The 111,235-nt window shown below is 49.1% G+C and carries 125 protein-coding genes and 2 tRNA genes (2 of these 127 only partly in view); 62 read left to right on the top strand and 65 right to left on the bottom strand.

Annotated elements, in window-relative coordinates; translation table 11 throughout:
• Positions 1 to 2,181: the 3' portion of a PAS domain-containing protein gene (locus AWQ24_RS00845; protein WP_157096812.1), read on the top strand. Its footprint begins 1,050 nt before the window's first position; the window shows 2,181 of its 3,231 coding nt (coding positions 1,051–3,231); the start codon falls outside the window, past its left edge; it ends in the stop codon at positions 2,179 to 2,181.
• An 85-nt stretch (positions 2,182 to 2,266) separates the two neighbouring features.
• Here AWQ24_RS00845 and groL read toward each other — a convergent pair whose 3' ends face one another.
• From groL to AWQ24_RS00800, 12 genes are all read right to left on the bottom strand, one after another.
• Positions 2,267 to 3,934: a chaperonin GroEL gene (gene groL, locus AWQ24_RS00840; protein ID WP_065715742.1), complete on the bottom strand. Its 1,668-nt coding sequence runs from the start codon at positions 3,932 to 3,934 to the stop codon at positions 2,267 to 2,269.
• Positions 3,935 to 4,163: 229 nt separating this feature from the next.
• On the bottom strand, positions 4,164 to 4,640 hold the full coding sequence (locus AWQ24_RS16180; RefSeq protein WP_157096811.1) for a hypothetical protein: 477 nt from the start codon (positions 4,638 to 4,640) through the stop codon (positions 4,164 to 4,166).
• A gap of 63 nt (positions 4,641 to 4,703) precedes the next feature.
• On the bottom strand, positions 4,704 to 5,735 hold the full coding sequence (locus AWQ24_RS16175) for a hypothetical protein (RefSeq protein WP_157096810.1): 1,032 nt from the start codon (positions 5,733 to 5,735) through the stop codon (positions 4,704 to 4,706).
• Between the two features lie 95 nt (positions 5,736 to 5,830).
• Entirely contained in the window at positions 5,831 to 7,096 is a 1,266-nt protein-coding gene (locus AWQ24_RS00825; protein WP_065715739.1) for a hypothetical protein, read from the bottom strand.
• A gap of 67 nt (positions 7,097 to 7,163) precedes the next feature.
• Positions 7,164 to 7,865 carry a hypothetical protein gene (locus tag AWQ24_RS00820; protein WP_065715738.1) on the bottom strand — a complete coding sequence of 234 codons (702 nt, stop codon included), beginning with the start codon at positions 7,863 to 7,865 and terminating at the stop codon, positions 7,164 to 7,166.
• A 91-nt stretch (positions 7,866 to 7,956) separates the two neighbouring features.
• Entirely contained in the window at positions 7,957 to 8,523 is a 567-nt protein-coding gene (locus AWQ24_RS16170) for a hypothetical protein (protein WP_157096809.1), read from the bottom strand.
• A 191-nt stretch (positions 8,524 to 8,714) separates the two neighbouring features.
• Complete coding sequence (locus AWQ24_RS16165; protein WP_157096808.1) at positions 8,715 to 9,221, bottom strand: hypothetical protein; 507 nt, start codon at positions 9,219 to 9,221, stop codon at positions 8,715 to 8,717.
• Positions 9,222 to 9,352: 131 nt separating this feature from the next.
• Positions 9,353 to 9,865: a hypothetical protein gene (locus AWQ24_RS16160; protein ID WP_157096807.1), complete on the bottom strand. Its 513-nt coding sequence runs from the start codon at positions 9,863 to 9,865 to the stop codon at positions 9,353 to 9,355.
• Positions 9,866 to 9,898: 33 nt separating this feature from the next.
• Positions 9,899 to 11,125, bottom strand: a complete 1,227-nt coding sequence (locus AWQ24_RS00815) for a hypothetical protein (protein WP_083993463.1) — start codon at positions 11,123 to 11,125, stop codon at positions 9,899 to 9,901.
• Between the two features lie 309 nt (positions 11,126 to 11,434).
• Positions 11,435 to 13,201 (bottom strand): NFACT RNA binding domain-containing protein, encoded by a 1,767-nt coding sequence (locus AWQ24_RS00810; protein ID WP_198161498.1) that lies wholly within the window; start codon positions 13,199 to 13,201, stop codon positions 11,435 to 11,437.
• A gap of 50 nt (positions 13,202 to 13,251) precedes the next feature.
• Positions 13,252 to 13,827 carry a hypothetical protein gene (locus AWQ24_RS00805; protein WP_041443708.1) on the bottom strand — a complete coding sequence of 192 codons (576 nt, stop codon included), beginning with the start codon at positions 13,825 to 13,827 and terminating at the stop codon, positions 13,252 to 13,254.
• Between the two features lie 28 nt (positions 13,828 to 13,855).
• On the bottom strand, positions 13,856 to 15,457 hold the full coding sequence (locus AWQ24_RS00800; RefSeq protein ID WP_065715736.1) for a YcjF family protein: 1,602 nt from the start codon (positions 15,455 to 15,457) through the stop codon (positions 13,856 to 13,858).
• A 278-nt stretch (positions 15,458 to 15,735) separates the two neighbouring features.
• On the opposite strand from AWQ24_RS00800, the gene AWQ24_RS00795 reads away from it, so the two are divergent.
• From AWQ24_RS00795 to rppA, 5 genes are all read left to right on the top strand, one after another.
• Positions 15,736 to 16,338 carry a DUF3611 family protein gene (locus tag AWQ24_RS00795; RefSeq protein ID WP_012305781.1) on the top strand — a complete coding sequence of 201 codons (603 nt, stop codon included), beginning with the start codon at positions 15,736 to 15,738 and terminating at the stop codon, positions 16,336 to 16,338.
• 26 nt (positions 16,339 to 16,364) lie between these two features.
• Positions 16,365 to 16,736: a DUF565 domain-containing protein gene (locus AWQ24_RS00790; protein ID WP_062431748.1), complete on the top strand. Its 372-nt coding sequence runs from the start codon at positions 16,365 to 16,367 to the stop codon at positions 16,734 to 16,736.
• 129 nt (positions 16,737 to 16,865) lie between these two features.
• The gene (locus AWQ24_RS00785; RefSeq protein ID WP_062431746.1) at positions 16,866 to 19,331 is read left to right on the top strand and encodes an ATP-dependent Clp protease ATP-binding subunit; all 2,466 of its coding nucleotides are present in this window, start codon (positions 16,866 to 16,868) and stop codon (positions 19,329 to 19,331) included.
• 205 nt (positions 19,332 to 19,536) lie between these two features.
• Positions 19,537 to 19,950 (top strand): DUF4278 domain-containing protein, encoded by a 414-nt coding sequence (locus AWQ24_RS00780; RefSeq protein WP_012305778.1) that lies wholly within the window; start codon positions 19,537 to 19,539, stop codon positions 19,948 to 19,950.
• Between the two features lie 205 nt (positions 19,951 to 20,155).
• Positions 20,156 to 20,839: a two-component system response regulator RppA gene (gene rppA, locus AWQ24_RS00775; protein ID WP_030006723.1), complete on the top strand. Its 684-nt coding sequence runs from the start codon at positions 20,156 to 20,158 to the stop codon at positions 20,837 to 20,839.
• Here rppA and AWQ24_RS00770 read toward each other — a convergent pair.
• The 4 genes from AWQ24_RS00770 to psbZ form a co-directional block, all read right to left on the bottom strand.
• Entirely contained in the window at positions 20,836 to 23,223 is a 2,388-nt protein-coding gene (locus AWQ24_RS00770; protein ID WP_232318840.1) for a transglycosylase domain-containing protein, read from the bottom strand. The genes rppA and AWQ24_RS00770 overlap by 4 nt on opposite strands.
• A 201-nt stretch (positions 23,224 to 23,424) precedes the next feature.
• Positions 23,425 to 23,496, bottom strand: a tRNA-Gly gene (locus AWQ24_RS00765).
• A 99-nt stretch (positions 23,497 to 23,595) separates the two neighbouring features.
• A complete protein-coding gene (gene ribH / locus AWQ24_RS00760; protein ID WP_065715734.1) occupies positions 23,596 to 24,072 on the bottom strand; it encodes a 6,7-dimethyl-8-ribityllumazine synthase in 477 nt (158 codons plus the stop codon).
• Positions 24,073 to 24,214: 142 nt separating this feature from the next.
• Positions 24,215 to 24,403, bottom strand: a complete 189-nt coding sequence (gene psbZ / locus AWQ24_RS00755; RefSeq protein WP_012305774.1) for a photosystem II reaction center protein PsbZ — start codon at positions 24,401 to 24,403, stop codon at positions 24,215 to 24,217.
• A gap of 221 nt (positions 24,404 to 24,624) precedes the next feature.
• Here psbZ and murJ point away from each other — a divergent pair, with 221 nt between their 5' ends.
• Positions 24,625 to 26,226 carry a murein biosynthesis integral membrane protein MurJ gene (gene murJ / locus AWQ24_RS00750; RefSeq protein ID WP_065715733.1) on the top strand — a complete coding sequence of 534 codons (1,602 nt, stop codon included), beginning with the start codon at positions 24,625 to 24,627 and terminating at the stop codon, positions 26,224 to 26,226.
• A 6-nt stretch (positions 26,227 to 26,232) separates the two neighbouring features.
• On the opposite strand, the gene AWQ24_RS00745 is transcribed toward murJ, so the two are convergent.
• On the bottom strand, positions 26,233 to 27,111 hold the full coding sequence (locus tag AWQ24_RS00745) for a carbohydrate ABC transporter permease (protein WP_065715732.1): 879 nt from the start codon (positions 27,109 to 27,111) through the stop codon (positions 26,233 to 26,235).
• Positions 27,112 to 27,289: 178 nt separating this feature from the next.
• On the opposite strand from AWQ24_RS00745, the gene AWQ24_RS00740 reads away from it, so the two are divergent.
• From AWQ24_RS00740 to AWQ24_RS00730, 3 genes are read left to right on the top strand one after another with little or no spacing between them, the layout of a single operon-like run.
• Positions 27,290 to 27,574, top strand: coding sequence for a hypothetical protein (locus AWQ24_RS00740; RefSeq protein WP_012305771.1), 285 nt, complete (start codon positions 27,290 to 27,292; stop codon positions 27,572 to 27,574).
• Positions 27,574 to 27,990: a heavy metal-responsive transcriptional regulator gene (locus AWQ24_RS00735; protein ID WP_030006726.1), complete on the top strand. Its 417-nt coding sequence runs from the start codon at positions 27,574 to 27,576 to the stop codon at positions 27,988 to 27,990. The genes AWQ24_RS00740 and AWQ24_RS00735 overlap by 1 nt, the downstream gene beginning before the upstream one ends.
• The gene (locus AWQ24_RS00730) at positions 27,987 to 28,625 is read left to right on the top strand and encodes a bifunctional 4-hydroxy-2-oxoglutarate aldolase/2-dehydro-3-deoxy-phosphogluconate aldolase (protein WP_065715731.1); all 639 of its coding nucleotides are present in this window, start codon (positions 27,987 to 27,989) and stop codon (positions 28,623 to 28,625) included. The genes AWQ24_RS00735 and AWQ24_RS00730 overlap by 4 nt, the downstream gene beginning before the upstream one ends.
• Before the next feature lie 71 nt (positions 28,626 to 28,696).
• Here the strand turns inward: AWQ24_RS00730 and AWQ24_RS00725 are convergent, their stop codons facing one another.
• A complete protein-coding gene (locus AWQ24_RS00725) occupies positions 28,697 to 29,083 on the bottom strand; it encodes an AbrB family transcriptional regulator (RefSeq protein ID WP_012305768.1) in 387 nt (128 codons plus the stop codon).
• 216 nt (positions 29,084 to 29,299) lie between these two features.
• Between AWQ24_RS00725 and AWQ24_RS00720 the strand changes: the two genes are divergently transcribed.
• The 4 genes from AWQ24_RS00720 to AWQ24_RS00705 all read left to right on the top strand — a co-directional run bounded on the left by AWQ24_RS00720 (position 29,300) and on the right by AWQ24_RS00705 (position 32,296).
• Positions 29,300 to 29,743: an Rrf2 family transcriptional regulator gene (locus AWQ24_RS00720; protein ID WP_012305767.1), complete on the top strand. Its 444-nt coding sequence runs from the start codon at positions 29,300 to 29,302 to the stop codon at positions 29,741 to 29,743.
• A 10-nt stretch (positions 29,744 to 29,753) separates the two neighbouring features.
• Positions 29,754 to 30,140 (top strand): GFA family protein, encoded by a 387-nt coding sequence (locus tag AWQ24_RS00715; protein WP_065709872.1) that lies wholly within the window; start codon positions 29,754 to 29,756, stop codon positions 30,138 to 30,140.
• Between the two features lie 37 nt (positions 30,141 to 30,177).
• A complete protein-coding gene (gene trmH / locus AWQ24_RS00710) occupies positions 30,178 to 30,837 on the top strand; it encodes a tRNA (guanosine(18)-2'-O)-methyltransferase TrmH (RefSeq protein WP_065715730.1) in 660 nt (219 codons plus the stop codon).
• Positions 30,838 to 31,453: 616 nt separating this feature from the next.
• A complete protein-coding gene (locus AWQ24_RS00705; protein ID WP_012305764.1) occupies positions 31,454 to 32,296 on the top strand; it encodes a formate/nitrite transporter family protein in 843 nt (280 codons plus the stop codon).
• A 111-nt stretch (positions 32,297 to 32,407) separates the two neighbouring features.
• Here the strand turns inward: AWQ24_RS00705 and AWQ24_RS00700 are convergent, their stop codons facing one another.
• Together AWQ24_RS00700 and der are read right to left on the bottom strand one after the other, a co-directional pair.
• A complete protein-coding gene (locus tag AWQ24_RS00700; protein WP_198161496.1) occupies positions 32,408 to 33,637 on the bottom strand; it encodes a trans-acting enoyl reductase family protein in 1,230 nt (409 codons plus the stop codon).
• Between the two features lie 47 nt (positions 33,638 to 33,684).
• Complete coding sequence (gene der / locus AWQ24_RS00695) at positions 33,685 to 35,046, bottom strand: ribosome biogenesis GTPase Der (protein ID WP_012305762.1); 1,362 nt, start codon at positions 35,044 to 35,046, stop codon at positions 33,685 to 33,687.
• A gap of 203 nt (positions 35,047 to 35,249) precedes the next feature.
• Here der and AWQ24_RS00690 point away from each other — a divergent pair, with 203 nt between their 5' ends.
• Positions 35,250 to 35,813: an NUDIX hydrolase gene (locus tag AWQ24_RS00690; protein WP_065715729.1), complete on the top strand. Its 564-nt coding sequence runs from the start codon at positions 35,250 to 35,252 to the stop codon at positions 35,811 to 35,813.
• Here the strand turns inward: AWQ24_RS00690 and AWQ24_RS00685 are convergent.
• Positions 35,810 to 36,529, bottom strand: coding sequence for an ion transporter (locus AWQ24_RS00685; protein ID WP_083993462.1), 720 nt, complete (start codon positions 36,527 to 36,529; stop codon positions 35,810 to 35,812). The genes AWQ24_RS00690 and AWQ24_RS00685 overlap by 4 nt on opposite strands.
• A 194-nt stretch (positions 36,530 to 36,723) precedes the next feature.
• Between AWQ24_RS00685 and AWQ24_RS00680 the strand changes: the two genes are divergently transcribed.
• Both AWQ24_RS00680 and AWQ24_RS00675 read left to right on the top strand, forming a co-directional pair.
• Positions 36,724 to 38,223, top strand: a complete 1,500-nt coding sequence (locus AWQ24_RS00680) for a UDP-N-acetylmuramoyl-L-alanyl-D-glutamate--2,6-diaminopimelate ligase (RefSeq protein ID WP_232318839.1) — start codon at positions 36,724 to 36,726, stop codon at positions 38,221 to 38,223.
• A gap of 65 nt (positions 38,224 to 38,288) precedes the next feature.
• Entirely contained in the window at positions 38,289 to 40,043 is a 1,755-nt protein-coding gene (locus AWQ24_RS00675) for an ABC transporter ATP-binding protein (protein WP_065715727.1), read from the top strand.
• 133 nt (positions 40,044 to 40,176) lie between these two features.
• Here the strand turns inward: AWQ24_RS00675 and AWQ24_RS00670 are convergent, their stop codons facing one another.
• The gene (locus AWQ24_RS00670; protein ID WP_030006734.1) at positions 40,177 to 40,536 is read right to left on the bottom strand and encodes a single-stranded DNA-binding protein; all 360 of its coding nucleotides are present in this window, start codon (positions 40,534 to 40,536) and stop codon (positions 40,177 to 40,179) included.
• A gap of 117 nt (positions 40,537 to 40,653) precedes the next feature.
• Between AWQ24_RS00670 and AWQ24_RS00665 the strand changes: the two genes are divergently transcribed.
• Positions 40,654 to 41,454 (top strand): glutathione S-transferase family protein, encoded by an 801-nt coding sequence (locus AWQ24_RS00665; protein WP_065715726.1) that lies wholly within the window; start codon positions 40,654 to 40,656, stop codon positions 41,452 to 41,454.
• A gap of 101 nt (positions 41,455 to 41,555) precedes the next feature.
• Here AWQ24_RS00665 and AWQ24_RS00660 read toward each other — a convergent pair whose 3' ends face one another.
• Positions 41,556 to 42,050 (bottom strand): glutathione peroxidase, encoded by a 495-nt coding sequence (locus AWQ24_RS00660; protein ID WP_065715725.1) that lies wholly within the window; start codon positions 42,048 to 42,050, stop codon positions 41,556 to 41,558.
• 350 nt (positions 42,051 to 42,400) lie between these two features.
• On the opposite strand from AWQ24_RS00660, the gene AWQ24_RS00655 reads away from it, so the two are divergent.
• Positions 42,401 to 43,579: an aldo/keto reductase gene (locus AWQ24_RS00655; RefSeq protein ID WP_065715724.1), complete on the top strand. Its 1,179-nt coding sequence runs from the start codon at positions 42,401 to 42,403 to the stop codon at positions 43,577 to 43,579.
• A gap of 21 nt (positions 43,580 to 43,600) precedes the next feature.
• Here the strand turns inward: AWQ24_RS00655 and AWQ24_RS00650 are convergent, their stop codons facing one another.
• Complete coding sequence (locus tag AWQ24_RS00650; RefSeq protein ID WP_012305754.1) at positions 43,601 to 45,829, bottom strand: glycoside hydrolase; 2,229 nt, start codon at positions 45,827 to 45,829, stop codon at positions 43,601 to 43,603.
• Positions 45,830 to 45,975: 146 nt separating this feature from the next.
• The gene (locus AWQ24_RS00645) at positions 45,976 to 46,557 is read right to left on the bottom strand and encodes a zf-TFIIB domain-containing protein (RefSeq protein WP_012305753.1); all 582 of its coding nucleotides are present in this window, start codon (positions 46,555 to 46,557) and stop codon (positions 45,976 to 45,978) included.
• A gap of 134 nt (positions 46,558 to 46,691) precedes the next feature.
• Here AWQ24_RS00645 and AWQ24_RS00640 point away from each other — a divergent pair, with 134 nt between their 5' ends.
• Positions 46,692 to 47,396 carry a sirohydrochlorin chelatase gene (locus AWQ24_RS00640; RefSeq protein WP_065715723.1) on the top strand — a complete coding sequence of 235 codons (705 nt, stop codon included), beginning with the start codon at positions 46,692 to 46,694 and terminating at the stop codon, positions 47,394 to 47,396.
• A gap of 247 nt (positions 47,397 to 47,643) precedes the next feature.
• A complete protein-coding gene (gene psbV, locus AWQ24_RS00635; RefSeq protein WP_012305751.1) occupies positions 47,644 to 48,156 on the top strand; it encodes a photosystem II cytochrome c-550 in 513 nt (170 codons plus the stop codon).
• A 209-nt stretch (positions 48,157 to 48,365) separates the two neighbouring features.
• On the opposite strand, the gene AWQ24_RS00630 is transcribed toward psbV, so the two are convergent.
• Together AWQ24_RS00630 and AWQ24_RS00625 are read right to left on the bottom strand one after the other, a co-directional pair.
• Positions 48,366 to 49,676: a dihydrolipoamide acetyltransferase family protein gene (locus tag AWQ24_RS00630; protein WP_065715722.1), complete on the bottom strand. Its 1,311-nt coding sequence runs from the start codon at positions 49,674 to 49,676 to the stop codon at positions 48,366 to 48,368.
• Between the two features lie 56 nt (positions 49,677 to 49,732).
• Positions 49,733 to 50,311 (bottom strand): peroxiredoxin, encoded by a 579-nt coding sequence (locus tag AWQ24_RS00625; RefSeq protein WP_065715721.1) that lies wholly within the window; start codon positions 50,309 to 50,311, stop codon positions 49,733 to 49,735.
• A gap of 70 nt (positions 50,312 to 50,381) precedes the next feature.
• On the opposite strand from AWQ24_RS00625, the gene AWQ24_RS00620 reads away from it, so the two are divergent.
• Together AWQ24_RS00620 and AWQ24_RS00615 are read left to right on the top strand one after the other, a co-directional pair.
• Positions 50,382 to 51,254: an S-methyl-5'-thioadenosine phosphorylase gene (locus AWQ24_RS00620; protein ID WP_065715720.1), complete on the top strand. Its 873-nt coding sequence runs from the start codon at positions 50,382 to 50,384 to the stop codon at positions 51,252 to 51,254.
• Between the two features lie 250 nt (positions 51,255 to 51,504).
• The gene (locus AWQ24_RS00615) at positions 51,505 to 51,849 is read left to right on the top strand and encodes a hypothetical protein (protein WP_030006743.1); all 345 of its coding nucleotides are present in this window, start codon (positions 51,505 to 51,507) and stop codon (positions 51,847 to 51,849) included.
• A 133-nt stretch (positions 51,850 to 51,982) separates the two neighbouring features.
• On the opposite strand, the gene AWQ24_RS00610 is transcribed toward AWQ24_RS00615, so the two are convergent.
• Positions 51,983 to 52,999 carry a type I glyceraldehyde-3-phosphate dehydrogenase gene (locus AWQ24_RS00610; RefSeq protein WP_012305745.1) on the bottom strand — a complete coding sequence of 339 codons (1,017 nt, stop codon included), beginning with the start codon at positions 52,997 to 52,999 and terminating at the stop codon, positions 51,983 to 51,985.
• Between the two features lie 301 nt (positions 53,000 to 53,300).
• Here AWQ24_RS00610 and murC point away from each other — a divergent pair, with 301 nt between their 5' ends.
• From murC to AWQ24_RS00595, 3 genes are all read left to right on the top strand, one after another.
• The gene (gene murC, locus AWQ24_RS00605) at positions 53,301 to 54,767 is read left to right on the top strand and encodes a UDP-N-acetylmuramate--L-alanine ligase (protein WP_065715719.1); all 1,467 of its coding nucleotides are present in this window, start codon (positions 53,301 to 53,303) and stop codon (positions 54,765 to 54,767) included.
• A 39-nt stretch (positions 54,768 to 54,806) separates the two neighbouring features.
• Positions 54,807 to 55,751, top strand: a complete 945-nt coding sequence (gene murB, locus AWQ24_RS00600; RefSeq protein WP_065715718.1) for a UDP-N-acetylmuramate dehydrogenase — start codon at positions 54,807 to 54,809, stop codon at positions 55,749 to 55,751.
• Positions 55,752 to 55,879: 128 nt separating this feature from the next.
• Complete coding sequence (locus AWQ24_RS00595; RefSeq protein ID WP_012305742.1) at positions 55,880 to 56,212, top strand: YbaB/EbfC family nucleoid-associated protein; 333 nt, start codon at positions 55,880 to 55,882, stop codon at positions 56,210 to 56,212.
• A gap of 164 nt (positions 56,213 to 56,376) precedes the next feature.
• Here the strand turns inward: AWQ24_RS00595 and AWQ24_RS00590 are convergent, their stop codons facing one another.
• From AWQ24_RS00590 to AWQ24_RS00565, 6 genes are all read right to left on the bottom strand, one after another.
• Positions 56,377 to 58,383, bottom strand: coding sequence for a caspase family protein (locus AWQ24_RS00590; RefSeq protein ID WP_065715717.1), 2,007 nt, complete (start codon positions 58,381 to 58,383; stop codon positions 56,377 to 56,379).
• 133 nt (positions 58,384 to 58,516) lie between these two features.
• Positions 58,517 to 58,590, bottom strand: a tRNA-Asp gene (locus AWQ24_RS00585).
• Between the two features lie 135 nt (positions 58,591 to 58,725).
• Complete coding sequence (locus tag AWQ24_RS00580) at positions 58,726 to 59,463, bottom strand: isoprenyl transferase (RefSeq protein ID WP_012305739.1); 738 nt, start codon at positions 59,461 to 59,463, stop codon at positions 58,726 to 58,728.
• A gap of 15 nt (positions 59,464 to 59,478) precedes the next feature.
• Positions 59,479 to 60,360: a diadenylate cyclase CdaA gene (gene cdaA / locus AWQ24_RS00575; RefSeq protein ID WP_012305738.1), complete on the bottom strand. Its 882-nt coding sequence runs from the start codon at positions 60,358 to 60,360 to the stop codon at positions 59,479 to 59,481.
• A 161-nt stretch (positions 60,361 to 60,521) separates the two neighbouring features.
• A complete protein-coding gene (lysA, locus tag AWQ24_RS00570) occupies positions 60,522 to 61,910 on the bottom strand; it encodes a diaminopimelate decarboxylase (RefSeq protein WP_065715716.1) in 1,389 nt (462 codons plus the stop codon).
• Between the two features lie 97 nt (positions 61,911 to 62,007).
• Positions 62,008 to 62,289 (bottom strand): hypothetical protein, encoded by a 282-nt coding sequence (locus AWQ24_RS00565; protein ID WP_062431691.1) that lies wholly within the window; start codon positions 62,287 to 62,289, stop codon positions 62,008 to 62,010.
• A gap of 268 nt (positions 62,290 to 62,557) precedes the next feature.
• Here AWQ24_RS00565 and rimI point away from each other — a divergent pair, with 268 nt between their 5' ends.
• Entirely contained in the window at positions 62,558 to 63,112 is a 555-nt protein-coding gene (gene rimI / locus AWQ24_RS00560) for a ribosomal protein S18-alanine N-acetyltransferase (protein WP_065715715.1), read from the top strand.
• 119 nt (positions 63,113 to 63,231) lie between these two features.
• Here rimI and AWQ24_RS00555 read toward each other — a convergent pair whose 3' ends face one another.
• Positions 63,232 to 64,521 carry a glucose-1-phosphate adenylyltransferase gene (locus AWQ24_RS00555; protein WP_062431685.1) on the bottom strand — a complete coding sequence of 430 codons (1,290 nt, stop codon included), beginning with the start codon at positions 64,519 to 64,521 and terminating at the stop codon, positions 63,232 to 63,234.
• Positions 64,522 to 64,666: 145 nt separating this feature from the next.
• Here AWQ24_RS00555 and AWQ24_RS16620 point away from each other — a divergent pair, with 145 nt between their 5' ends.
• From AWQ24_RS16620 to thrB, 5 genes are read left to right on the top strand one after another with little or no spacing between them, the layout of a single operon-like run.
• Positions 64,667 to 64,795, top strand: a complete 129-nt coding sequence (locus AWQ24_RS16620; protein ID WP_254903487.1) for a hypothetical protein — start codon at positions 64,667 to 64,669, stop codon at positions 64,793 to 64,795.
• Between the two features lie 29 nt (positions 64,796 to 64,824).
• Entirely contained in the window at positions 64,825 to 65,565 is a 741-nt protein-coding gene (locus AWQ24_RS00550; RefSeq protein ID WP_065715714.1) for a pyridoxine 5'-phosphate synthase, read from the top strand.
• A 53-nt stretch (positions 65,566 to 65,618) separates the two neighbouring features.
• A complete protein-coding gene (locus tag AWQ24_RS00545; protein ID WP_030006753.1) occupies positions 65,619 to 65,942 on the top strand; it encodes an MgPME-cyclase complex family protein in 324 nt (107 codons plus the stop codon).
• Positions 65,943 to 65,972: 30 nt separating this feature from the next.
• Positions 65,973 to 66,776, top strand: coding sequence for a hypothetical protein (locus tag AWQ24_RS00540; RefSeq protein ID WP_157096806.1), 804 nt, complete (start codon positions 65,973 to 65,975; stop codon positions 66,774 to 66,776).
• A gap of 22 nt (positions 66,777 to 66,798) precedes the next feature.
• Positions 66,799 to 67,716: a homoserine kinase gene (gene thrB, locus AWQ24_RS00535; RefSeq protein ID WP_065715712.1), complete on the top strand. Its 918-nt coding sequence runs from the start codon at positions 66,799 to 66,801 to the stop codon at positions 67,714 to 67,716.
• A 43-nt stretch (positions 67,717 to 67,759) separates the two neighbouring features.
• Here the strand turns inward: thrB and AWQ24_RS00530 are convergent, their stop codons facing one another.
• The 4 genes from AWQ24_RS00530 to AWQ24_RS00515 are packed head-to-tail and all read right to left on the bottom strand — an operon-like array spanning position 67,760 to position 70,452.
• Positions 67,760 to 68,299 (bottom strand): Uma2 family endonuclease, encoded by a 540-nt coding sequence (locus tag AWQ24_RS00530; RefSeq protein ID WP_157096805.1) that lies wholly within the window; start codon positions 68,297 to 68,299, stop codon positions 67,760 to 67,762.
• A 39-nt stretch (positions 68,300 to 68,338) separates the two neighbouring features.
• Positions 68,339 to 68,836, bottom strand: coding sequence for a 2TM domain-containing protein (locus AWQ24_RS00525; RefSeq protein WP_065715711.1), 498 nt, complete (start codon positions 68,834 to 68,836; stop codon positions 68,339 to 68,341).
• Positions 68,837 to 68,867: 31 nt separating this feature from the next.
• Positions 68,868 to 69,170 (bottom strand): hypothetical protein, encoded by a 303-nt coding sequence (locus AWQ24_RS00520; protein WP_030006757.1) that lies wholly within the window; start codon positions 69,168 to 69,170, stop codon positions 68,868 to 68,870.
• Positions 69,171 to 69,198: 28 nt separating this feature from the next.
• Positions 69,199 to 70,452, bottom strand: a complete 1,254-nt coding sequence (locus AWQ24_RS00515; RefSeq protein WP_083993461.1) for an MFS transporter — start codon at positions 70,450 to 70,452, stop codon at positions 69,199 to 69,201.
• Between the two features lie 146 nt (positions 70,453 to 70,598).
• Here AWQ24_RS00515 and msrP point away from each other — a divergent pair, with 146 nt between their 5' ends.
• Positions 70,599 to 71,576, top strand: coding sequence for a protein-methionine-sulfoxide reductase catalytic subunit MsrP (gene msrP, locus AWQ24_RS00510; protein ID WP_065715710.1), 978 nt, complete (start codon positions 70,599 to 70,601; stop codon positions 71,574 to 71,576).
• A 17-nt stretch (positions 71,577 to 71,593) separates the two neighbouring features.
• Here msrP and AWQ24_RS00505 read toward each other — a convergent pair whose 3' ends face one another.
• Positions 71,594 to 72,259 carry an SDR family oxidoreductase gene (locus AWQ24_RS00505; protein WP_065715709.1) on the bottom strand — a complete coding sequence of 222 codons (666 nt, stop codon included), beginning with the start codon at positions 72,257 to 72,259 and terminating at the stop codon, positions 71,594 to 71,596.
• Positions 72,260 to 72,339: 80 nt separating this feature from the next.
• Positions 72,340 to 73,113 (bottom strand): biotin--[acetyl-CoA-carboxylase] ligase, encoded by a 774-nt coding sequence (locus AWQ24_RS00500; protein WP_083993460.1) that lies wholly within the window; start codon positions 73,111 to 73,113, stop codon positions 72,340 to 72,342.
• Positions 73,114 to 73,228: 115 nt separating this feature from the next.
• On the opposite strand from AWQ24_RS00500, the gene AWQ24_RS00495 reads away from it, so the two are divergent.
• The 6 genes from AWQ24_RS00495 to AWQ24_RS00470 all read left to right on the top strand — a co-directional run bounded on the left by AWQ24_RS00495 (position 73,229) and on the right by AWQ24_RS00470 (position 77,261).
• Complete coding sequence (locus AWQ24_RS00495; RefSeq protein ID WP_065715708.1) at positions 73,229 to 74,518, top strand: pitrilysin family protein; 1,290 nt, start codon at positions 73,229 to 73,231, stop codon at positions 74,516 to 74,518.
• A gap of 23 nt (positions 74,519 to 74,541) precedes the next feature.
• The gene (locus AWQ24_RS00490; protein WP_065715707.1) at positions 74,542 to 75,234 is read left to right on the top strand and encodes a peptidoglycan-binding protein; all 693 of its coding nucleotides are present in this window, start codon (positions 74,542 to 74,544) and stop codon (positions 75,232 to 75,234) included.
• A 75-nt stretch (positions 75,235 to 75,309) separates the two neighbouring features.
• Positions 75,310 to 75,504, top strand: coding sequence for a heavy-metal-associated domain-containing protein (locus AWQ24_RS00485; RefSeq protein WP_065715706.1), 195 nt, complete (start codon positions 75,310 to 75,312; stop codon positions 75,502 to 75,504).
• Positions 75,505 to 75,517: 13 nt separating this feature from the next.
• On the top strand, positions 75,518 to 76,318 hold the full coding sequence (locus tag AWQ24_RS00480) for an ion transporter (protein WP_065715705.1): 801 nt from the start codon (positions 75,518 to 75,520) through the stop codon (positions 76,316 to 76,318).
• A gap of 103 nt (positions 76,319 to 76,421) precedes the next feature.
• Positions 76,422 to 76,769 (top strand): hypothetical protein, encoded by a 348-nt coding sequence (locus tag AWQ24_RS00475; protein WP_030006765.1) that lies wholly within the window; start codon positions 76,422 to 76,424, stop codon positions 76,767 to 76,769.
• 102 nt (positions 76,770 to 76,871) lie between these two features.
• Positions 76,872 to 77,261, top strand: a complete 390-nt coding sequence (locus AWQ24_RS00470; RefSeq protein ID WP_012305719.1) for a hypothetical protein — start codon at positions 76,872 to 76,874, stop codon at positions 77,259 to 77,261.
• 120 nt (positions 77,262 to 77,381) lie between these two features.
• Here the strand turns inward: AWQ24_RS00470 and AWQ24_RS00465 are convergent, their stop codons facing one another.
• The 4 genes from AWQ24_RS00465 to rbfA all read right to left on the bottom strand — a co-directional run bounded on the left by AWQ24_RS00465 (position 77,382) and on the right by rbfA (position 80,126).
• Positions 77,382 to 77,624, bottom strand: coding sequence for a DUF4327 family protein (locus tag AWQ24_RS00465; RefSeq protein WP_012305718.1), 243 nt, complete (start codon positions 77,622 to 77,624; stop codon positions 77,382 to 77,384).
• Between the two features lie 67 nt (positions 77,625 to 77,691).
• Positions 77,692 to 77,940: a DUF4327 family protein gene (locus tag AWQ24_RS00460; protein ID WP_012305717.1), complete on the bottom strand. Its 249-nt coding sequence runs from the start codon at positions 77,938 to 77,940 to the stop codon at positions 77,692 to 77,694.
• Between the two features lie 186 nt (positions 77,941 to 78,126).
• On the bottom strand, positions 78,127 to 79,719 hold the full coding sequence (locus AWQ24_RS00455; protein ID WP_065715704.1) for a glycoside hydrolase family 3 N-terminal domain-containing protein: 1,593 nt from the start codon (positions 79,717 to 79,719) through the stop codon (positions 78,127 to 78,129).
• Positions 79,720 to 79,730: 11 nt separating this feature from the next.
• Positions 79,731 to 80,126: a 30S ribosome-binding factor RbfA gene (rbfA, locus tag AWQ24_RS00450; protein ID WP_012305715.1), complete on the bottom strand. Its 396-nt coding sequence runs from the start codon at positions 80,124 to 80,126 to the stop codon at positions 79,731 to 79,733.
• A gap of 74 nt (positions 80,127 to 80,200) precedes the next feature.
• Here rbfA and AWQ24_RS16155 point away from each other — a divergent pair, with 74 nt between their 5' ends.
• From AWQ24_RS16155 to AWQ24_RS00435, 4 genes are all read left to right on the top strand, one after another.
• Positions 80,201 to 80,404, top strand: a complete 204-nt coding sequence (locus AWQ24_RS16155) for a hypothetical protein (RefSeq protein ID WP_143589370.1) — start codon at positions 80,201 to 80,203, stop codon at positions 80,402 to 80,404.
• A gap of 102 nt (positions 80,405 to 80,506) precedes the next feature.
• Positions 80,507 to 81,799 (top strand): phosphopyruvate hydratase, encoded by a 1,293-nt coding sequence (eno, locus tag AWQ24_RS00445; protein WP_012305714.1) that lies wholly within the window; start codon positions 80,507 to 80,509, stop codon positions 81,797 to 81,799.
• Between the two features lie 180 nt (positions 81,800 to 81,979).
• Complete coding sequence (gene ylqF / locus AWQ24_RS00440) at positions 81,980 to 82,816, top strand: ribosome biogenesis GTPase YlqF (protein ID WP_012305713.1); 837 nt, start codon at positions 81,980 to 81,982, stop codon at positions 82,814 to 82,816.
• A 59-nt stretch (positions 82,817 to 82,875) separates the two neighbouring features.
• Positions 82,876 to 83,133: a TIGR03643 family protein gene (locus tag AWQ24_RS00435; protein ID WP_012305712.1), complete on the top strand. Its 258-nt coding sequence runs from the start codon at positions 82,876 to 82,878 to the stop codon at positions 83,131 to 83,133.
• A 108-nt stretch (positions 83,134 to 83,241) separates the two neighbouring features.
• On the opposite strand, the gene AWQ24_RS00430 is transcribed toward AWQ24_RS00435, so the two are convergent.
• From AWQ24_RS00430 to AWQ24_RS00390, 10 genes are all read right to left on the bottom strand, one after another.
• A complete protein-coding gene (locus AWQ24_RS00430; RefSeq protein ID WP_065709845.1) occupies positions 83,242 to 83,460 on the bottom strand; it encodes a hypothetical protein in 219 nt (72 codons plus the stop codon).
• The gene (locus AWQ24_RS00425; RefSeq protein WP_157096804.1) at positions 83,450 to 84,238 is read right to left on the bottom strand and encodes a lysozyme; all 789 of its coding nucleotides are present in this window, start codon (positions 84,236 to 84,238) and stop codon (positions 83,450 to 83,452) included. The genes AWQ24_RS00430 and AWQ24_RS00425 overlap by 11 nt, the downstream gene beginning before the upstream one ends.
• Positions 84,168 to 84,971, bottom strand: a complete 804-nt coding sequence (locus AWQ24_RS16150) for a hypothetical protein (RefSeq protein ID WP_157096803.1) — start codon at positions 84,969 to 84,971, stop codon at positions 84,168 to 84,170. Before AWQ24_RS16150 ends, AWQ24_RS00425 begins: the two co-directional genes overlap by 71 nt.
• Positions 84,972 to 84,973: 2 nt before the next feature.
• Complete coding sequence (locus AWQ24_RS00420; RefSeq protein WP_157096802.1) at positions 84,974 to 85,252, bottom strand: hypothetical protein; 279 nt, start codon at positions 85,250 to 85,252, stop codon at positions 84,974 to 84,976.
• Between the two features lie 3 nt (positions 85,253 to 85,255).
• Positions 85,256 to 85,573 (bottom strand): hypothetical protein, encoded by a 318-nt coding sequence (locus tag AWQ24_RS00415; RefSeq protein ID WP_157096801.1) that lies wholly within the window; start codon positions 85,571 to 85,573, stop codon positions 85,256 to 85,258.
• Positions 85,574 to 85,620: 47 nt separating this feature from the next.
• Positions 85,621 to 85,980 (bottom strand): hypothetical protein, encoded by a 360-nt coding sequence (locus AWQ24_RS00410; RefSeq protein ID WP_065715700.1) that lies wholly within the window; start codon positions 85,978 to 85,980, stop codon positions 85,621 to 85,623.
• A 63-nt stretch (positions 85,981 to 86,043) separates the two neighbouring features.
• Positions 86,044 to 86,397: a hypothetical protein gene (locus AWQ24_RS00405; RefSeq protein WP_065715699.1), complete on the bottom strand. Its 354-nt coding sequence runs from the start codon at positions 86,395 to 86,397 to the stop codon at positions 86,044 to 86,046.
• Between the two features lie 117 nt (positions 86,398 to 86,514).
• The gene (locus AWQ24_RS00400) at positions 86,515 to 87,312 is read right to left on the bottom strand and encodes a hypothetical protein (protein WP_065715698.1); all 798 of its coding nucleotides are present in this window, start codon (positions 87,310 to 87,312) and stop codon (positions 86,515 to 86,517) included.
• A gap of 2 nt (positions 87,313 to 87,314) precedes the next feature.
• The gene (locus tag AWQ24_RS00395; protein WP_065715697.1) at positions 87,315 to 89,138 is read right to left on the bottom strand and encodes a hypothetical protein; all 1,824 of its coding nucleotides are present in this window, start codon (positions 89,136 to 89,138) and stop codon (positions 87,315 to 87,317) included.
• Between the two features lie 51 nt (positions 89,139 to 89,189).
• Positions 89,190 to 89,558 (bottom strand): hypothetical protein, encoded by a 369-nt coding sequence (locus AWQ24_RS00390; RefSeq protein ID WP_062431638.1) that lies wholly within the window; start codon positions 89,556 to 89,558, stop codon positions 89,190 to 89,192.
• Between the two features lie 214 nt (positions 89,559 to 89,772).
• Here AWQ24_RS00390 and AWQ24_RS00385 point away from each other — a divergent pair, with 214 nt between their 5' ends.
• Positions 89,773 to 90,363, top strand: coding sequence for a site-specific integrase (locus AWQ24_RS00385; RefSeq protein ID WP_065715696.1), 591 nt, complete (start codon positions 89,773 to 89,775; stop codon positions 90,361 to 90,363).
• Here the strand turns inward: AWQ24_RS00385 and AWQ24_RS16145 are convergent.
• The 4 genes from AWQ24_RS16145 to AWQ24_RS00370 form a co-directional block, all read right to left on the bottom strand.
• Entirely contained in the window at positions 90,360 to 90,524 is a 165-nt protein-coding gene (locus AWQ24_RS16145) for a hypothetical protein (RefSeq protein WP_157096800.1), read from the bottom strand. The genes AWQ24_RS00385 and AWQ24_RS16145 overlap by 4 nt on opposite strands.
• 49 nt (positions 90,525 to 90,573) lie before the next feature.
• Positions 90,574 to 90,849, bottom strand: a complete 276-nt coding sequence (locus AWQ24_RS00380; RefSeq protein WP_065715695.1) for a hypothetical protein — start codon at positions 90,847 to 90,849, stop codon at positions 90,574 to 90,576.
• A 16-nt stretch (positions 90,850 to 90,865) separates the two neighbouring features.
• On the bottom strand, positions 90,866 to 91,300 hold the full coding sequence (locus tag AWQ24_RS00375) for a hypothetical protein (RefSeq protein ID WP_065715694.1): 435 nt from the start codon (positions 91,298 to 91,300) through the stop codon (positions 90,866 to 90,868).
• A gap of 105 nt (positions 91,301 to 91,405) precedes the next feature.
• Positions 91,406 to 91,618, bottom strand: coding sequence for a helix-turn-helix transcriptional regulator (locus AWQ24_RS00370; RefSeq protein WP_065717253.1), 213 nt, complete (start codon positions 91,616 to 91,618; stop codon positions 91,406 to 91,408).
• Positions 91,619 to 91,790: 172 nt separating this feature from the next.
• On the opposite strand from AWQ24_RS00370, the gene AWQ24_RS00365 reads away from it, so the two are divergent.
• The 7 genes from AWQ24_RS00365 to lpxB all read left to right on the top strand — a co-directional run bounded on the left by AWQ24_RS00365 (position 91,791) and on the right by lpxB (position 97,562).
• Positions 91,791 to 92,696, top strand: a complete 906-nt coding sequence (locus AWQ24_RS00365; protein ID WP_065715693.1) for a hypothetical protein — start codon at positions 91,791 to 91,793, stop codon at positions 92,694 to 92,696.
• Positions 92,697 to 92,813: 117 nt separating this feature from the next.
• Positions 92,814 to 93,053, top strand: a complete 240-nt coding sequence (locus AWQ24_RS00360) for a hypothetical protein (protein ID WP_065715692.1) — start codon at positions 92,814 to 92,816, stop codon at positions 93,051 to 93,053.
• Entirely contained in the window at positions 93,043 to 93,318 is a 276-nt protein-coding gene (locus tag AWQ24_RS00355; RefSeq protein ID WP_065715691.1) for a hypothetical protein, read from the top strand. The genes AWQ24_RS00360 and AWQ24_RS00355 overlap by 11 nt, the downstream gene beginning before the upstream one ends.
• Before the next feature lie 291 nt (positions 93,319 to 93,609).
• Positions 93,610 to 94,950: a transposase gene (locus tag AWQ24_RS00350; RefSeq protein ID WP_065715690.1), complete on the top strand. Its 1,341-nt coding sequence runs from the start codon at positions 93,610 to 93,612 to the stop codon at positions 94,948 to 94,950.
• 118 nt (positions 94,951 to 95,068) lie between these two features.
• The gene (gene fabZ / locus AWQ24_RS00345; protein WP_012305711.1) at positions 95,069 to 95,536 is read left to right on the top strand and encodes a 3-hydroxyacyl-ACP dehydratase FabZ; all 468 of its coding nucleotides are present in this window, start codon (positions 95,069 to 95,071) and stop codon (positions 95,534 to 95,536) included.
• A 43-nt stretch (positions 95,537 to 95,579) separates the two neighbouring features.
• Positions 95,580 to 96,383, top strand: a complete 804-nt coding sequence (gene lpxA / locus AWQ24_RS00340) for an acyl-ACP--UDP-N-acetylglucosamine O-acyltransferase (RefSeq protein WP_315862322.1) — start codon at positions 95,580 to 95,582, stop codon at positions 96,381 to 96,383.
• A gap of 6 nt (positions 96,384 to 96,389) precedes the next feature.
• Entirely contained in the window at positions 96,390 to 97,562 is a 1,173-nt protein-coding gene (gene lpxB, locus AWQ24_RS00335) for a lipid-A-disaccharide synthase (protein ID WP_065715688.1), read from the top strand.
• 2 nt (positions 97,563 to 97,564) lie between these two features.
• On the opposite strand, the gene AWQ24_RS00330 is transcribed toward lpxB, so the two are convergent.
• Both AWQ24_RS00330 and AWQ24_RS00325 read right to left on the bottom strand, forming a co-directional pair.
• The gene (locus AWQ24_RS00330; RefSeq protein ID WP_062431613.1) at positions 97,565 to 97,744 is read right to left on the bottom strand and encodes a PCP reductase family protein; all 180 of its coding nucleotides are present in this window, start codon (positions 97,742 to 97,744) and stop codon (positions 97,565 to 97,567) included.
• A gap of 44 nt (positions 97,745 to 97,788) precedes the next feature.
• Positions 97,789 to 99,219 (bottom strand): YdiU family protein, encoded by a 1,431-nt coding sequence (locus AWQ24_RS00325; RefSeq protein WP_083993457.1) that lies wholly within the window; start codon positions 99,217 to 99,219, stop codon positions 97,789 to 97,791.
• A 37-nt stretch (positions 99,220 to 99,256) separates the two neighbouring features.
• Here AWQ24_RS00325 and AWQ24_RS00320 point away from each other — a divergent pair, with 37 nt between their 5' ends.
• Positions 99,257 to 99,511 carry a chlororespiratory reduction protein 7 gene (locus AWQ24_RS00320; protein WP_030006780.1) on the top strand — a complete coding sequence of 85 codons (255 nt, stop codon included), beginning with the start codon at positions 99,257 to 99,259 and terminating at the stop codon, positions 99,509 to 99,511.
• 86 nt (positions 99,512 to 99,597) lie between these two features.
• On the opposite strand, the gene AWQ24_RS00315 is transcribed toward AWQ24_RS00320, so the two are convergent.
• The 3 genes from AWQ24_RS00315 to AWQ24_RS00305 form a co-directional block, all read right to left on the bottom strand.
• Positions 99,598 to 101,106 (bottom strand): bifunctional UDP-sugar hydrolase/5'-nucleotidase, encoded by a 1,509-nt coding sequence (locus AWQ24_RS00315; RefSeq protein ID WP_232318838.1) that lies wholly within the window; start codon positions 101,104 to 101,106, stop codon positions 99,598 to 99,600.
• A 106-nt stretch (positions 101,107 to 101,212) separates the two neighbouring features.
• Positions 101,213 to 104,212: a UPF0182 family protein gene (locus AWQ24_RS00310; protein WP_065715687.1), complete on the bottom strand. Its 3,000-nt coding sequence runs from the start codon at positions 104,210 to 104,212 to the stop codon at positions 101,213 to 101,215.
• A 43-nt stretch (positions 104,213 to 104,255) separates the two neighbouring features.
• Positions 104,256 to 104,756 (bottom strand): hypothetical protein, encoded by a 501-nt coding sequence (locus AWQ24_RS00305; RefSeq protein WP_041443296.1) that lies wholly within the window; start codon positions 104,754 to 104,756, stop codon positions 104,256 to 104,258.
• An 89-nt stretch (positions 104,757 to 104,845) separates the two neighbouring features.
• Here AWQ24_RS00305 and rnc point away from each other — a divergent pair, with 89 nt between their 5' ends.
• Entirely contained in the window at positions 104,846 to 105,571 is a 726-nt protein-coding gene (gene rnc, locus AWQ24_RS00300) for a ribonuclease III (protein ID WP_198161522.1), read from the top strand.
• 108 nt (positions 105,572 to 105,679) lie between these two features.
• On the opposite strand, the gene mutT is transcribed toward rnc, so the two are convergent.
• Entirely contained in the window at positions 105,680 to 106,078 is a 399-nt protein-coding gene (mutT, locus tag AWQ24_RS00295; RefSeq protein ID WP_062431591.1) for an 8-oxo-dGTP diphosphatase MutT, read from the bottom strand.
• 151 nt (positions 106,079 to 106,229) lie between these two features.
• On the opposite strand from mutT, the gene AWQ24_RS00290 reads away from it, so the two are divergent.
• The 9 genes from AWQ24_RS00290 to AWQ24_RS00255 form a co-directional block, all read left to right on the top strand.
• Positions 106,230 to 106,439: a hypothetical protein gene (locus tag AWQ24_RS00290; protein WP_012305700.1), complete on the top strand. Its 210-nt coding sequence runs from the start codon at positions 106,230 to 106,232 to the stop codon at positions 106,437 to 106,439.
• Between the two features lie 26 nt (positions 106,440 to 106,465).
• On the top strand, positions 106,466 to 107,425 hold the full coding sequence (gene accD / locus AWQ24_RS00285) for an acetyl-CoA carboxylase, carboxyltransferase subunit beta (RefSeq protein ID WP_065715685.1): 960 nt from the start codon (positions 106,466 to 106,468) through the stop codon (positions 107,423 to 107,425).
• A 217-nt stretch (positions 107,426 to 107,642) separates the two neighbouring features.
• Positions 107,643 to 108,542: a hypothetical protein gene (locus AWQ24_RS00280; protein WP_223209900.1), complete on the top strand. Its 900-nt coding sequence runs from the start codon at positions 107,643 to 107,645 to the stop codon at positions 108,540 to 108,542.
• Positions 108,543 to 108,632: 90 nt separating this feature from the next.
• Positions 108,633 to 108,929: a DUF4258 domain-containing protein gene (locus tag AWQ24_RS15810; protein ID WP_315862321.1), complete on the top strand. Its 297-nt coding sequence runs from the start codon at positions 108,633 to 108,635 to the stop codon at positions 108,927 to 108,929.
• Positions 108,926 to 109,177, top strand: coding sequence for a DUF2283 domain-containing protein (locus tag AWQ24_RS00275; protein WP_065715684.1), 252 nt, complete (start codon positions 108,926 to 108,928; stop codon positions 109,175 to 109,177). Before AWQ24_RS15810 ends, AWQ24_RS00275 begins: the two co-directional genes overlap by 4 nt.
• Positions 109,178 to 109,196: 19 nt before the next feature.
• Positions 109,197 to 109,889: a ComF family protein gene (locus tag AWQ24_RS00270; RefSeq protein WP_065715683.1), complete on the top strand. Its 693-nt coding sequence runs from the start codon at positions 109,197 to 109,199 to the stop codon at positions 109,887 to 109,889.
• Positions 109,890 to 109,957: 68 nt separating this feature from the next.
• Positions 109,958 to 110,515 carry an elongation factor P gene (efp, locus tag AWQ24_RS00265; protein ID WP_012305694.1) on the top strand — a complete coding sequence of 186 codons (558 nt, stop codon included), beginning with the start codon at positions 109,958 to 109,960 and terminating at the stop codon, positions 110,513 to 110,515.
• 85 nt (positions 110,516 to 110,600) lie between these two features.
• Positions 110,601 to 111,098, top strand: coding sequence for an acetyl-CoA carboxylase biotin carboxyl carrier protein (accB, locus tag AWQ24_RS00260; RefSeq protein WP_065715682.1), 498 nt, complete (start codon positions 110,601 to 110,603; stop codon positions 111,096 to 111,098).
• Positions 111,099 to 111,161: 63 nt separating this feature from the next.
• On the top strand, positions 111,162 to 111,235 hold the start of the coding sequence (locus AWQ24_RS00255; RefSeq protein WP_012305692.1) for a helix-turn-helix transcriptional regulator. Its footprint extends 274 nt past the window's final position; only the first 74 of its 348 coding nucleotides appear in the window; the start codon lies at positions 111,162 to 111,164; its stop codon lies beyond the right edge, outside the window.

Here is a 111,235-nt window from a genome sequence, read left to right as displayed (position 1 = left end):
GCGATGCGCACGGGCGAAAGCTATATGGTGCAATACCGTGCCCAACTGACCAATGGCCAAATTTTCTACCATGAGGCGAGGGGGAGTAGTCAAAAAGATGCCTCTGGCAAAACCATCCGTTTTTTTGGAACTGCCCTCGATATTACGGAGCGGGTCTTGGCAGAACAGGCTCTCCGGGAAAGTGAACTCCGTTGGCAATTTGCCCTAGAGGGTTCTGGGGATGGGGTCTGGGATTGGAATGCCCAAACAAATCATGTCTTTTTCTCGCGGCAGTGGAAAGCGATGTTGGGCTACGGCGAGGCGGAAATTGGTGACACCCTGATGGAATGGGAAAGTCGTGTCCACCCAGATGATTTGGCAATGACTTATCAAGCCATCCAGGCTCACCTTGATGGCCAGACAGAAACCTATCGCAGTGAACATCGGGTGCGGTGCAGAGATGGTTCCTACAAGTGGATTTTAGACCGGGGCAAGGTGATCGAATGGACGCCGTCAGGGGAACCCCTGCGGATTATTGGTACCCATAGTGACATTGGCGATCGCAAACAGGCGGAGCAGGCGTTGATTGATGCCAAAGAAGCAGCAGAAGCGGCCGCCCATGCCAAAAGTATGTTTTTAGCCACCATGAGCCACGAAATTCGGACGCCCATGAATGGCATTATCGGAATGCTCAATTTATTGCTCTATAGCGAAGAGCTCACCACAGAACAGCAAGAACACGCCCGCATCGCCCTTTCTAGCGCCGAATCTTTACTGATCTTGCTGAACGATATTTTGGACTTCTCGAAGATGGAAGCCGGTAAGCTGCAACTAGAAACGGTGGATTTTGATCTCCATCAATTTTTTGAAAATTTTGCCAAGTTGATGACGTTTGCGGCCCAGGAGAAAGGTCTCAATCTCATTTTTGATTTACGGGGTTTGCGGCACGGTTCTATCCAAGGGGATCCTGGGCGTTTACGACAAATCCTGACGAATCTGGTAAGCAATGCCATTAAATTTACCAACCAAGGGGAGGTGATGATTCGCTGTCAAACGGAGCGGGTTGGCGATCGCCTCGATTTTACCTGCTCAGTGACGGATACTGGCATTGGCATCGCCGCTGAGAAATTGAACGATCTTTTCGAGCCTTTTACCCAGTTAGAAGCAGGAACCACCCGGCGTTATGGTGGCACGGGTCTCGGTTTGGCGATTACCCAGCGTCTTTGTCAAGTGATGGGGGGCACCATTGAAGTGGTTAGTACCCCAGGGGAGGGGAGCTGTTTTACCTTCACCCTAGGGTATGGGGCGGGGCGTTCTCAACTGTCGCGGATGACCGCCGATAGCTTGCAGGGATTAGAGATCCTCATCGTCGAAGAGCAACAAACCCAACGAGAAATTTTGCGCGATGAGCTCCAAGCCTGGGGCGCCACTGTCCAAGCCGCAGCCAATGGCCAAGAGGCGATCGCCCTTTGGCAAACCCAGCCCCCCACCACCGCAACGCCCCTCCTGATCTTGGATCATTCCCTGAGGGAGATCGATGCCCTGACCCTCGCCCAAAATCTCCAACAGCTTTACCCCCAAAAAACCTGCCAGTTACTGCTGCTCACCACGTTTCCCTACAGTCCCACCGATCCCCAAAGCTTCCCCCAACTCACGGCAACCCACCACCTCGTCAAGCCGATTTTATCCCGTCCCCTGTGGCAGGCTTGTCGGCGTTTCTGTGAAAATTTCGCCCAGCCAAACGCTAGACCCCCAGATTCTGGCTCCCAACCTAGTGCAAGCAAACAGGGCCAAAAAATCTCGGCCCGCCTCCTCCTCGTGGAAGATAACCCCGTCAATCAAATTATTATTCGGGGCCTCTGCCAACAGTTTGGTTTTTCCGTCGATGTTGCCCCAGGGGGCACAGAAGCCCTACAAATGCTCCAAGCAACCCCTGAAAATCAGCCCTATCGTTTAATTTTGATGGATTGCCTCATGCCCAAGATGAATGGCTTTCAAACGAGCCAACATATTCGCCGGGGTGGCGGCGGCGATCGCCACCGGCAGATACCGATCATTGCACTCACCACCACCCTAGGAGAAGCCAACCAAGAGCAGTATTTGGCAGCGGGCATGAACGACTACCTCAGTAAACCCCTCAATCCCCAAACCCTCCGAGAAACCCTCAATCACTGGTTACAGGAACAGTCTCCGACGGGCTAATTTGATTTTTCGCCCAGAAAACAAAAAAAGCACCCCGGAGGGTGCCCAATGCAGATAATGAATTTTTAAAAGGGTTCAGGAAAAATTACATCATTCCCATGCCAGGCATTCCCATGCCGCCCATGCCACCCATACCGGGCATACCACCACCCATGTCAGGGGCGGGTGCTTCGGGTTCGGGCTTCTCAACGACGAGGGCTTCGGTTGTGATCACCATTCCAGCGATGGAGGCTGCATTTTGCAGAACAGAACGGACAACCTTCGCCGGGTCAATGATGCCAGCGGCAATCATATCGACATATTCGCCAGTGGCCGCGTTGTAGCCAACGTTGAAGTCACTGGTACGAACCCGTTCTACAACCACAGAACCTTCGGCACCCGCGTTATCAGCCAATTGGCGGAGGGGCGCTTCTAGGGCGCGGGAAACGATATCGACACCGAGTTTCTCTTCGTCGCTACTGAGGCTTGCCTTTACTTCAGCGACCTTTTCAGCGAGGTGAATTAGGGTCGTGCCACCACCGGGAACAATGCCTTCATCGACAGCGGCTTTGGTGGCATTTAGGGCATCTTCGATGCGGAGTTTGCGGTCTTTGAGTTCAGTTTCAGTGGCTGCACCAACTTTGATCACAGCGACACCACCAGCAAGCTTGGCGATTCGCTCTTGGAGTTTCTCCATGTCATACTCGGAGTCGGTTTCAGCCAGTTGCTTACGGATTTGGCTAACGCGGGCGTCAATGTCAGCTTTGCTGCCGCCACCGGAAACGATGGTGGTTTCTTCCTTGCTGATGGTGATCTTTTCGGCATTACCGAGCATATCAAGGTCAATGGCTTCGAGGCTGAGGCCCACTTCTTCGGAAATGACCCGACCGCCGGTGAGGACAGCGATGTCTTGGAGCATTTGCTTACGGCGATCGCCAAAACTGGGAGCCTTGATTGCGGCGGCATTGAGGACACCACGGGCTTTGTTCACAACGAGGGTCGCCAGGGCTTCCCCTTCGAGATCTTCAGCGATGATCAACAGAGGACGACCGGAACGGGCTACCTGTTCAAGGGCGGGCACGAGGTCGGCGATCGCCGAAATTTTCTTGTCGGTGATCAGGATGTAGGGATTTTCAAATTCAACGATTTGCCGTTCCTGATCGGTGACGAAATAGGGGGAGATATAACCGCGATCCAGTTGCATCCCTTCAACTACATCCAGTTCGGTGGCGAGGGACTTGGACTCTTCAACGGTGATCACGCCATCTTTGGTGACTTTGGCCATGGCTTCGGAGATCATCCGGCCTACTTCTTCGTCATTGCCAGCAGACACAGCGGCTACCTGGGCGATCGCCTCTCCTTCAACGGGCTTGGCGATCGCGGCAACTTCCTTCACGAGGAACTTCACTGCCGCATCGATACCCCGACGCAGGGCCACAGGGTTCGCCCCAGCCGTCACATTTTTCAAACCTTCGCGGATCAACGCTTGGGCCATAACGGTGGCAGTGGTCGTGCCATCCCCAGCACTGTCATTGGTTTTCGCTGCCACTTCCCGGATTAACCGTGCCCCCGTATTTTGGAGCGGATCACTGAGTTCAATATCCTTCGCAACGGTGATCCCATCGTTGACAATTTGGGGCGCACCATACTGCTTTTCGAGGAGTACATTCCGACCCTTGGGGCCGAGGGTGATTTTTACCGCATCGGCAAGGGCATTAATCCCTGCTTCGAGGGAGCGTCTAGAGTCATCCTTGAAAGAGACAATCTTAGCCATAGGAGTTTGCGTTATAAAGTTTTACGTCACTAGCAAATTTAGCACTCCTAGGGGGCGACTGCTAATGTTTTCTGGTTTCGGCGATGCAAACGGGCCAAAAGCTTTTAAAAAAGGCTTTTCAAGCAATTTGTCTTTTGTGGCTACATATTTTCTTTAAAAAATCAAGTGAGGGATCTCATACCTTTCCCCCCAATGAACCGAAACCCCCCGCACGAAAAAATCACCATAACTAATCACTAATAGAACACACATAGTCCAAGGCCTGATCAATGCCAAAGGAACCGACGGGTCTGTATGTATAGGGATCAGCAATATAATCCGTTTCTAAAATGAGCGCAGCAACCCTAGTTTTACAATTTGCACTGAAGCGACGATAACCAGCTGAACTGCGAAAATCAAAATTAATGGCATCACCATTTCGAGAAATTGTATTGGTGCCAACCCACTTATAACCCTCGTCATATCCACCCATGAAATGTCTTGAATTCGGGAGTTTTTCCCATTGCACTCCCTCGTAACAATTCTCAATCCAGACAAAATTGTGATCCTTGCATATTCCATTTGGCGAAGGGCGATTTATTTGAGCAACGAGTATTTCTTCTCCTTCGGAAGATTGCGGATTTGCCCAGGTGGCTTGAGAAGAAATGTTCCAAAATAAAGATGATGAAATAAATAAAGACAATGCTTTTTTTGTATTCATGTTCATGGTTTAAGTTGAATATGCAAAAAGATGTGCAAAATAGTATGGTAATCAAAACTTGGATTGAGACTACAGATAATCAAATGAGTTTAAAATCATTTCAGCAACCCCAGAATTTCCGCGATCATAAACCGTCACTTGTACTGAATTTCTATTTGAAGAACTAATCACACCAATAGATTGCCCGGTGCCATCGACGCGATACATACTAATCTGATGGCCATTTCGATTAATTCGATTCACATCAGGAGTTTGACCAATTGTCCACATGAGTTCTGCATCAAAAATAGCATTTATATTGATACCCAAGGAACGATATTGAGTCGGATTTTTTTGCCACAATTGATATTCTTCTGGACTAAGAATCAAAATATTGACATCATTATACCGATTGCCTTCAACGTACTTTACTCCTGCCCCCTGAGTTACTGCTCTGTAACCGAAAGGAATCTCAAAGGAAGTTAGGCCAATATTTTCTAGCCAAGGCCAGCGATATTCAACGGTCCTGGTAGATGCTTGGGAAATATACTGTAAACCTTTCCAAGATAAAGTGGAACCATTTTCGATTTCTTTGCTTTTAGATGCTTTATATAGACCTTTATTAAGCGCAAGACTTGTTGATTCTGTTCCATAGGATTGTCTAGGATTACTTATAGAACAGGCAAAATCTAATGCCCGACCCCAAAAATCACCGACCGGGTCATAACTACTAGAGCCGTAGTGTGAAGCTAAGATAATTGCATAAACTCTAGTTTTACAATTTGCGCTAATACGAGAATATCCAGCAAAACCGCCATCATGATGATCGAAATTTATAGCATCACCATTTCTCGAAATTGTATTAATGCCAACCCACTGATAGATATAGTCCCCGAAATGGTAGACATTTCGGGCTGGAGAGCCTAGATTTTTCCATTGAACATTTTCATGACAATTTGGTAGAACCCTCGGATAATTACAAGAACCCTTTGAGGGTGGAGGCTCAACTTGAAATAGAAGTTTTTCACCTGTGACGGGAAGCTTTAGAGTTGCGAAAACAGCTTCCGGCTTTAAGCCCAAAAATAAAATTGATAGAGTTATTAAAGATAAAATTTTGTTCATTCTTCTAGACATATAGACAATCAATTAAAAAAACTATTTTTCTAAATAAAACAACCTAAAAATATAAAAAATTTTCTCCTTATTTAACATCAATACTACAAAGCAATGCAATCATAACTCTGCTCGATGGGTGAGCCAATGCTTAACCCAGCTTCGGGGCCACGCAGCCCAAAAGTTATGCTTCCGTTTGCATTGCCGTAACTAGGCGCATTTCCCACTAATCTTGGGAGTTGATACGTTTTCCCATCGACATTAATGACAACTTCTCCGGTATGAGGCCCAGGATTTTCATCGTAAAAGGAAGCCTCTAGTTGTGTAATTCTGCCGCTTGAAGTGGTGCATCTGTATGTCGATTGGGCAACAGGTGTTCTGGTAGATCCTTGGGAGATATCTTTCCGTGGAGAATTATTTATGCCAATTTCTTCGAGAAACTGTTGATATTCTTCTAAGGACATCCCTGCAGAGGAACCAGGATTAACAATATTTTCAATGGTTTTCATGGTTTGTTGTTGCTGTGTTTCAGATAACTCGTCAAATCCAGGTTGAGATGATAAAAAATGCTCGACCGCACCCAGGTAATTTCCGTTTTTGAGCTCGTTTACGGCCATAGCGAGATCAATTGTCATCATGAGATATTCAAAAGCTTCGGCAACATCGAAATATTCGAATTTTCCGTAAATCAGTCCCATCGTATTCAAAATTGTCGGGGTGTAATCTGTAACGGCTTCGGCAATTTTTTGTAAAACCAACTGAGCATCCTCGGAATTTAAGCTGGCGATCGCCTGATTAAAAGTTTGATTAAAAGCCGGATTAAAAGAAGGCAACCAGGGTTGTCGGCGTACCAGTTCAAGCGTGCCACAGCTTTCTGTCGTGACGATACCCTGAATGCGATCGCCACCAAAAGCCACTGTCCCCCGCAAGTCGACCGTCATATAATTACCAGGGCGTTGAAGCCATTGGGTACCCTTGAGAACCAGTTGGTCAGAACCTTGCAGCGAACCCCTCATCCGAAAAGAGCCCGTTGGCACCCCCGGATTATTCGGATGGGCCGAAAAATTAAACGTCGCCTCAACATTGCTAGCACTATTTGCGTCGATCTCAAGGCGGAGCTTGGTCAACCCCTGGCGGCAATAATAATATCCCTCCCAAGTGCCCGTCAGAAATGCTAATTTTTCCCCCAGACTGAGGTTTTGTGCCACGACTAAAGGGGCAACTGGGGAATACTGAGAGATCACATCAGTGGCGGTACTCACGCGGGGGACTGTTGCTCCCAGTTCAGTGGCAGTGGCCAGCACTAGGCTGCTACTCCAGAGGGCAACCTGGATGGAATTTAAGGAAAATCGGGTGAGGCTATTTCTCATGGTCGTTATGGCTCGGATAGTTGATAATTTGGTGGGCCTAGAAAGCATCATGCTGTGGGACAATACCCTAATAGAAAGTCCCTTGTTCGCTGTTTGGAATACTCACTTCAACCTTGTCTGCAGCCCTTGGGTTCCAAGTCACATCCATCTCTAAAAGTTCATTACCTGTAGAAAAATCACTGGTCGCAAGAAAGTCCCAATCTGGCAGGATTTCTCCGGTCGTAATACTGTCAAGACCGACAATATCAGCCGTAATCTTAAACTCAACAGGATAAGCCAAACCAGAATAAGTCGTCACTTGGTTGCCCCTTATGATGCCGGAGTGTTGACTATCACGAAAAGCTAAAGCACATCGAAATGAACGATTCAGACTGACACAGGCAAAGTAAATATTATTGGCCATACTTGCTAGGGAAATGCCGAAGATAGAGATTTCATCGGCGGGTTTAACGTTGAGATTTTCTACGGTCACATTCACCTGGGGAAGGAATTGAGCGGCCAACTCTGGATAAAAAAATTCGTTGGAAAGAAGATAAGCATCATTGAAAAAGTTTGTTATGGATTGCAATTCCCTGAAGCCAGCTTCGCAGATTTCCTGGTAGGCATCAGCTCCCCCTTTTTCTGAGAAGGCCTGTTTTACAATCTCAGCAAATTTAGATTGACTTACCTGATTGGAATTCGACATCGAGGAACAGGCGGCCAGTACACCCACAAGTCCAACGCAAAGCAGTATTTTTGGGGTGGTGGTACGAAAAGTCTGAGTCTGCATTATCGGGTTCGCTCCAAAATCGACATGAAAGCACTATCTATTGCGCTACTTGAGATGTTTGTTTGGATAATCTATACTCAAAAAAAATTCATTAAAGAGTATTTAGTGGACGAATTCTAGATAGCAAAGAAGTAATAGCTTCAACGTCTAATGTGCAATCACAGCCAATATCTACTTTAAGAAGTTTATTTTGCCCTGTGACATTACCAAGAAAGTGATAGGTATAGCCTCCGTCTGACACAATAATATGGCCAGACAAGTGGCTATTTTTGTATTCCATTACATGTGAACCCCTATAGCCAGCAGATTGTATGGCTTGTTGCCTCAAACTTAATGAAGAATTTCTATTGACCATACTTAAGATTTCGCGATAGGAACCAGAACCCCCAATACCGCCGCGTGCAACACACTGTACCACTTTAAAAACATCAGGATGTAAAATTTCAACGCTGCCATCTTGCCGTAGCATCGTCCTATAATTTTCAGGAATATCCACTTTTATACCGAATCGTTCAAGTACAACTTCCCGAAAAGAAGAAGATCTTCGTTCTGTTATTTCATAATTACATCTAGAATAAAATTGTGCTTTTACGGAGGAAATTAAGATACTTGACAAAGTCGTTGGCAGCAATAGCAAAAACAAGGCTCTGGTCTTCATTTTTATACATCCAATATGTATTAGAAATTAACAAAAAAACAATCTCAAAAAAGTGAGTTTGTAGAAAATTTAGAGATGAAGTTATAGGACTTAACAAGTCTCAGTCAGCACACCAAATGAAACTTTTTGAAAGATTTTTAAGAAAAAAACTTTTCCATAACTTATTTCTACTATTTTTGTTGACCATTGGTTTAGGGCGAGTAATAGTAGCCCCACTTTCCTAATCTTGAATCATCGGAATTTACCCATGTAAAAGCCTGTATAGTACCGTCAGAAAAATAACCGAAAAGTATCTGCCCTTCATAAAAATGTTGGTACTCAACCATGCCTACTTGCGAACATGCAGTCGTTATCTGAGAAGTTAATGTTGTCAAAAATTGAGGCGAACTCATGACACCATACCAGATCTTTTCAGGATCACCAGTTAGCCGAAATCGTACCTTTTGAGGACGTTCTGTAGGGTAACCGTAATATTCTTGAGAGAAATTACCATTTCCCAAAAAAACTTTGGGTTGAACCCTGCCCAAAACAGGACTATTAAAAGGAACAAATGCTCCTTTAGTTGCTAATTCTTCACTAACGGATGTAATCGCTTTTTGACAACCTTCATTTGGACGTGACTGTGCTTTAACAGAGGAAGTAAAAGTACTCGACAAAATTAAAAATATCAATGATGGAAGTAAAAATGTAATCTTCATTTAATTTATATGCATCTAAAAAATTATGTAAAACAAAACTATTTGCAAGAATTACAAATAACGTCAAAAAATAATTTATGCATCAGAAATCGATTTTATTGTTTGAAAATATTTTTAAGTTTGTTTGGCGGCTAGTTATAACATTCTTCGTACCAGGAAATCCTGTCATAATTCGAGCAGTTAGAAGCTTGTTTCCGATGAATGGCTTTACCTTCTGGAGAAACAGCAAAGGAAGCGATACAATCAGATTGCGGTATGCAAAATGTTACTACAGCTACATTATTACAATCTCTCATAATCATGTTGGCCCAGAAATTCATCAAAACAGGAGAATTCAATATGTTACTGATGCGATTGTAACTAGTTTGGGAGAATCCAGTATTAATGTTGTCTCCTGTTGATGGCCATGGAATAACCGTTATTTCATCGTTTCGAGTAGTTGGATTACCTCGACGGTTATTCGCACTATTTTGGGTCGTTTGAAAAAAAGTCTTTTTTGCTCCTTTTTCAACAATCTCATTATCGACTTTATTGATTGTATTTCGACAACTAGAGTTGGATTGCGCTCTAGTTGCAACAGGTACATTAATTAATAAAGTCATAAAAATCAATGCCGGAGATAATAACTTACTTTTTATTTTCATTTTATCTCTTCTTGTACTAAATTTACACTAAAATCACCATCGTAAGATAACGTGTGAACCTGTCGGGCTTCCTTCAACAAACTGTGCCTCAGGAAATATATCAATAAATGCGATGTCACTGTTCCTAATATCATTGATGACTTCTACAGGATTTATTTCAAGCAATTCTCCATAAAAATAGATTGGCTCTCCATGGCCTCTCCTAGGATTTAGATCTATTCCATTATTCTTGAGACCAATAGAACGATGTGCTGTGCGAGCATATTCGGGATCATTGGATGGATTTTGACCTCCTCTTACCAAGTCATAGATTGCTAGAATAGAAGTAGTTAGAGAAAGTGTCTGCAATTCTGGTGCTCTGTATTTTGTAGTAAATACATTTGCAGAGTCTAACAATGTGACACTATTAACTGAAAAATCCTTTTCTTCCCATAAGTACTTTGCCGCCTCAACAGCTACATAAGCACCCAAACTATGGCCTACCAGATCAACCTCCTCTGGCTTTAGTCCACTTTCTAAGATTTTATTCGCTAAGGTTTCCCCAACAATTGGTATTTTTGAGGCGGCAAGTCCTAACCTGCGTAGTCCCTGCCTGGAGCCTTCTCCCCAGTCAACCATAATGGCCTGCTCAATTGATTCGGCATTTTTCATAGATTTCGCAAAAAAACGACTACCTTCTGCGTTGTGATCACTATCCAAGCCATGGATATAAAAAGTTGTTTGCCTGCCTGGCTGAATAGGTTGATTGAGCAGGTTGATAAAGTTGTCTTCTGTAATATTGTACGGAGCAATTCCTACAGCGAAATCGGATTCGACAACTCTCTGATATCGAAAATCTCTAGGTTGGGATGTATTTTCATTATTAAGAGCGACATTTTCTAGTGACCATTGGTCTACTGTTGCATTAACTTGACCTTGAGTTGTTACCAAAAGACGGTTACCGTAGACATCACGAAAATAAAAAGAACAATATACTAAACCTTGGCTGCAGCTAGTAATTTCCCAGTACCCTTTATTCCACCATTCTTGTGCTGGAATATCCCAGTCTAATTCGTTTCTGTAAGTCCAGTGTTGCTTTTGCGGTTGCCATCCCGCCGCAATTAATCTTTGCCGCGCTTGCTCATATTCTAAACCGTAAATACTGGGTATTTTTGTATGTTGTCTAGATTGATTAGTTTGAGCTAACACAGGCTCCATTGGAAGAGAGAGCATCGCTATCCCTAGAGAAAAATATAGGCTAGAAAAGATTAATGATTTCATTTTTCTGAAGATAAAAATCTACCACCAAGAAACTAAACCTCAAAATACACTTAGCTTCATACCTAAACATACCCTATGGCATAAAGGCTAGACATAAACGTAGCAATTCTTAACTTCGTCTATTGATACCAGTAGCTGTCATTTCTAAGCAACTGAAAGTGAGCATAGCGATCATGGTGGCTATTAATTGATTATTTCCAGCAAAAGCTGAAATCCTATCAACTTCGCCATACTTTTAAAAGACTATTTAGTTTTTCAGTGATATTGTATGTCTACGCATTTAAGACTCAAGAACCGAAACCCTACCCCCTACTTTTTCCGGGGCTGATCTGTGGATTGGGTTAATTTGGCGATCGCCTGTTTTGCCCGTTGGGGTTGACCCCAGAGAATCGTTTCCTGTTTATAAATGCACATTCCTGGTTTGGCCCCCTTGGGTTTATAAACATGCTTGGGTTTTGTATAAACAATGGGCACCTGATCACTCTGGTTGGCGCGACTGTAATAGGCTGCAAAATCCGCCGCCCACTGCAATTCCGCCTCATCGGGAACCGCGCCGGGTTCTAGTCGTAATAAAACATGGCTACCGGGGATTTCTTGGCTATGGAACCAAAGATCATAATCATTGGCCACCCGAAACGTTAGATGATCATTTTGTTGGTTATTGCGCCCGATCCAGAGTTCTGATCCTCCTGGGGTGCTGTAAATGTGGGGTTTAGAAACCGCTTGTTTAGCAGTGGGTTCTCGGTTTGTTTTGAGGTAACCCCCGTGGATCAATTCTGCCTGAATTTCCTGTAAAGCTTCCAAGTCAGTGGCGTTTTCGTAATTAGCAATTTGTCCCAAACTGGCTTCAATGTGTTCGAGGTAATGAATTTCTGTTTCTACTTCCTTTAAAAGTGGTTGCACAATGTGATTTGCTCGCTTTAGTTTTTGGTGTTGCTTATAAAAAGCCTGGGCATTTTGGACAGCATTTTTATCCGGTTGGAGGGGAATTTTAACGCGATCGCCTGAGGCAAAATCCGTTAGGGCAATTTTGGTTAAACCCGGTTGCCACTCGTGCAAATAGGCCATGAGTAAATCGCCGTATTGACGGTATTGATCCGCTTCGGTGGATTCTGTGAGGCGCGTTCGGAAAAGTTGGGCCTTTTGCTGCAATTTTCCCAACAGGAGACTAACTTTCTGGCTGAGTTGGTGGTGCAGTTGTTGGAATTGTTGTTGATTAAGGCGGCTTTGATAATAGTGATTGAGAGTTGGCTGTAGGGGCAAACAAGATTCATCCGGCTGCCAGGTTACCATTTGATATTGGTTGTCCTGGAGCGTCAGGCAAAACTGTCGCTGTTCTAGGCAAGCAAGCCACCGTTGCCACTGCTGAAAAAGATTTTCCCAATCGTTAGCGGTGAGGGTATCCGTCGTTTGCTCAGGGGTTAGTTGGGCCGCACCAATCATCCCTTCTAGAAGAATAGGACTCACGCCCCGGTAATTTTCGAGAATTTGTTTTTTCAGAGATTTTGGTAATAGGGCGATTCTTTCTTGCCAGCGTTCAAAGGATTCTGTGGGGCTGGGTGCTGTTTTCGTCAGGGCCGGGGGAAATTCGTAGGGTTGGCCGGTTTGGACGGGGCGGACGGTGGAGCGATCGCCACTGATTTGTTGGGCCGTAGTGACAATTTGCTGATCGGCATTGGCGAGGATTACGTTGCTATGTTTCCCCATAATTTCAACGTATAAATGCCATTGGGGGGCTTCTCCAGGGCGGCGGCCAAACTGAAAATCCACCACCCGTTCCCAGGGTTGGATCAATTCGATCCCCAGCAAGGCCGAACCTTTGATGAGGTGGCGCAGTTGGTCGCTAAAGGTAAAGGTATCGGGATCCCTAGGGGGGCGATCGCCTAAATGCATTCTGGCGGCCTGGGGGTGCCAAGATAACCAGAGCCATTCCCGTTTTTCGAGGGTACGCAGGGCTAAACAGAGGGTTTGTTTGTCGTATTGATAAACTTGTTCGAGGCGCGCCGGCACCCAGTCCCGCTGTAATTCCGTGACCAGGGCCACCAAGGTTGTGTAGTCTACTGCCTGAATTTTCATTGCTGCTCGATTCTCCCCAATGCCGATGCCACGGATCGCAGTCTTGGATCTTAGGGGCTTTCGCTAAAACTATCCAGATAAGCGCCGATATATTTTTTCATCCGCTCGATGAAATAGGCCGAAAACAGTTCCCCATAGTCTGCTTCTACGAGGGCGATCGCCTCATTGAAACGGTGATGACCACAGGCGATAAACTGCGCCGTAGAAATGGCATGGAACTGCGATTCTGCCCCAGGCACATTATTTTTAAACGCATCAATATAAAGTCCCCGCACGCGGCGCACATAGTCTGTTTCCCAATCGCTAAATTCAACGGTGCCGATACTGGGAAACGACAATTCCACATTTTTCATAAAGCCCATCACCATGTTCATACATTGCCGGGTCTGCTCGATGGGGAGCGCTTGGGCCGCGCCGCGCCGATAGGCCCATTGGGTAATGCCGTTGGTCACTTCTAGGGCGCGCAGTTTTGCCAATTTATCCAAGGTTTCCGTCGGGAAGCGATCCAGATCTTGCAATTGCTGTTCAATTTCGGCTTGAAAACCAGCAAAATCCGCCGCAAAAAATTCCTTGAGTTCGTAAATTTCCGCTAATTTCTGCCAGTTAATCTGTCGCTGTGGTGCCATAATCATGCCTCAAGCTTCCGCGCAAAATCTACCATTCATCCCGCCGTCGCCGTTGGGGTGCCGTCCATTCCAACTCCGCTAACTCTGGGTCTTCTTCCAGTTCAATTTGCCACACTTCCTTAAAGGGATTGACAACTTTTAGAATTGCATCGCCGACAAAATCTTTGACAAACTCATCTTTTTTACTGAGCTTAAACTGTTCCTGCACTACTTCCGTGATCCCGCCATCGCCCCAATCCTGGTCATGGCGGAAATATTCAATGAAACTTTTGCCCGCAATGCGCGTGAGGTAGGCGGCTGTCACCCCTTGGATTGCTTTGCCCACGAGGTACGTAGCAATGTTTGTTTGGAGAATTTTTGCAAGAATTTCCACCGCCCCTTTAACGACCCCTAAACTAACGAGGGTTTTGCCGAGGGAGACGGCTAATTCTTTACCGCGATCGCCATCGATTTCGCAGCCATACACCCGACCAATTTCCATCACCATCTGGGCATTCACCGCCGCCGTCGCCAACATATCCACCACAGGTAAAGGCGTTACAGCAATTACTCCAGCACCAATCCACTGGTAGCGTTCGATCACTTGTTCGGCCTGTTTTTTCCGTTGGTGTTCAATGATTTTGCGGGCTTCTTCCCCCAGGCGTTGGGATTGTAAAAGAAGATTATCTGCTAACAAATCATCCCCTTCGGCCCGCAGCACCACCGCTAAACGTTTCACTAAAGGCATCACGTCCGGCTCTGGGGCAAAGATTTCGCCATCCTCTAGTTCTACGGGTTGGGGATTGGCACAGACTAAAACCACGTCCTGGGGAGTGATCAGGTGTTGCACTTTTTCCTTAAGGCGATCGCCAATCAATTGTTGATCAGCGTCTGCGTAAACGTCGATTTTGTTAAACACCAACAGCGATCGCTTGCCAATTTCAGCCAGTTCACAGAGGGGATCGTATTCCGATTGCCGCAGATCGTTATCCACCACGAAAATCAGCAGATCCGCATTGGTTGCCAACTCCCGCGCCAGGCGATCGCGTTGAATGCCCGCTTCCCCCGCTTCTAAAATCCCCGGCGTATCCGTGATTAAAATCTGCCGATTCACTCCTTTTAGTTTCAGGCGATAGGTCTGGCCGGTCTGGGTCGTGCCCATGGTCGCTTCGACATTACCCACCATTTGCCCAATTAGCGCATTCACCAAAGATGTTTTCCCCGCCGATCCCGTACCAAAAACAGCCACCTGGAGCTCTTGTCGCTCAAAATTCGCCTGAATTTCCTGGGAACGGTTCAGGAGGACTTTCTGGGCCACTTTATCTTGGATTTGGTTGACTTGCTGTTGAATGGTGCGTAGATTTGCCGCCGCCACCTCTGTTTTTTCCGTGGGCAGTTGAGGCTGATAATTGACAACTTTTCGGGACGATCGCGGTTTTCGTTTGCGACCAAAGAGGTTGAAATAGCGCCAAAACGTCCAGAGAATTAAACCAATTAAAGCAATAAGCACCAAAATCAGCAGATTTGCCAGAAATGGCGCCGTAAAGGACACCTGGAGATAGAGACGATAGAGGGAATTCACCAACCACAACATCAGCCCCAGAATAATACTCAGGCCAATGAAAAATAAGGTGAGGCGAATCGGGTGCATTAACGCGCAAACTCTCTGAAAAACCTGATGACCATCATAGCTTGTCCCCCTTCGCTGAGGATGCTGTAACCCTTAGTTCACTTGACTCCCATTGTTTGTTTCCGGCTGTTTGGTCACCATTGATCTTGGTGATGGGCATCAAATGCTAGACAAGGGAGCGCTGGTTGGAGTTATGGGCGATCGCCTTTTCCCTTTTGGCAACCCAACAGTTGATATAAGAGAATGGAGCAAAAGCAAATTCTGACCCTGCAGACATAACCCCATCACCACAAACTCCTATGAAACGTGATTCCTACGGTGCTTTAGCGGGCGCATCGATCCCCGCCGCCATCCTCAGAGCCTCGGCCACCCTCAAACTCGCCGGTAATATTGGCTTCTGGGTACAGATTATCCTCGGTGTTGTCGCAGCGCTAATTCTCCTCTTTGCCAGTGCGAGCCTAGTCGGTAGTGATGCCACCAACGCCAACCAAGATATTCGCTTTAGCCAGGGAAGCAGCTTTGGACTATTCTGTGCTGCCGGCGGTCTCATTGCCCTCATCGTGAGTATCTTTTTCTTCTTCCGCTACAAAACCATTGCCCGACTAATGCTCGCGGGTGATAGCTCCCTCCGGCCCAAGAAATCCTACACCATTCAAACCATTAAATTTGGTCTCTTGGCTAACCTCCTGGGCATGATGTTTGCGATCATTGGTGCCGAAGCCTTTGTGGGGCTCGTCCTCGGGAAATCTTTGACTATTCCCCAGGGGGCCGTTTTTTCCAATACATCCCAGCTCATTCAACCGAAAGATTTATTTATTATTCTGGCGAATACCCACACGATCGCCTCCCATTTCACCGGGATTGTCATTGCCCTCTGGCTCCTCGATCGATTGAATAAATAATGTCCTCACCGCTCCTGACGTGACCTATGCAACGTACCCGACTCAATCTCCTCCTGGGGGAAACCCTTGGGCAATTTACCAGTTTTTTTCAAAATCCATGGCGCAAGATGGCCTTGCTCGCCATTTTTCTCCTTTTTGGAAACTTTGTTGCGACGGTTTTTCCGCCGGCTATCGGCCAAGCCATGGCTTGGGATCCGATAGTTGCCATTGGGATCATTTTTTTGGCTGAAGTGATCAACTTTCTCTACTACAGACAAGGCGATCGCCAAACCATTGCCCAAAAAGCGGCCACAAACCCTACTGCGCCCCAGAGCCGGCTCTTATTTCAACTGATGCATGTCTTCAAAATTGGGCTCCTGTATGGCCTCACTGTTTCCGCCGTTAACGTCGGTTCGTAGCGAATGTTACCAGAGCTTGCCAAGGGGGAGAAACCGTATCAGAATCAATTGTTCTAGGCATCAACCAAAAATTTCCCCTGTGCTAGAATCAACTCTACATAGGGACTAGCAGCAGGTAAAAAACAGGTCATGTTTGAACGCTTCACAGAAAAAGCTATTAAGGTGATTATGCTCGCCCAAGAGGAAGCGCGTCGCCTTGGTCACAACTTCGTTGGTACGGAGCAAATCCTCCTCGGTCTCATTGGTGAGGGGACTGGCGTTGCCGCTAAGGTACTCCGGTCTATGGGGGTTAATCTCAAGGATGCCCGCATTGAGGTAGAGAAAATTATCGGACGGGGTTCTGGCTTTGTGGCCGTTGAAATTCCGTTCACGCCCAGGGCAAAACGGGTTTTAGAACTCTCCCTCGAAGAAGCTCGCCAATTGGGTCACAACTATATTGGTACGGAGCATTTGTTACTAGGCTTAATCCGTGAAGGGGAAGGAGTTGCTGCCAGAGTCCTCGAAAATTTAGGGGTTGACCTCTCCAAGGTACGTACCCAGGTAATCCGGATGCTCGGTGAGACCGCAGAAGTCGCAGCGGGTGGCGGTTCTTCCCGGAGTAATAAGACGCCGACCTTAGATGAGTTTGGCTCGAATCTGACCCAACTGGCCAAAGACAGTAAGCTTGATCCCGTCGTTGGTCGTCAAAATGAAATTGAACGGGTGATTCAAATCCTTGGTCGCCGCACGAAAAATAATCCGGTGCTGATTGGCGAACCAGGGGTCGGGAAAACGGCGATCGCCGAAGGTCTGGCCCAAAGAATTTCCAATGGGGATGTGCCTGACATCCTCGAAGAAAAGCGCGTTGTCACCCTCGATATTGGTTTGCTGGTTGCGGGCACGAAATACCGGGGTGAATTTGAAGAACGCCTCAAAAAAATCATGGACGAAATTCGCCAAGCCGGGAATGTGATCCTGGTGATTGACGAAGTTCATACCCTAATCGGTGCGGGTGCTGCGGAAGGGGCGATCGATGCCGCCAATATCCTCAAGCCTGCCCTCGCCCGTGGTGAACTGCAATGTATCGGTGCCACCACCCTTGATGAATATCGTAAACACATTGAGCGGGATGCAGCCCTTGAGCGGCGCTTCCAGCCCGTCATGGTCGGTGAACCTTCCGTCGAAGAAACCATTGAGATTCTCTTTGGTCTACGGGAACGCTATGAACAGCACCACAAGCTCAAAATTTTAGATGAAGCCCTCGATGCGGCAGCAAAATTAGCCGACCGTTACATTAGCGATCGCTTCCTGCCCGACAAAGCCATTGACTTGATCGATGAAGCGGGTTCCCGTGTTCGGTTGATCAATTCCCAACTGCCCCCCGAAGCCAAGGAACTCGATAAAGAATTGCGCGATGTCCTAAAGCAAAAGGATGAAGCGGTGCGCTCCCAAGACTTCGATAAAGCGGGTGAATTGCGCGATCGCGAAATGGAAATTAAAACCGAAATTCGGGCGATCGCCGCCAGTCAGAAAGAGAAAAATAGCGACATCGATGCCGTGGTTGATGCCGAAGAAATCGCCCACATCGTCGCCTCTTGGACAGGAGTTCCCCTCAACAAACTTACCGAGAGCGAATCCACCAAACTGCTCAACATGGAGGACACCCTGCACCAGCGTCTCATTGGTCAAGAAGATGCCGTGAAAGCTGTATCTCGCGCCATTCGTCGCGCCCGTGTTGGCTTGAAAAACCCCAATCGTCCCATTGCCAGCTTCGTCTTCTCTGGCCCCACTGGGGTCGGTAAAACCGAGTTGACTAAGGCTTTAGCTGCCTACTTCTTCGGGTCTGAAGATGCGATGATCCGCCTCGACATGTCTGAATTCATGGAGCGGCACACCGTTTCTAAACTAATTGGTTCCCCTCCCGGCTACGTCGGTTACAACGAAGGGGGTCAGTTAACCGAAGCCGTTCGTCGTCGTCCTTACACCGTTATTCTCTTTGATGAAATCGAGAAAGCGCACCCCGACATCTTCAACATGCTGCTGCAAATCCTTGAAGATGGACGCTTGACCGACGCGAAGGGGCGCACCGTGGACTTCAAGAACACCTTGATTATCCTGACCTCCAACATTGGCTCTAAGGTCATTGAAAAAGGTGGCGGTGGCCTCGGCTTCGAATTTGGCGAAGATGCGGCAGAATCCCAGTACAACCGGATCCGTTCCCTGGTCAACGAAGAACTCAAGCAATACTTCCGTCCAGAGTTCCTCAACCGTCTCGATGAGATTATTGTCTTCCGTCAACTCAACAAAGAAGAGGTTAAAGAAATCTCCGAAATCCTCCTTAAGGACGTCTTCAAGCGCCTGACTGAGCAGGAAATTGAGTTGCAAGTTACCGACAAGTTTAAGGAGCGACTCGTGGAAGAAGGCTACAACCCATCCTATGGTGCCCGTCCGTTACGTCGCGCGATTATGCGCCTGTTAGAGGATGTCCTTGCTGAGGAAATTCTTTCTGGCCGCGTTGGTTCTGGTGATACGGCGATCGTCGACATCAATGAAGAAGGTAAAGTGGCCGTCAGTAAAGCGGCAAAACCTTTGGAATTAGCCAAGCAACCTGGTTAACTGTGACCAATCTCTAGCCTGTCGATAACCCTAACGTTAATTAAAACCTAAGATGCCAAGAGGAGCTTTCGGGCTCCTTTTTTGTGGTTTGGTTATACGCAATCTAAGTAGAATCCTTAAGTTTTTCTGATTTTTTCGAGAAAATCTAGGGATTAATGTAACAATAGTTACAGAAAAAGTTTTGAGGCACAGTGAGGAAATCTCTATGAAATTGACATATCGTGGTGTTTCCTATGATTCTCTTCCCGCAACCTTAGAAGTGACAGAAGGGGATATCTTAGGTCGTTATCGTGGACAAACGGTGCGGCGACACTGTGTAACGCAAACAGTTGATCGTCCGGATGTTGAGTCAGTACTCCTCCACTATCGGGGTGGCACCTACGCGATTCAGCAACCTGTGGTTAAAGCGACGGCCCAACAGCAACAGGAAGCGGCCGCTGCAGCTTGTCCGGTACGAGTCCCACAGCTCTCTAAATTAATGGGTCAAGACGCCCGGCGTGTGCACCTGGAAAATATGCGTCGCAGCTTAGAACGGCGGATCCGCACGGCCCAAGCCCAGGGGGACGAACAACTGATTACCCTGCTGCAACAGGAATCTAATGCTTTATCCTCGGTTTAAGGTGTGATTTTGATTTAAACTCTTTCTGACTCTGGTGATAGAACAAGGTAAATCTCCCCAGTAGTTATAACAGTAAGAATAATGAATATTAGTTGGAAGTGGATGGAAGCTGCTTCCTTTTTTATTGGGAAAATGGTCGGTGATCGCCTTGGGTCAGGTTTCCTTCTTCGGGAATAATGGGAATCAAGGTGTTTTGGAAGTAACCATGCGCATTTTGTTGGTAGACGATGAACGGGAATTACGGGGCGCCCTTAGCCAAGTGCTCCAACGGGAAGGGCATACCGTAGCATTGGCAGAAACTGGCCAGCAGGGGTTAGAACTGGCCTGCGATCAAGAGTATGATCTACTGATTTTGGATTGGATGTTGCCGCAATATTCGGGGGTTGAAATCTGCCAACGGGTGCGATCGCTAGGTCGTACAACGCCTATTTTATTTTTAACGGCCAAGGATACGGTGGACGACCGGGTTTCTGGTCTGGATGCTGGTGCTGATGATTATTTAGTCAAGCCCTTTGAGTTGCGGGAACTGCTGGCCCGGGTGCGGGCGTTATTAAGGCGATCGCCTGGGGGAGAGCCACCTAATCGTTTAAAGATCGCCGATCTCGAATTAGATATCGCCAACCAAATGGCCTACCGTGCTGGCCGGGCCATTCGCCTCTCGGATCGGGAGTTGCAACTCCTGAGCTATTTTATGGAGCACCCGGCTCAACTTCTGACCCACGAGCAAATTTATCAACACCTCTGGCAAGATGGCGATGAATCTCCCAGCAGTAATGTGCTAGCGGCTCTGGTACGCTTGCTACGTCGTAAGGTAGAAGCAAAAGGCGATCGCCCTCTAATCCACACCATTTACGGAAAAGGATATTACTTTGGCGAGCAGAATACCTAGGGAGTTGTTTCCTTCTTTTGAATGACAGGGGGAGCCGGCACATCAACATTCGTAGGAGCTGGTCTTGGGGCCGCAGGCGGACTCGGTGGCGTTGCGGTGGATGCAGGTCGATTATTACTCGGTACGGGGGCAAGGGGAGGCACAGTATCCGCCGGATCAGTGAAGTCAAAGGCCGGTGCTGGGGGCTTAATTTCATTGTCGACCACAGCTTTATTATCATTGTTCGTCGGTGTTGTCGCCGCTGCCTCTGGGGTTGGGCGCTCATCAGAGGATGCTTCCGTGGTCTCTTGTGCTTCTGAATTTGTGGTGCTGGTTTTTTCTTCTGTATCTGTGGCAACGACCTTCGTTTTTTTCGCGCCCCCTTGGATTGGTTCTGCGGCAATAGAACCGACGCGATTATTCAAATTTGGTAATTTGGGAAAATCTTCCACCGTCATGGCCGCCGCAATTTGACGCATTGCATCACCCCAGAGACGCGCCGCTGTACTACTGGCTCCCCAGGTGGGTTTATTATCGTCATTGCCGAGCCAAACCCCTGTTACCATTTGGGGGATGTAACCAATAAACCATAGGTCTCGCGCCTGATCAGAGGTGCCTGTTTTCCCGGCCACTGGACGACCAATATTTGCTTGGCTGCCAGTACCGCTACTCACGACATTTCGCAGCATATAGGTCATGATGGCGGCACTATCAGAATCGATAGCTTGGATCGGTTTGCGATTCGCTTGGTAAACGACCTTGCCATTGCGATCAAGGATTCGACTAATGCCATACACAGGCTGATAAGAGCCACCATTTGCGAGGGTGCCATAGGCGGCGGTTAGCTCTAGTAAATTTACTTCCCAGGCACCTAAAGCTAAGGAATAGGTGGGCTTCATCTCCGATTCAACACCCATGCGGTGGGCGAGATTAATGATCGGGTCCCAACCCACATCAAGCATCACACTCAAGGCGATGGTGTTGATCGATTTTGTCAGGGCTTCTGTGAGGGAAACGGCTTGATTGCTGACGGTACCAGAATAGTTTTTCGGACGGTAGCCATCAATGGCAAATTCTTGGTCAACATAGGTTGCATTGGGAGACATCCCAGAGGCGATCGCCGCTGCATAGACAAACATTTTGAAGGTCGAACCCGGTTGCCGTTGGGCTTGGGTGACGCGGTTATATTGATTATTTTCAAAATCTAAGCCCCCAACCATCGTTTTAATCTGGCCACTGCGGGGATCGATGCTCACCATCGCCGCCTGTTCAAAGCGTTGATAACGTCCGTAGTTCGTAATTCCTTCCGCCACAACCGCCTCTGACCACTCCTGCCATTGAGGATTTAAGGTCGTTTCAATGACAAAACTGCCCGTTTCCAACTGCTCTGGGGAAAGGTACCGTTTCAGTTCTGCCTTCACATAATCAGCAAAATAGGGGTATTTGCGCAGTAAACGTTGGGGCGTTTGCCGATTCGTTTCAATGGGGGTGGCGATCGCCGTTTCATACTCGGTCTGGGAAATATAACCCTCTTCCCACATCCGCTCTAGCACCTGATCCCGCCGTACTGTCGCCGCCTGGAGATTAACAAACGGTGAATATAAACTGGGGGCTGGCGCTAAACCCGCAATCATCGCCGTTTCCCCTAGGGTCAACTCTTCTAAATTTTTACCAAAATAAACCCAAGCCGCATCCGAGACACCATAGGCTCCAGAGCCTAGATAAACTAAATTTAGATAACTTTCTAGGATTTGCTCCTTGGAGAACTGTTCTTCTAATTTCGTCGCCAAGCGCATTTCCTTGACCTTACGCGCTAGGGTCATTTCCTGGTTTAAGAAAACAATACGCGCCACCTGCTGCGTAATGCTACTGCCTCCTTCTACGACTCTGCCTGCCCGAAAGTTCATGTAGGCGGCCCGTGCGACCCCCTGTAAATCCACCCCAAAATGCTCATAGAAGCGTCGGTCTTCACTGGCAATAAACGCCTCGGTTAAGGTCGTTGGTACGGCCCAGATTTTGACCCGGTCATGGGAAACAGGCCCCACCTCTTCAATGACACTGCCATCGGCTGCTTGAATGGTGAGGGTGCCAGGACGTGTATAAATTAAGATTTCATCGACATTTTCCGGCACCAGTGCCTCTAGTTCCTGCCAGCCCCGGTAGATGAGAAAACTGCCGCTGCCAACCCCAAGCACAAGTCCCGCCAATAGCCAAAGCCGCCAACGCCGTCTTTTTGATTTTCGCTGTGGCTTTTGGGGTGATGCGCCGTTATCTGTAGTGGTTTGTGGTAATTCTCCCCTGTCCATGGCCACCATTTCAGCACCTTGTAAGTCATGGTCAGAGCTAGCCCCAGGTTGTGACCCACTCTGCAATTGATTGGTGTTGTCTTCTAGGGGTTGAGACACTGACTTTCTGACAAAATTAAACACGCCGAAATCCTCTAAGCATGGCTCGAATTAAGCGATAGATTATGATGCATCGCGGTCTTTGATTCGGAGCCAGTTTAACAAATGTGCTCGAATATTCCAGACAGTCTATAGCAAATCGCAACGATTGTACCAGGCCAATGATGAGGTTATTTTATTGTTTGATTAGTTTTTTAGTTAAGCGGGTAACGCGATTCGAACGCGCGACATTCACCTTGGCAAGGTGACGCTCTACCGCTGAGCTATACCCGCTTGCGTGCTGAGCACGTATACAACTATGCCAAGAAAAAACGAAGATGTCAAGGGTCTCATTGATTTTTTTTGAGATCCCGTTGGCGATCGCCCCAACGCTTAAATTTTTCCCATCAGACTCGCCATTTCTAAAGCACTGAGAGCGTAGCCCCAACCAAGGTTATTCTTAATCCCGGCCCGTTCGAGGGCCTGCTGCATGGTATCTGTGGTCAGGACGCCAAAAATAACCGGTACGCCCGTTTGGAACGCCGCCGCCGCAACTCCCTTGGAAACTTCAGCCGCAACGTAATCAAAATGGGGAGTATCGCCCCGAATCACCGCCCCAAGACAAATGATGGCATCGTATTTACCAGAATCAGCCAGTTTTTTGGCGACTAGGGAAATTTCAAAACAGCCGGGCACCCAAATGTAATCGATTTGCGTTCCTTTTGGATCAGTATTGACTCCATGACGACGGAGACAGTCTTGGCAGCCTGCGAGGAGCTTGCTTGTTACCAGGTCATTGAAACGACCGATGACGATCGCCAATTTGAGCGCTTGGGTGTTGTCGTTATAGGTTCCTTCAAAGGTAGCCATAATGGATTTGTAGAGAAAAGGTGTAAAGGGGGAAATTAATAAAAAAATTAAGGTGCAATCACGTTGAGGTTGCCAACGCAGAAGATTGCACCTTGGGGGAGATCAGGGCCGTCCTGATCGCCAAACATAGGAATGTGCGTGGTTAGATCACGAAAAAATTCAGGACACCGACGGCAATGACCAGAACAGTCCAAGCAATGGAACCGACAAAAATCAAGGATTTGGACTGTTCCCAGTTGGTGGGGGAAGCATAGGCAACGGGGACACCAATTACCATCAGGAACGAAAGGGCCACGAGGGCAGCAAGGGCAAGTTGGAATAAAATAGTCATTTTTTAAAATTCTCCCAAGACAGCAAGCAAATGGGGTTTATGGGCTTAGGATGCCAAATAAGGTTTTGAAAATCCTAAAGTTTTCATTGTTTATAGTAAGCTACCAGAAAATTGACCTTCTCTGGTAGATGGGGCCGCAAGTGATTCTCAAAGAAGGCATTCTCGGTGAGAATGGGAAAGCTTTTCGCTTTTTATTGTGTTTTTTTAATTCCTAAAAGATTGTGACTGATTCTCCTCGAAAGTCTCGTTCGCTGGCTGGTATTGCGGGGGTTGTGGCGATCGCCACCCTGATTAGTAAGGTATTCGGCTTGGTGCGAGAGCAGGCGATCGCCCGGGCATTTGGGGTGGGGCCAGTGGTCGATGCCTATGCCTATGCCTACATTATTCCGGGCTTTTTGCTCATTCTCTTGGGGGGAATCAATGGGCCGTTCCACAGTGCCCTCGTGAGTATCTTGGCCAAGCGAGATCAAAAAGATGCTGCGCCCCTCGTAGAAACGGTTTCTACCCTGGTGACGGGGGGACTCCTGTTGATCACCGTTTTGCTGGTGGTCTTTGCGGGATTTTTTATTGACTTGGTAGCCCCAGGTTTAGAGGGAACCGTGCGGGAGTTGGCGATTTTGCAGTTGCAGATCATGGCTCCGTTGGCGGTCTTTGCGGGTCTAATTGGCATTGGTTTCGGGGTGTTAAATGCCTCGGATCAATATTGGCTACCGGGGATTAGTCCGTTGTTTTCGAGCCTCAGTGTGGTGATCGGGGTCGGTAGCTTGATCTGGATTTTGGGGGAACAGGCCAGCGCCCCCGAATATATGCAGTTGGGCTGTATTGTCCTCGCTGGAACGACCCTCGTTGGTGCGGTTTGGCAGTGGCTCGCCCAGGTGTTTGCTCAGTGGAAATCGGGCTTAGGTACCCTGCGGCCCCGGTTGGATCTGAATATTCCAGGGGTGAAGGATGTGATGCGGGTGATGTTGCCTGCCACCTTGTCTTCGGGGATGCTGCATATCAATGTTTATACGGATATGTATTTTGCCTCCTACATTGAGAGTGCGGCGGCGGCGATGCGCTATGCCAATTTCATCGTCCTTACACCCCTGGGGATTATTTCCAACATGATTTTGGTACCGTTGTTGCCTGTGTTTTCACGGTTGGCGGCCCCAGAAAATTGGGATGATTTAAAGATTCGCATTCGTCAGGGTTTGTTACTCACGGCCCTTTCGATGTTGCCCCTGAGTGCAATTTTTGTCTCCCAGGCGCGGACGATTATCCGGATTATCTACGAATACAATGCCTTTGCGGCGGAAGCGACGGCCATTGTTGCTCCAGTCTTGATGGCCTATGGGATGGGGATGTTTTTCTACCTGGGACGGGATGTGCTGGTGCGGGTTTTCTATGGCTTGGGGGATGGGGTCACGCCGTCGCGGATTAGTGTTTTTAATATTTTTTTGAACGCGTTTTTAGATTTTATTTTGGTAAACCAATTCCAGACGCCGGGTTTGGTCTTTGCCACGATTGGGGTCAATGTTTTTTCGATCATTATGATGCTTGGGATCTTAAACCGTCGCCTCGGCGGATTGCCCTTGGGAGAATGGGGCTTAAATTTGCTGGGCTTAACGGGGGCAGCGATCGCCGCTGGATTTGTAAGCTGGGGAATTTCGCTGGGGGTAGAATCCTTGAGTTTCGGCCAAAACCTCTATGTGCAGGGCTTGGAATTATTCGTGGCGATCGCCTTTTCTCTGGTTATTTTCTTTGGCCTCGCGAGTTTGTTGAAATTGCCAGAGTTAGAAATTTTTTGGCAACGCATCAAGGGCAAGCTTAAGCGTCGTTAAGGGAGACTAAAAACCTTGGTTGGTTTGGCGAGACAGATAAAGATTAAAAATTGAGAGGACAAAAATTACCAGGAACAAGACTAGGCCAATGGTGCAAGCATAGCTGATCTCTAAATTTTGAAACGCCTGCTCATAGAGGTAATAGACCACCGTTTTTGAAGCGTTTAACGGCCCCCCCTGGGTCATCACATAAATTTCTTCAAAGACTTTTGTCGCTGAAATCGCCGAAATCACGGACACTAGCAAAATGTAAGGACGCATCAAGGGCACTGTAATGTCTAGGTGTTTACGCCAGCCGTCCGAACCGTCTAGAGAAGCTGCTTCATACAGTTCCGGGGAAATCGCCTGCAATCCTGCTAGATAGATCACCATGTAATATCCCAGCCCTTTCCAAATGGTCACCAACATCACACTCCAGAGGGCGAGTTTCGGATCTGTGAGCCAAGGAATCCCATCCCCTAAACCGATTTGTTTTAGGAGTTGATTAAAAAAACCGTTGGAGGCATACAGGGCGCGCCAGGCAATTCCTGCCACAACCAGAGAAACGATCACTGGGGTATAAAAAGCCGCCCGAAACCAAGTAATCCCCCGGAGACTCTGGTTCACCAAAATGGCCAAGGCTAAGGAAAAACTCACCAGTATCGGCACGACCCCAATCAGATACAACACCGTATTACCTAAGGTTTTCCAAAATAGATCGTCCTGGAGCAGCAGGGCAAAATTTTTAAAGCCGATCCAACGGGGCGTTTGGGTCAGGTCGTATTGATACTCGGTGAAACTAAGGTAAAACGCTTGGAGGGCCGGGAGAGCCACTGCTAGGCCCAAAATGACAAGGGCTGGCAACAGAAAAAGATATGGCGTCAAGAACTTGGTTGAAAGTTTCATGGGGAATACCGGGGCGCAGAGTCAAAATGTATCTTAAGGCAAAAATCTAAGGTTGCCCGACATAGACGGTGATTTGGGGGCCGCTCCTGAACCAAGGAGAAGCGCCAATTTGTTAAGCTAAAGGTGATCGTTATTCATTATTTTTCAGCCCCTGTGGAAAATTTCCCTGGAAAATTCTATGGCCCGTTTCAATCGACGAACTGTTAAGCGTTTATATCGCAAGGAGCCAGTGTCTAGCTTCTTGATTGTGATGGGTTTAATCGAAGTGGTGATTGGGGGTGTCGATGAGCATTGGGGTTTATTTACCATCGGTTTGGGATTTGTATTAGGGGCGATCGCCATTCGCTGGTCTCGTATCCGCCGCGATCAACGGGATCTCAATCGGGTTTTACCGCGCCGTTATTTACCCCCCACGGAAGTGAATGTGCCGCTGCCCCAGTTGATGAACGAAAGACAACGCTAATGGTAACGGCAGATTATGGTCTCAAAATTGGGACAGTGGCCCAACAGAGTGGTTTACCGGTAAAAACGATTCGTTATTATGCGGATTTGGGGTTGTTGACCACAGTTATGGGGCGATCGCCAAAGGGTTATCGACTCTTTTCGGCGGCGGTCTTTGCTCGGTTGGCATTTATTAAACGGGCCCAGTCCCTCGGTTTAAGCCTCGAAGACATTGGCAAGATCCTAACGGTGCGCGACCAAGGAACCTTGCCCTGTGGGGTAATTAGGGAGTTATTAGAAGCACAACTCCAAGAAATTAATCAGCAAATGGCCGCCCTGACGATCCTAAAGGGGGAATTACAGGGTATTCTGTCTGGTTGGCAAGATTTTTCCGATCAGCCCCAGCCCCCATCGACCATTTGTCCAAATTTGCAATGACCCCCCTCCAACAACGCTGGTTTGCACAACTCCGAGAACACCGGGCGATCGCCGTTATTCGGGCCACGGACTGGCAACTGGGAATCAAAATGGCTGAAACCGCGATTAACGGGGGATTAAAGCTCATTGAAATCACCTGGAATAGTGATCAAGCTGGCCACATCATTGCGACCCTGCGGGAAAAATTTCCCCAGGCAATCATCGGCACGGGCACGATCCTCACGCCCACAGATTTAAAAGAGGCGATCGCCTGCGGTGCTACCTTCGCTTTCAGCCCCCACAGTGACCGGGAGTTAATCCAGATTGCCCATCACCAGGATATTCCCATGGTGCTAGGCGCCTTAACCCCAAGCGAAATCTACCAGGCCTGGCATTGGGGTAGTGACGGCGTCAAGGTATTTCCTATTAAATCCGTTGGTGGCGCTAGTTTTATCCGTTGTCTCCAAGCCCCTTTACCTCAAATCCCTCTCATTCCCACTGGGGGCGTTAGCCTCACCAATGGCCCCGCATTGATCGAAGCCGGGGCGATCGCCGTTGGCCTTTCAAGTGATCTCTTTCCCCCCGCGATGCTCGCAAAACAAGAATGGCCGGAACTTAGCCAGCGACTCCAGCAACATCACCCTAGTCAATGGTAATTTCCACAAAAAAACGACCCCCACCATGGCGATCGCTATCTCGATTTGTGCAGATTAATTCCTAGGAAAATTTAATCATCACCATCGGCACCCAGTTGTTTGAGGTGAATATGTTTGCGACCTAAAGAAATTTCAAATTCATCACCGGGCTGGAGTCCCATTTTTTTGGTGTAGGCAGACCCAATCAAAAGATTCCCATTGGACTGTACACTAATACGATAGGTGGCAGCACGACCCCCCCGACCTTGGGCATTTGTATTGCTATCTAACTGCACCCCTTCTGCTTCGATGAGAGCATTATAGAACTTCATCATATTGACACGTTCAACCCCATTCTTGGTGATCGTGTAATAGCCGCAAGCTCTTGCTTTTTCTTCTTTACTGTGGTTTTCAAGCTCCTTAACTTTTGCGAGCAGTGCATCACCGGTCAATGTTTCAATCTTTTTCTTTGTAGCCATTTACTTATTACGAATGAATGACGATAAATGAGAGTTATGGGATGAAGCCTGCGAATTCTTTTTTTACTTCGCTGCGCACCTTAAACTTTTAAATTAGCTGTTTCTCACGTTTATCTTACATTATTCTCTCTTAAAATAGAGGTTAAGACGATTTTTTTTGGCAAAAATAATCGCATTCTTTCCTAACATGCCAAAATTTTTTCAAAAAAGGTAGCCATGAAGCTAACCACCAGAGGTCATTACAGCGTTAAAGCTTTACTCGATATTAGTTTGCAACCCGGTTATGGCCCCACTTCCGTAAAGGCGATCGCCAAACGCCAAAACCTCCCTGCCCCATACCTTGAGAAGCTGTTGATTGAGATGCGTCGAGCCGGAATTCTTCGTTCAGTCCGTGGTGCCCAAGGGGGATATCAATTACTATCGAAACCCGAAGATATTTCCCTAGGTCAAATTCTCCAGGCCATCGGTGAAACCATTGAACCGCTCCCCCACCATGAACCCCACCCCGACCAAGCCGAAGATTGGGTTACCTTTAGTCTCTGGCAGCGGCTCCACCAAAAACTCCAAGAAGCCCTTTATAACATTACCCTTGCTGATTTGTATTACGACGCCCGCAGTTGGAAAGCAGCCCAGGGAGAAGCCACAAGTTTTGTTATTTGAAGTTTTTACAATGTCTAATTTTTCTACACCGAAACGTTATGGTGGTGGCTGTCATTGTGGTGGTGTTCGCTTCCAAGTCGCCTTGAGAAACTTTCAAGCCCTTGACTGTAACTGTTCTATTTGTCGTAAAAAAGGATTTCTCCATATCATTGTCCCCCAGGCAGATTTCCATTTACTCCAAGGACAAGATCTGCTAACGGCCTACCAGTTTAATACCCACCAAGCAACCCACCTTTTTTGTCGGCGTTGTGGCGTCCATTCTTTTTATCTACCCCGCTCCCATCCCGATAGTATCGATGTGAATCTGCGCTGTTTAGATGAAAATCTATTAGATGTCTTTGAGATTATATTTTTTGATGGGGAAAATTGGGAAGACAATCTTTCCCAAATCACCTAAAATCTGGATCCTGTGCTGTTAGCAAAAAAATAAGATTGTGCTGTCGAGAAGATATCAACGCATTTGCCAAACCTTAGATCGTCGTCAACCTGACCTCACTGTCCTCATGGAGGATGTCCACAAACCCCACAATATTTCCGCGATTATTCGCACCTGTGATGCGGTGGGGGTGATGGCTGTCCATGCAATGAATCAGGTCGCAGATGGTGATGTCCTCGATACTTACTCCCAGGTGGCCCAAGGCAGTGAGAAATGGGTTGATTTAAATCGTCACCCTGACGTTACCGTAGCCATCGATCAGCTCCACCAGCAAAACTTTAAGATCTATGCGGCCCATTTAAGCGATCGCGCCGTTGATTATCGCACCACTGACTATACACAACCCACGGCAATTTTGATGGGGGCCGAACGGTGGGGGGTCAGCGACACAGCCGCAGAGCTTGTAGATGGTCACATTATCATTCCGATGTTAGGGATGGTGCAGTCCCTTAATGTTTCCGTGGCCGCAGCGGTGATTCTCTTTGAGGCACAACGCCAACGCCTCCAAGCTGGATTTTATGATCAACCCCGTCTGGACCCAGAGTTCTACCGTCAGAAGGTCTTTGAGTGGGGCTACCCTGAACTTGTCGCCCATTACCGCGATCGCCAATTACCCTATCCCCCTTTAGATTCAGAAGGTCAAATCATTCCAACCTGACCCGAGTCAGCCCTAACAACCCCATTGCAACACACCCATGGCCGCGATCATTCTTGCCTGGGTGTTTTTCATGTAAAAACGTAATTCAATTCATGCATAGAACTCAAGTGTCCTCAAAAATCGTAGCTTTGGTTACACATTTTCAGGATTTCTTTGTTTAATTTATGACCTATTAAACGCGCAAAATCTCTTTTAAAAAGATTTTTTGTAGCTCGTCCTCTACTTTGCCAAGGATTATTATTTTCTTAGCAAAATCAACTGAAGATTACTTTCTTCTAAACAATTTGAATCCTCTATATTTTTTGCAGTTGGTCAGAAAATGGAGCTTTAATTGTGACTGGAGACTGATTTTATTTAAAAGTATCTTTCTTTGGATGAATTCATCAAAAATATTGTGGTACTTGGCTTTGACTTAGATCAAGAAACTTTCTTGGCTGAATATCACAGCAGAACAAAAATCCAGAGCTAAACTTTTGAAATTAAATTCCGAAAAAGCAAAATTAAGTTCTTCATGAACAATTTATCTGTGGTTTAAAAGTTAATCTCAAAGCGCATTGACTTTAGAAAAAACAATGACCCTTTTGTTTCCCCATCGGTTTTAAATTAGGAGAAAATAATGGACTACGTAATCCCCAAAGAACTAGTAGATGCCAGTATCAAAGCAGGCGAAACAAAAGCACGTCTTTCCGTCAAAGATCTGCTCATCCGTGGCTTCTACTCCGGTCTGGCCCTTGGCGTTGCCACTACCCTCGCTGTTACCGTCGCCGTACAAAGTGGTCTGCCATTCCTCGGAGCACTTCTCTTCCCTTGGGGATTTGCCTCCATCGTGCTCTTTGGGATGGAACTGGTCACTGGCAACTTTGCGCTGATGACATCGGCAATGTTGGCGAGACGAGTGAGGTTTGGCAGAGTTATTAATAATTGGCTTTGGGTTTATCTGGGTAATTTTTTAGGTTGCTTGTTTGTGGCCTTGCTGATGGGGTTCTCCCTTACCAATGGAGGAACTGCTGACCCCAGCCCCGTGGGTGAAAAAATCATCGAAATCGCCCTCTCTAAGACCGTGGCAGTAAAGGAAATGGGCACCAATGGTTTCTTCCTCTTCATTGTCCGTGGTATTTTCTGTAACTTCCTAGTTTGTTTGGCTGTGATGATGGGCATGGTGAGTAAGTCCGTCCCAGGTAAATTTATGGGCTGCTGGTTCCCGATCTTCGCGTTCGTCACCCTCGGCCTGGAGCACATCGTGGTCAATATGTTCTTTATCTTGACTGGCATGGTTCTCGGTGCGCCGATCTCTGGTATGGATATGGTCTTCTGGGATTTCCTGCCTGTGACGATTGGTAACATCATTGGTGGTGGTATCTTCATCGGTGCGCTGCTGTACTCGACCCACTACACGAAATCCCAAGGACTTCCTCAAATGGCGATGGAAGAATCCATGAAAAATCCTGTGCTGCGCTAGGAAATCGGGCTTAATCCACCGATTGCCAAAATAAAAATAATTATGAAAATGGGAGGGAGTGACTCAGGTCGCTCCTTTTCTATGTTTTGAATCGTGAGAGCCAAGATCAACTCAAAGGATGCCGAAGGTTAAGCCACTGTAAGCGGTGAGGCGATCGATGAGATGTTCACCCATGGCTGTGGCTGGCGTCCAGAAGCCACCGGATCGGGATATATTATCTTTGGCTAAACAGAGTCCCGCTTGGGCGATAATTTTTGCGGTGGAACCATAGCCCGGATCGCGATCGCCAGTGACTTTTGCCATAAGAACTTCACCCGAAGTAGTAATGCCCCAAAAGCGTAGATCATAAAAACCGGCTTGCTGTTGGCTGGGGGAAGGCCCTTCGCCGGGGGCCGGGACAATTTTTTCGAGGAGACTAGGGTCGATCGCCGCAGTTCCTCCCAGGATTTTAAGTAATAGGCTTAGACCCTGGGCTTTCAACCAACCCCCAACACTGACCCCCGTAAGCAGCCCTTCGTCGTACTGGAACTGCTCACCATAGGCCCAGTTTTGTAGGGCATTGGAGCGCAGCACAATAGGCGTATTCACCGCTGCCATGATAAAGGGTGTCACCCATTCGCCAAAAATGTGGTCGATTTGTACCGGGATTAGGGGAGCTGGGTGCTGGGGATTGGGAGCTTTGGGACAGAGGGCATAGGGATTAGCCAATAGTGTTTTGATCTCTGAGTCGGCGATCACCTCTTTGATCAGATTCATGCCGCTGGCCGCTGTCCCCCCGGAAATGCCTCCCTGGGCCGCCTTAACGCGCATCTTAATTTGGCGACAGGGTTTTCTGAATTGTTCTAAAGCCCGCTGTTGCAAAAAATACACCCCAAGGTCAGACGGCACCGAATCAAACCCGCAACAATGGACGATCCGTGCCCCCGATTGTTGGGCGATCGCCTCATATTTAGTCACCATCTTTTTGACCCACTGGACTTCCCCGGTCAGATCGCAATAATCGGTTCCCGTTGTGGCACAGGCCCGGAGCAAGGTTTCTCCATAAAGACTGTAGGGGCCGACCGTTGTGAGGATCACCTTCGTTTGCTCGCAGAGGGCCGTCACTGCCCCTTGATCAAACACATCAACGACAAAGGTTGCTAAGGTCTCCCCTGGGATGCCCAAAGAGTGCTTGAGTTGGGCTAATTTTTCGGCTGAACGGCCGGCGATCGCCCAAGTAAACGATTCACGTTCGGCATGGTCACAAAGATAGCGGCAAATAATTTGGCCCACAAAACCAGTGGCCCCCACCACGATTAGATCATAGGGGGGTGACGATGGCGACATTTTTTCAGAAGACATAGAGCCTAGTGTCCCAGACAAAGATGCCCTTCAGTGTATCGTCTGTGCTAAACCTTTGTGGCTCGGTTGGGGGTGCCCCGTTCTGCATCCCGCACCCGTTTACCGCGCCAAACCAAACGGATCGGCGTGCCCGCAAAACCGAGATCCTGACGAAATTGCTTCTCGATATAGCGGCGGTAGCTATCGTTAAATCGTTTGGGGTCATTGACAAATAGAGAAATCGTCGGCGGCTGACTCCGTACCTGGGTGCCATAGTAAATCCGACCCTGTTTCCCTTGGCGACTGGTGGGGGGAGAATGCCAGGAAACCGCTTCTTGGATCACCTCATTAATTACGGCGGTAGAAACGCGGCGACGGTGAGATTCGGCGGCTTGATCAACTAAATCCAGAATTTTATTCACCCGCTGACCAGTCTGGGCGCTAATGAAGAGCATTTCGGCCCATTCCATAAAAAATAGACGCGCTTGCAACTCTTTGCGGTATTGGTTGATCGTGTAGGTATCCTTCTCGACAGCATCCCACTTGTTGGCAACGATGATCACCGCTCGGCCTTCGTCAATGATTCGACCCGCTAGTTTGAGATCCTGTTCGGTCACCCCATCTAAAACATCAATCACAAAAAGTACTACATCCGCCCGACGAATCGCTTTAAAGGCACGGTTAATGCTAAAAAATTCGGCCCCATAATCCACATTTTTTTTCCGGCGGATGCCAGCGGTGTCAATGAGGCGATATTGTTGGCCGTTGCGTTCGATGATTGTGTCAATGGCATCGCGGGTTGTCCCAGAAATCGGACTGACGATCGCCCGTTGTTCTCCGGTAAGGGCATTGAGCAGACTCGATTTACCGACATTGGGGCGACCAATGATTGCGACGTTAATGGTGGTATCTTCTTCGACATCGGTGATCGTCGGGAGATATTCAATGACTTTGTCTAAAAGATCGCCGGTGCCACTGCCATGGATCGCCGAGATGGGGAAAGGTTCTTCCATGCCCAGCTCCCAAAATTCAGCTGCTTGGGTATAGCCCTGTTCGAGGGATTCGCATTTGTTCACGGCCAGGACAACGGGGACATTTTGTTGGCGCAACCAGTCGGCAATTTCTTGGTCGGCGGCATTTAACCCAGCTTGGCCATCCACCACAAAAAGGGCAACGGCTGCTTCGGCGAGGGCGATCGCCGCTTGTTCGCGGATTAGGGGTAAAAATTCTTCGTGGTCGTCGAAAACAATCCCGCCCGTATCGACAATCTGAAAATTGCGGTCTTGCCAAAAACCAGGCCGATAGGTGCGATCGCGGGTAATGCCGGGCTGGTCATGGACGATCGCCTGTTGATCGCCAGCAATGCGGTTGACGAGGGTAGATTTGCCCACGTTGGGACGACCGATCACGGCAATAATGGGGAGTTTCATAGGGACTCTGCTTGAATCAGGGGAAAAGACTGGATAATGACGGGGGGACTCGCTAAGCTTTAGTACAAGCGGTCTGTTTTGCTTCAAAAAATTATGATATAAACGCCAACATCAAAACTCAGAATATTTAATCATACCAATTTTTAAGGCGATCGCCCCGATTCCGACCCCCTTTTCTTACTCCTTACCCTGTAATTTTTTCCATGGTTTCCCACAATGAACTGCCTGAGGTGATTAAACCTCTCTTGATGTACAGTGGCTCGAAATTTGCCTACGAAGTGAATCGTCTGCGGTTACCCAATGGGGCCGTTGGTGATTATGGGGCAATCCGTCATCCGGGGGGCGCGTTGGTGGTGCCTGTGACCAATGAGGGTCAGTTGGTGGTGGTGAGGCAGTATCGCTTTGCCCTCCAAGGACGAATTATTGAATTTCCGGCGGGAACGATTGAAACCGAGGAAGATCCCCTCAGCACGGTGCAACGGGAACTACCAGAAGAAGCGGGTTACACCGCAAAAAATTGGCGATCGCTGGGGAAATTCCCCCTTTGTCCAGGCTATTCTGACGAGTGGATCTATGCTTTTTTGGCAACGGATTTAGAAAAATTAGCCACTCCTCCAGCCCAGGATGCCGACGAGGATATTGAGGTGCTTTTGTTGAGTCCAGAAGAGTTGGAAGCGAAAATCCATAATGGCGATCGCCTCGATGCAAAAACCATTGCCAGCTACTATCTCGCTAAACCCTTTCTGGACTCCAGCTTCACAAATTAGTTTTCCTTTTCTTCTAATCGGCGTGCTTCCGATAAAGCAGAAGCAATCAGACCACTTGGGACTGCCACAATTCCTAAACCTATGATTAAAATTATGAATGTAAAAAAACGACCCCCAGGAGTAATGGGATAAAGATCCCCATATCCAACAGTTGTCAAAGTTGCCACAGCCCACCAAAGACTATCAAAGATAGATCGAAAAGTTTCTGGTTGTGCTGAGTGCTCAAAATAGTAAATCCCTACAGCCGCAAAAAACAGTAACAGTAAGGTCGTCAAGCCAAAAAGAACAAGCTCTTCTTTCGCAATCTTGAAAGCACAATAAAAATGTCGAATTGCTCTGTTATACCGTAGCAATTTCATCGTTCTGAAAAAACGAAGAAATCTGAAAGCTCTCAAAGACCGTAAATCTAATCCCGTTGAGAGATAGAAAGGCAAAATTGCTAATAAGTCAACAATACCAAAAAAGCTCAGAACAAATTTTATTTTTTTGTCTGATACAGCGACTCTAAGTATATATTCGACAGTGAACACAGTGACTGAAAAAGCATTGAATATGTCAAGCTCAGTTTGTAATTTCTGTAACAAACTAGGCGTTGTCTCAAGACAAAAAGCAATTATAGAAAATAGTATTAATAGCTGAATTGAAATAGTGAAAATTTTACTTTGGGTTGTATCATCATCTTCAATGATTTTTTTGATTTGGGTAAGTCTTAGCAAGGCAATCTGTTGATTCTAAAACTAATGTGATTTACGAATTTTATCATTTTGGATAAAAGAATTTATTTATTGAGAATTTTCAAGAAGTTTTTCAGTATCCTCTACGAGTAAAAATTGAGCTAAACTGCTACTGAGATGACAAAATTTCCCTGAGCACAGACTAAAATCGGGAAAATCCCAGGATTTGGAGGCAAATGATGCAGCTAGGCGCACTTTTAAAACAGGTATCGGCCATTGAATCCCTGCCGGATCACCCGATGTTACAGCAGGTCGTCAAAGGATTGGCGAGCAACTCCCAAGCCGTAATGCCTGGGGATCTGTTCATTGGTTTGCCCGGTACCCGCGTCGATGGGGGCGAGTTTTGGCAAGGGGCTATCGAAGCTGGGGCGATCGCCGCTGTGGTCAGTCCAGAGGCCCTCGAAAAATTTCCCGCAACCAAGGGCGAATGCGTCATTCCCGTTGCTGACCCTGTGATCGCCTGTGCTGAAATTGCCAACTTTTTTTACGAAAAACCCACTGCAAGTCTAAAGCTGGTTGGGGTGACGGGGACGAACGGCAAAACCACCACCAGCCACCTCATTGAATATTTCCTCCAAGCCGCCCAGCAGCCCACCGCCCTCATCGGTACCCTCTACACCCGCTGGCCCGGCTATGAAAAAATTGCCACCCACACCACTCCCTTCGCCATCGATCTCCAGAAAAACTTTGCGGCAGCCCTCGAAGCGGGCAATACCCACGCGGTGATGGAAGTGAGTTCCCATGCGCTGCACCAAAATCGCGTTAAGGGTTGTCAATTTGATGTGGCCGTTTTCACCAATCTCACCCAGGATCACCTGGATTACCATCCGACGATGGAGGACTATTTCCAAGCGAAAGCCCTGCTTTTTAACGAGGAATATTGCCACGGCAGGGCAGTGGTGAATTTGGATAATCCCTATGGCGATCGCCTCGCCCACAAACTCGGTGACAAAGCCTGGGGTTACAGTCTCCAAGATGCCGCAGCGGATCTTTACATGGATCGCCTAATCTACACCGCGACGGGGGTTGAGGGCCGCCTAAAAACCCCCATGGGCACGGTAGAATTCACGTCACCCCTAGTCGGTCAGTTCAATCTCGAAAATGTGATGGCCGCCGTCGGTGCAGGTCTGGCCTTGGGTCTGGATTTAAACCAGATGATTACCTGTTTGCCGCAATTCCAAGGGGTGCCGGGGCGCATGGAACGGGTGATCGTGGCTGAGGATCAAGACATTAGCGTCATCGTTGACTATGCCCACACCCCCGACAGTTTAGAAAATCTCCTGAAAGCCTCCCGGCCTTTTATCGCGAAAAAAATGATCTGTGTGTTTGGTTGCGGTGGCGATCGCGATCGCACTAAAAGACCCTTGATGGGAAAAATCGCCGCAACACAATCGGATTGGGCTGTGGTGACCTCCGATAATCCGCGCACGGAAGATCCCAAACAGATATTAGCCGATGTAGTGGAAGGGATTCCCGAAAATATCCAGTTTCTCGTGGAAGCAGACCGGGCCACGGCAATTCAACGGGCAATTTTAGAGGCCCAACCGGGGGACGGGGTTCTCATCGCTGGCAAAGGCCATGAAGACTATCAAATTCTGGGGACTGAAAAAATTCACTTCGATGACCGGGAGGAAGCCCGCAAAGCCCTCGGCGATCGCCACCCCAAAACCCCCTAACGCTACAATCAACATAAATTTTTCTATAAATTTCTCTGCCTGAGTCTAGTAAAAAAATTGCCCCCATGAGTGATCTGGTTCTCGATGTCCGTCAACTGCAGGTGGCCTTCACCAGCGAAAATCAAACCAATCTCGCGGTTGATCAAATTAGCTTTCAGCTTAAACGGGGCCAGACCCTCGGCATCGTGGGCGAATCCGGCTCCGGCAAATCGGTCACATCCCTTGCGCTGATGGGGCTGATCCAAAAACCAGGCCGCGTCACTGGGGGCGAAATTTTCTTTAAGGCGACCCCAGACATAGAACCCCTCGATCTCCAAAGTTTGCCGGAATGGGAGCGGCGTACCTATCGCGGTGGCGAGATTGCGATGATTTTCCAGGAACCCATGAGTTCCCTTAATCCCGTTTATAACGTGGAGTTTCAGCTTACCGAAGCGATTTTATTGCACCAAAATGTCACCCCAGCCCAGGCCCGCCAACAGGCGATCGCCCGACTCCAGGAAGTGCAACTGCCCGCCGAGGTGATGAAACGCTATCCCCACGAATTGTCCGGGGGCCAACTGCAACGGGTGATGATTGCCATGGCGATCGCCTCTAATCCGACGCTATTAATTGCGGACGAACCCACCACCGCCCTCGATGTGACTGTGCAAGCGACAATTTTGCAACTGTTGCGGGATCTTTGTCAGGCCCGGCAAATGTCTCTAATTTTCATCACCCACGATTTGGGGGTGATTGCGGAACTTGTTGACGAAGTGGCGGTAATGTACCGGGGGGAAATTGTTGAGCAAGGCCCCATCGAACGGATTTTCAAAGCGCCCCAACATCCCTATACCAAAGGATTACTGGCCTGTCGGCCCCGCCTTGATCAAAAATTAGTCCTGCTGCCGACCGTTGCCGACTACATGAGTGTTGAAACCGATCACGACACCCAAACCGTCGTGATCCAAGAGCGACAGCCGGATCTAAATTTACTAGCAGAAGTATCCCTAGAGGCCGATAAAAAGCGCCTCGAAGCCCTAATTAAACAAAAACCGCTCCTATCTGTGCAAAAGCTCCAGGTGGGTTACCCAAGCCGTAATTTTCTTTTGACGGGACAACGGTATTTCATGGCCGTTAATAATGTTTCCTTTGATCTCTATCCAGGGGAAACCCTCGGTCTAGTAGGCGAATCCGGGTGCGGCAAATCCACCCTGGCCCGGGCCATTTTGCGACTGATTCAACCCCTCAGTGGCGACATTTGGTTTCGGGGCGAAAATATTGCCCAACTCCCTGCCCGCAGCAAGCGCCTCCGACAACTGCGCCGGGAGATGCAAATTGTCTTCCAAAATCCCTACAATTCCCTCAATCCCCGCATGACCATTGGCCGGGCGATCGCCGAACCGTTAATCATTCACAATATCAAGCGGGACAAGAAAAAACGCCTTGAGCGAGTGCAATATCTGTTAGAGCGGGTGGGCATCAATCCCGGTTGGGTGAACCGCTATCCCCACGAACTATCAGGTGGCCAGCGGCAACGGGTCTGTATTGCACGGGCCTTGGCCATTGAACCCCAATTTATTATCTGCGATGAATCCGTATCGGCCCTGGATGTATCTGTTCAGGCCCAAGTGTTAAATCTGCTGAAGGAACTCCAAGCGGAATTTCAACTGACCTACATTTTTATTTCCCACGATCTCAGCGTTGTGAAATTTATGGGCGATCGCATCATCGTGATGAACAAAGGCAAAATTGAGGAAGTGGGTACCGCTGACCAAATTTACCGCAATCCCCAACAGGACTACACCAAACAACTCATTGCCGCAATTCCCCAAGGCCTCTAAAAAATATCCTCCCTGGAGGGAGGTGCCGCAGGCGCAGGGTGTAATTCTCCCCTTGAGGGGAGTTAGAGGGGTGCCTCCATTAAGGGGAGTTAGAGGGGCGTCCCTTAAGGAAAGTGCCGCAGGCGAAGAGTGTTTACCCGTAGTTGTTATAACTATCTACCGCATTGGGATCCACATCCCGCTTAGAACCCAACAAATCTAGACGATTAACCCGAATTACTGGCTTAGACGATTCGTGGCCATTGCGATTCGTGAAAGTCTCAATCTTTAAAGTGCCTTGGATGCCGAGCAGACTGCCTTTTTTTACATAATTAGCGGCGATTTCTGCTGTTTTTCCCCAAATCTCTAAGTTAAACCAATCCGGCTGATCCGTCCGGCTGGTGGGACGATTTACCGCTAAAGTCAAATTACACAGCACACTACCCGACTCGAAATAGCGCACTTCCGGATCCCCACCGGCCCGGCCCACAAGATTTACGAGGTTAATGGTCATCGTTGACTTTCCATACAACTGTTCTACTTTATTGTGCCACAAGTTCTGATGGCAATTTGTTGTGAAGTTTTGTAAGGTGTGAGTGATTTACCTACTCAATCATCAAGGCGAACCCCTATGTTGGCGTTATACCAATTTGAACTATCCCAGTTTTCGGAAAAAGTCCGCTTAATCCTCGATTACAAGGGTTTAGAGTACAAAAAAATCGAAGTGACCCCCGGTATCGGTCAACTGGACGTCTATAAAATGTCGGGTCAGCGTCAAGTGCCTGTCCTCAAAGATGGCGATACGGTAATCAGTGACTCCACAGAAATTGCTTTTTACCTTGACCGCAAATATCCCGAAAAACCGATTATTCCTACCGCTCCAGTGCAACGGGCCCAATGTTTGATCATGGAAGAATGGGCCGATGAGTCCATTGGCTTGAAAGGTCGCAAAGCCTTCATTGGTGCCCTCAACCAAAACCCTAACTTCCGCACCTCCATTGTGCCGAAGCAGGTGCCTGATCTCTTTAAAAATCTTCTGGGGGCTGTGCCGGGGGATTTTTTAGATTTCTTTGGGGCGGGCGTTGGCCTTGGTGGTGATGCAGTTAAAGAAGCCCAGCGGGGTCTCAGGCAGGATCTCGAAGGGTTAACCTTGCTTGTCCAGCAACAACCCTATTTAATCGGCGACCAACCAACCTTGGCGGATTTTTCCGTGGCCGCCCTGAGTATTTTGCTCAAATTTCCTGAGGGGAACTATTTTGATATCCCTGACTACCTCAAAGGTAAGGGCATTCCGGGTCTGGGGGATAATGCGGAATATGCGCCGTTTTTTGAGTGGCGCGATCGCCTTTATCGCGAGTTCCGCCAAGAAACAGGGGGCAATCGTGAGTCAAAGACTGAAGATGGTGCGCCCACAACCATTGAAATCGATTAATTGATTGTTCTTATAAAGAAAAAAAAGCCCCCAAGTTTTACGTAAGCCTGGGGGTTAAATTAGTGTCAAAAAACAAGGCGTTTTTTTGAAGCAGGTAGTTTTTAAAGTAATTCTTGGATATCTTTGGCGATCGCCTCCGGTGTTGCCGTGGGTGCATAACGTTTTACCACTTGACCCTGGCGGTTAATGAGGAATTTTGTGAAGTTCCATTTCACATTTTTTGTCCCCAAAATACCGGGCGCTTCCTTGGTTAAATATTGATATAATGGGTGAGCATTGCTGCCATTAACATCAATTTTTTGAAACATCGGAAAAGAAACCCCAAACGTAGTTTCACAAAATGATTGAATTTGCGATTCGTTGCCGGGTTCTTGTTGGCCAAACTGGTTACAGGGGAAGCCGAGGACGACTAAACCTTTGTCGCCATATTGTTCATGGAGCGCCTGCAAACCTTTGTATTGGGGAGTAAATCCGCATTGGCTGGCTGTATTGACAATCAATAAAACCTGATCTTTATAGGTACTAAGATCGACCGATGTGCCATCGATGGCCGTGGCCGAAAAATCATAAATAGAAGTAAGCGTTTGTGTCGTCATAAACTCGAAAAAATATTTGTAGAAGCTGTTTAAAACAATCTCGCAAGCATTATATTCATTATTTCAGCAGAGTGTAAATGAGTCTTAGAGATAAGACCACTGCGTAATTTTTGCCGCTACTCCCCCCATGATGCTTAAACAGCAGCAATAGTATAACAAAGACCAACAATACTGGGGGTGATGTTTTGAAAACCGATGGTTTGTTGCTTTGATCAGTTGAGTTTAAATAGGCGCGTTTTGTTTTGTCAGAGGCAGAACAGCCTTTGCCGCTTAGGGACGAGATTTGTTCTTCGTTATAATGTTTTTTTTGAATACCTCCCAATAGAAGTTAAGAAACGCCCTTGAGATCTATGCAATATCGTCGCTTTGGTCGCACCGAACTGCAAATGCCTGTTTTTTCCTGTGGCGGGATGCGCTATCAGTTCAAGTGGCAGGATCAAGACCCCGCGAAAATTCCTGCTGATAGCCAAAAAAATCTAGCGGCAACGATTCGGCGATCGCTTGATCTGGGCATTAACCACATCGAAACGGCACGGGGGTACGGCACGTCAGAAATGCAACTTGGGTGGGTCTTATCGCAATTTAAACGAGAAGATCTCATTATCCAAACAAAGGTTTCCCCAAAGGCTGATCCCCAGGCATTTCGGCGCGAAATTGAAAAATCCCTCAATTATTTGCAACTGGATTACGTGGATTTATTTGGTATCCACGGCATTAATAACGAGGAAATATTTAAGTTCACCTTTGAACGGGGTTGTCTAGAAGTCGCCCAGGAATTGCAGCGGGCGGGACGGATTCGTCACATCGGTTTTTCGACCCATGGTTCGACGGATTTGATTGTGAAAACCATTGAAACGGGGGCGATGGATTATGTGAATTTGCACTGGTATTGGATTAATCAGGACAATTGGCGGGCCATCGAAGCAGCAACGCAGCAGGATATGGGGGTATTTATTATCAGTCCATCGGATAAGGGGGGGCATCTTTACAATCCGCCCCAAAAGCTGGTCGATCTCTGCGGGCCGCTGCATCCAATGGTGTTTAACGATTTATTTTGCTTGTCCCATCCCCAGATCCATACTTTGAGCGTGGGGGCGGCACGTCCTTCGGATTTTGATCGGCATCTAGAAACCCTCCCTCTGCTGGGACAGGCCGCTGAAATTTTGCCAGATATTCTCGCGCGACTAGAAAATCAGGTGATCGCCTCCCTGGGGGAAGATTGGGCCAAGACCTGGCAAGTGGGCCTGCCAACCTATGACCAAACCCCGAACCAGATTAATATCCCCGTCATTCTCTGGCTCAGAAATTTGGCGATCGCCTACGACATGATTGAATACGGCAAAGCCCGCTACAACCTGATGGGCAACGGCGGCCACTGGTTTCCCGGCCAAAAAGCCGACCGCTTAACGGAGGTAGATCTACGCAACGTATTACATCTCAGTCCCCACCGCAAACACATTCTCCAGTATCTCCAGGAAGCCGATAATTTATTGGGAGGAGCAGCGGTGCAACGGTTATCGACGAGCTAAGTTTTATCCTGAGAAAATGGCTTAAGGCACTTGGAGGGTAACAAAGCGATTTTCCGGCACAAAACTATGGTACTCACCATCATCGGCCAAAATTGCCACCAAATTGAGCGTATAGTCCGGTTTAATCTGCAGTACATCCCACGGCACAGACAGTTCTAAACATTCTCGGTAAGCCATTTTGGCATGGGCACCCCGGGGCCGCCACTGGCCATAGTCACTGGCTTCTTCAAACCAGATAGATTGGGTTAAGAGATTAATGCCGATGTGGTGCCGGAAGAGATAATTTAGGGGAGCCTGGTCGGGCATACTGGCGATGGGAGCCGGGCTAATGGCGCAGTTTACCCCTGGATAGAACCAAAGGAGATGGAGTTCTGCCGGGAGTTCCTCGCCCCATTTGATGCCCCGCTTGAGGTCAAAGCGCAAATAAAAATTAAGATGATCCCAACCGTAAAAGAGTCGTTGCAGGGCGCTGCTTTGGTGCATAGTACCCCGGGCACCGCCAATTTCGATGCAACCGGCTTTATCCCAATCCTGTTCGTCACCGATGCCATCAATGATCGGGTGAATAAAGCTTTCGGGGAGGTGCTCCCGGTGGCGGGTGTGGTCTTCAATGGGTTGGAGCACTTCCGGCGGGATCGGTTCGTTTAGGGCTTTGTAGATCCCAGCGACGTGTTCCCGAAAGAGTTGGTCAAACATGGCATCTTGGTTAGAGGAGTGACCTTCCCCAAACCACCAGAACCAGTCTGAGCCTTCGGCCGCATAGAGGGATTCCCAGGCTTCGGGGTTGGTAATTTCTGTCGCTTCGGGGTGGGCGGCCAGCAGGTGGCGGGCTTTGGTGAGCATATCCCAGGCGCGATTTTTAGCGGGATCTCCAATCCAGGTGGTAAAACTCCCATCAACCCAGGAACCACTATGGAGTTTGTGGCTGGGAATGGTTTCGGTGGGGGGAAATTGCTCGATAAATTCGGAGACCGTGACGAGTTCGAGTTGGCGATTGGCACTCAGTTTTTCGTAGAGGGAGGTCAGGAAAGGGATGCCGTCTTTTTCGTAGAATTCCCAGCAGTTTTCACCATCGAGGGCGATGGTTACGAGGTGTGGTTCTTGGAGGGCGGTTTGGCCTTCTTTTTGGTGGTGTCGCAAACTGCGGGCGATCGCCTCTAGGTGACCGACCAGATCGCAGGCAGCTTGTTCTGAGTCCATACCGCTGTAGGTGAAGCCGACGAGATCCGACAGACGGTGATCCCGGAAGACAATGGCGAGATCCCCATGGTCTGTTTCGAGGCGATAGGGGCGGTACATTTTTTCCGGTTCGTAGACATTGCCCACTTCGTCCCGGTGGAAGAAATGTTTCAGGCTCCAACCCAACACCGCTTCGTCGGAACAGATCCACTTAAAGCCAGCGGCGGCGATGGGGTTAAGCACTTCCGGGCTGACAGATTGCTCCGATGGCCACAGACCCCGTACTTCCCGGCCAAAACGTTCCCGGTACATTTCCTTGGCGCGGTTGAGGTGGCGGGGAATATCTTCTGACCACTGGAAGCGCTCCTGGGGCAGTTCCATCTTAGGGACGGCGACGCGGCCAGAATTGGTATCTGCGAGCAGGGGCAAAATCGGGTGGGTGTAGGGGGTGGTGGTCACCTCCAGTTGCCCGTTGTCCTGCATTTGTTTGTGTTTGGGGATAATCCGCTTAATAATTTCCCGTTGTTTGGAATAAATGCGTTGGCGATCGCCTAAAGTAAAGCCGCGATCTTTTTCGAGCCAGGCAGCGATCTCCGGGTCATCCCAAAAGAGGGGATCAATCCAGGCTAAATTATGCCAAGCCAAGAGATCACTAAATTTTTGTTCGTCCCAATTTTCTAGGCACCAGGCTTTGCCTTTGTCCTGGCGCTCGGTGTACAGCTCCCGGTAGCGGGGATGGGGATCGACTAAGGTGCGGTGGTTGCCATCAAAGAAATGCTCCAGGATATACCATTTTTGATCACTGTTGAGGTCTGTGACGGGGGTGAGGGCCAGCTTTAGATAGGGGTCAAGAGCCTTGCCTTCGGCATAATCTTCCAACTGCATCATCAAGGAAGGTACCAAATTCACAGTTTGGTGGAGGCGTGGATATTTTTCGAGCAGCAAAATCAAATCTAGGTAATCTTTAGTGCCGTGGAGCCGCACCCAGGGGAGATGATATTGACCGTCCGGTGCTTTGTAGAGGGGTTGATGCTGATGCCAAATAAACGCGATGTAGAGGGGATAAGACATATAAATGGAAATATTTTGCCGCTGTGGAGTCTCCAAAAGCCTTGGGTAAGCTTGGCTTTCTCTTTAAATCATAGCGATCGCCTTTCCGTTCTTCCGGGCAGCCTTAACGAATTGCAAGGATGCGATGGGGCTGTGACATTTAGCAATTAGCGTGATTGACTTTGATTAGTCTGATTTTCGGTGACTTGACGGGCCAGGTAAGCCACAGCAAAATCGCCATTGTTGTGGGCCGCTAGTTTTTCGCCCAGGTCGAAAACATCGGTGGCCAGGGTCGGCCCAAGTTTCTGGATCAGGGCCTGTCGTTCGCTGATGTTGTGCTGTTGTTCCCGGACTTTGTGTTGCCATTCGGCGGTAAAAATATATTCGAGGCTAGTGTGGAGTTGGAGTTTTTCTAAAATTTCCCATTCTTGGCGATCGCACCAGAAGCCATTACATTCGGGGCAACGCTCCAAGTAAAAAGGTTGATCAACGGGGATTTTTACCCGCGATAAATAGCGGCGGCATTCGGGACAGAGGGCTGCTTTATTGTCTGTTTCACCGGGGATCACGGTTTCTGGGAGGGACAGTTGGGTATTGAGGCGCTGTGGTTTTCGTTGGCTATTTTGCCAGGTTTGGTAGCGATCGCCAGGGAGCCAATCTCCTTCACATTTTTCACAATGGCAACTGGTCAGCTCCCCAGATAGAAGCTGATCCCCAAGCTCAACATCGCGACATTTAGGACATTGCACAGTTTAATGACTCCCACAGTTTTTCCTCGTTTTATCCTACGCCGAAGCCAATCCCGCCACAACTACGGCCCAGAAATTTGGCGCTAACCTTTTTATAATCACCAAACAGAAACAATAGACGGGACAAAAAATTCATGCAGCGGTTATCGGTGGTGGTCGTCCATGGCAGTTTTAGTGACAGTTATCAGCGGGAATTTCAGACCCTGATCGCCCAGGTGAAAGCCCAGGCGGATCATCCGGTGCTTGGGGCCTATTTAGAATGTAGCGAGGTGCCCCTAACGACGGCGATCGCCCAGTTCCTCCGGGATCACGCCCCAGAACCCGCTGAAGTGCAAATTCTGCCTCTATTTCTCTTGCCCGGTGTCCATGTCCGGGAAGATCTCCCAGAGGCGATCGCCCAACTGCAGTCCCAATTTCCCCAAGTAAAGTTTCAACAACTCGATTACCTCGGTAAAGATGCCCGCCTTGCCCCGTTCCTAGAGCGACAGTTTGCCGAAAATTCTACGGCCCAACGTATTTTGATCGCCCATGGTAGCCGTCGCACCGGCGCGAATCCCGAAATCGAAAAGCTCGCCCAGGCCCTCAACGCTAGCACCGCCTACTGGGCCACAGAACCCTCTTTAGACCAAAGACTTGCACAGCTCCAAGAGACGACCGCAACAACGATTCACTTGGTTCCCTATTTTCTTTTTTCCGGCAAAATCCCAAAGGCGATCGCCGCCCAGATGAAAACCTTCGCCCAGGCCAACCCCACCATGACAATTCAGCTTGGTCAACCCTTTGGCACTGATCCCCAATGTGCAGTGGCGATCGCCCAGATTCTCCGAGGTAACCCCTAAGCAAATAGTGAAATGCAGCGCGAAATATTGCTGTTCTTTACGGATTTATAAGAAAAATTCACGCCAATGGCATGATATGTATGGTTAGTTGCCCTGGCTGACTGGTGCCGTTGGCAACGCAAATTTAAATAAACAAAGATAAGCACATTTACTTACAGCCTTGATAAATTCTTGCCTGTAGGTCTGCCTTCACAGTTAAATAGGTGGAGATAGATTTATTTACGTTATTGCTGTATTGAGGAAAAACATGAATAAAATTCTGGGGATCGACCCACTCAAAAAATTTATTTTCGGGATTAGCGCATTCGTTTTACTATTTTGGCAACTCAATGTCGGCGCTGCCAATGCCACCGCCCTCCGGGAAGTAGACCGCACCGTCAACCTCAATGAAACCGAAACGGTCGTCCTCAGTGACCAGCAGGTTGCCAAAGGAGAGCGGATCTTTATCAACACCTGTTCCACCTGCCACAACAGCGGCCGGACAAAGAGCAACCCCAACGTAACCCTTTCTCTAGTCGATCTAGAAGGGGCAGAACCCCGCCGCGATAATATCCTGGCCATGGTGGACTATCTCAAAAATCCCACCTCCTACGATGGTGAATTAGACCTATCTCAGTTACACCCCAATACCGTCCGTGCCGACATCTGGAGTAGCATGCGTAACCTCAACGAAGAGGATTTGCAAAATGTTTCCGGTTATGTCCTCGTTCAAGCCCAGGTGCGTGGTGTTGCTTGGGGTGGTGGTAAAACCGTTAACTAAAACACGATTGATCGACTTTATTTAAATCGTCTTTTTTATCTAAAATTCGCAAAATGAAGTACCGAAGACAACCATAATGAGGTTGTCTTTTTTATTGTCTCTAAAAGTGTTCATTGACTTTTGCAATAAAAAAACTCCCCAGACCGGGGAGCCATAGATCATGTTTTATTGCGTATTTGAGGAAAATCCCAAGGAGCAACGAGATGAACCTAAAGGGTCAGACTGTGCGTGTTATTTTCAATCAAGTCAGCTAGATCCTTAAGGAATGCCGCCGCATCAGCACCATAAATAATGCGGTGGTCGCAAGTGATATTGACGGTCATTTGTTTTTTCACACCAAATAAACCGTCGGGCGTCGCAACGACTTTAGCTTGAGCACCCCCAATCGCCAAAATAGAACCTTGACCAGGGGGCAAAATCGCATCAAAACTGCTGACCCCAAACATCCCTAGGTTAGAGAGGGTAAAGGTGCCAGTGCTGTACTCATCGGGCTGCAGTTGCTTGAGGCGCGCCCGGTCTACCAAATCTTTCCACTTGCGGGAAAGGGAATAGATATCCATTTGATCGGCATTTTGCAGCACAGGGGTAATCAGGCCGCCATCGGGCATCGCAACAGCCACCGCCACATTAATACCACTGCTGTATTGGATCGCATTATCCCCAAAGCTGGCATTAACCACTGGATGTTTCTGGAGGGTCACAGCCACGGCCTTCGCCAATAGACCTGTCATGGTGACGCCCTTACTCTTAATTTGCTTGTAGAGGGCATCTAGGGCATCGGTCGTGATGTCATAGGACACATGGAAGGTGGGTACATTCAGGCTGGCATTCATATTCCGCACAACCGCCTGTTGCAACGTATTCAGCGGGACAACTTCACCAGGAGTGACAGCGACGGGAGCTGGCGCTGGGGCGGCAGGCTTACTGGTTGTCGGCGCTGGAGTTGATACGGCAGCAGGGGCAATAGTAGGTGCTTTACCAGCGGCTTTTTCGACATCTTCGGCGACAATTCGACCGTGGGGGCCAGAACCAGGCACTGTTTTAAGATCAACACCAAATTCTTTGGCGAGTTTTTTCGCCCTCGGAGAAGCAATAATTCTGCCATCGTTGACCACTGGTGCGGGAGTCGGTGCCGCAGGTGTAGGCGCCGGGGCTGCCACAACGGGAGCCGGTTCTGGACTAGGTGCCGCAGGGGCGGGTGCAGGCGCAGGATTAGCAGCAGGAGCACTACTACCCCCTTTCAGAGTCGCGGCTTTTTGTTTGGCCTCTGGAATTTCTGCTTCGGTTTCAGCGATGAGGGCGATCGCCGAACCCACTGGTGCTTCTTCCCCCGCATCAACGATAATCGCTGCGAGAAACCCTTCGTTAAAAGACTCAACGTCCATATCGGCTTTGTCAGATTCCACCACGACAACGGTTTCACCTTTAGCGACTTTATCTCCCGGGGACTTAGTCCAAGAGACGATTTTACCTTCGGTCATCGTAGAACTGAGGGCGGGCATGAAAATATCGTGAATCATGGAGGAATCTTCTTTTAAAACAACGGTGTGGACAAACTTTACAATCGTTGTCGATTTTAACCCATTGGGGGAAGCTGGGCTGAGGAATTTGCCATCAAGGAATCAAGGTCTGTGAGGACCTCTTGGCTATGGATCGCAGGATTTACTCCCAGATAAATTTTGCGCAAAATCCCTTCTGGATCAATGAGGTAGGTATGGCGCAGGGAATAGCCTGTCAAGTAGGAACCGTACTGTTTGCTCACATCCCCGGTACTATCGGCCAGGAGGGGAAACTTTAAGCCTTCGGCATCACAAAAAGCTTCGTGGGAATCGACATCGTCAACACTAACCCCCAGCACCTGCACATTACGCTCTAGGTATTTAGGGAGATCCTGTTGGAAACGGCGGGCTTCGAGGGTACAGCCAGGGGTGAAGTCCTGGGGATAGAAGTAAAGTACGACCCATTGGCCCCGGTAGTCCTGGAGAGAAAATTCTTGAATACTCCCCTCGCCGTCATTGCCCAAAAGCGTGAATTCTGGGGCGAGCTGGTTGAGCTCGGGCTGAGGGCCACCCAGGGCGATCGCCGCCTCACCGGGGAACCACATAAAGGCGATCGCCACCACAGTAATGAGAATCGTCCGAAAAAATTGCAACATGGAATTTCAAGCTGGTTTTGATACAAGATAATGTTGTAGCAAATCAAGGCAAATCTAACAGCGAGTCACCATGGCAGACATTAAAATTGGCATCATCGGCGGTAGCGGTCTCTACAAAATGGACGCCCTCCAAGACATCGAAGAAATTACCGTTGAAACTCCCTTTGGTGCCCCTAGCGATCGCCTCATCAGCGGCACCCTCGACGGCACCCCCGTTGTCTTCCTCCCCCGCCATGGCCGCCATCACCATCTCCTCCCCACAGAGCTTCCGTTTCAAGCGAATATCTACGCCCTCAAATCCCTCGGCGTTGAATACATTATTTCTGCCTCGGCTGTGGGTTCTCTCCAGGGTCATATCAAACCCGTGGACATGGTCATTCCCGATCAATTTATTGACCGCACCCGCCACCGCACCGACACCTTTTTTGGAGACGGGATCGTTGCCCATATTGCCTTTGGTGATCCTATTTGTCCTCAGTTGGCGAAGATCCTCGGTGATGCAGTGGCATCCTTAAACTTAGAAGGCGTTGATCTCCATCAGGGCGGCACCTATGTCTGCATGGAAGGCCCGGCCTTTTCTACTAAAGCCGAATCCAATCTTTACCGCAGTTGGGACGCCAGCATCATTGGTATGACCAACCTCCAGGAAGCAAAACTGGCCCGGGAAGCAGAAATCGCCTATGCAACCCTCGCCCTCGTGACCGATTACGACTGTTGGCACCCCGACCATGATAGTGTCACCGTTGAAATGGTCATTGGCAATCTCCACAAAAATGCTACCAATGCCCAAAAAGTGATCCGGGCTGTCGTCGAAAAACTAGCGGCAAATCCTCCCCAGTCCGCTGCCCATGATACCCTTAAATATGCGATTCTCACTCCCCTCGACCAAGTCCCAGCTAGCACCAAGGAGAAACTTGCCTTATTGCTCAACAAATACTTGTAAATCAGTCCAAAATTAGCACTCTTCTCTAGAAACTGCTAAATATTGCAAAAAGTTTGCAGATAACCCTTTTAGGGGGAATTTTCCTTAGACTAGATCAGTAACAGTCCCTATACCTCAACCATAGGGACGAGCGCTCTCCCTCCCACTGTCCTATTCTGTGGCGATCGCCTCTAATGTACGGGACAGTCCCAGCCTGAGGATGCTGTGGACTGACTTTTCCCCTGGTTATGCGTTTGGAGTGTGCAAAAAAATGACTTACGCTTTCGATCTGCTTGGGGTGACCCCCCTGCTTACTTTTTTTAACTACCAACAGCAATACGAACTAGACCCCCAGCGTCCCAAAGCCTATCTCGCCGCCCATCGTTGTACTTTAGATAGCTTTATCCAGGCCCTAGACACCATTCCCAAAAAGCCCCATTGGAATTGGGACGAAGTCGTCGAAACCATGGTTCACTTTTGGCTCAAACAAGAAGCGGTGGTACGCCGTTGTGAACAGGAATTACCCGATACTCCCCAAGAACCCTATTTGGTGGTGGCCCGCATTGCCAATCTTCAGGCCCTACGCCATGAATTTGAAAACTTATTCGAAGTTTAGTTAGCAAAAAAAGAGGTGGCTGCGTACCACCTTTTTTTACTATTGATTTGTAACTTGCCCTACCTAATTAAGACGTCAAACTCTAGGTCAACATCTATGTCAAATCAGACATGGCGCATATCGTTTTGGAAAATTACCCTTGCCAATTTTGGGCAACGATTTCTGCGAGGTCAACAACCCGTTGAGAATAACCCCACTCGTTGTCGTACCAAGCCACAACTTTAATTAGGTCACCGTCCATGGCGAGGGTGAGGCTACCGTCAATGGTGGAAGATACATCAGTTCCCCGGAAGTCACAGGAGACGAGGGGTTCTTCGGTGTAAGCTAAAATCCCTTTCATGTAGGTTTCAGAAGCTTCTTTCAGAACTTGGTTAACTTCCTCAGCAATGGTGGGCTTCGCTACTTGGGCAACCAGGTCAACTACGGAGACGTTGGGAGTCGGTACCCGCATGGCGATCCCGTTGAGCTTACCCTTCATTTCGGGAATAACTAAGGCAACGGCTTTAGCTGCGCCAGTAGAAGTCGGCACAATATTTTCTGCGGCTGCCCGCGCCCGACGGAGATCCCGGTGGCTGTTGTCGAGGATACGTTGATCGCCAGTGTAACTGTGGACGGTAGTCATCGTCCCTTTGACAATCCCAAAACGATCATTGAGTACTTTAACAATGGGGGCGAGGCAGTTGGTGGTACAGCTGGCATTACTGATGACATTTTGTTTGTCGTGGCCATACTGATCGGCGTTTACACCAACTACATAGGTGCCGATATGGCCGCCTTTACCAGGGGCTGTGATCAATACTTTTTGTGCACCAGCTGTAATGTGCTTAGAAGATCCTTCTTCGGTGTTGAATACACCGGTAGATTCGATCACCAAATCGACGCCCCACTCTTTCCAAGGGAGGTTGAGGGGGTTTCTGTCGGAACAGCATTTGATTACGTTGCCGTTGACAGTCAGAGAGTTGGCGTCATAATCGATTTCGCCATCAAATTTACCCAGCATCGTGTCATAACGAAGCATGTGGGCATTACTTTTGGTATCGGTGGTCGCATTGATCCCAACGACTTGGAGTTGGCTGTTTTCGCGACCAGCCCAACATCTCAAGAAGTTGCGTCCAATACGTCCAAATCCATTAATCGCTACTCTAATCACCGCGTCTTGCCCTCTATTAAAGATTAAATTGCAATAAAAGTTTTCATTTGATGACCCCAATCATATCAAAGACTGCACAATTCGATCCCCGAATTTCGGGAAACTGCCGAATTGATTTGGGAATTAAGACTTCGGTGCTACGCCTCTAGATCGATTGGCTAGACCCCAAAAGGCGATCGCCCCAAGGGATGTTTCTGCGGAATGATTTACTTGTAAATGTCCGGTAATATTGCATACTTAAATGTGTTCTGTTATCTATCGTTACCCATACCAGCGATAGAACGTGTGAGGGGAGGGATCTTTGAAAGCAGTAGATCTAAACGGAAAGCCATTCCATTTCATTGGCATTGGCGGGATTGGGATGTCTGCCCTTGCCTATGTCTTGGCCCAGAAAAAGTTACCCGTCTCTGGCTCTGACCAACGCACCAGTCACATTACAGAACGTTTGGCGGCAGTGGGTGCCCATATTTTCAGTCAGCAAGTCAAAGAAAATTTACAGGCCTTTGGAGGGGAGTCCGATGCCATTGGACATCACAACGGTTTACCCCAGGTCATTTGCTCAACGGCCATTGGTCAAGAAAATCCAGAATTTCAAGCGGCCCAATCCCTAGGCTGTCATATTTTTCATCGGTCTGATGTTTTGTCTGCCCTCGTCGCCGAATATGACAGTGTGGCGGTAGGGGGAACCCACGGCAAAACAACAACCAGTAGTTTAATCGGCTATATTTTCCTGGTGGCCGGCGTTGACCCGACTATCATTGTCGGGGGTGAAGTGGATGCTTGGGATGGCAATGCTCGCCTCGGCCAGGGTAATTATTTGGTAGCTGAGGCCGATGAATCGGACGGCACCTTGGTAAAGCTCCGTCCCCAGCTAGGGGTTGTCACAAATATTGAATTGGATCACCCGGATCATTATCAATCGCTGGATCAGGTGGTAGAAATTTTTCAAACCTTTGCCCAGCAGTGCGATCGCCTGATTGCCTGCGTGGACTGTCCCACCATCGCCACGGGGGTCGTGCCCTATCAGGTGGGCTATGGGTTACAGAATCTTGAACAAGCTGATTATTGGGCGACGGATATTCACTACGGTGCCACCTCGACCCGGGCAACCATTTGGGAACGAGGCGATCGCCTCGGAGAAATTAATCTAGCCCTACTGGGTGCCCACAACCTGAGTAATGCCCTGGGGGCGATCGCCGCCGCCCGGTGCTGTGGTGTGCCCTTTGAGCCCATTGCCGAGGCTTTAGCTTCCTTTCAAGGGGCAAAGCGACGGTTTGAAATTCGCGGTCAATACCAGGGCATTACCCTCATTGATGACTATGCCCACCACCCCAGTGAAATTGAAGTGACTCTCCAGGCTGCTCGGCTCCGGGCTGGTCAAGGGCGGCGCGTTGTGGCAATCTTTCAACCCCATCGGTACAGCCGTACCCAAGCTTTCTTTAATGAATTTGCAAAAGCTTTCAAAAACGCAGATGTGACCATAATTACTGATATTTATAGCGCAGGGGAGAAAAATGTAGATAACCTTACAGGTGAAGCCCTACAGCAGGCGATCGCCCATCAACAAGATGGTGACGTTGCCTATTACCCAGATCTCCAAAGCCTACCCACATGGTTAGCACCGCAACTGCAAACGGGGGATCTGGTACTGTTTCTGGGAGCCGGGAATCTCAACCAAACTATCCCAAGCCTCTTGGCTCAACTGTCTGCCAATGGCGACCCTGCGCTGCCCCAAGCGCCGTTGACCCAATGTTCTGCCCCAGACTAAGTGCTTTTGACCTTTGCCCCCTAGACCCGGAAATACGCCATGGTTTGCTCCCCCTCCCGTTCCCAGATTGCTGCTCCTGCGACAACCCTAGGCGACGGCACTAGCCTGATTCAAGCCCAAGTTCCCTTGGCTCACTACACCTCCTTTCGGGTTGGGGGACAGGCAGAATTTTATGCAGAACCCAGCAATCTGGCGGAAACAGAAGCCTGTTTTGAATGGTATCTCAAGCATTTATCGGGATTTCCCCTCACTATTCTGGGGGCCGGTTCTAACCTTTTGATTAGTGATAAAGGCATTCCTGGTCTCACCATCAACACCAAAAAATTGCGCTATTACCATGCCCAAGAAGACGACGGTATTCTCGTAGCCAGTGCGGGGGAACCCATTGCTCGCCTTGCTTGGAATGCAGCGAAACGGGGTTGGAAAGGTTTGGAGTGGGCCGTGGGCATTCCGGGGAGTGTTGGCGGGAGTGTAGTGATGAATGCCGGCGCTCACCAAGGTTGTGTTGCCGATCAGTTGTTGTGGCTCAAGGTGCTTGATCCCGACGGGACAATCCATCAACTCCAACCGACGGATCTCGATTACCGTTACCGCACGTCTAATCTCCAAGGGAGCGATCGCCTGGTGCTCGAAGCCGCTTTTCAACTGGAACCCGGTTTTGATAAAGCAGCGGTACGGGCAGAAACCAATCGGAATCTCCGGATGCGCAAATCGACCCAGCCTTACCATTTACCCAGTTGTGGCAGTGTTTTCCGCAATCCCTATCCCCAGGCGGCGGGCCATTTAATTGAACAAACAGGATTGAAAGGGTATCAAATTGGCGGAGCCCAGGTAGCCGAACGCCATGCTAATTTTATTGTCAATTGTGGTGGGGCGAAGGCCATGGATATTTTTCAGCTAATTCAACACGTCCAAGCCCAGGTGGAGCAGAGCTGGCAGGTTTTACTGAAACCCGAAGTGAAAATTCTGGGGGATTTTTCCTAGGCCCCGGCAGAAACTCCCCTGAAAACGTCAAATGGTGCCGGGAGATATTAAGATAGGTTACGGATTAGATGCCCTAGGGGGTCTAATCTAGACGAGACAATCACGAACATTATTATTTTGTAAAGACTATGCCACAAGGATTTGGACTCGGGAAAATGAAAGAGCTGGCCGCCGCATTCCAGCAAGCCCAAAAGGTACAGGAAGGGGCGAAAAAACTCCAAGAAGAGCTCGAAGCGATGGACATTGAAGGTACCAATGCCGATGGTTCTGTAAAAGTGATTCTCAGCGGCAACCAGGAACCACGGGGCGTAGAAATTTCCCCAGAGGCGATCGCCAAGGGTGCAGAGGAACTTTCGGCTGCCGTTTCCGAAGCCCTGACCGATGCCTATACCAAATCCACCGAAACCATGCGCACCCGGATGGAAGAGCTAACCAGTGGCCTCAACCTCCCCGGCCTTTAATTCAAAATAAACATCATTCATCTGGTGAGTTTGGGCTGCGGAAAATACTCACACCAAGACCCAATCCTTCAACTTAAAAAAACAATAATTTTTGACCCCAGGGTTTTGTCTTGGGGTTTTTTATTGTTTGATTTGATTTTTTTTAATTATGCCAAGCGCTAAGATTAGGATGACGCCTCCGTTTCCACAACGGTGTAGGTAAAGCGCAAACCCGCCCACTGGGTCGTGGAAAAAACATAATTTTCTTTATTGGGTTCTGTGCCTTCTGGGGGAACCGCTTGCAAATCGCTGAGGAGGCCTTGGATAAGGGGCAGGGATTTTTCTAGCTTCTGGGGAATGGTCTCTAAATCCCCAAAAAGTTGGGTGGCCTGGTCTTGGAAATTTTCAAAGGGGCGATCGCCAATGATCCAATAAATTGTCCACACTCCCAAGGGACGTAGCGCCGTTAATTCTAGGGGGCTGGTTGCGGTTTCTGGGGGGATCTTGAGACCTTCTTTAGCAATCAGGAGCAGTAATTCTTGTTTCGGGCTTTGGGCAAAACCTAGACAAAATAGAGGTTGCGTTCCCGTATTTTCCAATTGATATTGCCCCTTTTCTCCCACCGTAAACGTCGGTTGAGGATTAGGATTGCTCTTCGACTGCCCCAGGCTAAAGGGTGTTGTTTTTGCCGTCAGCAGGGTCGAAAAACGATCCAGACGTTGGACCGTTACTTTCAAAGGCAGTTGGGTACTGGTTTCATTGACCAACAACCGGAGCCATTTTAAGGCTAATAATTGTTCTAGGCGGGGGAGGAGTCGATTGACTGAAGATTTGATCGCTTCGTTGGTATCGCTGGCCGGCACCACACCGGGGACAATTTTGCCAGGGACGGTGGTCAATTGATAGGCTTCATCAAAAACATAATCTACCCAATCTTGGGGGTTACTGACGCTGGCGATGTTGGTCAAACTCGCAAAAGCACTGGTGGCATCTACCCGTTCGATGCGACTGAGATCCTCAGCCAGGGCAATTTTTAAGGCGAGGTTGCGGGGTAGATGGCGTTTCGTTTCTTGGATTGCTGTGCCAACGGTGACATTTTGCGTAGAAGATTTCCCTTGGCCGAAAACCCCTGCTTTGCCGCTGAGTTGGAGAATCGGTGCCGTTTCGGTACGAATTGTTAATTCACTACCGGGGGCGATCGCCTGCAAAATTTCCGGTTCAAAGCCCCCCAAATAGACTTCTAACCCCGTGGGATTTTGGCTAAAGATCTGACCCGTCGCTGGCAACGTATCGCTGGGGAGAGTGCCATAGAGGGGCGCGGTTTTGGTACCCAAAAAGGTCATTGTTGCCGGTTGCGTCTCATCCTTGGGTAAACGCACAGCAAGGTTTGTCTGGGCCGTAGTGACGGTGACCATCGGGTCATAGGCGGAGAGATATTGCCCAAGGGCCGCCGTAAACAGTCCCGTCATCACACCATTAATTTGCACTTCTGGGGTAACGCCCTCGGTGGCAGCCCACAGTTGAATCAAAGCTGATCGTCCTAACGCAAAACTAGAATTTGATTTGACAGTGGTGGTTTCGGGGGCAACAATGGGGGCGATCGCCGTTTCATCCGGATAAGTGCGGGGTCGCCAATAGGGGGCCGGGGGTCGGGAGCCAGGATCAAAACTGGTATCCAAGACGAGAATTCCTTGGGCTGGATTGAGATCTTGGATTAAGGCTTGAAAAGTGCTCAGGGCGATCGCCTCAGGGCCAGATTTCCCCGGGAGCACCAGGGCTGGTATTGGTTCTGGATCCGTTGGGTCTGTGACTAAGCGAGTACCATAGCCGCTGAAATGCACAAAAACCAGATCCTCCGGTTTCACTTTTGTCTTCAGGTCTGTTTGAAACGTTGTAAAAATACCGCTGCCACTGGCTTGATCATTACGGAGAGTGACGATGTCCGTCGCCGCAAAACCAAAACGTGATTCCAGCAAATGTTTCTGGATTTTTAGATCCTGCTGACACCCCCCCAAATTAGGCCCTTGACCATATTGATCGATGCCGATGAGCAACGCGATCTTGCGACCCCGAAATTGACTGAGAGCCTGGGCAGATTGTTTGAGATCAGATGGCCGTAAAAACGAAGAAAACCCCAGGGCACCACAGGTCAACCCCAAAGCTTGTAAAAAATCACGCCGACGCCATGCCATCCTAGTTCACTGCCTTTGAAATTCTGATATCAGCCTACCAGTACATCACTATTCCTGGCTAGAGCTATTTACCGCATTGTGTTGCAATATCTGCATCCACACCCAAGGACGGATTATATTCTTCTTTACTGTACGGGACTGACGGGACTCGAACCCGCGACCTCCTGCGTGACAGGCAGGCATTCTAACCAGCTGAACTACAGTCCCAAGTGGTTTAGGTCACTTTTAATAATATAAAGTCAGAAATTGTATATGTCAACTCCTTGGCGCAATTTTTTTAAACAATACCCGAAGCCCAGCCTTAGATAACTGCATGACGATTTTATGACATTGTTCAGGGGATTAAACGGTGGCTTTACCGAAGCGACGTTCCCGTTGTTGAAAAGCCAAGAGGGCGCGGTGGAGTTCGGTTTTGTCAAAATCGGGCCAGAGGGTAGGGGTGACATAAATTTCGCTATAGGCCATTTGCCACAACAAAAAATTACTCAGGCGCATTTCACCGCTGGTGCGGATCAAGAGATCGGGATCAGGGATGCCGTGGGTATAAAGGTGATCGTTGATCAGGGTTTCGTTGATATCGCTGGGTCGCAGTTCCCCGGCAGCAACTTTGGTGGCGATCGCCCGACAGGCTTGGACTAATTCCTGGCGGCCGCCGTAGTTGGTGGCAACGGTAAATTGAATGCCATTATTGTGCTGGGTTTGAATGACGGAGCGTTGAATTTCCGCCTGGAGGGAATAGGGTAAGGAGGTCAGATCCCCCACAAAGCGAATTTGAATCCCTTTGGCCGCCCAAATTTTAATTTCTCGCCGAAGCACCTTTTCAAACAAGGTCATCAAAAATTCCACCTCGGTGGGGGGACGCCGCCAATTTTCGGTGGAGAACGCATAGACCGTGAGGGCATGGATTCCCCAGTCCTGGCAGTAGGTGAGCATATTGCGGATTGTGTCTACCCCTTTTTGGTGACCCATAATTCTAGGTAAACCACGCTGTTGGCCCCAACGACCATTCCCATCCATGATGACAGCGATGTGTTTGGGAAGCTTTTGGGGATCGAGGTCAGCGGGCAAAGGATGAACCATAGTTACAGTCAAAGGTTAATCTTTGTGGGTGAAAGGGAGATTCAGTTGCCGAAGAAACTTGAGTAAATCTTCCCCTTGAGATTTTAGCCGACGACCCAGGTCACCTAGGGACGGCGTTACAGATTCGCGATCGCCGGTGGTGAAATATTCCGAGAGCAGTTCTTTGAGTTCATTGCTGGTGAGGGGGCGATTCAGGTTCCCCCGGTCTGCGAGGGAAATAGAACCCGTTTCTTCGGAAACCACCACACAGACGCAGTTTTCAGCTTGTTCTGTGATGCTGCGGGCGGCCAGGTGACGGGTGCCTAACTGACGGAAGCCGGATTTTTCGGACAAATGGAAGAAGACCTTTGCGGCCACCACCCGGGAGTCACGGATCAAGATCGCGCCATCGTGGAGGGGATTTTTGTCGTAGAAAATCGATTGGAGCAGTTCCTTAGAGACCTCTGCATCGATGGGGACTCCGGGCTGGGCAATGCCTTTTTTATCGATGGGAATGGCGGTGGTTTCAATGAGAATTAGCGCTCCGGTACGGGATTGGGAGAGTTCTTTAACCGATTCAACAATCCGGTCGAGCACGGTATTTTCGGAGTTCGTATTCCGCGCCTCGACGGGCCGGAGCAATTCCATGATTTTACCTTGGCCTAATTTCTCTAATAGGCGCTTCAGTTGGGTTTGGTAGACTAGGGCGATCGCCACCGCAGAGATCAACAGTAATTTATCGAGGAGAGCCGCCGCATATTCAAATTGATATATTTCTGCTGCCTTATCAGCAATCATCAACAGCAAAAATCCCCGCATCACCCAGAGGGTTCGTCGGTCTCGAATGGCAAAAACCGCCACATACACTAAGAACAATGTCAGCGCAATATCCGCAATGTCAAACAGCCAATCTGGCATCCTCTATTACCGCTACTCCAGCACAACCAACAACTTGCCATCAGACTCTATCATGTCATGGCGGGGGTAACCTTGGGCAAAGAAAAACGGGGTCAGCGATCGCCTCAATGTGGCCACCCCATCTACCCCGTTCCCCAAAATGTTTAACCAATGAAAAGAGATCAGCCTTGACGTAGCCGCTCCGGTAAACAATCTTGACGCACTAAATCCTCCAAGGTTTCCCGACGGATAATCAGTTGGGCCTCCCCTTCATTCACCAGTACGGCTGCCGGGCGACCGATGCGATTGTAATTCGAGGCCATACTGTAGTTATAGGCTCCCGTCGCCAGCACCACAAGGATATCCCCCGGTTGGGGCGTGGGCAGTTGGGCATCCTTGATCACCACATCCCCCGACTCACAATGTTTACCCGCTACCGTGACTGTTTCCTCGCAGGGGGCCGACAGGCGATTAGCAATGACCGCCCGGTACAGAGATTGGTAGGTAATCGGACGGGGATTATCAGACATGCCGCCATCCACAGAAACGTAGGTACGAATTTCTGGCACAACCTTACGGCTCCCGACGGTATAGGCCGTAACGCAAGCACTGCCGACGAGGGAACGACCCGGCTCTACGATCAATTTTGGTAGCGCAATCCCATGGCTCCGGCAGGCGGCTTCGAGGGACTGGGCAACATTTTGCGACCAGGCTTCAATGCTGGGGGGGTCATCGGATTCGGTATAGCGAATCCCTAAACCGCCGCCAAGGTTGAGAATTTCTGGGTTTAAGCCATAGTCAGCGGCTTTTTTGTACCAACCAGCGAGGACATCACCGAGATCTTTGTGGGGTTGTTGTTCAAAAATTTGCGACCCAATGTGGGCGTGGAGGCCAATACAGTTTAAAAATTCAGCCTGGCTCACCAGGGCAAAGGCCGCTTCAATTTGGTTCGGGTCAAAGCCAAATTTGCTATCTAAATGCCCAGTGCGGATATATTCGTGGGTGTGGCACTCGATACCGGGGGTGAGGCGCAAAATAATCTTGGCCGTTGTTTGGCGATCGCCCGTGAGTGCCTTGAGCAATTCCAGCTCAAAGAAATTATCAACAATGATCGTCACCCCTTGGTCGAGGGCAAAATTCAGCTCCTCGCGGGATTTGTTATTGCCATGGAAATAAATTTTTTGCGGGCTGACTCCAGCTTTGAGGGTTGTGTAGAGTTCTCCCCCAGAAACCACATCGAAGCCTAACCCTTCACTGTCAACAATGGCGCAGATGGCCATGCAGCTCCAGGCCTTAGATGCATAAATCACGAGGGATTCACCACCGTAATATTTTTGGAAACTGTCGCGGTATTGACAGCAGGTGGTTCTCAGGGTGTATTCATCGAGGATATATAACGGAGAACCATATTGCTTGACCAATTCAGTCACATCGCAGCCTCCCACCACTAAGTGATCCTGGCCATTTACGGTGCTGGTCAGGGGCATTAACGCTTGGTTGGGAGACAGGCCATCTGGATTTTGGGGCAAATATTGTCGACCTGTATTGTCAGTGGAGGCTGCGGTTAACATAAGCAATTACTTTGTGGTTATCTTTTACTAGATTCAATAGAATCATAGGTAAATAAGGATACCGAAAAAATAATCACCCTTGCTATGGAAATGGCGGCTATTTGTCTAAATTTTCATTGGCGTTGGTAGTTGTCGTTTGATCACCATCCCGGCCCGTCGTCGTATTGGTATTTTCACCGCTGCTCGAAGTATTGTTGACATTCGAAGCTCCACTTTCACTGACACGGACTCGAATGGTACTACCATTCTTAGTTTTGATGGTAATTTCTGTACCATTTCTTCCTTCAGATACAGTCATCGAGCCACCGTTAAATTCCTGGGCCATGGCATTGTGACTAAATCCCAAGAGGGAGCCACTACACAGAGCGACAACTGCCATACTTTTTAAGGTAATTGCTTTGAGAGTTCTACTTTTTTTTGCATCGTTTGTGCGTGAAATCTGCTGTCATTGTACAAATGGATAAAAAAACCGTTTAACAATTTTTATAAACTAATTGTCTTTGCTACCGAGAGAGGATGATGGATGATTATTTTCGGCACCACGATAAACATAAAAATTTAATGATTTAACCTGGTGTCTTTCAATTTTTCTGCTGTTCGCATTTGATAAACTTTTCAAGTATTTTTATGAGTGAGTGGTGAGATTTGTGAGTGCAGTTGCTTTATCGGTGCAGGCCCTGACAGAACAAACACTGCCCCAGGCATTGATTTTAGATCAATTATGTTTTGGTGGCCTTTGGTCTAAGGATGGTTATCTACGGGAGCTAGAAAGTCCAAATAGTACCTTGCTGATTGTGCCGGCTCCCCATGATCCAAATAAATTATTGGGATTGGGTTGTCTCTGGGCGATTGTCGAAGAAGCTCACATTACGCTGATGGCAGTTCATCCGGAAGTGCAACGGCAGGGCTTGGGACAACTCATTTTGTTGGGTTTGCTCCGGGATGCTTGGTTACGGGGTTTAGAACGGGCGACCCTCGAAGTCAAAGAATCCAATCAGCGGGCGATCGCCCTCTATGAAAAATTTGGTTTTACCCTGGCCGGACGCCGTAAAGGGTACTACCAAGACACCGGAGAAGACGCCCTGATCATGTGGCGCAAGGGTTTAGATCAGCCCGAATTTACTGTCCAATTAGAAGCCTGGGGAGCGACCATTGCCCAACGACTCCAGCAAAACCACTGGTTTTGGTCTCTCGATGCTTAGAAATGCTAAAGGTTATCTCTGTCCACAAAAAAACCCCATCTCACCGAGAGACAGGGCACATTGCCTAGACAAAAAATGTGATTTAAAAAGAATTTTTAAAACAAGGGCCGCAACAGATCTTAAATGACCGTACCGTCGGGAATAACGGCGTTCTTTAGTACCACTGTAATGCCGCTGCGAATGTAGTAGCCAAGCTCCTCACGGTTGGACTCCTCCACATTTTCCTTATTGACGATCATCACGTTTTTACCGATGCGTGCATTTTTATCGACGATCGCCCGGCGAATCGTTGTACCTTCACCAATCCCAATGGGAGGCTTGCCACGACGGAGACAATCCTGGCGCTTCTCATAGGGCTGATAATAATCTGCGCCCATGATCATCGTATCTTCGATAGTGCAGTCCGCTTCGACACGGGTGCGAATGCCAAGAACTGAGTGGTGAATGCGGCAGTTTTTAATGATGCAACCTTCGCTGATCATCGATTCTGTCACGTCAGCGTTGAGCACCTTCGTCGGCGGTAAGTAGCGCGCCCGGGTGTAGATGGGAGCCTTTTCGTCATAGAAACTAAAGGGTGGGATCGGCTGCTTCGTCAAGCCAAGGTTTGCTTCATAGAACGCTTCGATGGTCCCAATGTCAGCCCAATAATCATCAAAGAGATAGGCCTGAACGTTGTAGTCCTTGGCCGCATCAGGAATAATTTCTTTCCCGAAATCGGTTTTATCTTTGCCTTCTTTGAGTAGATCGAGGAGTACTTGTTTCTTAAAGACGTAGATCCCCATCGACGCAATGTAGGGCTTTTCTTTCGCCTGCTCTGGATCGAGACCCAAGGACTGGGTATCCACCTGCATCGCCTTAAGGGCTTCACCAGTGGGCTTTTCACTAAAGTCCACGACACGACCATTGGCATCAATTTTCATCAACCCAAAGGCGGGGGCTACTTTTTCGCCCACGGGAACCACAGACAGGGTGATGTCTGCCCCAGTGTCACGGTGGCGCTGGATAAATTCACGGTAATCCATACGGTAGAGGTGATCACCGGAGAGAATGATGTATTCATCGACATCCCAGTCTTCTAGAAGCCAACTGTACTGTCGGACAGCGTCGGCGGTGCCTTGGAACCAATCGGGATTTTCTTTAGTTTGTTGGGCTGCGAGTACTTCGGTAAAGCCTTCGGTGAAGCCGGTAAAGTTGTAGGTTCGACTAATGTGACGATTTAAAGATGCTGAATTAAATTGGGTTAAAACGTAGATTTTATGAATTTCAGAATTAATGCAATTGCTAACAGGAATATCAATGAGACGATATTTGCCTGCTAGAGGTACTGCGGGCTTAGCTCTGAGTTTTGTTAGCGGATATAGGCGAGTACCTGCGCCGCCGCCAAGTATGATTCCTAGGACTCGTTTCACAAAAAAGACCTCACGACTGCCTTTGACCTCTGTGTCAAGTGTATGACTGGAGGGGGGATCTCGAAAAGTAACAATTCAAACTTTTTCGGGATTTTTTCCCCAGAATCCATCATAGGTCTGATTTTCACCGACGTCATTTTAAGATTTGGGAATCGTTTATTTAAGGGCGATCGCCGCCCCCAGAGATCCAGTGGGGGATCGTGGTAATCCCCTGCAAATTCTGCGTAATGCCCCTTCCATCTCCTTTGGCAACCCTGATAAAATGGGCTTCTAGTTTTTTATCTTCTAAGCTTATTTTCCCTAATGGTTTCCCCAAATCCTCGCCTGACCCTCGGTGTGAATATTGACCATGTTGCAACGATTCGCCAAGCGCGACGCACGGTAGAACCAGATCCAGTGGCGGCGGCAACCTTAGCAGAACTGGGGGGAGCCGACGGGATTACGGTACACCTCCGGGAAGACCGGCGGCATATCCAAGACCGGGATGTCAAAATCCTACGGCAGACGGTGCAGTCCCACCTGAATTTAGAGATGGCCCCCACGGCGGAAATGGTGGCGATCGCCTTAGACATCAAACCCGACTACGTGACCCTCGTCCCCGAAAAACGCGAGGAAATCACCACGGAAGGAGGGATCGACATCGTGGGTAATTTTGCCCGGTTCAAAGAGGTGGTTGAACAACTCCAGGGGGCCGGGATTCCCGTCAGTTGGTTTATCGATGCTGAGCTAGAGCAAATCGAAGCGGCCCAGAAAACCGGGGCGCAATTTATCGAGTTGCACACGGGGAAATATGCCGAGGCCCAGGACTCAGATCAGCAGCAGGCAGAATTGGCGACCCTCAAAACTGGGGCAAAACAGGCGATCGCCCTGGGGTTACGGGTCAACGCCGGCCATGGCTTAACCTATCGTAATGTTTACCCCGTCGCTTGTATCGAAGGCATGGAAGAGTTAAACATCGGGCATACCATCATCAGCCGGGCTGTGTTGGTGGGCCTAGAACGGGCCGTGCGGGAGATGAAGCTTGCCATGTGGGGACAATTGTAGGGTATCTTTACTGGAACAAAAACAGTTATAAATCTTTCTATATTGAACAAGTGATGACGACCTATCATTTTGCCCTGGCCAGCCAAAAATTTCTCTTTGAAGAAGAACCCTTCGAAGAAGTAATCAAAGAACGCATCCGCCACTACGAAGAACAAGGCAAAGAACGGGATTTTTGGGTAGTGGAGAATCCAGCCTTTATCAACGCTCCTAGCCTTAAAGAAGCCAGCGAAAAGACCCCCAAACCCTGTGTGGCGATCATCTCCACGAAGAAGCAATTTATTACTTGGTTAAAATTACGGTTGGAGTACATCTATGTCGGCGAATTTGAGGCTCCCTCTGAGGAAATTCCAGAGCCCCTCAAGTCCCTAGCCGCCTAGACTCCCCTATTCTTTCTGGCGTGTGAACTTATGATGGGCAATTTCTGGCAACCGTTGATTAGGCTTGGGCGTGCTGCTTGCATCGGGAGTATTGCGGCGATCGCCTTTGTCCCCCCCAGTATTGCCCAGCGGGGTTTATCTCAATGTCAGCCGCCCCAGGGCGCAGAGTTTTTGGTATTGGTATTTACCCCATCCCAACCCCTCCAGGCGGAAGTGCGCAATCAAGTGAGTCAAACCCTCCCGGAAAACCAACAGGCGGTGGTTTGTGAATACGATGGCAATGTTCTCAGTCGGGTCGGGGGCTTTACGAGCCTCGAAAACGCGACCCAGTGGGCCGAATATTTTGGGGAAGCGGTGGGTTTGCCCTTGATGGTGATCACCCCAGTAGATAGTGATTTGGCCCTAGAAACCAGCCAAGCGCCGACTATTCCCCCCATGACAACGGCGATCGCCCCCGATGTGGTGGTCGAAACAACCGGGACACCAACCCGTAACGTTGCTCTGCCCCCAGCCCAGCCCCAGGCAGAAACAAAATCGACGCCTCCCCCCGCAACCCAAGGGCCAGCTAACTTCCGACCCCAAGGACTCCGGGGGGGATTCGGGGTGCTGGTAGAATACGGCGGGAATTTGGCGATCGCCAATCAGTTGCAGCGTTTAATGGGGCAAAATATTGGCCTGGTCGCCTATGGGGGACGCGGTTATCTGCTGGCGGCCCACACCGCAGATTCCGCCCGGATCACCGAATTGTTAAATCGTCTCAATCAAAATGGCCTCGGGGCGATCGCCGTTCCAGCCGATCAAGTCATTCTGCTGAAGGCCGACATTAGCCTTTGATTTGTTTTTTTTGAAAAAGTTTATGACCTCTATCCACGTCCAAGTCCCTGCTACCACTGCCAATATTGGCGCCGGGTTTGACTGCTTAGGCGCTGCCCTTAGTCTCCATAACCAGTTCCAATTTCGCCTTGCGGGGGAAAGGGAGCCATTTTTCAGCCTCGAACTCGTCGGTGCGGATGTGGAAACCCAGAAGCTCGAAGCCACAGCCGACAATCTGCTCTACCGTGCCTTTGCGAAAGTCTTTGCAAGCCTCGGCCAGCCTGTTCCCCATGTAAATATTGCCATTGATCTCAAAGTGCCTTTATCCCGTGGGTTGGGCAGTTCCGCGACGGCAATTGTGGGCGGCTTGGTGGGGGCCAATGCCCTGGCCGGATCTCCTCTGAGCCAGCAGGAAATTATGAACCTCGCCATCGAAATGGAGGGCCACCCCGATAATGTGGTGCCTGCCCTACTGGGGGGCTGTCAACTGTCGGTAAAACATCAGCAGGATTGGGTGATTTGTCCTTGGGTTTGGCATAAAAATGTGGTGCCTGTGGTGGCGATCCCTGATTTTGAGCTGTCCACGGAAGAAGCCCGCGCCGTTTTGCCCCAACAGTACGCCCGGGCCCAGGCAATTTTCAATGCGTCGCGGTTGGGTTTGTTGCCCCACGGGTTAGCGCAAAACAAGGCTGAATATTTAACGGCAGCCCTGGATGATCAAATTCATCAGCCCTACCGAAAAAACCTGATTAAAGGCTATGACCCAGTGCAACAAGCCGCGATCGCCGCTGGGGCCTATGGCATGGTGATCAGTGGCGCTGGCCCGACGTTATTAGCGCTTGTGGCGCCAGAAAATGCCCCCAAAGTCGCAACGGCGATGCAAACGGCTTGGGAAGAGATTGGTGTAAAGGCGATCGCCCATGTTTTAGATATTGACCAACGGGGCACAGTCATCCTTTAGAGAGTGGATTACGAGACTCGACAATTAACGGGAAAATTCAGGTTTAACGCTGCTGGGTCATGGCGATCACTGTTGCAACCGTCAGATTTTTGATTGCCCCTAGAGTCGGTAAAACGTTATCGCCAGCGTAAATAATGGGTAGCTCATCCTGTTCCCAAACCCAAACCCGTTCCCGCTGAATATCAATTAACCAAGCCAATTCTGTTCCTTGCCCCAAACAATGCAGAATTTTGTTTTGGAGATCGAGGGTGCTCTGGTCGAGGGAGCGAATTTCAATTAGCCAGTCCGGCGCTCCCTGTAATGGGCCATCTTCTGTTAATCTCTCTGCTTTGGCGACCACAATATCCGGCACAGGCGACAGGGGCGGCACAATACAACGCAATTCCTGAATCGCTTCATACTGGGTAGTTTGCTGGTTAATGGCGTTTACCAAATTGCGCTGGAGACGGGAGTGGAATAGAGACGGCATCGGCTTTTGTTTTGCAGACCCAAACAGAAATTCCCAAGCAGGGGAAGCTTCGATATTTTTCTGATGTAAAAAATCCTCTAATTCAGTCGCGATGGGTTTAGGAATCTGGGTCATGGGCTTGGGTTAGCAATGATGACTGGATTAAATGTGGCCCTAAGAAATTCCCTTAAGGAATTCCTGGGTTTTTTGCCAGAGGGTTTGGACAGATTCTTTGAGTTGCATTTTGCGGTCCCATTTCTGAAATTCCGTTTCGTAATCGGTGCCGCTAGTTTGCCACAGTCGCCAACTGCGTAGGGTAAAAAACAGCCCCCACAGCAGCAGCACATACAGAGACCAGGAAGGATGTCCGGTATCGAGGGTATCTAGGCCAACGAGGAAGCTGTTGACGATACCAAAACGGATCGCGCGGTTTTTGAGGCGTTGACGGCGATATAAATTGAATTCTTGCTTTTTGCTGGTTTCAACCTTGAGGTCGAGCCAAGTCTGTTCGGCGGCGACGAGGTCGGTTTGGGGAATGCCCAGGTCAGCGGCAATTTCTTCGAGTTGGCTGCGGGTCAGTTCGCCATCGGTATCCCGGCGGGCTATCGCCAATTGGAGAATGGCTTGGATATCTTCAGCTTGATAGGTGTCGGGCCCTTGGGGTGCGCTCATCGATGCATCGCAACGGAATGGTTTTCTTCCATTATGCCGAATGATTTTCCTCTGCGACGGGGGCGATCGCCCCAAATTCGGCTAACAGCGTTTGGGCTTGGCTTGGATTGCAATAGATCAATTCCAATAATTCATCGGGACTGATCTTGAGCAATTTGGCATAGAAGCCCACTTCTCCCATCACACGCGCTTCCCCCTGGCGCAGGTACATAGATAGGCAATGGTGGGCTTGGGTTTCCACAGCCCGGCCTGTCCGAAAAAAAGCAAGGGCATGGAGTAGACGGTCTTCGTAGGGGGCGAGGGGAGGTAGGGAAAGAGGTTCGGGATGTTTCATCTTGAACTGTGCGAAATATTCTTAAACTTTAGAATTTTTGGGCATAGCGATCGCCCGTGCGCCCCAAGGCAAATTTGAGGGATGTACCAATTTTGGCATTGCCCTGGGTGAGAAAAATAAAGAAAGAAAACAGAGCCAACCCAGCGGCGATCGCAAAAATCCCTTGATAACCGACGGTCTGGGTCACGGTGCCGAGCAATAAACCCGCCAGGGCGATTCCCACATCAAAGCCGCCAATACAAATAGAATAAACCTTTCCCCGCTCCGCACTGGAGGAACGATCCGACATCAGGGCAATCATCATCGGCACCAGCGTACCCGCTCCTAAACCTTCTACCGCCCCTGCCAAGACAAACCAATTTGTCCCGCTGGCGTTGGTGAGGATCAGCATCGTTGCGGCGTAACAGAGCAGACTGCCGCTAATAAACAAACCCCGCCCCAAAGTATCCGACGCCCGACCCACGAGGATACGACTGCTAAAACTGGAAATGGCCGCCGCCCCATAGAACAGTCCGGTATTGAAATTTAAGCCCAGTTCCCGAATGTACAGGGGAAGAAACGTCACTAAAACGCCGAATACCAAGCCAATGCAGAGCATAATCAAGGAAGGAATGTAGAGCCCCTTATGGCGAAACAGTTCCGGGTAATCGCGGTTGGTTTCCCCTTGGTTGGGCGTCAGGGAATTTTTATCAATGGCGATCGCCTGGGGATTAGATTCTTTAGTTTGACTAGCCAGGAGCAAAGCCCCCACCCCACACAGACCCGACACCGCAAAGATCCACGGGTAATCGACGACCCCCAAGAGATAGCCCCCCAAGACTGGCCCAATGGACATCCCCACCGGAATCGCCAAACTCATGTAACTGATCACCTCCCCCCGGTTTCGTTCTGGAGCCAAATCCACTACTAGAGCACTGTAACCCGTCGTAAAAGCGGCGATACTAATGCCATGGAAGGCTCGCCACACCATCATCTGGGGAATCGAATTTAAAAAAATATATCCCCACGGGGCGATCGCCACCACCACAGCGCCAATGAGGATTACCCGTTTGCGACCCTGCTCATCGACCATTTTACCGAGGCGAGTGCGGGCCAAAAGCAGACCGATGGCAAAGCAACCCATCACAAAGCCCACCTGCTGATCCGTTGCCCCCAAATCTTGGATATAGGCCGGGAGCACCGGTAATAAACTGGTCATACTCAACCAAAATCCCAGGGCCGCCAAAAATAACAAGCCCAAATTCCAGCGCATTTCCGACTGGAGCTGCAAAAAAACCTTCACCTAAATTTCCCTAACAATTGCTTGAACACATGACATATCTTTTCAAATTGTAAAGGGATGTTAACGAAGTTGGGGCCGGAGACCCTTGGCAAAATGCGTTAGATTTTTAAAACGTATAACCCTACTCGTCCTCTGCAAAACCCACCATGGTGCTGTTTAAAGTCCCCCCCAGCTATACCCTTTCCGAAAATCTCGTCACCACCGAAAGCGTCTATTGGAACCGCCGCAAATTTATCAAAACTCTCCTGGGGGCTGGGGTGGGCATTGGTCTAGCGAGTTGTCAGTCCCAGGATCAGCAGTACAGCGCCCTCCGTGAAACTTTAGATTTGCCCAAACTAGACGCGATTAAAAATCCCAACTTCCGGAAAATTGGCGATCGCCCCATCACCAAAGAACTCTTTGCGGGTCAGTACAATAATTTCTACGAATTTGGCGGCACCAAAGGCATCTGGCAAAACGCCCAAAATCTCCCCACTAAGCCCTGGCAAGTAGAAGTGGGCGGCCTCGTGAACAACCCCCAAACCTATGACATCGACGACCTGAAAACAAAATTTCCCATCGAAGAACGCATCTACCGCTTCCGTTGCGTCGAAGCCTGGTCGATGGTGCTGCCCTGGATTGGCTTCCCCATGCGCGAATTAATCAAAGCCGTCGAACCCAAGACCCAAGCAAAATTTGTCCGCTTCACCAGTTACTACGACGAAAATGTTACCTATGGCCCCAGTTTCCACCTGGGGAATCTGCCCTGGCCCTACACCGAGGGATTGCGCATTGAAGAGATGAATAACGAACTCGCTTTCTTTGCTCTGGGAATCTATGGCCACGATTTGCCGAAACAGCATGGTGCGCCTCTGCGCATGGTCATTCCCTGGAAATACGGCTTCAAGGGGGCAAAATCCATCGTCAAAATCGAATTCCTTGCCGAACAGCCCGCCACCTACTGGAACACCATCGACGGCCACGAGTACAAATTTGAAGCCAACGTCGAGCCAAATGTGCCCCATCCCCGCTGGTCCCAGGCCACCGAAAAATTTATTGGCAATACCCCAGAATTTAGCTGGGAAATGAAGGAAACCCTACCCTACAACGGCTACGGGGAATACGTCGCCAGCCTCTACAGTTAGAAAAAATGACGCACCACTTACCAGGGCAAAATCTCCCCATTGGCGTGCCAAAACGTGCCTGTATTATCGAGATTTAGTGCTTCAATGCGGGCCAACAATCCTTTGACTGCCACAACGGGGCTAATGCCATCTTCCCGGAAATTAATCATCCGCGTTTTCACGAGGCCAGGGTGTAAAATACCCACCGCAATTCCCCTGGGTTTGAGATCGATCGCCAGGGATTTTCCGGCCATGGAAAGGGCGACTTTTGACATTCGATAGCCATAGGAACCGCCGGAGGTATTGTCTTCGATGGAACCCATGCGACTGGTCATCAGGATAATTTTCGAACCAGATTTAAGATTCGCTAAAAGGGCTTGGGTGAAACGCAGCGGGGCGATCGCATTGACTTCAAATTGACGGCGAATACTGTCAACATCTAGCTCATCCAAATCGACCCGTTCTAAAATCCCGGCGTTGTTAATCAAGACATCAATAGTTTCTCCCTGGAGATCTTGGGCAAGCTGCTTGACGGCATCGGGATTCGTCAGATCCACGTCTGCTTTTACCGTTACACCCAGTTGCAGCAGTTCCTCAGAGGGCGTCCGACAAACGGCAATCACGCGATCGCCTTGGGCGTTGAGTTGACGGCAATATTCCAGGCCGATGCCCCGGTTTGCGCCAGTAACGAGATAGGTTGACATATTCTTGAATATTTGTTTTGAGACAACGATTTGCAGTGTGGCAAGCTCTATTGGGAAAGTCAAATTTAAAACGAGATTCTCTACAAATACCCGAGGGAAATTTGACCAGGGGGAATTTTTACAATGCTACTGGCACCGGGAGCGCTAAGTTTAACCAGGAGTTCGCCCTTTTGATTGACCCCGGTAATGATCCCTTGATGGCCTTCGTAGGTGATTATTTCGCCTAGGTTTTTGAGATGTTTTAAATAGCCCGGCAATATATGTTCAATTGAATTTCGAGCTAGTTTTTGCGTCCCCTTTAGAATTCCGGCAATGACCAACGCCGCAAGGCGATCGCCTTTAATTTTTAACTCCCCTTGCCAGAATTGTTCGAGGTTAATACCTGTTGGTGGAACGGGATTTTGGTAATTAATGCCGACTCCGACCACAGCCGCACTAATTTTCCCCTGGGAGACTTTCGTTTCGGTTTTAATCCCCCCCAGTTTCTTGCCTTGCAGGAGAAGATCATTGGGCCATTTAATTTGTACGGGAAGCCCTTGCTGTTGGAACATTTCGACAATGCCCCAAACGCTGGCTAGGGTTAAGCCATAGGCAAATTGGGGGTCTAATTTTATGGGCAACAAGACCGACAAATATAATCCCCCTGGTGCGGAAATCCAGGTGCGTCCCCACTGGCCTCGCCCCGCTGTCTGGGTTAAGGCGATCGCCACCCTAGGCATTGTGTATTGTGCTTGATACCGTTGCCACAGGAGCGTATTGGTCGAGTCAAGCTCCGGGAAAACTTCGATGGGAAGTGTCGTTTCACAGGCAAGAAGATCGCTTAAGGCCCCTTGAATCGCGTCAGGATGAAACACAGTCAGTAAATATTTTTATCGCTTTTCTCAAATAGCGTACCTTGCAGCGTTCCTCACCCCAGGAATTTGCTAAAGTGAAACGCCAGCGTTCTTTTTCGGAAAGTTTCATCTGCCCATGGTTGCTAGCCCCGCATCTCCCCAAATGACCCACCGCACCGTCCTCAAAAATGGCATTACCCTAATTGTGACGGAAAATCCTGTGGCAGACTTGGTGGCAGCGCGCTTATTTTTTCCCCAGGCGGGCGGACGGTGGGAATCCCTCGACCAAGCGGGCTTATTTCATCTCTTGGCGGCAGTAATTACGAAGGGAACAAGCCGTTACAGTGCCGTCGAAATTGCCGAACAAATCGAATCTATCGGCGCGAGCCTCGGCGCGAGTGCGTCCAACGATTATGTGGCCCTGAGCCTCAAGACAGTCACAAAGGATTTTTATACAATTTTCAAGCTAGCAGCAGAAATCCTCCGGGAACCGACTTTCCCCTCCGAAGAAGTAGAGTTAGAGCGCAAAATTACCCTACAAAATATCCGTTCCCAAATGGAGCAGCCCTTTAATGTGGCCTATGACCTCCTCCGGAGCCAGATGTATCCCCAGCATCCCTACGGCCAATCTATTTTAGGGACGGCAGAAACGGTGGCGCGATTCACGGCTGCAGATTTACAACAGGCCCACCAAACCCATTTCCGGCCAGACAATTTGGTGATTAGCCTCTCCGGTCGGCTGACCCTCGAACAGGCAGAGGCAATCGTGGAACAAACCTTGGGGGATTGGCAAAACCCGACAACGCCGCTACCAAGCTTAGAAATTGCGCCCCTACAGCCCCAGGGAGGGGTGTGGACAAAGGAAAAAGAGAGTCAACAGGCGATCATTATCTTGGGTTATCTGACGGGAACGGTGGCCGATGATGATTTTTTTGCCTTGAAACTCCTCAGCACTTATTTGGGTAATGGACTATCTAGTCGGCTGTTTGTGGAATTGCGAGAAAAACAAGGGCTTGCCTATGACGTGTCGGCGTTTTTTCCCACGCGCTTGAGTCAATCCCAATTTATTACCTACATTGGTACGGCCCCCCAAAATACGGCGATCGCCTTGAATGGATTACACCAAGAAATCCAACGGCTGGTGACGGCTCCCCTGTCGGAAGCGGATTTGCAAATTGCGAAGAATAAACTCCTCGGCCAGTATGCCCTGGGGAAACAGACCAATGCTGAATTGGCACAAATTTTTGGCTGGTATGAGAGCATTGGCCTCGGCATCGACTTTGATCAAGCTTTCCAGCACCACGTCGAAAAGATTACAACGACGGAAACCCACCAGGCAGCCCAACGTCATTTTCACCATCCCTATGTGTCGGTGGTGGGCTCCCAAACGGCCCTTTCCCTGATCGAAGATCTTCAGCTATCGTAAAAGGCGATCGCCTCCTAAACATCATGAAGAAAATCATCATGTCTGTGCGTCAAACCGTTTTAAATTTAGGTCTATCGACAGCCTTGATTTTGTCGAGTAGCCTCGGTCTTAGCCCCCTGGTCAGCGCCCAATCCCCCCGACCAGAATTGCGCATTGGTAGTACGGGGACTGTAGTTCAGGAACTGCAAACCACCCTCCGGTTACTGGGTTACTACAGCGGCGAAACCACGGGTACCTATGACGAAGCTACCGTGATCGCAGTCTACCAATTTCAAAAGGCGGCCCAAATCCCCCAGACCGGAGTCATGGATCGCACCACTTGGGAGACATTATTTCCGATTTCGGCGGCGAATTTACCCGTTGCTGAGGAACAAGCCCCAACTCCAACAGCCAGTAGCCCAACAACAGCCCAGAACGAACCCCCCGCAACCCCAGCCCAGGAAGTAACTGATGCCGAGGCAACTCCCAGCTCCAGCACAAATCAGACGGCCACCAGCACAGATCCAGATACACTGCCCCTGTTAAAGGAAGGCATGGAAGGGGATTCGGTGAAACTCTTGCAAACTCGCCTGCAAGCATTGGGCTATTACACAGGCCGTGTCGATGGTATTTTTGGCCCGAATACTCGCATCGCTGTCATTGCGGCCCAAACTGCCTTGAAATTAGATGGAGATGGCATTGTTGGTGCTCAAACCTGGCGTAAGTTACTAAACTAACATTGAAATCAATTTCAAACGAAAGGCTTTAAAACTAACTAAATACTTACCGTAAACCGTTATTTTTTAATATTTATGGAATTTACAATTACTGTGCCGACAATCGCCTGTGAAGTCTGCGGTCAAACCATTACAAAAGCCATCCAAAATCATGATCAAAAGGCCCAAGTTGCCGTCGATGTTCCTAGTAAAGTAGTTTCGATTCAAACGACGCTTTCTGAAACTGCCTTAAAAAACATTATTACCGAAGCAGGCCATACTCCCGCCTAGAAAAGAAATTCCGATGGAAAGCCAATTGCCTTGGCGATTAAGACTAGGCCGTTACCTCGATGATTTTGACAGTGGCACAGGCCGCCTCCTCAATTTGGCTTTGTGTGGACTAATTTTCATTTCGTCGGGGATTTTTGTGGCGCAAACCTATCCTTTGCCAACGGTTTGGGCACAATATTTGGATTATTTAGATACAGGTGTTTTGATTTTATTTGCCGTGGAATATTGCTGTCGCTGTGTGGGCGCCGCTGAACCTCGGAAGTTTATTTTTAGCTTTTTTTCCTACCTTGATCTGTTGGCGATCGCCCCGTTATTTTTCGGCTTCCTCGACATTCGTTTTGTGCGGCTGTTCCGCTGGTTTCGATTACTACGCTTGATCCGATTTTTTCGCCTAGAAATCTCGATTTTCAAGATCAAGGCCGAAGACAGCATTATTCTCAGCCGAATTCTCCTGACCTTATTTACAATTATCTTTGTTTATTCTGGCCTGATTTATCAAGTCGAACATGATATTAACCCTGCTGTTTTTGGCAATTTTTTAGATGCTTTGTATTTTGCCGTGGTGACGATGACTACAGTGGGTTTCGGCGATAAAACGCCCATTTCAGACATTGGCAAAGTCGTAACTTTAACCATGATTCTCACGGGGATTGCGGTGATTCCTTGGCAGTTAGGGGATTTAGTACGCCAGTTTCTCAAAAGTGCGAATCAACAGGAAATCGACTGCACAAAATGTGGTCTAGCTTTTCATGATCAAGATGCTCAATTTTGTAAGCGATGTGGCACAGCCCTCCGGCAAAATCAATTAAATTAGCATTCAGCGACATTGCTCAATAAAAGATCACAAAAAATTGGCGATCGCCCCAGGAATTCCTATGATGAAACCATCGTTATTTTTTTGAGTTTAAACTAACAGAATGTCAACGCCCCTTACTCTCAATTTATTACAAGGTTCTGTCACCTTTCGGTTCACTAGCACTGCCGCCCAAACCCTCAAAGCAGAAATCGATCAACTGATGCACAGCATGAAGGCGATCGCCGGCAATAGTAACCCCAAAGGCCGTCCCCAGCCCCAAGAATCCATGAATTATCAGTACACCGGGGACATTTTTTTAGAGATTTTTTGCAATCCGAATATTTACCCCAGTCCCTTCGCCGCCAAGGTATTGATTACCCTCCGGGATGATCGGATTCGGCTCACCAGCGAAGCAGAATTACCCCGTTTAATCGAAGATTTAGAGAATTATCTGGCCCAGGCCGATTAGTGTGAAAGATAACAGCGATTTTTGTGGCGGTGCGCTAGGCTAAACATAAATAATGCAATTTTCTAGTCCCATCTCAATCCCTCAAGCGAGAAAACTGTTGCCATGAGTACATCCACAAACTTCTTTGAACTGTTTCAAAAGGGCTTCCATGTCACCGTTGGGGCCGCTGCTACCTTAGTCGAAACGATCCAAGATCCCACCAAACGGGAAGTGACAATTTCTGAATTTCGCACAGAGCTTCAAAATCGCGCCGAAGAATGGTCAGAAAAAGGTGAAATGACCGAGCAAGAAGCCCGTAAATTCCTCGAAAAAATCTTCCAGCAAGACAAAGCCGCCAGGGAACCCGGTACCCAAGAAATCGTGACCACGGCAACGGAAGTAAAAGATAGCGATCTGCAAAACGAACTAAAGAACCTAACAGATCAAATTGTCACTCTCAAAAGCGAGCTTGCGGCGCTCCGTCAGGACAAACAAGAAAACGAACCAAACTAGGCATCGAGTGCGGAGCTGTCGGTAAATCTTACGTGAGTCCAACCGCTTGGGGCAGTTAAAATTGCTGCCCTATTTTTTTGTCTATTCCCTAGAGCAAGAATGACGAGATCAATTAATCGTTTAATCGTTCTCCCATCGCTCTGCCCCTAACAAATCCCCGATGCAGTCCCGGAGAAGAAAGCCACAGCGTTCTAGCTCGACTTCGATGCAGTGCCACTCGCGGGGAGGGATATATTCACAAAGGCTATAGAGGGGCTGTTGACGACTGATGCGATTTTGTTCGACTAATTGTTTTACTTCATCGCGAATTTGTCCCAATGAAAAAAAGAAAGGCGATCGCAATGCAAAGACAGATTGAGTCATGGAAAGTCATCCAAGGAAATGGTCGGCGTTGGGCAGCGCACCTAGATACCGACAACAGTGAATTTATTTAGTCATCAGACCAGCATTGGGCTGGATTTAGATCGGCAATTTGATCCCGGAGAAGAAAACCATTGCGTTCGAGTTCGCATTCTACACAAACCCATTCCCGGGCTGGAATGAACTGACAGAGGACATAAATGGGCTGGCAGCAGTCTACTGTTCCTGATTCGACCAACTGACGGGCTTCGTCCTTGAGCATTTCAATAGAAAAATGTTTTGGGGTAGGAGACGCCGGAGGCATTGTCGTGGTGGTCATAGGATTTACCTCTTGGGTGGCTGATGTTTGTTCCATGCCTATTCTATTGGATTATGCAAGGCATTGCTATACAGAAAACGCTGTATATTTCAATACTTATCAATAACGTTTTTAGCGAAACTTTAAGTAATGTAATCAAAGATCATTAAGGTTTGATTATCCGTTGTCCAACGTCCGACGAACTTTTTAAATGAATTCGGCGGCGCTGGGATCCGCTTGGGGCGCTTCTTCCCAGAGAGATATACAGATTTCGGCTTGGGCGATCGCCATTTGACCATAGCTAAACCACCAGGGAATTTCTGGCAAAGTCGTTTGTAAAGCTTCGAGGAAGTAGGGACTGCCGTAAAAGATAACGCCCTGTAACGGTATTTGGGCGGCAATTTTTTGGAGAACATCAATGGGATCTGCCAGTTTTTCCGTAAACGGATTACCCCGAAGAAAACACTGGATAAGGGTAGGGATCGCTTCTAACTGCAGGCGAGGGAGCATTTTTAATTCGACAATTTCAGCGGCATAACCGTGGCGTTGGGGAATGGCGATCGCCGGACAATTGGGACGCAAAAAAGGGCTTTTTAAAACTGAATCCACCACAATTAAGTTGCGCGCAAAATTGTCAGGAAAACTTGATATTTTTACGGGGGATTTTCTATGTTTAGTCGCTCTTTCCAGCACCATGGCAACGGTTTTTCTCGTTTCCGGGCGATCCCCGCTGATCCCCTGGGGAAAAGTTGCTGGTGTTGCCGTAAGGATTTTTTGCTTGGCTTGCCAAATTCGTTCTACGGATTCATAGATGCGACTTTCTGAAAGTTGACCTGTTTTGATCGCCGCTTCGATGGCAATAATCGCTCCATCCACATCGGGAGGCATCAGGAGAATATCCGCCCCAGCGGCGATCGCCTGGACCGCAACGGTGTCAGGAGCCGCAAATTGGGTTACTCCTCCCATGACCAACGCATCGGTGACGATTAATCCTTCAAATCCTAGCTTGTGCCGTAGTTGGCCCGTAAGAATTGCTGGCGAAAGGGTTGCTGGATATTGTTGATCCCAAGCGGGAATCATGAGGTGGGCACTCATCACCGCATCTACGCCCCCTTGAATGGCGGCCTTAAAGGGAGGCAGTTCGACGGTATTTAAGCGCGTGTCATCGTGGGCAATAGTGGGGAGCGCGAGGTGGGAATCAGTTGCCGTGTCCCCATGGCCAGGAAAATGTTTTGCCGTCGTTAAAACAGCATATTGTTGCGCCCCCCGGATAAACGCAGTACCCAAGGCACTCACCTGATCCGGCGTTTCTCCGAAGGCACGGATGTTGATCACCGGGTTGTGGGGATTGTTATTCACATCCAGCACCGGGGCCAAAACCCAATTGATACCAAGGCTGAGGGCTTCCTGGGCCGTAGTTGCGCCCATGGTTTCTGCAAGGGCGATCGCCTGGTGGGGATCCGTACGCCAAATCTCACCGAAAGCCATGGGAGGCGGGAATTCCGTCGCACCGCTAAACCGTTGGCCGACCCCTTCTTCGATATCTGCGGCAATCAAGAGGGGAATTTCGGCCCAACTCTGCAATTGCTTGGTTTTCTGGGCTACCTCGGCGGCACTCCCCCCCAAAAGGATTACGCCACCGATCCCCGCCTCGATCCAGCGTTGTAGGGTCGTTTGATCGGCTTCCCACTGGGGGTAGGGGCGTTCGTAGTCAAATAGATAGCCAGCCCCCCGCACGACGATCATCTGGGCGATCGCCTGGCGGAGAGACAAGGATTCAACCGGGGGGAGGGGAGCCATCACCAAGGGCGCTACACCATTTCCTCGGATTCTTGGGCTTCTAGTTCCTCTGGATCCTTAATTTCTAGTTGGTTAATGAGATGGATCATCCGGTCTCCCTCTTCAAGGGAACGGTCTTCGATGAATAAAACCTCTGGCGATCGCCGCAGACGAATCCGTTGACCTAGGGTACGACGCACAAACCCTTGGCTGGCCCGCAGTCCTTCCATCGTTTCAGCCCGGGCTTCCTCGGAGCCATAGATGCTCACAAAAATCTTGGCATGCTGCAAGTCCCCAGACACTTCCACTTCAGTAATGCTCACCATGCCCGCCCCAACTCGGTCATCTTTAATATCTTGCATGAGCATCAAACTCACTTCCCGCTTGATTAGCGAAGACACTTTTGATACCCGTCGACTATTTGCCATGACTCTATTCGCCTCCTAAAATCCTGTACCGCGTTCCAGGCACTTACAACCCCAGTCGCTTCTTAGCCATTTCCTTGAGTCTTCCATTGATTCAAAAAGCTGCAAAAAAAATGTGGCGATCGCGGTGGCGGCTTGATGTGACTCGAAGTCGGTTTGGCGGTGTGACAACGCCCTCAGTGTATCTTGAAAAAACCCTACCCTTCAACTCCCTGGCTATCTTCCCGTTGGCGATCGCCGCAAACCTAAAGAAAATATCAAGATATATCCCTGAACCTTGACAACGGACGATTGTTCCCAAAATCCCCCCTAAAAAAAGCAACAAATCCACCAGAACAGGGTATGTTTATACCTGAATATCAATGGTCAGTGAGTAATCCCAAATGCTGGACAAATCCGAAGCAATCATCGAAGCAATAGATGCTAGAGAAATTTTAGATTCCAGAGGTCGCCCCACCGTCGAGGCAGAAGTTCGTTTAGAAAGCGGTGCAGTAGGTCTCGCCCAAGTGCCCAGTGGAGCCTCTACCGGTAGTTTCGAAGCCCATGAACTGCGGGACGGAGACAAAGCCCGTTATGGCGGCAATGGGGTACTAAAGGCCGTGCGCAATGCGAAAGAAAAAATTGCCCCGGAACTGATCGGTAAAGATGCCCTTGACCAAACGACAGTTGATTACGCCATGATTGCCCGGGATGGCTCTGACAACAAATCTAATCTAGGGGCCAATGCCATTTTGGCGGTATCCCTCGCGGCGGCAAAAGCGGCAGCAGCGGAACTCGCCCTGCCCCTCTATCGTTATCTCGGTGGCCCTTTGGCTAATGTCCTCCCCGTGCCCTTGATGAACGTGATCAATGGCGGTGCCCACGCCGCTAATAACGTTGATTTCCAAGAATTTATGATCGTGCCGGTGGGGGCCAGCTCCTTTAAGGAAGCACTCCGTTGGGGAGCGGAAGTTTTCACTGCCCTGAGCAAGGTACTTGACAGCAAAGGTTTATTAACGGGTGTCGGTGATGAGGGGGGATTTGCCCCTAACCTAGGCTCTAACGAAGAAGCCCTCGAAATTCTCGTGGATTCGATCAAAGCGGCGGGCTACGAACCCGGTACACAGGTGGCCCTCGCCCTCGACATTGCCGCCAGTGAATTTTACGCCGATGGTCAGTACACCTACGACGGTACAGCCCACAGTCCGGCAGAATTTATCGACTACCTGACGGCGATGGTCGAAAAGTACCCGATTGTTTCCATTGAAGATGGTCTCCATGAAGATGATTGGGATAGCTGGACAATTTTGACCGCGCGCATCGGCCACAGGGTACAACTGGTCGGGGATGATCTGTTTGTCACCAACAAAGTGCGACTCCAACAGGGCATTGAGAAAAAAGCAGGTAATGCGGTACTTATCAAGCTCAACCAAATCGGTACCCTCACCGAAACCCTCGAAACCATCGATCTGGCGACCCGCAATGGCTATCAGTCCGTGATTAGTCACCGCTCTGGGGAAACGGAAGATACCACCATCGCTGATCTTGCCGTGGCAACCCGCGCCGGCCAAATCAAAACCGGTTCCCTCTGCCGCAGTGAACGGGTAGCAAAATACAATCGCTTACTCCGCATCGAGGATGAACTTGGCGATCGCGCAGTTTATGCCCCTAAAGTTGGTCTTGGCCCCCAATTCTAAGAGTTCTCGCCGAACAGACATTCAGCCTTAACTTTTTCATACTCCCATCCGGATCACAGTGTTCTATCGCTGTGGTCTTTTTTGTGGTGGGTCGCCAAAAGCACTGCCAATTTACCCCTAAGCAATTTTCGACCCAACCCAAGGCAGTATGATAAAAAACACCGTTTTGACTTCCTTCCCATGCCTCAACCGATCCAATGGTATCCCGGCCACATTGCCAAGGCCGAACGCCAACTCAAAGAACAGCTCAACCGCGTTGATGTGGTGTTAGAAGTCCTCGATGCCCGCATCCCCTTCGCATCCCACCACCCCCAAGTCGATGAATGGATTGGTGAAAAACCTCGGGTCGTCGTGGTCAATCGGCGGGATATGATCCCCAGCGAAACCCTCAGTCAATGGCGCGACTGGTACCAAGCCCAAAAAATTCAGCCCGTCTTTACCGATGCAAAAAAAGGAACCGGGGTTAAAGGTGTGATTAAAGCTGCCCAATTAGCCGGAAAAGCGATGAATGACCGCCGCATTTCCCGGGGAATGCGGCCTCGTCCAGTGCGGGCAGTGGTTATGGGTTTACCTAACGTTGGGAAATCGGCCCTGATTAACCGTTTAGTCGGTAAAAAAGTCGTCGAAAGTGCCCGCAAAGCTGGGGTGACGAAACAATTGCGCTGGGTGAGAATCTCTGACCAAATTGAAATGCTTGATGCCCCAGGGGTAATTCCCTGGAAGCTCGATGATCAACATAATGCGGTGAAACTAGCCATTTGTGAGGACATTGGCGCGGCCTCCTATGACAACCAACTGGTCGCAGCGGCCATGGTGGATTTGCTCGTGGAACTGAATTTAGAACAGCATCTGACTGAGCGCTATGACCTCGACCCCCTCGATATGTCTGGCGAAGATTATGTCATTGCCCTCGGAGACCATCGCTTCCAAGGCGACAGGGAACGTAGTGCAGTTACGTTGCTCAATGAATTTCGTAAGGGCATTTTGGGACAAATCCCCCTCGAATTGCCGAATTAAAGATTTGCGCTACAGTACAGCGTGGAACTGATTTAGATAGAACTTATTAAAAGACAACAATGAATTTTGAGGCGCTAGATGAGGCCACCATTGACCGGGTGATCGAAATGGCCTGGGAAGACCGCACTACCTTTGAGGCCATTGAGATGCAATTTGGGCTTCAGGAAAAGGAAGTGATTCAAATCATGCGGCGCTATATGAAACGCTCTAGTTTTAAGATGTGGCGCAAGCGGGTGACCGGGCGGAACACAAAACATCTCCAAAAGCGAGATTTCATAGAAGGGCGATTTCGTTCCGCAAATCAAACAGGTTCTTAATCGAAGCCATGGACTGACCTGATTTTCATCCGCATGGGGCACTAATACAGATCTGCCGTGGAGAAGCGCTGCAGAATTAACATTTTGTAGTATCCCCTATCCGTTCCGCTATGGTTTCCGCTTCAATACCTGTGTAGTGGCAATGGTAGACCCGCCCAATAGGAATTTAATATCGCTGGCTACTTCCCGCGAAACATCACCCCATATCAAGGCCCAGATACAAACACCGCTGATTGCGACAGGGGCGATCGCCTGTAAGAAATAAATCCAATCATAGAGATTGATTTTCCCGTCACCATGGGCCAATTCCAGCAATTTATCGGGCATTCCAGCTTCTAACCTCATCTTCACGACGATTGATCAGCCCTTGGTTAACCTTGCCTGCCGCGCGGTTGTAAAGCCTCAAAGCACGGGGAACGCCCACCCAATCTTTATTTTTCAAAGCCCGCGTGATGGAATTGAAATCGCCGTTTCCATAGAAGTGAGCCCCAAGATTCCAGGCGAAAGACGCCAAGGCCGTTTGTTGACCCGCGCTCATTTCTTGCCAATGGGGGATAGCCTGTAGCTTAGGCAGAAAATCACGGGAAAACACCTGAACTAAGAGTTGCTCGGCTTCTGCCTTGGAATTTAGGCGATCGCCTTTAATTACCCGCCGCCCATTGGCTAAATATGTGCAACCATAACCAATCGTCCACACGCCCGCCGGACACAGATAAGCATTGAGCCTCATGCCCTCCCACTTTTTAATAAGCTGTAAATCTACTTTGGCGGGTGATTTTGTCGTGTCTGTTGGCGTTCTGAGATTTTCGGCGATCGCCTCTACCAGAGCGTCTAAAGTTGTTTGCCCCATCTCAGATGGTCGGGTTAACTTTGCATCCTTTTTAAACTGAGCAAATATCTGTTTCGTTTCCGGGCCTAAAATACCGTCAACGGTCAAATGATAGCCCGCAAGAAAAAGGCTTTTTTGTAGTGCTAAAACCTGCTCAGAATTTAGCTCAGTAAGCTTTGTTGCTGTCGTTGGAAACATGAATTTTTTACAACCTAATTTTTTTAATGATTTGTCCACTGCTGCTATCAATGCAGCATCGATAATCCCGATGGTCACAAGAGCAAGACCCCGGCGGGCATTGACTCGCGTCTTCAATCCGTACAAAACCGGGGCAAATCCCGCCTAAATTAATTGTTTGATTCCCGTCAAAATAGCCAATATTTATCGAGCATCCTTCGGACTCTAACGAAATAGTAGGGGGCGTTGTTGTTTCTCTTTGTGATGATGTTGCAGCGTCTGTTGTCACTTTGTAGCCAATATTTTGTAAGTTGATGCTTCCATTGAAACGAGTCGTTGTTGGCGGGCCTGTGATTGCTATTTGTTGAAGATACTCAGTGGTTCCCCCATATCCTCCGTTTATACGCGCGTTAAAAGTTTCAATATTCGCCCAATTAGTGCTTCCGAGCATTCGATAATAAACCGTTCCCCCAAGGTTTAGTGGTTGCGTCTTAAACCCGCGTACAACAGCAACAAAGGTAGCCGCACTCATGGAGATTCCATAAATCAACAAAGTAGGGCTTGGGGGTTGGTAATTTGCTGTTGTAAAAACAACAGGATTTCCTCTGTTAATCGGAAAACTATGATTCCACAAAGCCCCTGTTGTTTGGTCTTGGATTGGTTCAGATGTCCAGCTTTCTCCAGGCAAGATCACTACATCACCGCCGCCCCAATCAACACGGATTCCCCCAGATTGAGCCTCAGAAGTTGCACTAACAGCAGTTTTCCCGGCGGGAACCTTAAACCGCCCCGTGACCGTCGAACCATTGCCCCAAACCACCACTTGACCCATGGTTATGACTCCTCAAGGCTGACTGGGACAGGCCGAGCCACCGCAGCGGCGAATTTTTCCAACTGGGAAACCATCGCCCGCACTGACCGGGCCTCTTGATTCTGATTATTTTCAATGCGTTGGATTCTGCTTTCTAGGGCTGGCATCTTGGTGGCGATCGCCAATTCGATTTTGTCGAGCCGCTGATCTAACCGCCGCTCCATTGCCCCTATCTGCTGAAACAGAGCCGCCACCGTCGAACCAGAGGCGATCGCCACCGTAATCAATATGCCGATATCCATAGGTCAAGAATAGTAAGTAAAAGGGTTTAGATACGGGCGGGCCTCGACCACAAGCGTATATGGCCCTAACCATCCCGGCGGCTCGTACCTAATCAAGCTTTGGGCCACGGGTTCCACTTCGATCAAGGTCGGGGTATCGAGGTTAATCCAGTTATTCCGGGAGAAAACGAAAATATCGCCCCTGTCCCAGGCTTGGAACACCCGACCACCCCGAACCCAGGGCTTTTCCTGCTGATTAATCACCGACGCAATAATTAGATCCGCCGCAAAACTGAGGGGAATTTGGGCCTCATAGCCAAATTGACCCGGGGGGCTGTTCACCACCCCGATCACCTGAAAATTCCCCTCAGTAGCCGGAAGTCTAAGCACTACGCAAAGGATGCAGACTGACGAGTCACAACGGCCTCAACAACTCGGCCCTGTACCGTTTTGCCGATGATGTCAGCATCAAACGTATCCTTTTGGTCAGAGTGCAGAATTTTGATGTACCGAGTACGCCCGCCAGTGGTTCTCACCCGCAGATACTTACGCTTGACCTTGCCAGATTTCACCAGTTCTTCAACCTTGCAGGTAGGCATATTCACCTCAGCATCAGCCAAAGTCGCATCAACACCCGTTTCAGTGGTTAGCCCGGTGTAACTGCCTTCAGGGGCAAGGAAAAAGAAGTCATACGGCTCAAGTTCTACAACCCCAGAAACCGTAATTTTATGTTTTACAAAACGTGCCATTAGAACAAAACTCCTATAAAAGATAAATCCCGAAACAATCCCTAGACGATCAAGAGTTGACCTCTACCCCAAGCGGCGACGACGGGGAACACCCGCAGACCGCACCTCATTACCCCGGTAGGTCAAACCAGGGAGCCGACTGATCGCGGTTCTTACCTCAGTGACCGAGCACAAAACCCGCGCCGATTTAGACCGACCCGTAGTCGCATCCCGCACCGTCAAACGCAGGCGCACAAGCTGACCATCTTTCAGCCCCTCAGAAACGCCCATGCTGTTTGCAATGTCTGCTGCCTGTTCCGGCGTGATTTCAGTAATCCCAACCGCTGAACCGATGCCGTCATAAACGTCAGGGAGCCAAATCTTAGCGTTTTCCCCATCAAGCTGGACGACGTGCCATTTTTTCTCAAGGCTTGCCATAGAACAAAATCAAAAAACTACGCCCCCATAGTGGGGGTAAAAAAATCTGTTGTAGGCGACTGGCAAACCTTAAGGGTTCGCCTCTCGCAGCTAAATTCCAGAACCCACCCAAACGCCCTAGAAAAATGTGGCATTTTGCCGGGGGGAGCCATTGGTATAAAGGATCTTGTTTTTCGGCATTCCCCAGACCGATAACTCTGCTGTCTGGAAATAGACCCGCCCCGATGGTCGCTTTTTCGGGATACGGTGCAGCTCACCCCCTACCCGCACCGTCCCTTCAAGCAGTGCTAACGGTTCGGTGTACTCAGACTTGGTGAGGTTATCCCAATCGGGGGTATCAAAGTTTAGATCCAGCATTTTATTAATCACGTCCTTGGCATCGGCCTCACCTGCGGCCGCGACTACCAGGGAATATCCTTTTTCTGGATCTCGGTAGCTGAACTTAAAACGGCCTTTGTCAAAGTAGTGGGTCGGGGTATCGAAAATCTGGAAAATGCGGTTTTCGAGTAGGGCAAGATCCGCCGCGCTGGTGACATCGCCCCGATAGCGGACAGCGTATCTCGCCCGTAGGGGGTAGCGATTATTGGCGCGGGCAATGTCGGCCCTTTCCCGATAGTGAATGATGATTTGGGGCAGATATCTCACCTGTTCTTGGAAGGTGGTCACAGGGAGGCCGAACACGGCGGGTTTTAGGTGAACCTGCTGGACGACATAGCGAAAGGTGAGAATTTTGAGTAGGGCGCGGTTTTGGGACTCGTTAGGGAGAATCAAACAGGCCCGCTTGGTGGCATTCCGGCCCGTGGTGTTATCGCCTATGAAATCCGGATCGATATCCCGGAAATATTCATTTACCTCGCGGTTATGGGTACGGCGCAGGAATGACCGGGTAAAGCTCCACTCATCTGATACAGCCATGGTTATTCCTCCGGCTCCGGTTCAAATTCTGCTAAGTCATCAACGCTAGGGGTAGGGCTTTCGCTTTCGGTTTCCTTGGTTTGCTGCTCAGTGGTTTGGGTGGTTTCATCGGTCTGTAGGGTCTGGTCAAAGCTGGCTTTTGCCTGCCTTAATTGGGTGACAGACTCGGCGATCTCTTGCCCGCTGGCGACCGTGGCGTAAATGTTTTCTGTAATTTCCTCGGCGCTCTCTAGTGTGTTAGTGAGTTTGTCTAGCCCGGTAATGCGAGTAATCCCCACGTTTTCCCGCATCCAAGGCCATTTCCTATCCGTCACTACCCCATCGTCCTCTAGGCCGTTCCCAATGCGGGCCACCCAAGTATTGAGGTTTTCGACTCCCTCGGCGATCGCCCATTGGATATTACGCAGACTCATCACCACCCCAGCACCCGCGCTAATGATCCGGTTCCAATTGCGCCAATCTTCAGACAGGTTATTAAAAGCTTGTTGCCCAATCATTCCCACGATTAGATCCTGAGCAGATCGCCCTAGGATTGCGTTTAGGTTGTATGCTTGTCCGTCGGGGTCTTTTAGGCCAATAATCCCCAATGTTTCCCCAATGGTATCGAGCAGACTCGCGGCAAGGTTCCGGGACAGCATCGCAGCATTATGGACACTGGCGGCGGTGTTGATCACATTGAGAATTCGATCCATTTTCATGTAATCCCAAAGCTTATTAAATCGGTCTACAAGTTTGTTGTAGGTCTGATCCAGCTTGCTCTGAATGCCATTGAGCTTAGGCAGCAGATTTCTTTTGTTCCAGTCCACCACCTCTTTTGAGATGTTCTGGTAGGACTGCCCAATCCGTGCGGGAATGGCAAAAATCGCGTTTCTGGTAATGCGATGTTCATAGGTGACGTGGCTTCGAGTGCTGCTGTGCTGATTTCTGACCTGGGTGTTAACGGCACTGACCCCGGTCCGGGTCACTCGATGCTCATAGGTGACATGGCTTCGAGTGCTGTTGTGCTGATTTCTGACCGTGGAGCTTACCGCCGAAACGCTGGATCGGGTTGTGGTGTGCTCCCTATTCACATTTCCATTGACTGAATTTCGCGTCTGTCGATGCTCTGAGCGGATCAGCGCTTTGATGCTGGCGGCGTTGCGATTGTTCATGGCCTCTACTTGGTTAATGCGGGTCAGGGCAAACAGGGCGCGGCCTGTGGCGTAACTTAACCCGGCCTGGGCTGCTAAAATGGCGCGCTCGGCGTTGCTCATGCGGCGGGTAAGTTGAATGAGTTGGTAAACGCTAATGCCAGTGATCAGAATGTCTAGGAATCTCAGGAATGGGGCGATCCGACGCAGTAGGCCACCGAATTTACTTAGCAGCCCGCCTATCTGTCCTCTCAATTTGGTAAGCAGTTTTGAGTTCTTGATGACATCATCGGCATATTTGGCAATTCCATTCTGAATTTTCCCGATCCGCCCATTTACATTCGTTTTGAAGGCTTCAAACCCACCTTCTAGGCGATTTATATTCCTTTGCAGTGGGTTTATCTTTTTGGTGAATGACCGCTCAAGGCTGCCTTTAGTCGCATCTAGCTGTTTTACGGTGGCAAATTGGCGGCGTTTTAGCTCTGCGCTGAGCTTCCGCTCTAAAGTCATCCCAGTGAGGGAATCAAGTAAATCTTTCCCACTTGACCCGGCAAAATATGTCCCAACGGCGGCGGCGAGTAATTTGGGGTCGATGCTGGCCTGTTGGGGTGGCTTCTTAAGGGCGGCAATTTCTGCCTTAAGTTTTTTGATTTCTGATTGAAAGGCGCTGGCACTGACTAGATTTTCGCAGGACATTACTTGCCCCCCATTGGGTGAATGAATTTGGCGATCGCCTTTTGGTGAGGCTTAGTCGTTATCGTTTACGGCGTTGGTCGCGTTCACCACATCGGCCTTCATCCACAGGCGCAAATTGGGGATGTATTCGAGTTGAGTTTCCGTTACCGTGGCGTCTGCATTTTCCCGGCTGACAAACTGGTAATTCGGGCTGTCAATGTCGAGGGCATCGGCATTACTCACCGGAGCATCGAGATCCGTCCGTTTTCCGGCGGCGGCGGCTTCGAGGGCAAGAATAAACCCGACTTCGATCTGTTCTTCATTGGTGGGAACCGCTGGGATTTTGTCGGTATAGGCGGCATTGGTGCAATCGATGGTCAGTTGCCGGGAAACATCATCGAAAGTGGCGGCGGGAATGGAGACGAGGTTAAAGGTAGCCATTGTATTTTTTCTTGGGATGGGGTAGGACTTTATTAAGCACTAATTTAGCGGTTATAAATTGGCTTTGAAAGTTCTACTAATACCTATTTCCAGCACCTAAGTAAAATCGTCGCAATGCTTGTTATCCTTTAATTGTGGCTCGATTACCTATTGTTTTTATGAGAGAAAGTTCCGGTTAATCCCCCATTTCATCCTTTAATGAGAACCTAGAAAAATGGAAAAGTCTACCCAAGGAAAAGCGGCTTATATCAGCAGAAAAGAAGCGGCGAAAATACGATCTTTTTTGACCTTGGATAGCCATCGGCTCATGTGGGACATTGCCAGGTACACCGGAGAGCGATGGGGGGCGATCGCCCAACTGAAGGTAACGGATATCTGGAGTGACCCGGTAAGGCGATATTTACGGGAAACCATCGTATTCAGAAAGGAAACCCGGAAACGGGGCGGCGGGAAAGAGGCGATCGCCCGTGAAATTGAGATTCACCCTGAGCTACATCGCTCCCTGTCGGCTTACATTCCGCCAACGGTGGGCTGGCTGTTCCCTTCTCCCTCAGACCTACTCCACCATGTCACCCTCAGAAGCTGTGATAAGTTCTTGCGGCGGGCGGTGACCTTGGCGGGCCTGAGTCACAAGAAAATTTCTACCCATAGCACGCGGCGATCGTTCATCACTGACTTATCCCGTAATGGGGTTGATCGGCGGGTGATCAAGGAACTGACCGGGCATGGTAGCTATGAGATGCTGGATAAATACATTGAGAGTGACCCGCAAGCGCGGCGGCGGGCCTTGGCTTCATTGATTTAAACGAAAAAGGCGATCGCCAAGGCAATTGATAGGGCCAAAACCCAAAGGGCAAGCAATGCCACCATCGTCTCTAAGGACTCGACTCGCTTCTCTAAATGCTGGATCGTCATCCGTAACCGAAAGATAGAGTCTGGGATTTTGCGCGGATCGTAATTTGACATACAGATACCTAAAAAAATTAGGGAGCATTGCCCCCTAAAATTGGTGTGATTATTGGATTACAGGCTGTTGTAATTTTGACTTGCTCCCTAGATATTTTGACTTGAGTTTTCCGTTTTCCCGCCACCGTTCATAAAGATACACACGTCCCCTAATGGTTTTCTCTTCAATGTATGACCGCCGTTTTTGTGGGCGATCGCCTTTTGGCTTGGGGCGGCTACCGGGAAACATATAATCCGGATCATCAATCTCTTTACCATCATGCCCATCTTCTTTCACCACAATGGGCGGTTCATATCCGAGAATGTCAAATAATGGCTCTGTCATAATTTCCGCTCCCTAACTAATCCAAGGGAAATTCGATTACTTCCCCAATGTCATCATCCCAACTGAGCATATTTTCAAAAGAGTCATGGGCTAAGAACGCCCAAAATCGATAAGGGACAAGGGAATTTTCGATTTTAGGTGGAGAAATTGCGTAAGGCTCAGGATCTGCCAGGAACAATAAAGCAAGATATTCCCCTTGATGGGAAACAGGATCCGCAAAATTCGGCTCCGTGTATTGAATTTCTCCTTGGCGGGTTTCAATTTGCCATTCGGAGATATCAGCGGCGTTAAATTCTTTGATGGTCATCTGTCTGGATACCATCTTTTTGACCCAAGCAACGGCATCACTGAGAAGTCTCTTATCCTCTCCAATGGGGATAGGGGGATCTTCTCCCTTTGCGGCAAGGTAAATGTATTTGTAGCAGTCCTCATTTTCGTATCCGTACGTCATATTTTTGGCCTCCACTGTGCCAATTGGCTAAGTTATTAAGAGAAGGGATATACACACTCACTGTTGCAGCTTAAAAAACCGCCCCAATTTTGGGACGGCATTTTTTTATCTGTCGTCGGGCACGTCCTTTACGTCTTTACCCAGTGCAGAGGCGATCGCCTTTGGAGAAACCTGTAAGACTTCACACATTTTGAGAACGACTCCCAAAGTAGGCTCTTTTTCTCCACTGTTGTAATAACGTAGTGAACTCGTACTAATACCAACTTGTTCACAGAAACCGACCTGACTGAACCCAGCAGCTCGTATCAACTCTTTCAAAGTCGGGCTTCCTCTCTCTCTCTCTTTGTGCATCATAGTAGCATTTATCCTGCACTATGGTGCTTGACCAATATAGGAATAGGCACTATAGTGCAGAAAAAGTAAAGGGACATTCCCCGTCACTGTGCGAAAAGGATAGGGGACTACCTCAATTGTCTATCACTGAATAACTATGACTTTTGTAGACCTGATACAAGGGGCCGATCTCGAATATGCCCCGCAATGGCTAAGGGACTTTTGGGACGAATGCCAATGGCTCAAAGAAGAGTCAGACGAATGGCAGGATCTCAATGGTGACTATTCCGCCATGGACTTCGTAACTGAATTCCGTAAGCAGTCCTACGGTTACATCAAAGCTGGCATCATCGCCCATCAGATCCGAACCAAGCGCGTTTACGCAAAAATCAGTCAATCATTTACGGCCTTTTGTGAAAAATGGCTAGGCCGTTCGATCTGGCAAGTGAATCGGATTATTGATGCCGCTGGAGTCGCGATCAGACTGATCGGCATGGGGTTCACTGAACTCCCTGCTACTGAATCTCAATGCAGGCCGTTGGTAAAGCTGATCGACTTTGACTTAGAAAATGTTTGGAGTCGAGTATGTCGGTTCATCCCAGAGAAGGATCGCACCGCAAAAAACATAGAGGCGATCGCCTGTAGATTAAGCGATGTTGACCCCGATTACCAGGGAAAAGCACCCTCTAAACGTATCGAGTTACCTAGAGAACAATGGGACTTACTCACCGAAAAGGCCGCTAGATACGGCATGAAGCCCAAGAAATATCTGGAAATTTTGCTTCAAAAAGACTTAGGTGACGAACCAACAGACCCCCTACAAGAACCCGAACCTAAGCCTAGTAAGCGTTCTAAAGGTTTTGGTGGGTTTTCGTTCGCCGGAAATCTCCCTAACTTGCTCCCTAACATTTTCCCGAACCATGCTCAAACCGCTGAGAAAATCCGAGATGAGAGACAGGACGATTCTACTGGCACTATTGAGGCCGGAATTGATCCAAGCTTTACTCAACCGTTATTCCCTAGGGGATGCCCCGCCTCACCCCCCATGGATCAATCCCGATGATTCTGAGGCTTGGGAGATATTTGCAGAACTCGCAGAAAAAATGAGCGTAAAAAATCGGGGTTTTGCCGCTTTCCGCAACGAAATTATCCACACTTTTATCGTTTCCCCTCAAGATAAATGAGTAAATTACAACGTCAAGCCATGCTCACCAAAGCCACCATCAGATTTAACTCTGTCTTGCATGAGATGGATCTGCCGATTCAGTTTGAAATGGTTTTCGAGTTACCGCCGGATGATCCAGTATTGGCCTATCAACAGGCTAAAGAAGCGGCGATCGCCTGCCTAATGGATGATGGCGCACAAATTGACTATTCCTACCCAACCGCTGAACCACGGGAAAACCACCATGTTCACTAAAATCCCCTCGGTCTATCCGCTATTCTTGCCCGCCATCGAACGCGATCGCATTCCAGCTCGTTGGTTAAACCTTGCCCTGATAGAAGAAATCACCCGTAGTAAAGCCAGCGGGCAATACGTGATTTTCCTATCCAGCGGACATTCCAAGGAAATCCCAAACCTATGGGCAAAGATGATTTTTGCTGAATTCAAGCGGCTTGAGATGGCCCGCCACCAAAAAGGCGATCGCCCCCACATCAAGAAACGCAGTTCAACCCCCACCTGATGAGATTGACTCACTACCAATCGAAACCGGGTAACTTATCCCGGTCGTGGGAAGTGTCCAAAGCTTTCTACCCCTTATCTTTGATGGGCTTTCGGGCTGTGTTGTAGTAACAGGCTCTTAAGGGCTTTCTAGATTACGTCGGCTCATCCCATCTCAATAAGGGTTTAATCCATAGACGGCCTTTGAGCCGTTTACTGCTGTGACAAGGTATATGGCTCACATTGTTCGGGCTATCGGGTGATACGTCGGCTTTTCTATGGATTTTTTGGGAGTTCACCTTTTTAAAGCACCATGAAAATTTTAGGAATCGATATCGGACGTGGTTTAGCCACTTGTTGCCTGTTGGATCACTTCCCAGAGAATCCACGGCAATATGCCCTAGACGGGGCACAGTACCGCCAATTTACCGCCGATCCAAAAGGCATTAGGGAGATATTGGCCTATGGAGCAGACATCGCTGTTTTAGAGCCTACCGGAACAAATTACAGTAAGCTTTGGGGCACTCACTTAGCCCGCAATGGCGTTGAAGTGAGGTTAGTTGCTCACCATAGCCTTAAAAAACATCGTGAGTTCTTGCGCTTTCCCGATAAAGATGATGAATTTGATAGCTTTGCGCTGGCTCACTATGGATGGACTCACTTAAATGACCCCCAATGGTTCCTACAGATGAGAGATCAAACTATCGTCAAACTCAGGGAGAAAGTTTTAAGACTGGCTCATCTTAACCGCGTACAATCCCCCATCATCAACCGTTTAAAACAGGATCTAGAATGGCAATTCCCAGAGATAGCCAACAAAGACCTGTTAGCCCGACGTAGCAAGTCTGTCCCACGCTGGATCAGATGGATCGCCGGGGAATACAAATCATCTGCCTTTGATCGCAAATACGCCAAAACTTGCGGCCTAGGCTTAACCGACGATGCCAGAAGCCACGCCCGCCGCTTAGTCAGGATTATTGAGGAAGAAATTCAGATAGAAATTGAAACCGAGAAGTTTAAACAAGATGAACGGTTTAAACCTTACTTGGTTGTCTTTGATGTTTTCGGCATGGGCGATCGCCTTCAATCCGTTATCCTTACCCAGATTTTCCCCATCACAGGGTTTTTAGATGAAAATGGCGATCGCATTGTGATTTATAAACGGGGTCGCTACTCCAAAAAACAGACGAAACGCGAGATATCACGCCGCCGCTTTGAGAAGTGTTTAGGCGTTGCCCCTAGTCGGGAGGCTTCTGGGAAAAAAGATAACCGCCAAATCGTAGGGGGGTCTGACATATCTCGATCAATGCTTTGGCTATGGGTTTTTACCCGCGTTTCCATTGCCAAACAACGAGACTCTAACGCAGTAGCTCAACTGATCTATCTTTGGATGAATGCCCCCAAGCGACAAGGTATCCCAATCCGACTGCTCAGAACCAAAACCGCCGCCCATGCCACACGATTACTATTCAAAGCTCTAGTCGGCTATGTCCAGCGTGGTGAGTATGTGGATTTAGTTCATTACCACCCCAATGAATTAGGGCACTGCTCCCTATGTGGCGGCCCCCTAACCGATGGGGAATGTTCTCACTGTGAATCCATCCGGGCTAGACTCTTATCGTCATGGAAAGCAGCAGAAAACGCCCTTAAATAGGGAAAATAACCCAGCAAGATTGACCTAATCATTTTGCTGGGTTTTAATGCTGGCTTATAACTCCTTTACAAGGTAATCTAAACTAGCCGCACAGACTGTTATTAATTGATCACCGTCTATGACCACAGAACATCCCGGAACTTTGGCCCAGCCGATCCCCGTCGAAGAGATTCAAAAATTATTACCCCACCGCTATCCTTTTTCGCTGGTAGACCGCATCCTCGAATATATTCCTGGTGAAAAGGCTGTGGGTCTGAAAAATATCACTTTTAATGAACCCCATTTCCAAGGTCACATCCCAAATCACCCGATCATGCCGGGGGTACTGATGGTGGAAGCGATGGCCCAGGTGGGCGGGTTTATTTTGACCCAAATGCCGGGGATGGAAGATAGCTTTTTTGCGTTTGCTGGGATTGATAAAGTTCGGTTTCGGCGACCGGTAGTCCCTGGTGATCAGCTAATTATGACGGTGGAAGTGATCACGGTAAAGGCCAAGCGCATTGCGAAAATGAAGGGCTGTGGCACCGTGGATGGTCAAGTGGCGGTGGAAGGGGAGATGCTCTTTTCCCGTCTGAATTTTGAATAATTGGCCCTGAGGCCCACTACACTACTATGGAGCACACTGGAGAATTCTTTTGAGTACTCTGATTCATCCGACGGCGGTGGTTCACCCCAACGCTCAAATTCATCCAACGGTTCAGGTTGGCCCCTATGCAGTGATTGGTGAATATGTCACGGTTGGGGAAGGTACGGTTATTGGTGCCCATGCAATTTTGGATGGTTATACGCGCATTGGTCAGGGGAATCGGATTTACCCAGGGGCGGCCATTGGCTTAGAACCACAGGATCTCAAGTATCAGGGGGCAGCCAGTTTAGTTGAAATTGGCGATCGCAATACGATTCGCGAATATGTGACGGTGAATCGGGCGACGGCGGCGGGAGAAAAAACGATCATTGGGAATGACAATCTCCTGATGGCCTATGTCCATGTGGCCCACAATTGCATTCTGGAAAACAACATCATCATTGCGAACAATGTGGCGATCGCCGGCCATGTGGAAATCGAATCGCGAGCGGTGATTGGTGGGATGTTGGGCATTCACCAGTTTGTACGTATCGGCAAGATGGCAATGTTGGGGGGCATGAGTCGCATTGATCGGGATGTGCCGCCCTTTATGCTGGTCGAAGGCAATCCGTCGAAGGTGCGTTCTTTGAATTTGGTGGGCCTCAAGCGCAGTGGTTTAACCCCGGCGGAAATGGGTTTGCTCAAACAAGCATTTCGCTTACTGTACCGCTCGGATCTCAAAACCTCTGAGGCGATCGCCCAACTTGCGACTATCGGCGACCATGAACATCTCCAGCATCTCCAACAGTTTCTCGAAAAAGCCCTCGATCCCAGCCGTCGGGGTTTAATTCCGGGGAAACGGAGCTAGGCGATAATGCATATTTTCATCAGTACGGGGGAAGTGTCCGGCGATCTCCAGGGGAGTCTCTTGGTAGAAGCGCTTTTTCGTCAGGCCGAGGCGCTCAATATTGACCTAAAAATTACGGCCCTCGGTGGCGATCGCATGGCCGCAGCGGGAGCAACCCTCCTGGGTAACACCACCAAAATTGGCTCCATCGGTCTGATCGAATCCTTGCCCTACATCATTCCGACCCTCCGCATTCAACGGCAGGCAAAACGCTATCTCAAAGAAAATCCGCCGGATCTGGTGGTGCTGATCGATTACATCGGCCCGAATATTGGCATCGGTAATTTTGTCCGCCGTCAGTTGCCCCAGGTGCCAATTATTTACTACATTGCGCCCCAGGCCTGGGTTTGGTCGTTTAATGACAACAATACAAAGGCGATCGCCCGCATCACCGACCGGATTCTCGCCATTTTCCCGGAAGAAGCCCGTTACTTTGCAGAATACGGCATAGATGTGAAATTTGTGGGCCATCCCCTCGTGGCAAAAATGGCCACCTGTCCCCGTCGTGCCACCGCTAGGGAAAAACTGGGCCTCAACCAAGACCGCCCCCTGATTACCTTGTTGCCAGCTTCCCGCCGTCAGGAGCTGAAATACCTGTTACCTGTGATGGTGGAAGCGGCCAAAATTCTCCAGCGTCAGGTGCCAGAGGTGAAGTTTTTAATTCCTGTCGCCTTGCCCCACTACCGCAACATTCTAGAAACAGCAGTTAATGAGGCGGGTTTAAATGCAATTTTGATTGATAATCCGGGCCAAACTCCCTTGGCGATCGCCGCTGCGGATCTAGCGATCACAAAATCGGGCACCGTAAACCTCGAAATTGCCCTGTTAGACGTCCCCCAGGTGGTGCTGTACAAAGTGCATCCCGTCACCGCTTGGATTGCGAAACATCTGCTGAAATTTTCGATTCCTTTTATGTGTCCAGTGAATTTGACCCTGATGCGGCGCATCGTTCCCGAACTACTACAAACAGAAGCGACCGCCCCCCGCATTGCCCAAGAATCTTTGGCATTACTTCAGGATGGCGATCGCCAAGCCCAACTCCAGCAAGATTATCAAGAAATGCGGGCGGTGATGGGCGATGGCAAAGCCTGTGATGTGGCGGCTGTCGATATTCTCACCTTCCCCAATCACGGGCGATAAAATTAGGCTTCCCCCGATTTTTTGGGGTCATTAAATTGAGCTTTAGCCTGGATATAAATCTCCTTATCGATGATTTTTGCCCCCATTTCTTCGGCAAGTTTTTCAATTTTCTTTTTAGCAAAGGGCCGCACAAAAAAGGGGATTTTTTTAAAGAGTTCTTTAGCTTCGTCTGTCCATTCCATCGGGGTTAATCTCAATCAAAATAAAAACTGTTTCGTTCAAAAGATTATTGTTTCGTGCGAATTCTGTCGAGTAAATCGTTAAAGGGTTGCCAATTATTTTCTGTGGTGATCGGTTCCCAAACAGATTCAATCACCGGACGCAGCAAAGCTGTTTTCGGGTTTTGGGAGGTCAGGCGATCACCAATTGGTGCCAACTCAGGTTCAGGGATTTCTTGTAAAGCCCGCTGGTAAAGTCCTTGCCATTGTTCAAAGAGCGGCCCTGACAAATCACTATTTTCCAAAATGGTGCTGGAATGCGATCGCCAAGCGTAATTAAACTGAGCTGCCAACTGATAGAAAAAGTCGTGGTAGCCCGTTTGGGTTTCCTCCAACAGTGCTAGGGTGGCGGCAGACAGATCAGCCCCTAGATCTTCCGGCAAATCTCGCAGCCCCAATTTTTCGAGCATTAACTGGCGATAGGTTTGCTCATATTCGATTTCATAATTCACGAGGCCCGTCGCCAAATCCCGCTTATCCATCACCAGCGCCAGGGGCATTTGCAACATTTCCAAATTCAGGCGGCAGATCATTGGTTGGTTACCATAGCTATAACGACCGCTGTAGTCGAAGTAAGCCGCCGTAAACTTGCGGTCATAGCTGGGAATAAACGCGTAGGGGCCATAATCAAAGCTTTCCCCCGTAATTGCCATATTGTCTGTATTTAATACCCCGTGGCAAAAGCCCGCCGCCATCCACTGGGCTGCTAATCGTGCCACCCGCTTCACCAAATCAGCGTAAAACAGGGCGTAGGCATCCTCATCTCCAGCATACTCGCCGTAGTAATGTTCCACCACATGGTCGAGGAGTTGCTGTAATAAGTCCCGCCGTTGTAGATAATAGAGCCGCTCAAAGGTGCCAAACCGAATATGCGATCGCTGGAACCTGACCATCACCGAAGACCGGGTGGGAGAAGGCTCATCCCCCCGCCAGAGGGATTCCCCCGTTTCGATCAGGCTCAGACAGCGGGATGTATTTACCCCCAGTTGATGCAATGCTTCTGCCGCCAAAACTTCCCGGACGCCACCCTTGAGGGTTAAACGCCCATCACCATTGCGGGAATAGGGGGTTTGACCAGAGCCTTTTGTGCCGAGATCGTAGAGTAAACCATCCTGGGCGCGCACCTGCCCATAGAGAAAACCCCGTCCGTCCCCTAGCTGAGGATTGTACTGACCGAATTGATAGCCGTGGTAACACATGGCCCGCAAGGGATGGGGCGCTTGGAACTGACCGAACGCTTCGAGGAAATCTTGATCGTCTACTTGTTTCGGTTCGAGGCCCAATTTTTCTAAAACGGCGTCATTACGGAACCGTAGCTCATGGTGGGGAAAATCTGCCGCTGTCACTTCATCAGAAAAGCGATCGCCTAGGCTTGCAAAGACCTGTTCATAGGGCAGACAAACGAGGGGATTTTGGGTGAGCTCACTGATGGGGGCCATGGGCGTACAATTAAACCAAAAAGCATTAAGGCATATTATGGCAGATCCGATTATGTACCAAGTGGATGGTTATGTGGTGTTGCGCCATGACCACCCGGAACAATTGATGGAGCCTGACGAGATCCGCACCTTTTTTGAAACGCTCCTCAGTACCCAGCCGGATCTATTGCCCGCCGATTTGGCCAAACTCCCCTCCCAAGCTGAGCAAATTGATCAACTCCTCGCAGATTATTGCGAACTGGAAATCGAGGACGGTTTTTTGCAGTGGTATGCGGTGCGCTTTGAAAAATAGGGCATCCACATCCCCACATCCCTCTAAATCTCCCTTATGAAGGGAGACTTCTTGTTCCCCACCGCTGGAGGGGCTAGGGGAAAGTTCTAATCGGCCCATTGCTGCTGGAGTTGTTGAATGAAGGCAAAGCGTACATCTTCTCCCGTTTCGAGCAAGGTCACGTCGGGATGTTCAGGCGTCAAGAAATCGAGGCCCGTTTCCCGCCCGGAGATGAGAAATTCTGTCGCCGCGACCCGATAAATGCGTTCGGGATCTAAAGGGCGATCGCCAATTTGCCAGGTTTGACTTTCCGGAACAAAGGTCACCCCCGCCGTTTGCAAATATCCCCCCGTGCCGCGATTGACCAAGCCCTGATTGAGAATTCGTTCCAGAGTCACTCCCTCAATCTCAACGGTGGCTAAATTTCCCCCGAAGGGCAAAATCCGAATCACATCATACTGGGACAACGGGCCGGGAGGCAGCACATCATCAACACGGATCGAGCCGCCATTAAAAATGGCTAATTCGGCAGCGGGTGTCGCCGTTAACATCGACTGGGCAATGATGTCCGTTAACGCTGTGGCTTGGTTGCGCACGGAACTTTCCAAACCATCTAGGGCGATTGGACTTTCGGTAATGATTTGCTCTGGTTCAAAACCATCAGCCCGAAACCCATCAAAAGCTAGTTCCTGCCAGTAATTCACGACCTGTTCCGTTTCCGGATCCGAGGCGATCGCCCCGGTAATCGGTTGCAAGTGCGATTGAACTGTAAGCTGCTCCGTTTCTGTGTCGTAGCTGAGATTGTGGAGATAAACCGTGCGAGCATTGGCATCGGCCTTGAAAATCGGCGTAAAATCCACACCACGCCACTGTTGAATATTTTCATGGTCGTGGCCTCCCAGGATCAGGTCAATTTCCGGGATATTTTCAGCGAGGTAATGGTCATCCTGCATCGCCAGGTGAGTGACCGCCACAATAATATCCGTTTGTGTCTCTAATTCTGCGACGAGGGTTTCCATCTGTTCTAGGGGGTCGAGGTAGGTGACGTAATCCACGGGATTGCTCGGAATTACCACCCCCACAAAACCAATCCGCACCGGAGTTCCTGCCTCACCATAAATGGTTTCAATCACGTAGGGAGGCACATTATCCCAGGGTTCCCCCGCCGCCGTCAGGACATTCCCCGAAAACCACTGGAAGTCTGATTCTGCTAAGCGTTGCTTGAACTGGGATTCGCTGATGTCAAATTCGTGGTTACCGAAGGTTGCAAGATCCAAGCCCACTTGGTTCATCACCGCCACAATTTGTTTTCCTGCGAGGCGATCGCCATCAACCACCGCAGTCCCCAAGGCCGACGGACTAAATAAATCCCCAGCTAAAACGGTGAAAGTGTGGGGATTTTCGGCGAGCAGTTCCTTGCGTAGGGTCGCCAACCGCGCCAGCCCCCCCGTTGCCCCACCACCCAGGGGCGTAATTTCATAAACATCATTGAGGTGAAGCAGTTGCAATTCTACTGTTTCGGCCCAGAGAGATAGGGGGGCGATCGCCAAACCGACCATGGCCCCAGACACCAGCACCGTAGAACGAACGACCTTCCCAAAGCAATCAAAAAACATGGGTTATTACCAAATCCATCACTAATCCCTTCATGATGGTTCAGGTCACCGCCGCAAAAGGCGATCGCTCATAAATTGTGATACTTACGCCACTTCCCTTTTGAACCTAAGTGGGGGACACAATTTCTCCTGTTTCGAGATCACGGAAAATCGTATCTGGTTCAGGCGATTCTAGCTCCGGACGAAAAATCGTATTGAGGGCTGTTTCCAAGGTGCGGGACATCACAATTTGGTTGTTATAGACCACAATCACCCGCGCCAAGGTCGGAACGCTATTTTCGGCGGCCTCTAGGTAAAGGGGTTCCACATAAAGGAGGGATTGTTCAATGGGAATCACCAATAAATTGCCCTGTACGGCCCGAGAGCCTTCTCGATCCCAGAGGGAAATTTGCTGAGAAATCACGGGGTCTTGTTGAATTAGCGCTTCAATTTGATCCGGCCCATAGATCAACTTCTGTTTCGGAAACTGGTACAGCAACAGTTTGCCGTAGTTATCACCATCGGCGCGGCCCGCTAACCAGGCAATTAAATTAGGGCGACTGGTGGGGGTATAGGGATGGAGCAGAATAAATTCCTCTGAAGTGGCCGTGGGTAGCCGCATGATCAGATAGTAGGGGGCGATCGCCCGGGCCTCACCCCCATAAACCTCCTGGGGAATTTCCCACTGGTCTTCACGGTTATAAAAAACCTGGGGGTCTTGCATGTGATAGCTCAGGAGGCGTTCGGACTGCACATTAAAGAAATCGGTCGGATAGCGCAGATGTTCTTTTAAGTCATCGGGGAGTTCGGCAAAGGAACGGAATAATTCTGGAAAAACCCTTTCCCAGGTTTGGATCATCGGATCGGCGGCATCGGCGATATAAAAACGCACTGTGCCATTGTAGGCATTGATCACCACCTTGACGGAGTTGCGGATGTAGTTGAAAGGATGTCGCCCCGGATCGGCGTAGGGATAATGGTCACTGGTGGTGTAGGCATCCAAAATCCAATAGAGGTAATTTTTTTCACCGAGGCGGTTGGTCTCACCAATGTCGGCTGACACGAGGTAAGGATCACGATCAAACCGCAAAAATGGGGCGATCGCCCGCACCCGTTGATTAATATTGCGCCGCATCAACAAGCGAGTATCACCGGTGAGATCATTGGATAACAAAATCCGCCAATCCCGGAGATATTGCGCGAAAAACAAACGTTTCAAAGGATTCCCAAAGGCAATGCCCCCCGTCCCGTCGTAGGTGTTGTAGCGGTTATCTTCCCCACTGGGATAGTCCAACTCCTGCACCTTGGTATCGGTCATCACGTAGTTATTGGTCAGCTCACCGTAGTAAATGCGCGGTTGACCAATGGGAATTGCCTCCCGTACCGCTGGGGTTAAGGTAGTCAAATTGCCATTATCTGCCGTCGCCCCGGCCCCAATATCCTGTACATAATATTGGGGTAAGCCAGTCTCCTCAGCCCGGTTGACTGGACTCACCGTAAAACCATAGCCATGGGTATAAATGAGATGCTTGTTCACCCAAGTCTTTGCTTGTTCTGGCACCGCTTCATAATCTAGCTCCCTGGGGGCAATGATCACCTGTTGTTGGCTGGGATTTTGGTCTGGGTTTAGGCGTAGGGTATAGCGATCAATATCAGCATCCGAAAAGCGATAATACAGCCGGATTTGCTGCAATTGGCGGTTAGTTTGCAGGATGGGGCGACTGTCCCATAGGCGGATGTTGTTGATGGTTAGGGGATTGCTGTCAATGTCGGAGGCGGTGAGTTCCCCCTCTGGATTAAACACCCGTGACTCGATGGCATCTAGCCCAAAAGCTCTACGGGTTGAGGCGATGCTGTATTCCAAATAGGGACGCTCCCGGGCTAATTCATTCGGTTGCACGATGAGGCGTTGGGTCCCGGCAGAGAGAATGGCACCGATGGCCATAACGCCGATATACAAAATAATGCCCTTTAACACCTGGGGCTGTTGGCGACGGATAGAAACGGTACGGCGGTGGGGATAGCGCCAGAATTGCCCTAAACACCAAGCGGCGATCGCCAAGGCCAAAACTGTGAGGAGAATTTCCACGTGTTGATCGACGTTGAGATTGGTATAGCTCACCCCATAAACCACCCCAAGCTTGGAGTAGAGTAGCTCATAACGCACTAACCAGTGGCGTCCGGCCACGGCGAGGAAGAGGAGGCCCGTCAAGAGATTGAGATGCCGTAACTGGGCTGGACTAAAGCCCGGAAACTGTCCCTGGGAAAAACTATCCCCAGACAGCAGATAGTACAGGGTCACACTTACCAAACCATAGAGAAATAAACCCTCAAACCAAAAGTCAAGGATTTGCCACAGGGGCAGGGTAAAGACATAAAAGCCGGCATCATGGTTATAAATCGGATCGATTTGACTGAAGGGCACCCCAAACCAACCCTGGAATATCCGCACCCAATTATTCGCCAGGATCGTCCCGAAACAGAGGCTTAAAACCACGGCGATCGCCCGCAAGGAAAACCACCGTCGCCAAAGGATGCCTCCCAAAACCACCGCAGCTAACCCCAAACGCCAGATTTGCTGTTGGGTAAATTGCCACAAACTGCGCAATGATTTGAATGCCAGGGGATCCGGTAAAGCAGGGGTAATTAGCGGCAGGCTCATGTCCCGTTGTCCCATTTCCCAGACCACCGAGCCGTAGTGGAACAAAATCAAGACAATCAACAGGCTAAACCCGGCCATTAACAGCAGTAATCCCCGAAAATTGATCGCCGGTGATTCGGGAATTTTCTTGTGATAGGGGATGGGTTCGAGGAAAAATTTTTGCCACCATTGCAACGGAGGCCGGGGCACATTGGTTTGGCGATTGCCCCCCGACTGATCCGGGATTATTTGCCATTCCTGGCGGTCAACCACCCGGTAATTTATCCAGAGGAACACAAAGGAGCCACAAAAACCAAGACTCCACAGGCCGATGCGTAGGGAAACCTGCTTCAAAAAGACAGAACGATATCCTAGCTCAGCGAACCAAAATTGTTCAACGAGGAAACGGGAGACTAATTCAAATAGACCCCAGCCGGCGGCGATCGCACAGCATAGATAGATAATTAGTGACCATTTTTTATCCATGGTGCCGATTGTATCGACTTGCTGGCCTAAAAATCACGCTCGATCAATAATTCCGGAAAATTGGCCGCCCGCACTTTTGTAAGATGCCTGGGGGAATCGGTTTACCGCTGGCGAGGCGTTGTTGTTGGCCCGGAGGGAGGCAGCGGCGATCCACGTCGTAAAAGTAATAGCCTTGGGAAGTTTGGGAACGGGAGCCATTCAGCAGCAGATCGACAAGAATTTCTTGGATGGTGCGGCGATCGCCCGTTTGGCCCCAAAACAAAGAAAAAAGCTGATTCCGAAAAAAATCATCCCCCTGTAACTGAGTAAAGCGGCTGTCTGGAATGGTTTGATATTGACTACGAATATCGGCCAGGATGCCTTGCCACGTTTGGCGGCCAGGAAGCCCCTGACTAGACCCCGAAGATTGCTGCACGATTGTCGGTTCGGGTTTGCGATCTGGTTTGGCGATCGCCCCAGGGCTGGGAAACAAGCCCGCCGCGACCAAGGCAGAGCCTAGGGTTAACTGAGTGAGCCGTGTGATCCGTTGCCCAAAAAAGCCCATAATTCTCCGCTGATGTTGCCTCAAATTGCTATGGTGTAGAGAGTAGACGAAAATCACCAGGCAAAGTTCCCTGCTTTTGCCATCTTAGTATTTCCATGGTTCCTTCCCAACGTCAAAAAAGCCTCCGTCGCCTCATCGATCGCCTCGGCCTCCCCGATTACCATGGTATGCGCTGGGATTTACTGGATCTGGCCCTCACCCACCCCAGCATTTCCCCCGACAAAAATTATGAACAGTTAGAATTTATCGGCGATGCGGTGGTGCGTCTGGCCGCGTCTGAAGTGCTCTACGCCGAATATCCCGCTGAACCCGTGGGAGAATTTGCCGCCATTCGGTCGATCCTCGTGAGCGATCGCACCCTGGCAGAATTTGCCCACCGCTACAATCTCAAAAAATATTTGTCCTACCACGGCCATTACCACGGTGCTGGGGAAATTTCCCTGTTGGCCGATGCCTTTGAGGCGATGTTGGGGGCTTTATTTCTCACCACCAACGATTTAAGCCTCGTGCACCCTTGGCTCGATGAGCATCTCCGCCACAAAGCCGCTGAGATTAAACAAGATCCAGCCCGGGAAAATTATAAAGATGCCCTACAAACCTGGAGCCAAGGGGAATACCAAAAACTCCCCACCTACCAAGTGACTGAAAATCCGGAATTTCGCCACGAAGAAGAACGATTTTTGGCGGAAGTGAAGCTGGGGGATACTTTGCTTGGGAAAGGGGTTGGTCGTTCTAAAAAAGCCGCTGAACAAGCTGCCGCCCGCATGGCCTTTGAGGCGATCGCCCCCCTCGAAAATTTCACGCCCCAGCCATAGAAAAGCGCCCGGAGATCTGGCCTGAGTTACGATCCCCCGACGCCCTTCTATATTTCCTCACACCCAAACTAAGATTCTTAGACGATTGGCCCAGATTGAGGGTTCCATTTAGCTTTCTTGAATTGCCTCGATGATCGCTTGATTGGCTTCTGGGAACTGGTATTGCCCCAATTCACCGGGATTGACCCACAAAATCTCTGCACATTCAAGGGGTTTGGCCTCTCCAGCCAGGACACTGCACCAATGCACATGGAGTGAAACTTTGAATTTCGGGTAATCATGTTCAATTAAAATAAGGCGATCGCCCACCTCAACCTGGAGATTAATTTCTTCTTGGATTTCCCGCGCAATACAGGCTTCTACTGTTTCTCCTGGTTCGATCTTCCCCCCAGGAAACTCCCACAGGCCCGCCATTTCCCCTTGGTCTAAACGGCGATCAATTAAAATTTTTCCCTGGCGATCGCGAATAACGGCGACACCGATCTGCTTATGGGGCAAAGGCGACATTTTTTTTACTCCGCACACAAGATAAACCCGATCATTATAGGAGATGGCTCCCGCCGCATTTGCCCAGATCAATTGAGGTTTTTGTTGAAATAAACCATTTAGAATTGTCCTTGTGCTTTAGGCACCTCTACCTTTTGTCTTTTTCTAAACTGTGACTTGGATTACAATTAAAACCACAAAAGCCCGTTGGGAAGCTGAGATGATGGGAGAAATTCTCACCGCCCACAGTATCCCCAACCGCGTTTTAGATATTGGACTGGGCATTTATTTTGGGCAAGGAAGCCAAGCTGCCCTCCAGGTGCGATCGCCTGATCAATGGACCGCCTTACTCCTGCTCAGTCCCCCGGAAGATGACCCCTAAACCCTTGTGTTTCGCCCTAACCGCCTATGTCTCTTTTTGATTGGTTTGCCGCAAATCGCCAAAATTCTGAAACCCAGCTCCAGCCCCAACAGGAGCGCGAGATTGCCGATGGCCTCTGGACGAAATGCAAATCCTGCGATGCCCTCACCTACACCAAAGACCTCCGCAACAATCAAATGGTCTGTAAGGAGTGTGGCTTCCATAACCGGGTCGGCAGTCGGGAACGGGTACGCCAATTGATTGACGAAGGCACCTGGACAGAAATTGGTCAAAATGTCGCGCCGACCGACCCCCTCAAATTCCGCGACAAAAAAGCCTATAGCGATCGCCTCAAAGATTACCAAGAAAAAACAAGCCTCACCGATGCTGTAATCACTGGCACAGGACTGATTGACGGTTTGCCCCTTGCTTTAGCAGTGATGGACTTTGGCTTTATGGGCGGCAGCATGGGATCCGTCGTCGGCGAAAAAATTTGTCGCCTCGTAGAACATGGCACCGCCGAAGGTTTACCTGTGGTGGTTGTTTGTGCTTCTGGTGGGGCGAGAATGCAAGAGGGAATGCTCAGTCTGATGCAGATGGCGAAAATCTCTGGTGCCCTCGAACGCCATCGCACCCAAAAATTACTCTACATTCCTGTCCTGACTAATCCCACCACCGGGGGCGTCACCGCTAGCTTTGCGATGTTGGGAGATTTGATTCTTGCCGAACCCAAAGCAACCATCGGTTTTGCTGGACGCCGCGTCATTGAACAAACATTGCGCGAAAAACTTCCTGACGATTTCCAGACGTCTGAATATTTACTCCAACATGGGTTTGTCGATGCGATTGTGCCCCGCACTGAATTGAAAAAAACCCTCGCCCAAATGATTAGTCTCCATCAGCCCTTTCACCCGATTCTGCCAGAGCTACAATTGGCTCCCCACGTGGAAAAAGAAAAGGTCTATGAGCCCATTGCCTCTACTTCGACCAACGACTTTTACAAGTAGATAAAGTAAGTAAAAAACATTGCCGTGATTAGCATAAACAATGGCATCCTTCAGGGATTTTGTTGCTAAATGTACTGTTATTACTGGCATTCATGTTAACTTTGATTAAACATCTCTTTGCATCGACCCAAACAATGACTTGATAGGGCGTCGCGGAGAGACATTTTTCTTTAGGCATCAATTTAGGTTGAGCGGGAGTCGGGATATGGAAAATGTCATGAATCAGACTTGGCAAAAGACAGCTCTCAGCTGGGAATATCACAAGGCAGCCAATCCGCGTTTAGCAGATGTACCCATTCGCGCATTTCCGGCCAGCCTCCATGAATCCGGTGAAACACGGGTCATCCCCCTCGACCTTGCGGTGGAACTGGGGACAAAATACCCCGCCACGACTCCGAATCTTCTCGCTAATTACATTCGGATTAATGCTGGGGAACAGATTCCGGCGATCGCCGCTTCCAGTTCTGAAGTTTTTTATGTGATGCGCGGTGCCGGGCGTACCGAAACTGAATATGGCGTGCTCGAATGGAAAAAAGGTGACTCCTTTACCCTGCCAATGAATGCAGGAGTTACCCACTATGCCGATGAAGATAGTGCGCTCTATTGGGTTCACGACGCACCAATGTTGGCTTATCTTGGCGTTCGGCCCACTGCCCCCCGCTTTGAACCGGCTTTCTACGCTAGCGAATATCTCAACAGCGAAATTGAACGTATCCGGGAAGAAGGCATTCGTCGCAACCTCAACCGTAACGGTGTAATTTTAGGCAACCCCGAAAGTGAAGCCACCCGCACCGCCACCCACACCATGTGGTCTTTGTATAATCTGGTGCCGCCCCATTCTTCTCAAAAGCCCCACCGTCACAATTCCATTGCCTTAGATTTAGCGGTTTCAGCGAAAGAAAATACCTATACTTTGATTGGCAAATCCCTTGATAACGATGGCAATATCATCAACCCAGTGAAAGTAATGTGGCAGCCCAATAGCGTTTTTGTGACGCCGCCGAGCCTTTGGCATTCCCACCACAATGAGTCTGACGAAGATGCCTTTGTCTTTCCGGTACAGGATGCAGGGATGCAAATTTATATGCGTACCTTAGACATTCAATTCGCTAAATAGAAACTACTCGTTACTCGTTATCAATAACCTGTCGCTACTTCAATGCTCTCCTAGGTTAGGAGAGTTTTTTTGTTTCTTCCAAAACGTAAAATGAGTAGGGCTAGAATATCAGTAGTACCAATGCTTGACCCCCTCGATGGGTATATACTTTCCCGCCATGCCCGTGACGTCTTACAAAAAAGCGATCGTAATTGTATTAATCCAGAATGGATACGACGAACCTTAACGGCGCCAGATTATATTGACCGAGACGAGAGGACAAATGCTTGCCGGGCCTGGAAACGCATCCCAGAGTATGGAAATCGTGCTTTAAGGGTCGTTTACAATTCAGAAAAACAACCCCCCGTCATTATTACTGTATTTTTTGACAGGAGCTTTAAGGGATGAACATGATCGAATACGACCCAGAAATGGATGCTGCCTATCTCAAGATTCAGAAAGGGAGTTACGTTGAATCTGAGGAAATCAGTGCGGGAATAATTTTAGATTATGACCAGAATGAAAATGTTATCGCCCTGGAATTGTTAGGGGTCAAGTCGCTTCAACCAAGCCAGTGGCAAAGCTTAGAGTCCCGATTGCCTGTAACTGCCTATGAGCAACTGCAAGTCTTTTTTGCTAATACCAGCCATGTCTAAATAGATTGCGCCAATTTGCATGAAGCTTTTTCAAGATTTCTTTTACCTATTTCTTCAGGATAAATGTCCCCTCTGCGATCGCCCTGGAGAACATATCGTCTGTCGGGACTGCGATCGCCAATTACAAAAAACAAAGCTCATCAATCCTAAACGCCACTGGCAAAACGATCTGCCGCTATTCGTCTGGGGCCAGTATGACGGCAGCCTCAAACGGGCGATCGCCACAATGAAATACGACAATTGCCCTCAACTGGGACGCTGGCTTGGTACCCAATTGGGTTCGCAATGGCGAAAATCCTTTCCAAATCAGCAGAAATTAACCGTTATCCCCATCCCAATGCACCCCGCAAAACAACAGCAACGGGGTTTTAACCAAGCCGAGATTATCGCCCGTCAATTTGCCCAAGTCACCGGATTACGCTACGAAGCCCAGCTTCTCCAACGCCCAAAAGCGACCCAAGCCCTCTTTGAACTGACGGTGGCACAACGACAACGGGAACTGCAACGGGCTTTTTCCCTTAACCCTAAAGTCATATCCCAAGGATTGCGCCAGTCTATTTTGCTGATTGACGACATTTATACCACAGGGACAACGGCCACCGAAGCCCAACAAACCCTTGTGCGTGGGGGCTTAGAAGTTTGCGGCATTGCGGCGATCGCCACCCCTAAAACTGGAAAAACATCTCCCCCCGAAAGCAGTGGAGGAATTTAGCCGGAAATTTCCCTATCAACGGTAGAATATGGTTTGATTATGCAAGCCCGTAATGTTGCTAAAGCTCCATGATTTCAAGTAATGACTTTCGTACTGGTACATCCATCGAATTAGACGGTTCAGTGTGGCGCGTCGTCGAATTTCTCCACGTTAAACCCGGTAAAGGTTCCGCCTTTGTCCGGACAAAACTAAAAAACGCCCAAACGGGTAGCGTCGTTGAAAAAACGTTCCGCGCTGGTGAAACCGTTCCCCAAGCGATCCTCGACAAACGCACGATGCAACATACCTATAAAGAGGGCGAGCAGTTTGTCTTTATGGATATGGAAACCTATGAGGAAGTCCGCCTGACCGAAGCGCAAATTGGCGATCGCGTTAAATACTTGATGGAAGAAATGGAAGTTAATGTCCTCTTCTGGAACAGCCAAGTCATTGACGTTGAACTCCCGAATACCGTTGTCCTCGAAGTCACGGAAACAGATCCTGGTGTGAAAGGCGACACGGCCACAGGGGGAACTAAACCCGCCATCGTTTCCACAGGGGCCCAGGTCAATGTGCCTCTTTTTATCTCGATTGGTGAGCGCATCAAGATCGATACCCGCACCGATACCTATCTCGGTCGCGAATAAAGCCCCAAAGCTTTTTTGGAGATCCGCACTAATCCTGGCTTGGATCTCCCCCCTACCCATGCAGTTGTGAGGAATAACCTGTTCTGTGGCTATTAATTTACAAGAGATCCAAGAACTTCTATCCACCATCGGCCAAACCAATGTCACCGAGTTTGAACTCAAAACCGATGATTTTGAACTCCGGGTGAGCAAAGGTACTGTTGTGGCTGCTCCCCAGACGATGGTGATGCCCGAGGCGATCGCCCAACCAGCGATGTCCACTTCCGTTGTTTCTCAACCGACTGCAACCCCAGAAGCCCCCCAAGCGGAAACCCCGGCTCCCAGTGCGAGCATTGATGATAAGTGGGTCGCCATTACCTCCCCCATGGTGGGAACGTTTTACCGCGCGCCGGCCCCTGGTGAAGATCCCTTCGTTGCCGTCGGTGATCGCGTTGGCAATGGTCAAACCGTTTGCATCATCGAAGCGATGAAATTAATGAATGAGATTGAGGCAGAAGTCAGCGGTGAAGTTGTTAAAATTGCCGTTGAAGACGGTGAACCCATTGAATTTGGTCAGACCCTAATGTGGGTCAACCCAACCTAAGCGTTCCAATAATCAATTGATACAATAGTCTTAAACTATCTATTCCTTTTTCTGAGAAAACCAATGCCTGACGACCATCAGATGCCCCCAGAAGTTCTCCAACAGGTAGCTTCGTACTTTAGTGTTCTGGGAGAACC

The organism is Picosynechococcus sp. PCC 8807 (genome assembly GCF_001693295.1).
Classification (GTDB): Bacteria; Cyanobacteriota; Cyanobacteriia; order Cyanobacteriales; family MRBY01; genus MRBY01.
The sequence above is the reverse complement of the archived record's forward strand: the minus strand, read 5'-3'. Positions and strand labels throughout refer to the sequence as shown.

Bases quoted from the DNA above. Each gene is read 5' to 3' on its own strand.
- AWQ24_RS00810 (WP_198161498.1), bottom strand. From the start codon at position 13,201: ATGAAAATTCAGGCAGTAGACTACACAACCTTGGTGGCCCTGGTCACG.
- AWQ24_RS00385 (WP_065715696.1), top strand. From the start codon at position 89,773: ATGGAAAAGTCTACCCAAGGAAAAGCGGCTTATATCAGCAGAAAAGAA.
- AWQ24_RS00275 (WP_065715684.1), top strand. From the start codon at position 108,926: ATGAACATGATCGAATACGACCCAGAAATGGATGCTGCCTATCTCAAG.
- AWQ24_RS00700 (WP_198161496.1), bottom strand. From the start codon at position 33,637: ATGTCTTCTGAAAAAATGTCGCCATCGTCACCCCCCTATGATCTAATC.
- AWQ24_RS15810 (WP_315862321.1), top strand. From the start codon at position 108,633: ATGAGTAGGGCTAGAATATCAGTAGTACCAATGCTTGACCCCCTCGAT.
- AWQ24_RS16165 (WP_157096808.1), bottom strand. From the start codon at position 9,221: ATGAAGATTACATTTTTACTTCCATCATTGATATTTTTAATTTTGTCG.
- ylqF (WP_012305713.1), top strand. From the start codon at position 81,980: ATGCCTCAACCGATCCAATGGTATCCCGGCCACATTGCCAAGGCCGAA.
- AWQ24_RS00705 (WP_012305764.1), top strand. From the start codon at position 31,454: ATGGACTACGTAATCCCCAAAGAACTAGTAGATGCCAGTATCAAAGCA.
- AWQ24_RS00590 (WP_065715717.1), bottom strand. From the start codon at position 58,383: ATGGCATGGCGTCGGCGTGATTTTTTACAAGCTTTGGGGTTGACCTGT.
- AWQ24_RS00310 (WP_065715687.1), bottom strand. From the start codon at position 104,212: ATGGATAAAAAATGGTCACTAATTATCTATCTATGCTGTGCGATCGCC.
- rppA (WP_030006723.1), top strand. From the start codon at position 20,156: ATGCGCATTTTGTTGGTAGACGATGAACGGGAATTACGGGGCGCCCTT.
- accD (WP_065715685.1), top strand. From the start codon at position 106,466: ATGTCTCTTTTTGATTGGTTTGCCGCAAATCGCCAAAATTCTGAAACC.
- AWQ24_RS00565 (WP_062431691.1), bottom strand. From the start codon at position 62,289: ATGGCAGTTGTCGCTCTGTGTAGTGGCTCCCTCTTGGGATTTAGTCAC.
- AWQ24_RS00330 (WP_062431613.1), bottom strand. From the start codon at position 97,744: ATGGAATGGACAGACGAAGCTAAAGAACTCTTTAAAAAAATCCCCTTT.
- AWQ24_RS00325 (WP_083993457.1), bottom strand. From the start codon at position 99,219: ATGGCCCCCATCAGTGAGCTCACCCAAAATCCCCTCGTTTGTCTGCCC.
- AWQ24_RS00785 (WP_062431746.1), top strand. From the start codon at position 16,866: ATGTTTGAACGCTTCACAGAAAAAGCTATTAAGGTGATTATGCTCGCC.
- AWQ24_RS00355 (WP_065715691.1), top strand. From the start codon at position 93,043: ATGTTCACTAAAATCCCCTCGGTCTATCCGCTATTCTTGCCCGCCATC.
- AWQ24_RS00395 (WP_065715697.1), bottom strand. From the start codon at position 89,138: ATGTCCTGCGAAAATCTAGTCAGTGCCAGCGCCTTTCAATCAGAAATC.
- AWQ24_RS00795 (WP_012305781.1), top strand. From the start codon at position 15,736: ATGAAACGTGATTCCTACGGTGCTTTAGCGGGCGCATCGATCCCCGCC.
- AWQ24_RS00780 (WP_012305778.1), top strand. From the start codon at position 19,537: ATGAAATTGACATATCGTGGTGTTTCCTATGATTCTCTTCCCGCAACC.
- AWQ24_RS00495 (WP_065715708.1), top strand. From the start codon at position 73,229: ATGGTTGCTAGCCCCGCATCTCCCCAAATGACCCACCGCACCGTCCTC.
- eno (WP_012305714.1), top strand. From the start codon at position 80,507: ATGCTGGACAAATCCGAAGCAATCATCGAAGCAATAGATGCTAGAGAA.
- AWQ24_RS00530 (WP_157096805.1), bottom strand. From the start codon at position 68,299: ATGACCCAGATTCCTAAACCCATCGCGACTGAATTAGAGGATTTTTTA.
- AWQ24_RS00460 (WP_012305717.1), bottom strand. From the start codon at position 77,940: ATGACCACCACGACAATGCCTCCGGCGTCTCCTACCCCAAAACATTTT.
- AWQ24_RS00390 (WP_062431638.1), bottom strand. From the start codon at position 89,558: ATGGCTACCTTTAACCTCGTCTCCATTCCCGCCGCCACTTTCGATGAT.
- AWQ24_RS00430 (WP_065709845.1), bottom strand. From the start codon at position 83,460: ATGCCCGATAAATTGCTGGAATTGGCCCATGGTGACGGGAAAATCAAT.
- AWQ24_RS00305 (WP_041443296.1), bottom strand. From the start codon at position 104,756: ATGGGCTTTTTTGGGCAACGGATCACACGGCTCACTCAGTTAACCCTA.
- AWQ24_RS00805 (WP_041443708.1), bottom strand. From the start codon at position 13,827: ATGGCACCACAGCGACAGATTAACTGGCAGAAATTAGCGGAAATTTAC.
- AWQ24_RS00680 (WP_232318839.1), top strand. From the start codon at position 36,724: ATGATGCAGCTAGGCGCACTTTTAAAACAGGTATCGGCCATTGAATCC.
- AWQ24_RS00505 (WP_065715709.1), bottom strand. From the start codon at position 72,259: ATGTCAACCTATCTCGTTACTGGCGCAAACCGGGGCATCGGCCTGGAA.
- AWQ24_RS00545 (WP_030006753.1), top strand. From the start codon at position 65,619: ATGACGACCTATCATTTTGCCCTGGCCAGCCAAAAATTTCTCTTTGAA.
- AWQ24_RS00270 (WP_065715683.1), top strand. From the start codon at position 109,197: ATGAAGCTTTTTCAAGATTTCTTTTACCTATTTCTTCAGGATAAATGT.
- groL (WP_065715742.1), bottom strand. From the start codon at position 3,934: ATGGCTAAGATTGTCTCTTTCAAGGATGACTCTAGACGCTCCCTCGAA.
- AWQ24_RS00725 (WP_012305768.1), bottom strand. From the start codon at position 29,083: ATGGCTACAAAGAAAAAGATTGAAACATTGACCGGTGATGCACTGCTC.
- AWQ24_RS00800 (WP_065715736.1), bottom strand. From the start codon at position 15,457: ATGCACCCGATTCGCCTCACCTTATTTTTCATTGGCCTGAGTATTATT.
- AWQ24_RS00595 (WP_012305742.1), top strand. From the start codon at position 55,880: ATGCCACAAGGATTTGGACTCGGGAAAATGAAAGAGCTGGCCGCCGCA.
- fabZ (WP_012305711.1), top strand. From the start codon at position 95,069: ATGACCACAGAACATCCCGGAACTTTGGCCCAGCCGATCCCCGTCGAA.
- AWQ24_RS00615 (WP_030006743.1), top strand. From the start codon at position 51,505: ATGACTTACGCTTTCGATCTGCTTGGGGTGACCCCCCTGCTTACTTTT.
- AWQ24_RS00550 (WP_065715714.1), top strand. From the start codon at position 64,825: ATGGTTTCCCCAAATCCTCGCCTGACCCTCGGTGTGAATATTGACCAT.
- AWQ24_RS00650 (WP_012305754.1), bottom strand. From the start codon at position 45,829: ATGTCTTATCCCCTCTACATCGCGTTTATTTGGCATCAGCATCAACCC.
- AWQ24_RS00625 (WP_065715721.1), bottom strand. From the start codon at position 50,311: ATGTTGCAATTTTTTCGGACGATTCTCATTACTGTGGTGGCGATCGCC.
- AWQ24_RS00735 (WP_030006726.1), top strand. From the start codon at position 27,574: ATGGTAACGGCAGATTATGGTCTCAAAATTGGGACAGTGGCCCAACAG.
- AWQ24_RS00580 (WP_012305739.1), bottom strand. From the start codon at position 59,463: ATGGTTCATCCTTTGCCCGCTGACCTCGATCCCCAAAAGCTTCCCAAA.
- lpxB (WP_065715688.1), top strand. From the start codon at position 96,390: ATGCATATTTTCATCAGTACGGGGGAAGTGTCCGGCGATCTCCAGGGG.
- AWQ24_RS00320 (WP_030006780.1), top strand. From the start codon at position 99,257: ATGGCAGATCCGATTATGTACCAAGTGGATGGTTATGTGGTGTTGCGC.
- AWQ24_RS00690 (WP_065715729.1), top strand. From the start codon at position 35,250: ATGGTTTCCCACAATGAACTGCCTGAGGTGATTAAACCTCTCTTGATG.
- ribH (WP_065715734.1), bottom strand. From the start codon at position 24,072: ATGGCTACCTTTGAAGGAACCTATAACGACAACACCCAAGCGCTCAAA.
- AWQ24_RS00280 (WP_223209900.1), top strand. From the start codon at position 107,643: ATGAATCAGACTTGGCAAAAGACAGCTCTCAGCTGGGAATATCACAAG.
- AWQ24_RS00435 (WP_012305712.1), top strand. From the start codon at position 82,876: ATGAATTTTGAGGCGCTAGATGAGGCCACCATTGACCGGGTGATCGAA.
- AWQ24_RS00630 (WP_065715722.1), bottom strand. From the start codon at position 49,676: ATGATTCACGATATTTTCATGCCCGCCCTCAGTTCTACGATGACCGAA.
- psbZ (WP_012305774.1), bottom strand. From the start codon at position 24,403: ATGACTATTTTATTCCAACTTGCCCTTGCTGCCCTCGTGGCCCTTTCG.
- AWQ24_RS00520 (WP_030006757.1), bottom strand. From the start codon at position 69,170: ATGAAACATCCCGAACCTCTTTCCCTACCTCCCCTCGCCCCCTACGAA.
- AWQ24_RS00720 (WP_012305767.1), top strand. From the start codon at position 29,300: ATGAAGCTAACCACCAGAGGTCATTACAGCGTTAAAGCTTTACTCGAT.
- AWQ24_RS16170 (WP_157096809.1), bottom strand. From the start codon at position 8,523: ATGAAGACCAGAGCCTTGTTTTTGCTATTGCTGCCAACGACTTTGTCA.
- psbV (WP_012305751.1), top strand. From the start codon at position 47,644: ATGAATAAAATTCTGGGGATCGACCCACTCAAAAAATTTATTTTCGGG.
- rbfA (WP_012305715.1), bottom strand. From the start codon at position 80,126: ATGGCAAATAGTCGACGGGTATCAAAAGTGTCTTCGCTAATCAAGCGG.
- AWQ24_RS16180 (WP_157096811.1), bottom strand. From the start codon at position 4,640: ATGAACATGAATACAAAAAAAGCATTGTCTTTATTTATTTCATCATCT.
- AWQ24_RS00815 (WP_083993463.1), bottom strand. From the start codon at position 11,125: ATGAAATCATTAATCTTTTCTAGCCTATATTTTTCTCTAGGGATAGCG.
- AWQ24_RS00365 (WP_065715693.1), top strand. From the start codon at position 91,791: ATGACTTTTGTAGACCTGATACAAGGGGCCGATCTCGAATATGCCCCG.
- der (WP_012305762.1), bottom strand. From the start codon at position 35,046: ATGAAACTCCCCATTATTGCCGTGATCGGTCGTCCCAACGTGGGCAAA.
- AWQ24_RS00360 (WP_065715692.1), top strand. From the start codon at position 92,814: ATGAGTAAATTACAACGTCAAGCCATGCTCACCAAAGCCACCATCAGA.
- thrB (WP_065715712.1), top strand. From the start codon at position 66,799: ATGACCTCTATCCACGTCCAAGTCCCTGCTACCACTGCCAATATTGGC.
- AWQ24_RS00825 (WP_065715739.1), bottom strand. From the start codon at position 7,096: ATGAGAAATAGCCTCACCCGATTTTCCTTAAATTCCATCCAGGTTGCC.
- AWQ24_RS00470 (WP_012305719.1), top strand. From the start codon at position 76,872: ATGAGTACATCCACAAACTTCTTTGAACTGTTTCAAAAGGGCTTCCAT.
- AWQ24_RS00665 (WP_065715726.1), top strand. From the start codon at position 40,654: ATGTTGGCGTTATACCAATTTGAACTATCCCAGTTTTCGGAAAAAGTC.
- AWQ24_RS16150 (WP_157096803.1), bottom strand. From the start codon at position 84,971: ATGGGTCAAGTGGTGGTTTGGGGCAATGGTTCGACGGTCACGGGGCGG.
- AWQ24_RS16160 (WP_157096807.1), bottom strand. From the start codon at position 9,865: ATGAAAATAAAAAGTAAGTTATTATCTCCGGCATTGATTTTTATGACT.
- AWQ24_RS00655 (WP_065715724.1), top strand. From the start codon at position 42,401: ATGCAATATCGTCGCTTTGGTCGCACCGAACTGCAAATGCCTGTTTTT.
- AWQ24_RS00475 (WP_030006765.1), top strand. From the start codon at position 76,422: ATGTCAACGCCCCTTACTCTCAATTTATTACAAGGTTCTGTCACCTTT.
- AWQ24_RS00640 (WP_065715723.1), top strand. From the start codon at position 46,692: ATGCAGCGGTTATCGGTGGTGGTCGTCCATGGCAGTTTTAGTGACAGT.
- AWQ24_RS00465 (WP_012305718.1), bottom strand. From the start codon at position 77,624: ATGACTCAATCTGTCTTTGCATTGCGATCGCCTTTCTTTTTTTCATTG.
- AWQ24_RS00740 (WP_012305771.1), top strand. From the start codon at position 27,290: ATGGCCCGTTTCAATCGACGAACTGTTAAGCGTTTATATCGCAAGGAG.
- cdaA (WP_012305738.1), bottom strand. From the start codon at position 60,360: ATGCCAGATTGGCTGTTTGACATTGCGGATATTGCGCTGACATTGTTC.
- AWQ24_RS00480 (WP_065715705.1), top strand. From the start codon at position 75,518: ATGGAAAGCCAATTGCCTTGGCGATTAAGACTAGGCCGTTACCTCGAT.
- AWQ24_RS00540 (WP_157096806.1), top strand. From the start codon at position 65,973: ATGATGGGCAATTTCTGGCAACCGTTGATTAGGCTTGGGCGTGCTGCT.
- AWQ24_RS00790 (WP_062431748.1), top strand. From the start codon at position 16,365: ATGCAACGTACCCGACTCAATCTCCTCCTGGGGGAAACCCTTGGGCAA.
- AWQ24_RS00715 (WP_065709872.1), top strand. From the start codon at position 29,754: ATGTCTAATTTTTCTACACCGAAACGTTATGGTGGTGGCTGTCATTGT.
- AWQ24_RS00525 (WP_065715711.1), bottom strand. From the start codon at position 68,836: ATGAGCGCACCCCAAGGGCCCGACACCTATCAAGCTGAAGATATCCAA.
- AWQ24_RS00820 (WP_065715738.1), bottom strand. From the start codon at position 7,865: ATGCAGACTCAGACTTTTCGTACCACCACCCCAAAAATACTGCTTTGC.
- AWQ24_RS16145 (WP_157096800.1), bottom strand. From the start codon at position 90,524: ATGTCAAATTACGATCCGCGCAAAATCCCAGACTCTATCTTTCGGTTA.
- AWQ24_RS00485 (WP_065715706.1), top strand. From the start codon at position 75,310: ATGGAATTTACAATTACTGTGCCGACAATCGCCTGTGAAGTCTGCGGT.
- AWQ24_RS00745 (WP_065715732.1), bottom strand. From the start codon at position 27,111: ATGAAACTTTCAACCAAGTTCTTGACGCCATATCTTTTTCTGTTGCCA.
- AWQ24_RS00420 (WP_157096802.1), bottom strand. From the start codon at position 85,252: ATGGATATCGGCATATTGATTACGGTGGCGATCGCCTCTGGTTCGACG.
- murB (WP_065715718.1), top strand. From the start codon at position 54,807: ATGGTTTGCTCCCCCTCCCGTTCCCAGATTGCTGCTCCTGCGACAACC.
- AWQ24_RS16175 (WP_157096810.1), bottom strand. From the start codon at position 5,735: ATGAACAAAATTTTATCTTTAATAACTCTATCAATTTTATTTTTGGGC.
- AWQ24_RS00730 (WP_065715731.1), top strand. From the start codon at position 27,987: ATGACCCCCCTCCAACAACGCTGGTTTGCACAACTCCGAGAACACCGG.
- AWQ24_RS00660 (WP_065715725.1), bottom strand. From the start codon at position 42,050: ATGACGACACAAACGCTTACTTCTATTTATGATTTTTCGGCCACGGCC.
- AWQ24_RS00400 (WP_065715698.1), bottom strand. From the start codon at position 87,312: ATGGCTGTATCAGATGAGTGGAGCTTTACCCGGTCATTCCTGCGCCGT.
- AWQ24_RS00405 (WP_065715699.1), bottom strand. From the start codon at position 86,397: ATGGCAAGCCTTGAGAAAAAATGGCACGTCGTCCAGCTTGATGGGGAA.
- lysA (WP_065715716.1), bottom strand. From the start codon at position 61,910: ATGTTAACCGCAGCCTCCACTGACAATACAGGTCGACAATATTTGCCC.
- AWQ24_RS00675 (WP_065715727.1), top strand. From the start codon at position 38,289: ATGAGTGATCTGGTTCTCGATGTCCGTCAACTGCAGGTGGCCTTCACC.
- mutT (WP_062431591.1), bottom strand. From the start codon at position 106,078: ATGTCGCCTTTGCCCCATAAGCAGATCGGTGTCGCCGTTATTCGCGAT.
- AWQ24_RS00375 (WP_065715694.1), bottom strand. From the start codon at position 91,300: ATGACGTACGGATACGAAAATGAGGACTGCTACAAATACATTTACCTT.
- AWQ24_RS00670 (WP_030006734.1), bottom strand. From the start codon at position 40,536: ATGACCATTAACCTCGTAAATCTTGTGGGCCGGGCCGGTGGGGATCCG.
- efp (WP_012305694.1), top strand. From the start codon at position 109,958: ATGATTTCAAGTAATGACTTTCGTACTGGTACATCCATCGAATTAGAC.
- msrP (WP_065715710.1), top strand. From the start codon at position 70,599: ATGGTGCTGTTTAAAGTCCCCCCCAGCTATACCCTTTCCGAAAATCTC.
- AWQ24_RS00620 (WP_065715720.1), top strand. From the start codon at position 50,382: ATGGCAGACATTAAAATTGGCATCATCGGCGGTAGCGGTCTCTACAAA.
- AWQ24_RS00315 (WP_232318838.1), bottom strand. From the start codon at position 101,106: ATGTTTTTTGATTGCTTTGGGAAGGTCGTTCGTTCTACGGTGCTGGTG.
- AWQ24_RS00490 (WP_065715707.1), top strand. From the start codon at position 74,542: ATGAAGAAAATCATCATGTCTGTGCGTCAAACCGTTTTAAATTTAGGT.
- AWQ24_RS00410 (WP_065715700.1), bottom strand. From the start codon at position 85,980: ATGGCACGTTTTGTAAAACATAAAATTACGGTTTCTGGGGTTGTAGAA.
- AWQ24_RS00380 (WP_065715695.1), bottom strand. From the start codon at position 90,849: ATGACAGAGCCATTATTTGACATTCTCGGATATGAACCGCCCATTGTG.
- AWQ24_RS00350 (WP_065715690.1), top strand. From the start codon at position 93,610: ATGAAAATTTTAGGAATCGATATCGGACGTGGTTTAGCCACTTGTTGC.
- AWQ24_RS00455 (WP_065715704.1), bottom strand. From the start codon at position 79,719: ATGGCTCCCCTCCCCCCGGTTGAATCCTTGTCTCTCCGCCAGGCGATC.